Source organism: Micromonospora sp. CA-111912 (genome assembly GCF_050948415.1).
Classification (GTDB): Bacteria; Actinomycetota; Actinomycetes; order Mycobacteriales; family Micromonosporaceae; genus Micromonospora.
Window position 1 is genome coordinate 6,009,434 of sequence record NZ_CP192007.1, and the last position, 113,993, is coordinate 6,123,426.

At 73.1% G+C, this 113,993-nt stretch carries 99 protein-coding genes, 1 tRNA gene and 2 pseudogenes (2 of these 102 running past the window's edge); 41 read left to right on the top strand and 61 right to left on the bottom strand.

Annotated elements, in window-relative coordinates; translation table 11 throughout:
* Positions 1-581, bottom strand: the 5' portion of a protein-coding gene (gene nucS / locus ACQPZO_RS25160; RefSeq protein WP_350884471.1) for an endonuclease NucS. 79 nt of this gene lie to the left of the window's left edge; 581 of the gene's 660 nt are visible here — the first part of the coding sequence; its start codon is at positions 579-581; the stop codon falls past the left edge of the window.
* Positions 582-652: 71 nt separating this feature from the next.
* Here nucS and ACQPZO_RS25165 point away from each other — a divergent pair, with 71 nt between their 5' ends.
* Complete coding sequence (locus ACQPZO_RS25165; protein WP_433344434.1) at positions 653-1,270, top strand: DUF4126 domain-containing protein; 618 nt, start codon at positions 653-655, stop codon at positions 1,268-1,270.
* A gap of 89 nt (positions 1,271-1,359) precedes the next feature.
* On the opposite strand, the gene ACQPZO_RS25170 is transcribed toward ACQPZO_RS25165, so the two are convergent.
* Positions 1,360-1,956 (bottom strand): hypothetical protein, encoded by a 597-nt coding sequence (locus ACQPZO_RS25170; RefSeq protein ID WP_433344435.1) that lies wholly within the window; start codon positions 1,954-1,956, stop codon positions 1,360-1,362.
* A 434-nt stretch (positions 1,957-2,390) separates the two neighbouring features.
* On the opposite strand from ACQPZO_RS25170, the gene ACQPZO_RS25175 reads away from it, so the two are divergent.
* Positions 2,391-3,371 (top strand): polysaccharide deacetylase family protein, encoded by a 981-nt coding sequence (locus tag ACQPZO_RS25175; protein ID WP_433344436.1) that lies wholly within the window; start codon positions 2,391-2,393, stop codon positions 3,369-3,371.
* 162 nt (positions 3,372-3,533) lie between these two features.
* A complete protein-coding gene (locus tag ACQPZO_RS25180) occupies positions 3,534-3,830 on the top strand; it encodes a DUF1540 domain-containing protein (protein ID WP_433344437.1) in 297 nt (98 codons plus the stop codon).
* 21 nt (positions 3,831-3,851) lie between these two features.
* On the opposite strand, the gene ACQPZO_RS25185 is transcribed toward ACQPZO_RS25180, so the two are convergent.
* A complete protein-coding gene (locus ACQPZO_RS25185; protein ID WP_433344438.1) occupies positions 3,852-5,858 on the bottom strand; it encodes a protein meaA in 2,007 nt (668 codons plus the stop codon).
* 150 nt (positions 5,859-6,008) lie between these two features.
* Here ACQPZO_RS25185 and ACQPZO_RS25190 point away from each other — a divergent pair, with 150 nt between their 5' ends.
* From ACQPZO_RS25190 to ACQPZO_RS25205, 4 genes and pseudogenes are all read left to right on the top strand, one after another.
* On the top strand, positions 6,009-6,854 hold the full coding sequence (locus tag ACQPZO_RS25190; RefSeq protein WP_433344439.1) for an ABC transporter ATP-binding protein: 846 nt from the start codon (positions 6,009-6,011) through the stop codon (positions 6,852-6,854).
* On the top strand, positions 6,854-7,702 hold the full coding sequence (locus ACQPZO_RS25195; protein ID WP_433344440.1) for an ABC transporter permease: 849 nt from the start codon (positions 6,854-6,856) through the stop codon (positions 7,700-7,702). Before ACQPZO_RS25190 ends, ACQPZO_RS25195 begins: the two co-directional genes overlap by 1 nt.
* Positions 7,703-7,769: 67 nt before the next feature.
* Positions 7,770-8,096: pseudogene (locus ACQPZO_RS25200) on the top strand (Scr1 family TA system antitoxin-like transcriptional regulator); the annotation flags it as partial.
* Positions 8,097-8,743: 647 nt separating this feature from the next.
* Positions 8,744-9,553, top strand: a complete 810-nt coding sequence (locus tag ACQPZO_RS25205) for an alpha/beta hydrolase (protein ID WP_433344441.1) — start codon at positions 8,744-8,746, stop codon at positions 9,551-9,553.
* Between the two features lie 42 nt (positions 9,554-9,595).
* Here ACQPZO_RS25205 and ACQPZO_RS25210 read toward each other — a convergent pair whose 3' ends face one another.
* Together ACQPZO_RS25210 and murA are read right to left on the bottom strand one after the other, a co-directional pair.
* On the bottom strand, positions 9,596-10,444 hold the full coding sequence (locus ACQPZO_RS25210) for a 3-hydroxyacyl-CoA dehydrogenase family protein (RefSeq protein WP_387015750.1): 849 nt from the start codon (positions 10,442-10,444) through the stop codon (positions 9,596-9,598).
* Positions 10,445-10,584: 140 nt separating this feature from the next.
* Entirely contained in the window at positions 10,585-12,021 is a 1,437-nt protein-coding gene (murA, locus tag ACQPZO_RS25215; protein WP_433344442.1) for a UDP-N-acetylglucosamine 1-carboxyvinyltransferase, read from the bottom strand.
* Here murA and ACQPZO_RS25220 point away from each other — a divergent pair.
* Both ACQPZO_RS25220 and ACQPZO_RS25225 read left to right on the top strand, forming a co-directional pair.
* Positions 12,020-12,592 (top strand): cob(I)yrinic acid a,c-diamide adenosyltransferase, encoded by a 573-nt coding sequence (locus tag ACQPZO_RS25220; protein WP_433344443.1) that lies wholly within the window; start codon positions 12,020-12,022, stop codon positions 12,590-12,592. The genes murA and ACQPZO_RS25220 overlap by 2 nt on opposite strands.
* Before the next feature lie 74 nt (positions 12,593-12,666).
* Positions 12,667-13,008 (top strand): VOC family protein, encoded by a 342-nt coding sequence (locus ACQPZO_RS25225; RefSeq protein WP_433344444.1) that lies wholly within the window; start codon positions 12,667-12,669, stop codon positions 13,006-13,008.
* A gap of 167 nt (positions 13,009-13,175) precedes the next feature.
* Here ACQPZO_RS25225 and ACQPZO_RS25230 read toward each other — a convergent pair whose 3' ends face one another.
* From ACQPZO_RS25230 to ACQPZO_RS25285, 12 genes are all read right to left on the bottom strand, one after another.
* Positions 13,176-13,631 carry a DUF2550 domain-containing protein gene (locus ACQPZO_RS25230; protein WP_433344445.1) on the bottom strand — a complete coding sequence of 152 codons (456 nt, stop codon included), beginning with the start codon at positions 13,629-13,631 and terminating at the stop codon, positions 13,176-13,178.
* Between the two features lie 12 nt (positions 13,632-13,643).
* Complete coding sequence (locus ACQPZO_RS25235; RefSeq protein WP_350884447.1) at positions 13,644-13,928, bottom strand: F0F1 ATP synthase subunit epsilon; 285 nt, start codon at positions 13,926-13,928, stop codon at positions 13,644-13,646.
* Positions 13,929-14,041: 113 nt separating this feature from the next.
* A complete protein-coding gene (locus ACQPZO_RS25240; protein WP_433344446.1) occupies positions 14,042-15,187 on the bottom strand; it encodes an LCP family protein in 1,146 nt (381 codons plus the stop codon).
* Between the two features lie 213 nt (positions 15,188-15,400).
* Positions 15,401-16,852, bottom strand: coding sequence for a F0F1 ATP synthase subunit beta (atpD, locus tag ACQPZO_RS25245; RefSeq protein WP_433344447.1), 1,452 nt, complete (start codon positions 16,850-16,852; stop codon positions 15,401-15,403).
* The gene (locus ACQPZO_RS25250; protein WP_433344448.1) at positions 16,852-17,781 is read right to left on the bottom strand and encodes a F0F1 ATP synthase subunit gamma; all 930 of its coding nucleotides are present in this window, start codon (positions 17,779-17,781) and stop codon (positions 16,852-16,854) included. Before ACQPZO_RS25250 ends, atpD begins: the two co-directional genes overlap by 1 nt.
* 9 nt (positions 17,782-17,790) lie before the next feature.
* Positions 17,791-19,431 (bottom strand): F0F1 ATP synthase subunit alpha, encoded by a 1,641-nt coding sequence (atpA, locus tag ACQPZO_RS25255; RefSeq protein ID WP_433344449.1) that lies wholly within the window; start codon positions 19,429-19,431, stop codon positions 17,791-17,793.
* 104 nt (positions 19,432-19,535) lie between these two features.
* On the bottom strand, positions 19,536-20,357 hold the full coding sequence (locus ACQPZO_RS25260; protein WP_433344450.1) for a F0F1 ATP synthase subunit delta: 822 nt from the start codon (positions 20,355-20,357) through the stop codon (positions 19,536-19,538).
* The gene (locus ACQPZO_RS25265) at positions 20,357-20,893 is read right to left on the bottom strand and encodes a F0F1 ATP synthase subunit B (RefSeq protein WP_433344451.1); all 537 of its coding nucleotides are present in this window, start codon (positions 20,891-20,893) and stop codon (positions 20,357-20,359) included. Before ACQPZO_RS25265 ends, ACQPZO_RS25260 begins: the two co-directional genes overlap by 1 nt.
* Positions 20,894-20,923: 30 nt before the next feature.
* On the bottom strand, positions 20,924-21,160 hold the full coding sequence (locus ACQPZO_RS25270) for an ATP synthase F0 subunit C (protein ID WP_117665579.1): 237 nt from the start codon (positions 21,158-21,160) through the stop codon (positions 20,924-20,926).
* Positions 21,161-21,228: 68 nt separating this feature from the next.
* Entirely contained in the window at positions 21,229-22,026 is a 798-nt protein-coding gene (gene atpB, locus ACQPZO_RS25275) for a F0F1 ATP synthase subunit A (RefSeq protein ID WP_433344452.1), read from the bottom strand.
* 11 nt (positions 22,027-22,037) lie between these two features.
* Positions 22,038-22,274 (bottom strand): AtpZ/AtpI family protein, encoded by a 237-nt coding sequence (locus ACQPZO_RS25280; protein WP_433344453.1) that lies wholly within the window; start codon positions 22,272-22,274, stop codon positions 22,038-22,040.
* A 182-nt stretch (positions 22,275-22,456) separates the two neighbouring features.
* Positions 22,457-22,888 (bottom strand): hypothetical protein, encoded by a 432-nt coding sequence (locus tag ACQPZO_RS25285; RefSeq protein WP_433344454.1) that lies wholly within the window; start codon positions 22,886-22,888, stop codon positions 22,457-22,459.
* 137 nt (positions 22,889-23,025) lie between these two features.
* On the opposite strand from ACQPZO_RS25285, the gene ACQPZO_RS25290 reads away from it, so the two are divergent.
* On the top strand, positions 23,026-24,495 hold the full coding sequence (locus ACQPZO_RS25290) for an SDR family oxidoreductase (protein ID WP_433344455.1): 1,470 nt from the start codon (positions 23,026-23,028) through the stop codon (positions 24,493-24,495).
* Between the two features lie 28 nt (positions 24,496-24,523).
* Here ACQPZO_RS25290 and ACQPZO_RS25295 read toward each other — a convergent pair whose 3' ends face one another.
* The 4 genes from ACQPZO_RS25295 to prmC all read right to left on the bottom strand — a co-directional run bounded on the left by ACQPZO_RS25295 (position 24,524) and on the right by prmC (position 29,120).
* Positions 24,524-26,641 (bottom strand): transglycosylase domain-containing protein, encoded by a 2,118-nt coding sequence (locus tag ACQPZO_RS25295; protein WP_433344456.1) that lies wholly within the window; start codon positions 26,639-26,641, stop codon positions 24,524-24,526.
* Between the two features lie 224 nt (positions 26,642-26,865).
* Entirely contained in the window at positions 26,866-27,477 is a 612-nt protein-coding gene (locus tag ACQPZO_RS25300) for a phosphotyrosine protein phosphatase (protein WP_433344457.1), read from the bottom strand.
* Positions 27,478-28,119, bottom strand: a complete 642-nt coding sequence (locus ACQPZO_RS25305) for an L-threonylcarbamoyladenylate synthase (RefSeq protein WP_433351241.1) — start codon at positions 28,117-28,119, stop codon at positions 27,478-27,480. It abuts the gene before it with no gap.
* Positions 28,119-29,120 carry a peptide chain release factor N(5)-glutamine methyltransferase gene (gene prmC / locus ACQPZO_RS25310; protein WP_433344458.1) on the bottom strand — a complete coding sequence of 334 codons (1,002 nt, stop codon included), beginning with the start codon at positions 29,118-29,120 and terminating at the stop codon, positions 28,119-28,121. The genes ACQPZO_RS25305 and prmC overlap by 1 nt, the downstream gene beginning before the upstream one ends.
* A gap of 73 nt (positions 29,121-29,193) precedes the next feature.
* Between prmC and ACQPZO_RS25315 the strand changes: the two genes are divergently transcribed.
* Complete coding sequence (locus ACQPZO_RS25315; protein ID WP_433344459.1) at positions 29,194-30,744, top strand: GGDEF domain-containing protein; 1,551 nt, start codon at positions 29,194-29,196, stop codon at positions 30,742-30,744.
* Between the two features lie 23 nt (positions 30,745-30,767).
* On the opposite strand, the gene prfA is transcribed toward ACQPZO_RS25315, so the two are convergent.
* From prfA to thrB, 5 genes are all read right to left on the bottom strand, one after another.
* Complete coding sequence (prfA, locus tag ACQPZO_RS25320) at positions 30,768-31,856, bottom strand: peptide chain release factor 1 (protein WP_433344460.1); 1,089 nt, start codon at positions 31,854-31,856, stop codon at positions 30,768-30,770.
* A gap of 116 nt (positions 31,857-31,972) precedes the next feature.
* Positions 31,973-32,197: a 50S ribosomal protein L31 gene (rpmE, locus tag ACQPZO_RS25325; RefSeq protein WP_117665559.1), complete on the bottom strand. Its 225-nt coding sequence runs from the start codon at positions 32,195-32,197 to the stop codon at positions 31,973-31,975.
* A gap of 411 nt (positions 32,198-32,608) precedes the next feature.
* Positions 32,609-36,112 (bottom strand): phosphodiester glycosidase family protein, encoded by a 3,504-nt coding sequence (locus tag ACQPZO_RS25330; protein ID WP_433344461.1) that lies wholly within the window; start codon positions 36,110-36,112, stop codon positions 32,609-32,611.
* Positions 36,113-36,263: 151 nt separating this feature from the next.
* The gene (rho, locus tag ACQPZO_RS25335) at positions 36,264-38,441 is read right to left on the bottom strand and encodes a transcription termination factor Rho (protein WP_433344462.1); all 2,178 of its coding nucleotides are present in this window, start codon (positions 38,439-38,441) and stop codon (positions 36,264-36,266) included.
* A 296-nt stretch (positions 38,442-38,737) separates the two neighbouring features.
* The gene (thrB, locus tag ACQPZO_RS25340; protein WP_433344463.1) at positions 38,738-39,682 is read right to left on the bottom strand and encodes a homoserine kinase; all 945 of its coding nucleotides are present in this window, start codon (positions 39,680-39,682) and stop codon (positions 38,738-38,740) included.
* Positions 39,683-39,792: 110 nt separating this feature from the next.
* On the opposite strand from thrB, the gene ACQPZO_RS25345 reads away from it, so the two are divergent.
* Entirely contained in the window at positions 39,793-40,143 is a 351-nt protein-coding gene (locus ACQPZO_RS25345) for a hypothetical protein (protein WP_433344464.1), read from the top strand.
* Positions 40,144-40,164: 21 nt separating this feature from the next.
* Here ACQPZO_RS25345 and ACQPZO_RS25350 read toward each other — a convergent pair whose 3' ends face one another.
* The 7 genes from ACQPZO_RS25350 to argS all read right to left on the bottom strand — a co-directional run bounded on the left by ACQPZO_RS25350 (position 40,165) and on the right by argS (position 51,394).
* Complete coding sequence (locus ACQPZO_RS25350) at positions 40,165-41,403, bottom strand: MFS transporter (RefSeq protein ID WP_433344465.1); 1,239 nt, start codon at positions 41,401-41,403, stop codon at positions 40,165-40,167.
* A gap of 11 nt (positions 41,404-41,414) precedes the next feature.
* Positions 41,415-42,236: a polysaccharide deacetylase family protein gene (locus tag ACQPZO_RS25355; protein ID WP_433344466.1), complete on the bottom strand. Its 822-nt coding sequence runs from the start codon at positions 42,234-42,236 to the stop codon at positions 41,415-41,417.
* A gap of 159 nt (positions 42,237-42,395) precedes the next feature.
* Positions 42,396-45,647, bottom strand: coding sequence for an efflux RND transporter permease subunit (locus ACQPZO_RS25360; protein WP_433344467.1), 3,252 nt, complete (start codon positions 45,645-45,647; stop codon positions 42,396-42,398).
* Between the two features lie 137 nt (positions 45,648-45,784).
* Positions 45,785-46,834: a threonine synthase gene (gene thrC, locus ACQPZO_RS25365; RefSeq protein ID WP_433344468.1), complete on the bottom strand. Its 1,050-nt coding sequence runs from the start codon at positions 46,832-46,834 to the stop codon at positions 45,785-45,787.
* Between the two features lie 130 nt (positions 46,835-46,964).
* Positions 46,965-48,290: a homoserine dehydrogenase gene (locus tag ACQPZO_RS25370; protein WP_433344469.1), complete on the bottom strand. Its 1,326-nt coding sequence runs from the start codon at positions 48,288-48,290 to the stop codon at positions 46,965-46,967.
* Positions 48,287-49,672: a diaminopimelate decarboxylase gene (gene lysA, locus ACQPZO_RS25375; protein ID WP_433344470.1), complete on the bottom strand. Its 1,386-nt coding sequence runs from the start codon at positions 49,670-49,672 to the stop codon at positions 48,287-48,289. Before lysA ends, ACQPZO_RS25370 begins: the two co-directional genes overlap by 4 nt.
* Before the next feature lie 57 nt (positions 49,673-49,729).
* Complete coding sequence (gene argS, locus ACQPZO_RS25380; protein WP_433344471.1) at positions 49,730-51,394, bottom strand: arginine--tRNA ligase; 1,665 nt, start codon at positions 51,392-51,394, stop codon at positions 49,730-49,732.
* 100 nt (positions 51,395-51,494) lie between these two features.
* Between argS and ACQPZO_RS25385 the strand changes: the two genes are divergently transcribed.
* From ACQPZO_RS25385 to ACQPZO_RS25400, 4 genes are all read left to right on the top strand, one after another.
* Positions 51,495-52,307 carry a DUF3105 domain-containing protein gene (locus ACQPZO_RS25385; RefSeq protein ID WP_433344472.1) on the top strand — a complete coding sequence of 271 codons (813 nt, stop codon included), beginning with the start codon at positions 51,495-51,497 and terminating at the stop codon, positions 52,305-52,307.
* A 25-nt stretch (positions 52,308-52,332) separates the two neighbouring features.
* A complete protein-coding gene (locus tag ACQPZO_RS25390; RefSeq protein WP_433344473.1) occupies positions 52,333-52,998 on the top strand; it encodes a DUF305 domain-containing protein in 666 nt (221 codons plus the stop codon).
* 200 nt (positions 52,999-53,198) lie between these two features.
* Positions 53,199-53,891, top strand: coding sequence for a winged helix-turn-helix domain-containing protein (locus ACQPZO_RS25395; RefSeq protein ID WP_433344474.1), 693 nt, complete (start codon positions 53,199-53,201; stop codon positions 53,889-53,891).
* A 103-nt stretch (positions 53,892-53,994) separates the two neighbouring features.
* Positions 53,995-54,066 (top strand) — tRNA-Arg (locus ACQPZO_RS25400).
* Positions 54,067-54,161: 95 nt separating this feature from the next.
* On the opposite strand, the gene ACQPZO_RS25405 is transcribed toward ACQPZO_RS25400, so the two are convergent.
* Together ACQPZO_RS25405 and ACQPZO_RS25410 are read right to left on the bottom strand one after the other, a co-directional pair.
* Positions 54,162-54,602: a hypothetical protein gene (locus tag ACQPZO_RS25405; protein WP_433351402.1), complete on the bottom strand. Its 441-nt coding sequence runs from the start codon at positions 54,600-54,602 to the stop codon at positions 54,162-54,164.
* A complete protein-coding gene (locus tag ACQPZO_RS25410) occupies positions 54,497-55,126 on the bottom strand; it encodes an RICIN domain-containing protein (RefSeq protein ID WP_433344475.1) in 630 nt (209 codons plus the stop codon). The genes ACQPZO_RS25405 and ACQPZO_RS25410 overlap by 106 nt, the downstream gene beginning before the upstream one ends.
* Positions 55,127-55,357: 231 nt before the next feature.
* Between ACQPZO_RS25410 and ACQPZO_RS25415 the strand changes: the two genes are divergently transcribed.
* Both ACQPZO_RS25415 and ACQPZO_RS25420 read left to right on the top strand, forming a co-directional pair.
* Complete coding sequence (locus ACQPZO_RS25415; RefSeq protein ID WP_433344476.1) at positions 55,358-55,771, top strand: AAA family ATPase; 414 nt, start codon at positions 55,358-55,360, stop codon at positions 55,769-55,771.
* Between the two features lie 225 nt (positions 55,772-55,996).
* A complete protein-coding gene (locus ACQPZO_RS25420; RefSeq protein ID WP_433344477.1) occupies positions 55,997-58,231 on the top strand; it encodes a PQQ-binding-like beta-propeller repeat protein in 2,235 nt (744 codons plus the stop codon).
* Positions 58,232-58,262: 31 nt separating this feature from the next.
* On the opposite strand, the gene ligD is transcribed toward ACQPZO_RS25420, so the two are convergent.
* Together ligD and ACQPZO_RS25430 are read right to left on the bottom strand one after the other, a co-directional pair.
* Positions 58,263-59,258 (bottom strand): non-homologous end-joining DNA ligase, encoded by a 996-nt coding sequence (ligD, locus tag ACQPZO_RS25425; RefSeq protein ID WP_433344478.1) that lies wholly within the window; start codon positions 59,256-59,258, stop codon positions 58,263-58,265.
* Positions 59,259-59,327: 69 nt separating this feature from the next.
* Positions 59,328-60,122, bottom strand: coding sequence for an isocitrate lyase/PEP mutase family protein (locus tag ACQPZO_RS25430; protein ID WP_433344479.1), 795 nt, complete (start codon positions 60,120-60,122; stop codon positions 59,328-59,330).
* 224 nt (positions 60,123-60,346) lie between these two features.
* Between ACQPZO_RS25430 and ACQPZO_RS25435 the strand changes: the two genes are divergently transcribed.
* Together ACQPZO_RS25435 and ACQPZO_RS25440 are read left to right on the top strand one after the other, a co-directional pair.
* On the top strand, positions 60,347-60,892 hold the full coding sequence (locus ACQPZO_RS25435) for a TetR/AcrR family transcriptional regulator (protein ID WP_433344480.1): 546 nt from the start codon (positions 60,347-60,349) through the stop codon (positions 60,890-60,892).
* Positions 60,893-60,936: 44 nt separating this feature from the next.
* Complete coding sequence (locus tag ACQPZO_RS25440) at positions 60,937-63,144, top strand: MMPL family transporter (protein WP_433344481.1); 2,208 nt, start codon at positions 60,937-60,939, stop codon at positions 63,142-63,144.
* 56 nt (positions 63,145-63,200) lie between these two features.
* Here the strand turns inward: ACQPZO_RS25440 and ACQPZO_RS25445 are convergent, their stop codons facing one another.
* Positions 63,201-64,457, bottom strand: a complete 1,257-nt coding sequence (locus ACQPZO_RS25445) for an erythromycin esterase family protein (RefSeq protein WP_433344482.1) — start codon at positions 64,455-64,457, stop codon at positions 63,201-63,203.
* 145 nt (positions 64,458-64,602) lie between these two features.
* On the opposite strand from ACQPZO_RS25445, the gene ACQPZO_RS25450 reads away from it, so the two are divergent.
* Positions 64,603-64,794 (top strand): DUF2795 domain-containing protein, encoded by a 192-nt coding sequence (locus tag ACQPZO_RS25450; RefSeq protein WP_433344483.1) that lies wholly within the window; start codon positions 64,603-64,605, stop codon positions 64,792-64,794.
* 57 nt (positions 64,795-64,851) lie between these two features.
* Here the strand turns inward: ACQPZO_RS25450 and ACQPZO_RS25455 are convergent, their stop codons facing one another.
* Positions 64,852-65,754, bottom strand: coding sequence for a Gfo/Idh/MocA family protein (locus ACQPZO_RS25455; protein ID WP_433351243.1), 903 nt, complete (start codon positions 65,752-65,754; stop codon positions 64,852-64,854).
* Between the two features lie 341 nt (positions 65,755-66,095).
* Between ACQPZO_RS25455 and ACQPZO_RS25460 the strand changes: the two genes are divergently transcribed.
* Positions 66,096-66,491 carry a hypothetical protein gene (locus ACQPZO_RS25460; protein ID WP_433351245.1) on the top strand — a complete coding sequence of 132 codons (396 nt, stop codon included), beginning with the start codon at positions 66,096-66,098 and terminating at the stop codon, positions 66,489-66,491.
* A complete protein-coding gene (locus ACQPZO_RS25465; protein ID WP_433344484.1) occupies positions 66,484-66,900 on the top strand; it encodes a hypothetical protein in 417 nt (138 codons plus the stop codon). The genes ACQPZO_RS25460 and ACQPZO_RS25465 overlap by 8 nt, the downstream gene beginning before the upstream one ends.
* A gap of 106 nt (positions 66,901-67,006) precedes the next feature.
* Here the strand turns inward: ACQPZO_RS25465 and fabG are convergent, their stop codons facing one another.
* Both fabG and ACQPZO_RS25475 read right to left on the bottom strand, forming a co-directional pair.
* Positions 67,007-67,765: a 3-oxoacyl-ACP reductase FabG gene (gene fabG / locus ACQPZO_RS25470; protein WP_433344485.1), complete on the bottom strand. Its 759-nt coding sequence runs from the start codon at positions 67,763-67,765 to the stop codon at positions 67,007-67,009.
* Positions 67,766-67,818: 53 nt separating this feature from the next.
* Positions 67,819-69,471, bottom strand: coding sequence for an alpha-amylase family protein (locus ACQPZO_RS25475; protein ID WP_433344486.1), 1,653 nt, complete (start codon positions 69,469-69,471; stop codon positions 67,819-67,821).
* A 95-nt stretch (positions 69,472-69,566) separates the two neighbouring features.
* Here ACQPZO_RS25475 and ACQPZO_RS25480 point away from each other — a divergent pair, with 95 nt between their 5' ends.
* A complete protein-coding gene (locus ACQPZO_RS25480) occupies positions 69,567-70,181 on the top strand; it encodes a DUF1349 domain-containing protein (RefSeq protein WP_433344487.1) in 615 nt (204 codons plus the stop codon).
* A gap of 126 nt (positions 70,182-70,307) precedes the next feature.
* Complete coding sequence (locus ACQPZO_RS25485; protein WP_433344488.1) at positions 70,308-70,979, top strand: DedA family protein; 672 nt, start codon at positions 70,308-70,310, stop codon at positions 70,977-70,979.
* Between the two features lie 34 nt (positions 70,980-71,013).
* Here the strand turns inward: ACQPZO_RS25485 and ACQPZO_RS25490 are convergent, their stop codons facing one another.
* The 4 genes from ACQPZO_RS25490 to ACQPZO_RS25505 all read right to left on the bottom strand — a co-directional run bounded on the left by ACQPZO_RS25490 (position 71,014) and on the right by ACQPZO_RS25505 (position 75,461).
* Complete coding sequence (locus ACQPZO_RS25490) at positions 71,014-72,573, bottom strand: cellulose binding domain-containing protein (RefSeq protein ID WP_433344489.1); 1,560 nt, start codon at positions 72,571-72,573, stop codon at positions 71,014-71,016.
* A 124-nt stretch (positions 72,574-72,697) separates the two neighbouring features.
* Positions 72,698-74,116 carry a chitinase gene (locus ACQPZO_RS25495; protein ID WP_433344490.1) on the bottom strand — a complete coding sequence of 473 codons (1,419 nt, stop codon included), beginning with the start codon at positions 74,114-74,116 and terminating at the stop codon, positions 72,698-72,700.
* 134 nt (positions 74,117-74,250) lie between these two features.
* On the bottom strand, positions 74,251-74,994 hold the full coding sequence (locus tag ACQPZO_RS25500; RefSeq protein WP_433344491.1) for a YidC/Oxa1 family membrane protein insertase: 744 nt from the start codon (positions 74,992-74,994) through the stop codon (positions 74,251-74,253).
* A 167-nt stretch (positions 74,995-75,161) separates the two neighbouring features.
* Positions 75,162-75,461, bottom strand: coding sequence for a DUF6412 domain-containing protein (locus ACQPZO_RS25505; RefSeq protein ID WP_433344492.1), 300 nt, complete (start codon positions 75,459-75,461; stop codon positions 75,162-75,164).
* A gap of 199 nt (positions 75,462-75,660) precedes the next feature.
* Between ACQPZO_RS25505 and ACQPZO_RS25510 the strand changes: the two genes are divergently transcribed.
* The 4 genes from ACQPZO_RS25510 to ACQPZO_RS25525 all read left to right on the top strand — a co-directional run bounded on the left by ACQPZO_RS25510 (position 75,661) and on the right by ACQPZO_RS25525 (position 80,734).
* The gene (locus ACQPZO_RS25510; protein ID WP_433344493.1) at positions 75,661-76,809 is read left to right on the top strand and encodes a carboxylate-amine ligase; all 1,149 of its coding nucleotides are present in this window, start codon (positions 75,661-75,663) and stop codon (positions 76,807-76,809) included.
* Between the two features lie 94 nt (positions 76,810-76,903).
* The gene (locus ACQPZO_RS25515) at positions 76,904-78,283 is read left to right on the top strand and encodes an FAD-dependent oxidoreductase (RefSeq protein ID WP_433344494.1); all 1,380 of its coding nucleotides are present in this window, start codon (positions 76,904-76,906) and stop codon (positions 78,281-78,283) included.
* Positions 78,284-78,364: 81 nt separating this feature from the next.
* The gene (locus ACQPZO_RS25520) at positions 78,365-79,786 is read left to right on the top strand and encodes a WGR domain-containing protein (RefSeq protein ID WP_433344495.1); all 1,422 of its coding nucleotides are present in this window, start codon (positions 78,365-78,367) and stop codon (positions 79,784-79,786) included.
* Between the two features lie 66 nt (positions 79,787-79,852).
* Entirely contained in the window at positions 79,853-80,734 is an 882-nt protein-coding gene (locus tag ACQPZO_RS25525; RefSeq protein ID WP_433344496.1) for an aminoglycoside phosphotransferase family protein, read from the top strand.
* 18 nt (positions 80,735-80,752) lie between these two features.
* On the opposite strand, the gene ACQPZO_RS25530 is transcribed toward ACQPZO_RS25525, so the two are convergent.
* Positions 80,753-81,559 (bottom strand): Fpg/Nei family DNA glycosylase, encoded by an 807-nt coding sequence (locus tag ACQPZO_RS25530; protein WP_433344497.1) that lies wholly within the window; start codon positions 81,557-81,559, stop codon positions 80,753-80,755.
* A 160-nt stretch (positions 81,560-81,719) separates the two neighbouring features.
* Here ACQPZO_RS25530 and ACQPZO_RS25535 point away from each other — a divergent pair, with 160 nt between their 5' ends.
* From ACQPZO_RS25535 to rocD, 3 genes are all read left to right on the top strand, one after another.
* A complete protein-coding gene (locus ACQPZO_RS25535; protein ID WP_433344498.1) occupies positions 81,720-82,571 on the top strand; it encodes a thrombospondin in 852 nt (283 codons plus the stop codon).
* A gap of 467 nt (positions 82,572-83,038) precedes the next feature.
* Positions 83,039-83,854 carry a dimethylargininase gene (ddaH, locus tag ACQPZO_RS25540; RefSeq protein ID WP_433351247.1) on the top strand — a complete coding sequence of 272 codons (816 nt, stop codon included), beginning with the start codon at positions 83,039-83,041 and terminating at the stop codon, positions 83,852-83,854.
* The gene (gene rocD / locus ACQPZO_RS25545; protein WP_433351249.1) at positions 83,854-85,068 is read left to right on the top strand and encodes an ornithine--oxo-acid transaminase; all 1,215 of its coding nucleotides are present in this window, start codon (positions 83,854-83,856) and stop codon (positions 85,066-85,068) included. The genes ddaH and rocD overlap by 1 nt, the downstream gene beginning before the upstream one ends.
* A gap of 78 nt (positions 85,069-85,146) precedes the next feature.
* On the opposite strand, the gene ACQPZO_RS25550 is transcribed toward rocD, so the two are convergent.
* Together ACQPZO_RS25550 and ACQPZO_RS25555 are read right to left on the bottom strand one after the other, a co-directional pair.
* Positions 85,147-86,289 carry an FHA domain-containing protein gene (locus ACQPZO_RS25550; protein ID WP_433344499.1) on the bottom strand — a complete coding sequence of 381 codons (1,143 nt, stop codon included), beginning with the start codon at positions 86,287-86,289 and terminating at the stop codon, positions 85,147-85,149.
* Positions 86,286-86,579 (bottom strand): 4a-hydroxytetrahydrobiopterin dehydratase, encoded by a 294-nt coding sequence (locus tag ACQPZO_RS25555; protein WP_387015605.1) that lies wholly within the window; start codon positions 86,577-86,579, stop codon positions 86,286-86,288. The genes ACQPZO_RS25550 and ACQPZO_RS25555 overlap by 4 nt, the downstream gene beginning before the upstream one ends.
* Positions 86,580-86,797: 218 nt before the next feature.
* Between ACQPZO_RS25555 and ACQPZO_RS25560 the strand changes: the two genes are divergently transcribed.
* Positions 86,798-87,574: a hypothetical protein gene (locus ACQPZO_RS25560; RefSeq protein ID WP_433344500.1), complete on the top strand. Its 777-nt coding sequence runs from the start codon at positions 86,798-86,800 to the stop codon at positions 87,572-87,574.
* A 61-nt stretch (positions 87,575-87,635) separates the two neighbouring features.
* On the opposite strand, the gene ACQPZO_RS25565 is transcribed toward ACQPZO_RS25560, so the two are convergent.
* The 5 genes from ACQPZO_RS25565 to ACQPZO_RS25585 all read right to left on the bottom strand — a co-directional run bounded on the left by ACQPZO_RS25565 (position 87,636) and on the right by ACQPZO_RS25585 (position 94,823).
* Positions 87,636-88,685, bottom strand: coding sequence for a fatty acid desaturase family protein (locus ACQPZO_RS25565; protein WP_433344501.1), 1,050 nt, complete (start codon positions 88,683-88,685; stop codon positions 87,636-87,638).
* Positions 88,686-88,912: 227 nt separating this feature from the next.
* Positions 88,913-92,590, bottom strand: coding sequence for an SCO7613 C-terminal domain-containing membrane protein (locus ACQPZO_RS25570; protein WP_433344502.1), 3,678 nt, complete (start codon positions 92,588-92,590; stop codon positions 88,913-88,915).
* A 47-nt stretch (positions 92,591-92,637) separates the two neighbouring features.
* Positions 92,638-92,958, bottom strand: coding sequence for a divalent-cation tolerance protein CutA (gene cutA / locus ACQPZO_RS25575; protein ID WP_350886905.1), 321 nt, complete (start codon positions 92,956-92,958; stop codon positions 92,638-92,640).
* Positions 92,959-92,967: 9 nt separating this feature from the next.
* Positions 92,968-93,990, bottom strand: coding sequence for a 1-acyl-sn-glycerol-3-phosphate acyltransferase (locus ACQPZO_RS25580; protein WP_433344503.1), 1,023 nt, complete (start codon positions 93,988-93,990; stop codon positions 92,968-92,970).
* On the bottom strand, positions 93,990-94,823 hold the full coding sequence (locus tag ACQPZO_RS25585) for a patatin-like phospholipase family protein (RefSeq protein WP_433344504.1): 834 nt from the start codon (positions 94,821-94,823) through the stop codon (positions 93,990-93,992). Before ACQPZO_RS25585 ends, ACQPZO_RS25580 begins: the two co-directional genes overlap by 1 nt.
* A 154-nt stretch (positions 94,824-94,977) precedes the next feature.
* Between ACQPZO_RS25585 and ACQPZO_RS25590 the strand changes: the two genes are divergently transcribed.
* A complete protein-coding gene (locus tag ACQPZO_RS25590) occupies positions 94,978-96,510 on the top strand; it encodes a protein kinase domain-containing protein (protein ID WP_433344505.1) in 1,533 nt (510 codons plus the stop codon).
* 59 nt (positions 96,511-96,569) lie between these two features.
* Here ACQPZO_RS25590 and ACQPZO_RS25595 read toward each other — a convergent pair whose 3' ends face one another.
* From ACQPZO_RS25595 to ACQPZO_RS25625, 7 genes are all read right to left on the bottom strand, one after another.
* Complete coding sequence (locus ACQPZO_RS25595) at positions 96,570-97,628, bottom strand: glycosyltransferase (RefSeq protein ID WP_433351251.1); 1,059 nt, start codon at positions 97,626-97,628, stop codon at positions 96,570-96,572.
* 189 nt (positions 97,629-97,817) lie between these two features.
* Positions 97,818-98,489, bottom strand: coding sequence for a BON domain-containing protein (locus tag ACQPZO_RS25600; RefSeq protein WP_433344506.1), 672 nt, complete (start codon positions 98,487-98,489; stop codon positions 97,818-97,820).
* 173 nt (positions 98,490-98,662) lie between these two features.
* Entirely contained in the window at positions 98,663-100,309 is a 1,647-nt protein-coding gene (locus ACQPZO_RS25605; RefSeq protein WP_433344507.1) for a trypsin-like peptidase domain-containing protein, read from the bottom strand.
* A 62-nt stretch (positions 100,310-100,371) separates the two neighbouring features.
* Complete coding sequence (locus tag ACQPZO_RS25610) at positions 100,372-101,925, bottom strand: ATP-binding protein (RefSeq protein WP_433344508.1); 1,554 nt, start codon at positions 101,923-101,925, stop codon at positions 100,372-100,374.
* On the bottom strand, positions 101,922-102,623 hold the full coding sequence (locus tag ACQPZO_RS25615) for a response regulator transcription factor (RefSeq protein ID WP_161685324.1): 702 nt from the start codon (positions 102,621-102,623) through the stop codon (positions 101,922-101,924). Before ACQPZO_RS25615 ends, ACQPZO_RS25610 begins: the two co-directional genes overlap by 4 nt.
* 77 nt (positions 102,624-102,700) lie before the next feature.
* Positions 102,701-103,312, bottom strand: coding sequence for a PadR family transcriptional regulator (locus ACQPZO_RS25620; RefSeq protein ID WP_433344509.1), 612 nt, complete (start codon positions 103,310-103,312; stop codon positions 102,701-102,703).
* Positions 103,309-104,142 (bottom strand): DUF4097 family beta strand repeat-containing protein, encoded by an 834-nt coding sequence (locus ACQPZO_RS25625; RefSeq protein ID WP_433344510.1) that lies wholly within the window; start codon positions 104,140-104,142, stop codon positions 103,309-103,311. The genes ACQPZO_RS25620 and ACQPZO_RS25625 overlap by 4 nt, the downstream gene beginning before the upstream one ends.
* Before the next feature lie 188 nt (positions 104,143-104,330).
* On the opposite strand from ACQPZO_RS25625, the gene ACQPZO_RS25630 reads away from it, so the two are divergent.
* The 7 genes and pseudogenes from ACQPZO_RS25630 (at position 104,331) to ACQPZO_RS25660 (ending at position 112,268) form a co-directional block, all read left to right on the top strand.
* The gene (locus ACQPZO_RS25630) at positions 104,331-104,987 is read left to right on the top strand and encodes a hypothetical protein (protein ID WP_433351253.1); all 657 of its coding nucleotides are present in this window, start codon (positions 104,331-104,333) and stop codon (positions 104,985-104,987) included.
* A 184-nt stretch (positions 104,988-105,171) separates the two neighbouring features.
* On the top strand, positions 105,172-106,110 hold the full coding sequence (locus tag ACQPZO_RS25635) for an ABC transporter ATP-binding protein (protein WP_433344511.1): 939 nt from the start codon (positions 105,172-105,174) through the stop codon (positions 106,108-106,110).
* Positions 106,107-106,931 carry an ABC transporter permease gene (locus ACQPZO_RS25640; protein WP_433344512.1) on the top strand — a complete coding sequence of 275 codons (825 nt, stop codon included), beginning with the start codon at positions 106,107-106,109 and terminating at the stop codon, positions 106,929-106,931. The genes ACQPZO_RS25635 and ACQPZO_RS25640 overlap by 4 nt, the downstream gene beginning before the upstream one ends.
* Before the next feature lie 268 nt (positions 106,932-107,199).
* Positions 107,200-110,961, top strand: a complete 3,762-nt coding sequence (locus ACQPZO_RS25645) for a multifunctional oxoglutarate decarboxylase/oxoglutarate dehydrogenase thiamine pyrophosphate-binding subunit/dihydrolipoyllysine-residue succinyltransferase subunit (RefSeq protein WP_433344513.1) — start codon at positions 107,200-107,202, stop codon at positions 110,959-110,961.
* A gap of 118 nt (positions 110,962-111,079) precedes the next feature.
* Positions 111,080-111,259 carry a DUF6104 family protein gene (locus tag ACQPZO_RS25650; RefSeq protein ID WP_350886925.1) on the top strand — a complete coding sequence of 60 codons (180 nt, stop codon included), beginning with the start codon at positions 111,080-111,082 and terminating at the stop codon, positions 111,257-111,259.
* A 221-nt stretch (positions 111,260-111,480) separates the two neighbouring features.
* A pseudogene (locus ACQPZO_RS25655) lies at positions 111,481-111,759 on the top strand (glycoside hydrolase family 6 protein); the annotation flags it as partial.
* 71 nt (positions 111,760-111,830) lie between these two features.
* On the top strand, positions 111,831-112,268 hold the full coding sequence (locus tag ACQPZO_RS25660; RefSeq protein WP_433344514.1) for a glycoside hydrolase family 6 protein: 438 nt from the start codon (positions 111,831-111,833) through the stop codon (positions 112,266-112,268).
* A 3-nt stretch (positions 112,269-112,271) separates the two neighbouring features.
* Here ACQPZO_RS25660 and ACQPZO_RS25665 read toward each other — a convergent pair whose 3' ends face one another.
* Positions 112,272-113,993 carry the 3' portion of a bifunctional polysaccharide deacetylase/glycosyltransferase family 2 protein gene (locus ACQPZO_RS25665; protein WP_433344515.1) on the bottom strand. Its footprint extends 489 nt past the window's final position, so only the last 1,722 of its 2,211 coding nucleotides appear in the window; the start codon falls outside the window, past its right edge; the stop codon is at positions 112,272-112,274.

Below are 113,993 nucleotides of genomic sequence, written 5' to 3' on the forward strand. Positions count from 1 at the left end.
GTCGCCAGCACCCGGGCCTGCGGCTTGATCTCCTGGGCGACGAAGACGCCGCTGACCGGGGCGAGCAGCGGATCGCGGTTCATCAGTTCGAGATAGCGGGTGAGCTGCTCCACCCCGTCGATCTCGCCGCGCCGCTTCACCTCGACGGCCACCGCGCCCTGCGCCGCGTCCCGGCAGAGCAGGTCCACCGGCCCGATCGCCGTCATGTACTCCCGGCGGACCAGGGTGAACCCCTCGCCCAGGGCGGTCGGGTTGGCCGCCAGCAGTTCCTGCAGGTGCGCCTCGACGCCGTCCTTGCGCAGGCCCGGGTCGACGCCCAGCTCGTACGAGGTGTCCTGGAAAATCTCCTCCAGGGTGATCCGCAGCTCCTCGCCGGCCTTGTTCACCACCCGCCACACGCCGGGGGCCTCCTCCAGCCGACAGGGCGGGCTCATCCAGTTCAACGGCTTGTACGCACGGTCGTCAGCGTGGATCGACACCGACCCGTCCGCCTTCACCATCAACAAGCGAGTGGCCAACGGCAGGTGAGCCGAGAGCCGTCCGACATAGTCCACCGAGCACTTCGCAATCACCAGCCGCACCCGACGAGGGTAGCGGAGACCCCGACCCCCGCCGTCGAGCGGCACTGGCGTGGCGGTGCCATGCTGAGACGGTGTTCGAAGTGCTCACTGGTACCGGGCTCGCCGCATCGGCGGGCCTGAACGCCTACATACCCCTGCTCACCATGGGATTACTGGCCCGCTTCACCGACCTGATCGACCTTCCCAGCGGCTGGCAGTGGCTCGGCAACGGCTGGGTCATGGTGATCCTCGCGGTGCTGCTCACCGTCGAGGTCGTCGCCGACAAGGTGCCGGTCGTCGACCACGTCAACGACGTCGTCCAGACGGTGGTGCGGCCGACCGCCGGCGGGCTGGCCTTCGGTGCCGGCTCCAGCTCCGAGACGGTCACGGTCAGCGATCCCGACCAGTTCTTCTCGTCCAGCCAGTGGGTGCCGGTGGTGACCGGCGTGCTCATCGCCCTCGGCGTACACCTGCTCAAGTCCGCCGCCCGCCCGGTGATCAACGCGACCACCGCCGGTGTGGGCGCCCCGGTCGCGAGCACCGCCGAGGACGCCACGAGCATCGTGATGTCCCTGGTCGCGATCATCCTGCCGGTGCTGGTGCTGGCCTTCCTGGTCGGCTTCGTCCTCTTCCTCTTCTGGTTCCTTCGCCGCCGTAAGGGTCGCCGCCGCGAGCGCCAGGCCGCCCGCGCCGCCGGCTTCCGCGTCTGATCACCCGCCCACCTGAACTTCGTTCCCGCAGATGCCACTGGCCGGGCCCCCCTTTGTCGGGGGGCCCGGCCGGTCGGCTGTTCGGTGGGTCAGCTGTTCCAGTGCTCGGCGACGAGGTCGGCGGCCTGCTGCTCCCACTGGGCGTAGTGGTCGGGGTAGGCGGAGACCTGCACGGTCTGCGCGGCCTCGGTCAGGGGCATGTCCTGCCACCCGTCGACCTGCTTCAGACCCTTCAGGAACGCGAGGGTGGAGTATTCGGGGTCGGTGATCTGCTCCACCGTGCCCCAGCCGGAGGTGGGGCGTTGCTGGAACAGGCCCTGCGAGTCGTGGTCGTTGCGGTCACCGAGGTGACCCAGGTTCTCCAGCTTCGACTCCTGCAACGCGGTGCCGATGGAGACCACGGCGGCCCGCTCGTCCATGCCGGCCTTCTTCGTGGCGGCGATGATCGCCTTGACGTTGGCGGTCTGCTCGTCGTCAAGCTGGATGCGGGACTGGTCGCCCTGCACGCCGTGGGGGATCAGCTTGCCCTTGTCGAGGCCCGGCTTGTCGGCCTGTACGGCGACGGCGGTGGTCGGGGTGGATTCGGTGGTGGGGGTGGCGTGGGCGGTGGCGGGGCCGGCGAACACGCCGCCGGCGAAGGCGAGTCCAGCGATTCCGAGAACGCTCTTACGCATGATCGTGTTCATGGGGGTGTCTCCTAATCGGGGGTCGACACACGCCGCCCCTTGGGGAGGGGCGGGGGTGTGAGCACCACGTCGAGGCGCCCAACAGATCAAGGGGGGAAGTTGTCCTGCGGCTCATCCACGCCCGGGGGTGCTGGTGGCGGCGGGTCCATGTGTAACGACCGGCGGCCGACCCGCATTCCCCGAGGGGTCACGGGGGGTCGGGCGGTTCAGCAGCGGGGTGCGCTACTCGATCGTCTGCCATGTGTAACGACCCCGGGCCGGCCCATGTTCCGCCGGACGGATGCCCCCGGTCACACCCCCAAACCCCCCAAACACCCCAACCTCACCCAGGCCCCGCCCACTCCCGGCCCTGGCGCGGTGATCAAGAGGTTTGCGTCGGAGTCCGGGTGGGTGGGGGTCAGCGGATGGGGGTGGTCCGTTGAGATCATCTGCCGGTGCCTGTGAAGAACTCCCGCGTCCCCCTGGTGGCGACGCTCGCCGCCCTGGCCGGTGTCGCCGCGCTGCTGGCCGCGCCGATCCCCGTACGCGAAACCGGTCACACCGCCATTGTCTGGGCGCCGGCGCCCTCGGGGGCCGCAACCGGGTCCGGCAGCCCGCGTACCGCCCCGGCCGGGGACTCGGCGAAGCCGACCGGACAGCCGGCACCGTCGGCACCGCCACCCGCGCCGAGCGGCAGGCCCGACCCGGGGACGGCGACGGTGCCGGGTGCGAGCCGAACCGGGCGACGGCCGCCGGTGGTGGACCACGGACCGCGCACCGGCGACAAGGTGGCGCTCACCTTCGATGCGGACATGACCGACGCGATGCGGTACCAACTACGCAGCGGAGCGGTCCGGTCGTACGCGAACCTGGCGATCGTCGACCTGCTGGAGCGGGAACGGGTGCCGGCCACCTTCTTCCTGACCGGCAAGTGGGTCGAGGAGTACCCCGACGTCACCCGTCGCCTGGCCGCCAACCCGCGCTTCGAGCTGGCCAACCACACGTACGGCCATCTCGCCTTCACCGCGGACTGCTACCAACTGCCGACGATCCCCCGGCAGCGGATGGCGGCCGACGTGGCCCGGACCTTCGACGTGATCGCCCCGTACGGCGGACGGCAGACCCGGTACTTCCGCTTCCCCGGACTCTGCCACGATCGCGCGGCCCTGGCCGAGCTGGCACCGTTGGGCGTCACGGTGGTGGACGGTGACGTGGTCAGCGGCGACCCGTTCGCGCGGTCCTGGCGGCCGATCGTCGACGCGGTGCTGTCCCGGGTACGCCCCGGCTCCGTCGTGGTCCTGCACGTCACCGAGGCGAACGCCCCGATGACGGACGAGGCGCTGCCGCACATCCTGGCCGGGCTGGCCGACCGGGGGCTCACGCCGGCTCCGCTCTCCGAGGTGCTGGCGGCGACGCCGCCCGGCCCCGCCGGTTGACCACGGCCGGGCCCGATCGGGGTGGCTGCGCCGATCGACCAGGCCCTCGACGGCCGGGTGGCGCCGACCCGGCCGGGTGGCCGGGCTGGCCAATCATCAACATCAAATACGACAAAAGCCTAATGTCGGAGAGGAGTCGATGAGAGCCCAGAGGAGGTCGTCATGACTACGGCGATGGAGATGCCCCGCGTCCAGGAATGCGTGGTCGCGGCCTGTGCCTACAACAACACCGGCGACTGCCACGCGTTCGCCATCACGATCGGCAGCGCGGACCACGCCCACTGCCACACCTTCGTCGAGATGCCGGTCCGCGGTGGCATCGAGTCGCTTATCGCCCAGGTGGGCGCGTGTCAGCGGTCGGACTGCCGGCACAACTCCCAGTTGGAGTGCCACGCCCCTGCGATCCGGGTCGGCCCCGACAACGACATGGCCGACTGCATGACGTACGACGGCCGCTGACACCCGTACCGGGCACCCTGCTCACAGGCCGTTGGCGGCGCGGACGACGGTGACGAGGTCGTCGATGATGCCGGTGAGCGCGAAGTCCTTCGGCGTGAACACCCGGGCCACCCCGGCGGCGCGCAGCGCCTCGGCGTCGCCGGGCGGGATGATGCCGCCGACCACGACCGGCAGGTCGCCCCGGCCCGCGGCCCGTAGGCCGTTCAGCACCGCCGGCACGGCGTCAAGGTGCGAGCCGGAGAGCACGGACAGGCCGACCAGGTCGACGTCCTCCTCCACGGCGGCGGCGACGATCTGCCCGGCGGTCAGCCGGATGCCCTGGTAGATCACCTCGAAGCCGGCATCGCGGGCACGTACCGCGATCTGCTCGGCGCCGTTGGAGTGCCCGTCCAGGCCGGGCTTGCCGACCAGCAGCCGCAGCCGGCCGGCGCCCAGCTCGCGGGCGGTGGTGGCGACCCGCTCCCGGACGGCGGCCAGGCCGCTGTCGCCACCCACCCCGGTCGTCGCGCCGGCCAGCCCCGTCGGCGCCCGGTACTCGCCGAAGACCTGGCGCAGCGCGCCGGCCCACTCGCCGGTGGTCACCCCGGCCCGCACACACGCCAGGGTCGCCGGCATCAGGTTCGCGGTGGTCACGGCGTCCGCGCGCAGCCGGTCGAGCGCCGCGTCGACCGCCGCTCCGTCCCGGCCGGACCGCCACTCGCGTACGGAGGCCACGGCCGCCGCCTCGACCGCCGGGTCGACCTGCTCGATCGCCTCGGCCCCGGACGCGGTCAGCGGCGACGACTCGGTCTCGGTGAACCGGTTGACGCCGACCACCACGTCGGTGCCGACCTCCAGCCGGCGGCGGCGTTCGGCCAGCGAGCCGACCAGCGCGCTCTTGAGGTACCCGGTCTCGACGGCCGCCACCACGCCGCCCATCTCCAGCACCTTGTCCAGCTCCGCCCGGGCCCCGGTGACGATCCCGTCGACCAGCGCGGTCATCACGTGCGAGCCGGCGAACAGGTCCGGGTATTCGAGCAGGTCCGACTCGTACGCGAGGACCTGCTGCATGCGCAGCGACCACTGCTGGTCCCACGGCCGGGGCAGGCCGAGCGCCTCGTTCCAGGCCGGGAGCTGCACCGCCCGGGCGCGGGCGTCCCGGGACAGGGTGACGCCGAGCATCTCCAGCACGATCCGCTGAATGTTGTTCTCCGGCTGGGCCTCGGTCAGGCCGAGCGAGTTGACCTGCACGCCGTACCGGAACCGGCGCTGCTTCGGGTCGGTGACGCCGTACCGCTCGCGGGTGATCTCGTCCCAGAGCGCGCCGAACGCGCGCATCTTGGCGATCTCCTCGACGAAGCGCACCCCGGAGTTGACGAAGAACGAGATCCGGGCGACCACGTCGCCCATCCGCTCGGCCGGCACCTGGCCGGCGTCGCGCACCGCGTCGAGCACCGCGACGGCGGTGGCCAGGGCGAAGCCGACCTCCTGCACCGGCGTCGCGCCGGCCTCCTGAAGGTGGTACGAGCAGATGTTCACCGGGTTCCACCGGGGCATCTCCCGCAGCGTGTACGCGATGACGTCGGCGGTCAACCGCAGCGAGGCGGCCGGCGGGAAGATGTACGTCCCCCGGGACAGGTACTCCTTGATGATGTCGTTCTGCGTGGTCCCGGCGCAGCGGGCCAGTTCGGCGCCCTGCTCCGCGCCGACGGCGCCGTAGAGGGCGAGCAGCCACATCGCTGGCGCGTTGATGGTCATGGACGTGTTCATCTCGGCGAGCGGGATGCCGTCGAAGAGGGCCCGCATGTCGCCGAGGTGGGCCACCGGCACGCCGACCCGGCCGACCTCGCCGGCGGCCAACTCGTGGTCCGGGTCGTACCCGGTCTGTGTGGGCAGGTCGAAGGCGATCGACAGGCCGGTCTGCCCCTTCGCCAGGTTGCGGCGGAAGAGCGCATTGCTCGCGGTGGCCGAGGAGTGCCCGGCGTAGGTGCGCATCACCCACGGACGCTCGCGCTCGGGAAGCCGGCCGGGGGGAGCCTTCTCGTCCATGGCGGGAGTCTAAGTTACCGTTAAGTCACCTGGGTTGGTGAAAAACCGCACAGATCCATGGGACGCGGCGGGCCGAACAGCACCGGAACGCGCGGAACGGCCGGCACCCCGGGCGCCGCCGACCGGCCCGCACGACGCACACTTGACGGCATGGATGACGAGCTCGCAATCTCCGTCCGGGGGCTGCGCAAGGCGTACGGCGACAACGTCGCGGTGGCGGGCGTGGATCTCGCGGTCCACCGCGGCGAGGTGTTCGCCCTGCTCGGGCCGAACGGCGCGGGCAAGACCACCACGGTGGAGATCCTTGAGGGCTACCGGCAGCGCGACGCCGGCGAGGTCTCCGTGCTGGGCAGCGACCCCGCCCGCCCCGGGCCGCACTGGCGGTCCCGGGTGGGCATCGTGCTCCAGGGCACCGGCGAGTTCGACGAACTGACCGTCGCCGAGTTGGTCACGCACTTCTCCGGCTTCTACCCCGACGCCGACGACCCGGCGAAGGTCATCGAGCGGGTCGGCCTGGGAGCCAAGGCGAAGGCCCGCACGCACACCCTCTCCGGCGGGCAGAAGCGCCGCCTCGACGTCGCGCTCGGCATCATCGGCCGACCCGAGCTGCTGTTCCTGGACGAGCCGACCACCGGCTTCGACCCGGAGGCCCGGCGCGAGTTCTGGGAGCTGATCCGGGACCTGACCGCCGCCGGCACCACCATCGTGCTCACCACCCACTACCTGGACGAGGCCGAGGCGCTGGCCGACCGGGTCGGGGTGATCGCCGCCGGCCGGCTGGTCGAGGTGGCCCCGCCGAACCGGCTCGGCAACCGGCAGGAGGCCCTGGCGACGGTCTCCTGGCGTACCCCCGAGGGGGTCGTGGAGACCGCGGAGAGCGCGACGCCGACGCACCTGGTGGCGGAGCTGGCCGCGCGCTTCGGCGGCGAGGTCCCCGGGCTGACGGTGACCCGGCCGACCCTGGAAGACGTCTACCTGAAGATGATCGGACACTGATGACCACCACCACCAGGCCGGCGGCCCCGGTCGACCCCGCCGCACCGGCCCGCCGGCTCGGGGCGGGCGCGCTCGCCCTGCGCCAGGGCCGGCTGGAGATCACCCAGTTCATGCGCAGCCGGGAGTCCGTCGTGTTCACGATGGGCTTCCCGATCATCATGATCCTGATCTTCGCGGCCATCTTCAGCGATGAGATCGCCCCCGGTGTCAGTTACACGCAGTACTTCATCACCGGCATGATCGCCACCGGCCTGATGACGGGGAGCTTCCAGAACCTCGGCATCTGGATCCCGATCGAGCGGGACCGGGGGGTGCTCAAGCGCTACCGTGGCACCCCGATGCCGAAGTGGGTGTGGTTCGCCGGCAAGGTGCTCATGGTGGTGGCGATCAGCGTCGCCGAGACCGCCCTGCTGCTCGCCGTCTCGGTCGCCGTGTTCGACCTGGATCTGCCCGGCACGGCCGCCAAGTGGTTCACCTTCGGCTGGGTCTCCCTCCTCGGGGTCACCGCGTGCACCCTGTGCGGCATCGCGATCTCCTCGCTGGCCCGCACGGCACGCAGCGGCTCGGCCGTGGTCACCCCCATCGCCCTCGTGCTCCAGTTCACCTCCGGGGTCTTCTTCGTCTTCACCAACCTGCCGAGCTGGATGCAGCAGGTGGCGGCCCTCTTCCCGCTCAAGTGGATGTGCCAGGGGCTGCGGGCGGTCTTCCTGCCCGAGAGCTTCGGCGCCCAGGAGCCGGGTGGGTCCTTCGAGCTGGGCCGGGTCGCCCTCGTCCTCGCCCTGTGGTGCGTGATCGGCCTCGTGCTCTGCCTCACCACCTTCCGCTGGACCACCAAGCGCGACGGCTGAGGGAGCCCCGCCCCCACCGGCCCGCCCCTCACCGCGTCCTCGGCCTCCGGGAGTCTCGAAGTCAGCGCTGAGCCGAGTCGACGCACTGGCCCAGGTGGCCCGGGACGCCCGCAAGCGGGGCTGGTGGCAGGCGTACGACGACGTGCTGCCGGACTGGTTCGAGGTCTACGTCGGGCTGGAGGCAGAAGCGTCGGAGATCCGCGCCTTCGAACCGCAACTGATACCGGGCCTGCTCCAGACAGCCGACTACGCCCGCGCCGTCATCCGCGCCGAGCATCCGGACGCCTCCGCCGAGCAGGTGGACCGCCGGGTCGAGCTGCGGATGCGCCGGCAGGCCACCGACAGTCCACCAAAGCTCTGGGTGGTGCTGGACGAGGCGGCCCTGCGGCTGCCCCGGCAAAGTCGTGAGGGTCTCCGGCTTGGCCGGCCCCAGGGGACGCGCGCGCTGCCGACACCATCGACCCCTGCCGGGTCGGCCTGCCCTGCGTTGGTCCCTATGGAGCTGCCCCGTTTGTGCTATCGGTGGAGCGGGAGCGTGGACGGGGCAGCTCCATAGGAGCCGAAGGGCAGGTCCCCGACCGGGTGGGGGGCGCATTCGTCAGGCCGCCACCCGACTGCCCGGTGTACGGGGCGGCATGGGGCGGCGTAGCGGCGACCTCCCGGGGCACGCACGGGAGAGGAGACATAGTTGAGGATCGGTGAGATTGAGGCCCTGGCCAGGATCTCGGGTGATCCGCAAGGAGCGGAACGGGATTCCCGGAAGGTAGCTGAACTTCGGGCGGGATCGTTCCCTCACACGCGGGGGTGACCCCACCACAGCGGGCGCGCCCCGTCCGGCGCAGGCATGCTCCCAGCACGCGGGGGTGCTCCGACGGTGTCGTCGATCCTGGCGGGGCTCGCATTCTGTTCGCCGCGCACCTTGGGGTGATCCCGGCTTCGCCAATCGCTACATACGGTCTGTTCCTGTTCCCCGCCGCACGCGGGGGTGATCCCGCGTCCAGCGGGGCGGCGGGCCGAGAACGGGGCTGGCAGACTGTGCCGGTGGTGGCGGGACTGACGCGGCGACGGCTGCTCCTGGCCGGGGCCGCCACAACGGCGCTGGCCGTGGCCGGCGGCGCGACGGCGCAGAAGCTGACCCGCCCGCGCCCGGGGCCGGCACCGGCGCTGCCCGACGCCCCGGCCGGCGACGAGCGGCTGATCCGACGGCAGTCGGCGGCCCGGGGCCGAGCCGTCGACTTCTGGACGGCCGTGCCGGCCGGGCACGGCGACGGGCGAGGGCTGCCGGTCTGCCTGGTGCTGCACGGCGCATCGGCCACCCCGCGCGACTTCGCGCGCTTCGGGCTCGCCCGGTTCCTCACGGACGCGGTGCAGCGGGGCGCTCCGCCGTTCGCACTCGCCGGAGCGACCGGCGGCCGGCTCTCCTGGCGGCGCTCCGGTGCGGACGACCCGCAGCGGATGGTGCGCGAGGAGCTGCCGGCCTGGTGCGCCGAGCGCGGCTTCGACACCAGCCGCGTCGCTGCCTGGGGCTGGTCGATGGGCGGCTTCGGATCGCTGCTGCTCGCCGAGACCTTCCCCGGTTGGCTGCGCGCGGTGGCCGCGTTCTCCCCCGCCGTACGCCCCGGGGACGCGGTGTTCACCGACGTGGATCGGCTGCGCGGCACGCCGGTCGGGCTCTGGTGCGGCCGGCAGGACGGCCTGCTGCGCGACGTGCGGGCGCTGGCCCGCGCCCTGCCCGAGCCGCCGGCCCGGGCCGAGTACGCCGACGGCCGACACAACTTCGTCTACTGGGGCACTGTCGTCCCGGCGGCCTTCTCGTTCCTGGCCGCCGCCCTCACGCCGCCGCGCCCCTGACCCAGCCCCGGGCGGGGAACGGATCAGGGGGCCGGTGCGGCGTCAGTACGTGTAGAAGCCCTTGCCGGTCTTGCGGCCCAGGTCGCCGGCGGTGACCATGCGCTGGAGCAGCTCCGGCGGGAAGAACTTCTCGTCGGCGGTGTCGGTGTAGATGTTCTTCGAGGCGTGCAGCAGCACGTCCACGCCGGTCAGGTCGGTGGTGGCCAGCGGGCCCATCGCGTGGCCGAAGCCGAGCTTGCAGGCCGTGTCCAGGTCCTCGGCCGACACCACGCCGGACTCGACCAGCTTGACCGCCTCGACGACCAGGGCTGCGATCAGCCGGGTGGTGACGAACCCGGCGATGTCCCGGTTGACCACGACGACGGTCTTGCCGATTTCCTCGGCGAACGCCTTCACGGTGGCCAGGGTCTCGTCGCTGGTCTTGTACCCGCGCACCAGCTCGCAGAGCTTCATCATCGGCACCGGGGAGAAGAAGTGCGTGCCGACGACCGCCTCCGGGCGCTCGGTCACGGCGGCGATCTGGGTGACCGGGATGGCCGAGGTGTTGGTGGCGAGCACCGCGTCGGCCTTGCAGATCTTGTCGAGCGCCCGGAAGACCTCGTGCTTGATCTCCAGCCGCTCGAACACCGCCTCGACGACGATGTCCGCGTCGGCGACCGCTTCCAGGTCGGTGGTCGGGGTGATCCGGCCGAGCGTCGCCTCGACCTCGGCGGCCTCGATCTTGCCCTTCTCGGCGAACTTCTCCAGCGACTTCCGGATGCCGGCCAGTCCGCGCCCGGTGGCCGCGTCGTCCAGGTCCCGCAGCGTCACCTGCCAGCCCGCCTGCGCCGCCACCTGGGCGATGCCCGAGCCCATCAGCCCGGCCCCGACGACCGCGAGTCGACCCGCCATCTGCTTCTCCCTCGCCTGATTGAGTGTCTGCCTCACCCTATCGGCGACCCTGAACGATGGCTAAGCCAGCCGGCAGGCGACCGCCGGCAGACAGGCGACCAGCGGCGGCCGGGACCGCGCCGCGGTCAGATCTGCCGCGGTCAGATCTCCAGCGCCGGCTCCTCCGGCACGCTGCCGCGTTCGACCTTCACGCCCAGCGCCCGCAGGTCGGCGACGAAGTCCGGGTAGCCGCGGTCGACGTGGTGCACGTGGGAGACCTCGGTGACCCCGTCGGCGCAGAGCCCGGCGATGATCAGCCCGGCGCCGGCCCGGATGTCGGTGGCCCGGACGGGTGCCCCGGAGAGCCGGTCCCGGCCGCGGACCACGGCGTGGTGGCCGTCGGTCTTGATGTCCGCGCCGAGCCGCATCATCTCGTTGGCGCACATGAACCGGCCGTCGAAGATGTTCTCGGTGATCAGGGACGCGCCGTCGCTGACTGCGGCGAGCCCGATCGCCATCGGCAGCAGGTCGGTGGCGAAGCCCGGGTAGGGCAGGGTGACCACGTCCACCGCCCGGGGGCGCTCGTCGACCCGTACCCGGAAGGCGTCGCTGCGGGTCTCCACCAGCCCACCGGCGCAGATCAGCTTGTCCAGCGCGACTTCCAGGAAGCCCGGGTCGATCCCCGTCACGGTGACGTCCCCCCGGGTCATCGCGGCGGCGAACGCCCAGGTCCCGGCGACGATCCGGTCGCCGACGGTCGCGTGCCGCACCGGCCGCAGCCCCGGCACCCCATCGATGTGCAGGGTGGAGGTGCCCTCCCCCTCGATCCGGGCACCCATCCGGATCAGCATCGAGCAGATGTCCACGATCTCCGGTTCCCGGGCCGCGTTGTCGATCACCGTCGTGCCCCGGGCCAGCACGGCGGCCATCACCAGATTCTCGGTGGCCCCGACGCTGGGGAAGTCGAGCACGATGTCCGCGCCGTGCAGGCCGCCCGGGGCGGCGGCGATGACGAAGCCGTGCTCGCCGGAGATGTCCGCGCCCATCCGGGTCAGCCCGGCGATGTGCATGTCCAGCCCTCGGGAGCCGATGGCGTCCCCGCCGGGGTGGGCCACCCGGACGTACCCCCGGCGGGCCAGCAGCGGGCCGAGCACGCAAATCGACGCGCGCAGCCGGCGAACCAGGTCGTAGTCGGCCTCCGCGCCGGGCCGGTCCGGCACGTCGATGGTGACCGACCGGGACCGGGCCACCCCGCCCCGGGCCACCATCGGGTCGACGGGCTCGTCCGCGTCGAACCGGACGCCGCACCCCAGCCGGCGCAGCACCTCGCCCATGATGGCGATGTCGGTGATCCGGGGGACGTTCGTGATGACGCTGCGCCCAGGGGCCAGCAGCGCGGCGGCCATCAGCTTGAGGGCCGAGTTCTTCGCCCCGACGACGTGCACCGTCCCGGCGAGCCGGGCGTTCCCGGAGACCCGGATGACGTCGACGTCGTTGACCGCCGGGTCCCCGGCGTCGCCGGGACCGACCCCGGTCGGCCGGGTCGGGGCCGGCCGATCGGGGATGGTCAGGTCGGGTATCCGTAGGCTGTGCGTCATGGCCGTCCACCTCACGCGCATCTACACCAGGGCCGGCGATGCCGGCATGACCAGGTTGAGCAACAACGAGCAGGTGCCGAAGACCGATCCGCGGATCGCCGCGTACGCGGACGTCGACGAGTGCAACGCCGCGATCGGCGTCGCGATCGCGCTGGGGCAGCTCGACGACGAGCTACGGGCGGTGCTGGGGTCGATCCAGAACGACATGTTCGACGTCGGCGCCGACCTGTCCACCCCGGTCGAGCCGGACCCGGAGTACCCGCCGCTGCGGGTCACCGAGGAGTACGTGGACCGTCTCGAGGGATGGTGCGACGAGTACAACGCACGCCTGAGCAAGCTCGACTCCTTCATCCTCCCCGGCGGCACCGCAGGAGCGGCGCTGCTGCACGTGGCACGGACGATCGCCCGGCGGGCCGAGCGTGCGGCATGGGCGCTGGTCGCGCAGGACCCCGACCGGACCAGCATCCTCCCGGCAAAGTATCTCAACCGGCTCTCCGATCTGCTCTTTATCCTGTCAAGAACGGCAAATCCGGCAGGAGACGTGCTGTGGGTGCCGGGCGGTAAGCGCTGAGCGTCGACACCGACCGCGCCCCGGTCGGGGCCCTGCACCACGTCGAGGTCTGGGTACCCGACCTGGCCGGCGCGGTGCACGGCTGGAGCTGGCTGCTGGGCGAGCTGGGCTGGACGCCGTTCCAGGAGTGGCCGGCGGGCCGGTCCTGGCGGCTCGGCCCGACGTACCTGGTGCTGGAGGAGTCCCCCGCGCTGTCCGGGCGAAACCACGACCGGCTCGCCCCGGGCCTGAACCACCTGGCCTTCCACACCGGGCCACCGGCCGCCGTGGACCGGCTGGTCGAGGCCGCGCCGGCCCACGGCTGGACGCTGCTCTTCCCGGACCGCCACCCGCACGCCGGTGGCCCAAACACCTACGCGGCCTACCTCACGAATCCCCAGGGCTACGAGATCGAACTGACCGCTTCCCCAACCTGACCCCACACAGCACCCCAGGGTGCCCGCACCCCCAGGCCCCCGGCGATCTTGCAGTTAGGGCCCCGATAGCGCGCCCTTTGTCCGTTACGCCCGGGCCCTAAGTGCAAGATCGCCGGGGCAGGGCAGGGCGGGGACACCGGCCGGGGTGTGGCACGGGGTGGGGTGGGTCAGGCGGCGGGCCAGTCCTGGGATGCCAGGCGGGGCGAGGCCGCTCCGGGTGCGGCGGCCTCGATCCAGGAGAGGAAGCCGGTGACGGTGGATCGGGCCATGGCGATCTCCACCGGGGCGTGCTCACTGGTGCACCGCAGAATCACCCAGTCGGCGGGCATGGAGAGGCGTTCCTGCCCCTCGGGCAGCCGCCGGCGCTCCACCACCAGGGTCTTGCGGGACAGCGCCAGCTTGGGGCGCAGGGCGAAGGAGAACATCCGGTACCACCGGAGTTCATCGCCCGCGAACCGGCCGAAACCGGGCGACCAGCCCCGGCCGTCGAGCATCGTGGAGACCCGGACGCTGAGCCGGATGATCCCGCCGGTACGGGTGACCAGCGCCCGTCGGACGAAGAGAATCAGCAGAGCGGCGATCACGGCGGCGAAGCCGATCCCGATCCCCTCCACGATCTCCATCGGGGGGTCGGCTCAGCGACTCTGCGAGGCGGAGACCGGGGTGGCGCTCTCGGCGAGAACGGTGACACCCTCGCTGCTCACGGAAAGGAAGCCACCGGCCACCTCGTACGAGACCTGCTCGCCGCCGGCCAGCTTGATCCGGACCTGGCCGGGCTCGGCGAGCTGGCCCAGCAGGGGCGCGTGCCCCGGCAGCACACCCAGCTCACCCTCGGTCGTCCGGGCGACGACCATCTCGGCCTCGCCGGACCAGACCTTCTCCTCGACGGCTACGAGCTCGACGTGAAGCTGCTTTGCCACGCTGTCTCCTTGCTGCGGCGGCGGATTGTGGAAAGTCTAGTCGCGCCCCCCGCGGACGCCGAACGCGGGTGGCGTAAGCTGCGCCACCCGCGCCCGGACCACGCCACCGGGCGCTACTTCGTCTTGTTGCGGAAGTCCGGATGCTCCAGCAGGAACGCGTCCAGTTGGTCCTTCTTCAGGGCGGTGAAGAAGTCCTCGGCCTCGGGCAGCAGCCGCTCCCCCCGGTACGCCGACCCGGTGCCGATGTTCTCCGCCGGCAGCTTGATCAGCTCGACGTTGTCGGCGCGCGTGGACTTGAGGGCGATCGCGAAGTCGATCACGCTGCTGCCCCGGCCGTTGAAGATCAGCGACTGCCCGGCGGCCCGGATCACCTTGTCCAGCTTGATCGGGTTGGTCACCACGTCGGCGCTGAACGCCTGGTTGACCATCGCCTTGATGAACTGCTGCTGGTGCCGCTGCCGGCCGTAGTCGGCGTCCGGGACGCCGTTCTTCGGGTACCGCTGCCGGACGTAGTCCAGCGCCTGCCAGCCGTTGAGGTGCTGGTTGCCCTTCTTGTAGACCGCCTGGGGGCCGATGTAGCCATCGCCGTAGGGATTGCCCTTGCGGTGCACCCCGCTCGGCTCGCGGTGCTCGGAGCGCACCTCGCGCTCGATGTACATGTCGACGCCGCCCATCGCGTCGACGATCTTCTGGAAGCCGGTGAAGTTGATGATCGCGCCGCCGTCGAAGCGCTCGATCCCGGTCACCTGCTGCACGGTCTTGGCCAACAACTCGAAGCCGCGGGCGGCGTCGGGGTTCTGCCCAGGCACCCGACTGCCGTACGACATCGCGGCGTTGAGCTTGTCGGTGCCGCCGTGGAAATCCGCCTTGCTGAACTTCGGGATCTCGACCCGCAGGTCGCGGGGGAGCGAGAAGAGGTACGCCCGGTCCAGCTCGGTCGACACGTGCAGCACCATGACCGAGTCCGCCAGCGGCGGGGTCTCCGCATCGCGCGGGTCGATGCCCACCAGCAGGATGTTGAGCGGGCCCTTGATGTTGCTCTTGCGCTCCTGGGCGCCCGCGGCCTGGTCGCCGAACAGGTCGCCCTTGCCGACCGCGCCCTCGTACCGGGACACCAGCGCCTCGTAGCCCACCAGCACCGCGCCGCTGAGCAGCATGAGCGCGGCGCCGAACACCGTGCACATCCGCGCCCACCTTGGCACGCCAGACCACACCGACGGCTTCTTCCCGCCGCCCTTACCGGCCTTACCCACGAGCATCTCCGTTCGTCACGCCCACGAAGAGGAGACGGGCGCACGCAGCCGAAAGGTTGCAGTATTTGTCACTCGCCGGGGGACGGCGTGGATCGACGGTACCCCGCCCACGTCATAACCACCGGCTCGGCAACCGGACAGCGGAGATCATAGGGCCTGTAGATGAGCGAAGACCGCCCCGGTGGCTACCGGGGCGGTCTTCGATGGTGTGACGGCCGTCTACTTCATCAGCTCCGCGGCCTTCTGCTCCAGGTCCTGCAGACCACCGCACATGAAGAAGGCCTGCTCGGGGAAGTGGTCGTACTCGCCCTCGCTGATCTTCTTGAACGCCTCAATGGTCTCGGCGATCGGGACCGTCGAACCCGGCACGCCGGTGAACTGCTCGGCGGCGTAGGTGTTCTGCGACAGGAAGCGCTCGATCCGCCGCGCGCGCTGCACGGTGATCTTGTCTTCCTCGGAGAGCTCCTCGATGCCGAGGATGGCGATGATGTCCTGCAGGTCCTTGTACTTCTGCAGGATCCGCTTCACCTCGGTGGCGACCGCGAAGTGCTCGGCGCCGACGAACTCCGGGGCGAGGATCCGGGACGAGGACGCCAGCGGGTCCACGGCCGGGTAGATGCCCTTGTCGGAGATCGACCGCTCCAGGTTGGTGGTCGCGTCGAGGTGGGCGAACGTGGTGGCCGGGGCGGGGTCGGTGTAGTCGTCCGCCGGCACGTAGATCGCCTGCAGCGAGGTGATGGCCTGGCCCCGGACGGAGGTGATCCGCTCCTGGAGCTCGCCCATCTCGTCGGCCAGGGTCGGCTGGTAACCCACGGCGCTCGGCATGCGGCCGAGCAGGGTGGAGACCTCGGAGCCGGCCTGGGTGAAGCGGAAGATGTTGTCGATGAAGAGCAGCACCTCCTGCTTCTTCACATCGCGGAAGTACTCCGCCATGGTCAGCGCGGAGAGGGCGACGCGCAGCCGGGTGCCCGGCGGCTCGTCCATCTGACCGAAGACCAACGCGGTCTTGTCGATGACACCGGACTCGGTCATCTCGGCGATGAGGTCGTTGCCCTCACGGGTGCGCTCACCCACGCCGGCGAAGACCGACGTGCCACCGAAGTTGTTCGCCACGCGGGTGATCATTTCCTGGATGAGCACCGTCTTGCCCACGCCCGCGCCGCCGAACAGGCCGATCTTGCCGCCCTTGACGTACGGGGCGAGCAGGTCGATGACCTTGATGCCGGTCTCCAGCATCTCGGTCTTCGGCTCCAGGTCCGCGAAGGCCGGGGCCTTGCGGTGGATGCCCCACCGGTCGTCGGCGTTCAGCGTCTCGCCCTCGGTGAGGTTGAGACACTCGCCGAGGGCGTTGAAGACGTGGCCCTTGACCGCGTCGCCCACCGGCACGGTGATCGGCGAGCCGGTGTCGCGCACCTCGGTGCCGCGGACCAGGCCGTCGGTCGGCTGCATCGAGATCGCGCGGACCAGGTTGTCACCCAGGTGCTGGGCGACCTCCAGGGTCAGCGTCTTCTCACCGCCGGAGAGCATCACGGTGACGTGCAGGGCGTTGAACAGGGCCGGCATGGCGTCGCGCGGGAACTCGGCGTCGACGACCGGGCCGATGACCCGGACCACGCGACCCGTGGCCGTCTTGGTCTCAGCTGGTCCACCAGCAACTGCGGATACAGTCATCACACTTCACTTCCCGACGCGGCGAGCGCGTTCGCGCCGCCGACGATCTCGCTGATCTCCTGGGTGATCCCGGCCTGGCGGGCCGAGTTCATCTCACGCGTGTACTTCTCGATCATCTCTTCGGCGTTGTCGGTGGCGCTCTTCATCGCCCGCCGTCGGGCCGCCGACTCGCTCGCCGCCGACTCCAGCAACGCCGCGTAGATCCGCGTGTTGATGTACTTCGGCAGCAGCGCGTCGAGCAGCACCTCCGCCTCCGGCTCGAACTCGTACGCCGGGAGCAGGCCCTCCGACCTCGGCCGGTCCTCGACCTGCATCGGGCCGATGATTTTCGCGACCGGGTTCTGGGTCATCAGGGAGTGGAACTCGGTGTAGACGATGTGCAGCTCGTCGACCCCCAGCACCCCGTCCGCCCCGGCGTCGCCGTCGGTGTCGTCCGCGCCGGCGGTGAACGCCTTGATCAGCGTCTCACCCACCTCGCGGGCGTCGGCGAACGTCGGCTGCTCCGAGAAGCCCGTCCAGTTCGCCTCGATCGGCCATTCCCGGAACCGGTAGAACGCGACGCCCTTGCGGCCGATGACGTAGAGCACGGGCTCCTTGCCCTCGGCGCGCAGCCGGGCGATCAGCGACTGCGCCGTCTTGATCGCGTTGGAGCTGTAACCGCCGGCCAGGCCCCGGTCGCTGGTGACCAGCAGGACGCCCGCCCGCCGCACCTGCTCACGCGCGGTGAGCAGCGGGTGGTCGATCCGGGCGTTGGACGCCAGCGCGGTGAGCACGCCGGTGATGGCCTGGGAGTACGGCAGGGACGCCTGCACCCGGGCCTGGGCCTTGGCGATCCGGCTCGTCGCCACGAGCTCCATCGCCTTGGTGATCTTCTTCATCCCCTTCGCCGACCGGATCCGTTGACGAAGAACGCGTACCTGGGCCGCCATGAGTCAGCCCTACTGCTTCTCGGCGTTGCCGCGGTAGCGGGTCACCGTCTCGCGGTTCTGCTCGCCCTCCAGCGGGGCGGCCGGGGCCTCGTTGATCCGGGCCTCGTCCTCCTTGCCCAGGAACGTCTGCTTGAAGCTGACGATTGCCTGGTCGAGGGTGGAGATCACCTCGTCGTTCCACGTGTTGTCGGCGATCGCCACGAGGGCACCCTCGTGCTTGTGCCGCAGGTACTGGAGGAACTCCGACTCGAAGCGGCGGACCTCGCCGACCGGGATGTCGTCGAGCTTGCCCTCGGTGCCGGCCCAGACCGTGACGACCTGCTCCTGCACCGGGTACGGCGAGTAGTTGGGCTGCTTGAGCAGCTCGACCAGGCGGGAACCGCGGTCCAACTGGGCCCGGGAGGTCTTGTCCAGGTCGGAGGCGAAGGCGGCGAACGCCTCCAGCTCACGGAACTGGGCCAGGTTCAGCCGCAGCGAACCGGCGACCTTGCGCATCGGCTTCACCTGCGCGGCGCCACCGACCCGGGAGACCGAGGTGCCGACGTTGATGGCCGGCCGGACGCCCTGGTTGAACAGGTCGGTCTCGAGGAAGATCTGGCCGTCGGTGATGGAAATGACGTTGGTCGGGATGAAGGCCGAGATGTCGTTGGCCTTCGTCTCGATGATCGGCAGACCGGTCATCGAGCCGCCGCCCAGCTCGTCGGAGAGCTTCGCGCAGCGCTCCAGCAGCCGGGAGTGCAGGTAGAAGACGTCACCCGGGTACGCCTCGCGGCCCGGCGGGCGGCGCAGCAGCAGCGACACGGCGCGGTACGCCTCGGCCTGCTTGCTCAGGTCGTCGAAGACGATCAGGACGTGCTTGCCGCCGTACATCCAGTGCTGTCCGATGGACGAGCCGGTGTACGGGGCCAGGTACTTGAAGCCAGCCGGGTCGGAGGCCGGGGAGGCGACGATGGTGGTGTACTCCAGCGCGCCCGCCTCCTCCAGGACGCCCTTGATCGAGGCGACCGTGGAGGCCTTCTGGCCGATGGCGACGTAGATGCAGCGGACCTGCTTCTTCGGGTCGCCGGAGCGCCAGTTGTCCCGCTGGTTGAGGATGGTGTCCAGCGCGACCGTGGTCTTGCCGGTCTTGCGGTCACCGATGATCAGCTGCCGCTGGCCCCGGCCGATCGGGGTCATGGCGTCGATCGCCTTGATCCCGGTCTGCAGCGGCTCGTCGACGGACTGCCGGGACATCACGTTCGGAGCCTGGAGCTCCAGCTCGCGGAAGCCCTCGTTGGCGATGTCGCCGAGACCGTCGATCGGCTGGCCGAGCGCGTTGACCACGCGGCCGAGGAAGGCGTCGCCGACCGGCACGGAGAGCACCCGGCCGGTGCGCTTGACGCGCTGGCCCTCTTCGAGCTTCGCGGAGTCGCCGAGGACGACGACACCGATCTCCCGGACGTCGAGGTTCAGTGCGACGCCGAGCGTGCCGTCCTCGAACTCCAGGAGCTCGTTGGTCATGGTCGAGGGCAGGCCCTCGACGTGGGCGATGCCGTCGCCGGTGTCGGCAACGGTGCCGACCTCCTCGCGGGAGACATCGGGCGAGTAGGAGGAGACGTAGCGCTCCAGGGCGCCGCGGATCTCCTCCGTCGAGATGGTCAGCTCGGCCATCCTCTGCTTCCTTAAATTTCAGGGGCCCGGGATACCTAGTACCGACCGGTCCGAATGGCGTCTGTCAATCCGGGCGCTTCGCGGGGTGTGCCAGCGGGCGCCGGTCAGCGCTTAGCGAGCGCGTTGCGGGTCTCGTTGAGGCGGCGCAGGACGGTGCCGTCGTACAGGTCGGAGCCGACCCGGACGCTGACGCCACCGAGGATCGTGGGGTCCACCGCCTGCTTGACGGAAACCTCTCGACCGTACATCGCGGAGAGACGGGCACCGAGCCGGCGCTCGTCCTCGTCACTCAACGGGGCCGCCACGGTCACGTACGCGACCTGCCGGTCCCGCCGGTCGGCGGTGAGCTCGACCAGCCGGGTGACCGAACCGGTGAAGGACCGCCCGCCGAACCCGCCCAGCGCCACCTCGACGAGGCGGACGGTGATCGGGCTGGCCTTGCCGGTCAGCAGCTCGCGGGCCAGCGCGGCCCGCCGCTCGACCGGGGCGACCGGGTCGGACAGCGCCGCGGAGAGCGCGGGCTGGCCGGCGACCACCTGACCGAAGCGGAACAGCTCGTCCTCGACCTCGCCCAGGTCGCCGGACGCGTCGGCGCTGGCCAGCAGCGCCTCCACGCCCAGTCGCTCGGTGCCGTCGAGCAGTTCCGACGGCGCCGACCACCGGCCGGACGCCAGCCCGGTGAGCAGGTCGAGCGCGCCCGCGCCGACCTTCCCCCGGAGCATGTCGCCGAGCAGCCCGGCGCGGTCCGCGCCCGGCCGGGCCGGGTCGGACAGCGCCCGGCGCAGCCGCGGCTCGCGCCGCAGCAGGCCGGCGACGGCGAGCAGGTCGTCGGCGGTGGCGGCCACCGCCGACGGCTCCGCACCCCGTGCGTACGCCGCCAGGCGCTCGGTCGCGGCCCGGTACGACTCCCGGCTGGCGGCCTGCATCAGCGGGCCCCCGTGCTCTCGAGGCCGCTGAGGAACCGGTCGACGGTGCCCTTGCGGCGGGCCTCGTCGGCCAACGACTCGCCGACGATCTTGCTGGCCAGGTCGACCGCGATCGTGCCGACCTCCGTGCGCAGCTCGCGCACGATGGTGGCCCGCTCGGCGGCGAGCTGCTCCTTGCCGGCCGCGATGACCCGGTCGGACTCCTCCCGCGCCTTGGCGAGGATGTCCTGGCGGATGCCCTCGGCGTCGGCCCGGGCGTCGTCCCGGATCCGGGCGGCGTCGTTACGCGCCTCGGCGAGCTGCGCGCGGTACTGCTCGAGGAGCTGGTTGGCCTCGGCCTGGGCGGCCTCGGCGCGCTTGATGCCGCCCTCGATCGCGTCCACCCGGGCCTGGAACGTCTGCTCCATGCGGGGGAAGACGAACTTCATCAGCACGAAGCAGAGCACGGCGAAGGCCACGGACCCAACCACGATCTCCTGCCAGATCGGGATGATCGGGTTGTGCGACTCACCACCCTCAGCGGCGAGGAAGAACATGGGTGACCTCCCGGTCGAAGGGGGGCGGGATTAGGAGAGCGTGCCCTGCCAGATGAAGCCGAACGCGATGCCCAGCAGCGCGAGCGCCTCGATGACGGCGAAGCCGATCCAGACGTACGGCAGGGTCATCTTCGACGACTCCGGCTGACGGGCCGTCGACTGGATGTAGGCGGCGAAGACCAGGCCGACACCGATGCCCGGGCCGATGGCCGCGAGACCGTAGCCGATGGCGGCGGTGCTGCCCTCTACCGCGGCGTAGATGTCCATTAGTGGGTTCCTCCTGGTTATCACGCGTGACGGTCACGCGGGACGACAACTGGTTGGTGCAAGGTGGATCAGTGCTCGTCGGCGAGCGCGCCCTGTACGTAGCTGGCGCTGAGCACCGTGAAGACGTAGGCCTGGAGGCAGATCACCAGGAACTCGAGGAAGGTGAGCGCGATGGTCATCACCCAGGACAGCACCGAGACCGGGGCCAGCCAGGCGTTGGCGCTCAGCATCGCGAAGCCGCCGAGCGTGAAGACCAGCAGGAGCATGTGGCCGGCGAACATGTTCGCGAAGAGACGGACGGCCAGCGAGAACGGCCGGACCAGGAAGGTCGAGAAGAGCTCGATCGGGATCAGCAGCGGCAGGATGTACCACGGTGCCGGCGGGATCAGGGAGTTCTTGAAGTACTTCACGAAGCCGTGCTTGCGGATGCCGATGTAGTTGAACAGCACGTAGCTGATCGCGGCCAGGACGGCCGGGAACGCGATGTGCGAGTTCGGCGAGATCTGGAAGAACGGCAGGATCGCGAAGAAGTTCGTCAGCAGGACGAAGCAGAAGAGCGTGGTGAAGTACGGCGCGAACCGCACCCCCGCGTGCCCGATCATGTCGACGGCGATGTTGTTCCGCACGAAGCCGTAGATCGACTCGGCGAGCCACTGCTTCTTCGTCGGCACGAGCTGCGGCTTCCGGTACGTGACCAGGAAGAAGATGATCAGGATGCCGACGGCGATCCAGACCATGGCCGTGATCTTGGTGAACCAGTACGAGTCGTGCGCACCCCAGGGGAGGATGCTGGGCAGGTAGAAATCGTCCACGCTGGGTGGGAATGCTGCCTCGCCCTGTGCCAGGACGTTCGCCTGTCCGAACACCGCGTCCCTTCCTAAGTAGGCGTGCCGAGCCGGCGGATGACCAGGATGATCCCCCCGGCCATGCCGAGCACGACGCCGATCCCGGTGGCGATGCCGCCGGTGTCGAGCCACTGGTCGACCAGCCAGCCGATGAAGCCCCAGACGAGCATGCCCCCGATGAGGTACGAGAGCGCGGTCCAACCCTGGCCGGCACCGGTCGGTATGTCGTCCGGGCCGCCGCTGGGTCGGGGGGTTTGGTCACCAGCCATGACGGGGCGAACGATATCAGTCGGGAAAACGAGGCTGTGCCTCACCCCCCGCACAACTGTCGTTGTGTGGGCCTCGGGCGGGCAGTTCGTCTGGGGGCACGCTACTCCCCTTCCGCCACCCAGAGAATGACCGGCATCGGACACATTCGCGCGTCGTGCCGAGCAGTGGGACGCCGGCGGCGTCAGGCCCTGGTCCGGCGCGTGTGGACCGTGCTGATCCACCAGACGTGCGCGCCGGTCCAGACCGCCACGCCGACGGCGATGCCGAGGCAGAGCGGGAGCAGCCCGGCCCACCCGGTCGACGCGACCGCCACCATCACGCCACCCAGAAGGGTGAACTTGGCGGCGTAGAGGCCGAGGCCGAACGGCAGCACGAGCTGCGGGTTCCGCGCGTCCGCCCAGGCCAGCACCACCGTGGTGAGGGTGTAGCTGACCACCGTGACCGCCACCCCGGCGGCCACGCCGAGCGCCGCGTCGGCACCGCCGAGGACGCCGCCGGCCACCGCGCCGATGGCCGCCACCACGGCGGATACGACCAGCAGCACCGGCAGGTGGCGCAGCCGCCAGCCGCGGTCGTCGGCCACGTGCGCCGCGTCCACCCCGCGCTCAGCCACGGTGGTACGCCCCGAAGGCGGCAACCAGCTCGGCGATCGCCGGACCGGCGGCGGCGAGCTGCTCGAAGTCCGGCCCCCAGAAGGTGCTCGTCGCGTTCTTCACAACGAGGAAGTCTATGGGCCGCACACTGGTGGCTGTGAGATGCCTCGTCACGGGTGCGACCGGGTACATCGGCGGGCGGCTCGCGCCCAGGCTGCTGGCGGACGGGCACCAGGTGCGCTGTCTGGCCCGCAGGGCCGGCCGGCTGCGCGACGTGCCGTGGGCGTCGCGGGCCGAGATCGCCGAGGGCGACCTGCGCAGACCGGAGACCCTGCCGGCCGCGTTCGCGGGCGTGGACGTCGCGTACTACCTGGTGCACTCACTCGGTCAGGCCGGCTTCGAGGCGGCCGACCGGGAGGCCGCGGCCAACTTCGCCGCCGCGGCCCGCGCCGCGGGTGTACGCCGGATCGTCTACCTCGGTGGGCCGGAGCCGAACGCCGACGGCGAGGTCTCGTCGCCGCACCTGCGGTCCCGGGCGGAGGTGGCGCGGATCCTGCTGGCCAGCGGTGTGCCGACGGCCGTGCTCCGGGCAGCGGTGATCATCGGGTCCGGCTCGGCCTCGTTCGAGATGCTGCGCCACCTCACCGAGCGGCTGCCCGTGATGGTCACCCCGCGCTGGGTCCGCAACCGGATCCAGCCGATCGCCGTCCGGGACGTGCTGCGCTACCTGACGGGCTGCGTCGCGCTGCCGCCGGAGGTGAACCGGGCCTTCGACATCGGCGGCCCGGACGTGCTCACCTTCCAGGACATGATGCGGCGCTACGCCCGGGTGGCCGGGCTGCCCCGGCGGATCATCGTCCCGGTGCGGCCGCTGACCCCGGCGCTCTCCTCGCACTGGGTCGGGCTGATCACCCCGGTGCCGAACGCCATCGCCCGGCCGCTGGTGGAGAGCCTGGTGCAGGAGGCGGTCGCCCACGAGCACGACATCGCCCGGTACGTCCCCGACCCGCCGGGCGGGCTGACCCGCTTCGACGAGGCCGTCGCGCTGGCGCTGGCGAAGGTCCGCGACGCCGAGGTGGAGACCCGCTGGTCCACCGCGAGCGGGCCGGACGCCCCGGCCGAGCCGCTGCCCAGCGACCCGGCGTGGTCCGGCGGCACCGTCTACACCGATGAGCGGGAACGGGCCGTGGCCGCCCCGGCGGACGCGCTGTGGCGGGTGATCGAGGGGGTCGGTGGGGAGCACGGCTGGTACTCGTTCCCGCTGGCCTGGTCGGTGCGCGGGTGGCTGGACCGGCTGATCGGTGGGGTGGGGCTGCGCCGGGGCAGGCGCGACCCGCACCGCCTCCAGGTCGGTGAGGCGCTGGACTTCTGGCGGGTCGAGGAGATCGTCCCGGGCGAGCTGCTGCGGCTGCGCGCCGAGATGCGGCTGCCCGGCCGGGCCTGGCTGGAGATGCGCGTCGAGCCCGGCGAGGCCGGCGCGAGCCGCTACGTGCAGCGCGCGGTCTTTCTCCCGCATGGCCTGGCCGGTCACGCCTACTGGGGCTCGGTCTTCCCGTTCCACGCGGTCGTCTTCGGCGGCATGGCCCGCAACATCGCCCGCAACGCCGAACGCCCCGCCCCTGACTGACCCACGTCAACCCACGTCGATCCTGAGGTCAGTCGCCGGTGCGGGCGCCCGTGACACGGAAGGCGACCGACTCGCCGGGCGGGACGAAGTCGCGGACCGGCTCGTCCCGGAGGGTGTCGTACAGGACCCTGCCGACTACGTCGACCAGGCGGGCCTGGACCGCCTTGCCGACCGCGTCACGCGGGTCGTCGGGGTTCGCCGCGATCGAGGCGACGGCGAGCTGCGGGGTGAAGGCCACGACGGTCTCCGTCCCGTTCCCGTCCGAGCTGCCGGTCTTGCCCGCCACCGGCCGGCCGAGCCGGGAGCGCAGGTCGGCGGCGGTGCCGCCGGCGCAGCGGCGGTACATCGACTGGTCGCCGACCGGGCAGCGGGCGGCGTCCGCCGCGCCCCGGGCCACGTCGACGTCGAGCACCTGCCGGCAGTCCGGGCGACCGGCGGCGGCCGCCCGGCCACCGCCGTCGGTGATCGACAACACCGGCGTGGGCGCGCACCACCTGCCCTCCGCGGCAACCGCGGCGTACGCACCGGCCAGGTCGAGCGGGGTGGTGGCGGTGACCCCCAAGGTGAACGGCCCCCACTCCCGCGCGCCGTACCGGGCCATCCGGGCGTCGGACTCGGCGCGGAACCGGATGCCGAGCCGCTCGGCCATCTCCACCACCCGGTCCGCGCCCACCCGCTCGGTCAGCCAGGCGAAGTAGGTGTTCACCGAGCGGCCGAAGGCGTCCCACATGGTGCGGTAACCGTTCATCCCGACGGGGTCGGCGTTGACCGGGCACCACCGGCCGTCACATTCGGCGGAGCCGCCGGTGACCGGGAACCGGGTGACGATGCGGGACGGGGAGTCGAACCCGGTGTCCAGCGGCAGGCCGGCCTCCAGCGCGGCGAGCACGGCGAAGATCTTGAACGTCGAGCCGGCCTGGTAGCCGGTGATCGCCCCGCCCCCGGCGACGAGCTGGTTGACCGTGTTCGGGCGGTTCTTCCAGCCCGGCGGGTTCTCGGCCACGCCGTAGTTCCGGTTCACCGCCAGGGCGAGGACCCGCCCGGTGCCGGGCTGCACCACCGCGGTCGGCGCGGCTCGGCGGTCGTCGACGTCGTACACCTTCCGCACCTGCTCGGTGGCGGTCCGCTGCACGGCCGGGTCGAGGGAGGCGACGATCCGGAAGCCGCCCCGGCGCAGGGTGCGCTGCCGCTCGTCGGCCGTGGCGCCGAAGGCCGGCTGCTCGCTCCACCAACGGGTGAACCAGTCGCAGAAGAATCCCCAGTCCTCGTGCCCCTTCGGGACGGCCGCGCAGTCGTTCGGCGTCGTGCTGGTCTTCAGCGTCAGCGGCTCGGCCTGCGCCGCCGCGGCCACGTCGGGCGCGACCTTGCCGGTCTCGACCAGCCGGTCCAGCACGTACGCCCGACGCAGCAGCGCCGCGTCGGCGTCGCCGTTGATCGGGTCGTCGGTGTTCGGCGAGCGGACCAGCCCGGCGAGCATGGCCGCCTCGGCCAGGGTGAGCTTCGCCGGCGGCTTCGAGAAGTACCGCTTGCTGGCGGCGGCCACCCCGTACGCCCCGGCGCCGAAGTAGGCGATGTTGAGGTAGCCGGCGAGGATCTGCTCCTTGCTCAGCTCTTGTTCCAGCGCCAGGGCGTACCGCATCTCCTTGAGCTTGCGGGCGACGGTGATCTCGGTGGCCTTGGCCCGCTCCTCCTCGGTGAGCGCCGGGTCGCTGGCCAGCACGTTGCGCACGTACTGCATGGTCAGCGTGGAAGCGCCCTGCCGGGTGCCGTCGCGCTGGTTGGCGGTGAACGCCCGGACCACGCCCCGCGCGTCGACGCCCCGGTGCTGGTGGAAGCGGACGTCCTCGGCGGCGACGATGGCCTGGCGCATCACCGGCGCCACCTCGCTGAGCGGCACGTCCACCCGGTCCTCGGTGTAGAACGAGGTGATCAGGGTGGTGCCGTCGTTGGCGTAGAGGTTGGAACGCTGGGCCGTGGGCGGCGTGCGCAGCGAATCGGGCAACTCGGACCAGGGCTCGGTGAGCCCCCGCACGCCGATCCCGAAGACCAGGGCGGCCGGCAGGGCCGCCACGGCCAGTGCCAGCCCGGCGAGCACCCCGGCGATCACGATGGTCATCAGCTTGTCGAGACGGCGGACCCGGATCATCAGCTCTCCCCGCAGGAGCCAGCGTGCGAACCCGTTCAGAATGACCCGGAAGCCACCAGGCGCCCCCGGTTTTCCCCAAAGGGGGACAAGTTTCGCGAGAAAAGCACGCGACGCGCCGCGGGACGCGCGGGACGACCGACTTGACGCGCGGGACGACTGTCCCGGCCAGGTCGGACGGCGGGCGGGTGGCGGTAGGACCGGGCGGTGGTAGGCGGGGGCGGGTGTCAGGGCAGCAGGGCGACGGCCAACGGGTGGACGGTCTCCTCGATCTCGTCGGCCACCCGGCTGAAGCACTGGTCGCCCCGCCCCCACGGGTCGTCGAGGTCGTCGGTGCGCAGCGAGGACGTGCCCTGCCGGGCTGCGTGCGCGGCGGCGACCAGGGCCACCCCACGCGCGTACACCGCGTCGGGGACGGGCTCGGCGGCCGGCAGCGCGGCGGCGTCCACCGCCGCCAGCAGCCGACCGAACTCGCCCAGCACGAAGGTGCGGGCGGCGGCGTCGGGGCGCAGCGCCACCACGTACTCCTGCTGGTCGGCGGTGGCGGTGAGGACCAGGTCGGCGGCGTCGATCTGGTCGGAGCGCAGCTTGCGGGCGGCGAAGCCGTCCACGTCGCCGCCCCGGGAGAGCACCTGCCGGGCGGCCGGCGGGTTCATCTCCTCCCCCGCGTGCCAGCCGCCGGTGCCGGCGCTGTGGCTGTGCAGCAGCCCGTCCGCGCCGGTCGGGTCGACGCCGCGCCGGGTCAGCCGCTCGCGGACGGCCAGCGCCAACAGCCGCTCCGCCATCGGCGAGCGGCAGATGTTGCCCATGCAGACGTGCAGGACGGTGAACGGCGGCACTCAGCCCACCCGGCTCTCAACGATGTCGGGCACGACGTCCCGCAGCTTCTCGAACGGGATCCCCCCGGCGCGCAGCACCCGGGGCACCTCGCCGGTGAGGTCGACGATGGTGCTCGGCACCGGGTCCGGGCAGGGCCCGGCCTCCAGGTACGCCCGGACGGCGTAGCTGAGCTGCTCACGGGCCTCCTCGGCGGTGACCGTCGCCGGCTGGCCGAGCTTGTTGGCCGACGCCACCGCCATCGGGCCGGTCTCCCGCAGCACCTCCAGGGCCACCGGGTGCAGCGGCATCCGCACGGCGACCGTGCCGCCGTCGCCCAGGTCCCACGACAGGCTCGGCGAGTGCTCCACCACGATGGTGAGCGCGCCCGGCCAGAACGCCTCGACCAGGTCGCGGGCCGCCCGGGGCAGCGTGAAGACCAGCCCGTCGAGGGTGTGCCGGGAGCCGATCAGCACCGACGACGTCTGCCGGGTGCCACCCTTGGCGTCCGAGAGGGCCTTGACGGCATACGGCGTGAAGGCGTCGGCGCCGATCCCGTAGACCGTGTCCGTCGGCAGGACGACCAGCTCGCCGTTCTTGACAGCCTCGATGGCAGCGGCGATGCCGCGGTCCCGGTCGGCAGGCGACCGGCAGTCGTAGAGCATCACGAGGAGCCAGTCTGCCACGTGCGGGGCCCGTCGGTGTCCTCGGCGTGACCAGGTGCCACGGGCGCGGACTCCCGGCGGCGGCGGGCGGTGGCGAACCGGGGCCGTCCGGCCAGGTCCCGGTGCTCCTCGACCGCCTCGTACCGGCCGTCAGCGGCGAGCAGCGCCGGCAGCACCGCGCCGTGCGTGTCGTCGTGCTCGACCCCGAGCACCCCGCCGGGGCGCAGCAGCTCGGCGGCCCGGGCGAGCACCGGCCGGATCACGTCCAGCCCGTCCGCCCCGCCGAACACCGCCTCGTCCGGGTCGTGCACCGCCACCTCGGGCGGAACGAGCACCGCGCGCGGCACGTACGGCGGGTTGCACAGCAGCACATCCACCCGCCCGGTCAGCCCGGCCAGCAGCTCCGGGTCGGTGACGTCGGCGGCCACCACCTCGATCGGCCGGTCCCCGGCGGCGGCCCGGTCGGCGGCGTTGCGGCGCAGCCAGGCCAGCGCGGCCGGCGACCGTTCCACCGCCACCACCCGGGCGGCGGGCGCCTCCTGGGCGACCGCGAGGGCGATCGCGCCCGACCCGCTGCACAGGTCGACCACCAGCGGCCCGTCGCCCACCCCGGGCGTCTCGCCCGCCCCGGGCCGCAGCCGGGCCCGGTCGACGCCCCAGCCGGCGAGCAGCTCCGTCTCCGGCCGGGGCACGAAGACGCCCGGCCCGACCGCCAGCTCCAGGTGCCGGAAGCCGGCGCTGCCGGTGAGGTGCTGCAACGGCTCCCTGGACGCCCGGCGGGCGACCAGGGCGTCGTACCGGTCGAGCTGGCCGGCCGTGAGGCCGTCGGCCAGCGCCAGCCGCCCCCGGGGTACGCCCAGCACGTGCGCGGCGAGCAGCTCGGCCTCGGCGCGGGACGCCTCGACGCCGGCCGCGGCGAGGGTCCGCGCGGCGCGGGCAACCGCCACCGAGGGCCGAAGCCGTTCTGACCCTTCGGACGGGTGTTGCGGAAGGGAGGTCACGACATAATCATGAAGCGTCGCCGGAGCGCGCCACGAGCTGGTGCGTCGGCGCACACCGACAGGGAGGTCGCGGGTGGGCTGGCTCGACCGGGTCAACGACCAGGTTGACGCCCTCACGCGGGCCCGCACCCTGCAGGAGGTGGACCGCTCCGCCGAGGCGTGCCTCCTGCTCGACGGGGTGATCCACAGCACCGCCGACCCGTACGTCCGGGCGGACGCGCTGGTCCAGCGCCTCTCCGCGTTGATCAATCTCGGTCGCACCGCCGAGTTCACCCGGGCCATCGAGGACGCGTCCGCCGCCGTGCGGGACCTCGCCGAGCCGTACCTGCACGGGCACCTCAACGCACTGGCCGCGCTCGCCGCCCACCACCAGGGGGCGCTCGACCGATGCGTCACCCACCTGGTCAAGGCCGCGCGGGCGCTCGGCGCGGTGGACGACCCGGACCGGGAGACCGCGTGGGGCTGGCACGACCTGGCGATGGCCTACTCGTACCTCAGCTTCCACGGGTACGCCCTCGGCGCGATCGAGCGCGCCCGCCAGCTCGGCGTCGCCGCCGGCATCCCCGAGGAGACCTTCGCCGCCCCCGGGATCCGGCTGCGCAACGCGGTGGCCCTCGACCACAACGGCGACAGTGACGGCTGCCTACGGGTGCTCCGGGACGTCGCCTCCGACCTGAGCCGGTTCCTGCGCGGCGAGCGGGCCGGCCAGCTGCGGCCGAGCAGCCTCGTCGCGTACGGCTACGCCGCCGCCCGGCGGGCGGCGCTGGGCGACCTGGTGGAGACCGGCACCGACGCGGACCCGACGCGGCTGCTCGCGCACGGCGGGGACAGCGCGCGGGCCCGGGACATGCGCCAGCTCGGCCAGGTGTGCCTGGCCATCGCCACCGGCAACCCGATCGAGGCGGTCACCCGGCTGGACACCGCCCGGGTCTCCCACGAGACCCTCGGCGCCGCCGAGTCGGCGCGGCTGCGCAGCATCGCGTACGGGCGGGCCGGCGACCACCCGGCGGCGCACCGGGCCGACCGGCACGCGTTCCGGCTCGCCGCCCAGCGCAGCGACCGGCTGCGGGACGTCTACATCGACGGCATCGCCGCCCGGATCGACCACGAGGAGATGCGCCGCGAGGCAGCCCGGTACGAGGGCGAGGCGCTCACCGACCCGCTGACCGGGCTGCCCAACCGGCGCCGGCTGGAGCGCTACATCGCGGCGGTGGTGGCCCGCGGCGAGCGGGTGGTGATCGGCGTCTGTGACCTGGACAACTTCAAGGCGGTCAACACCCGGCACGGCCACCACTCCGGCGACCTGGTCCTCCAGCGCGTCGCCGGGGTGATCAACCGGGTGATGCGCCGGGGTGACTTCGTGGCCCGCTACGGCGGCGACGAGTTCGTGGTGGTGCTGTCGGGCGCCGGGATGTCCGAGGCGGCCGAGGTGGCCCGCCGGATCAAGGCGGCGGTGGGCACGGAGGACTGGGAGTCGCTGGTGCCCGGCACCCCGGTCGGGGTCAGCATCGGCTTCGCCGAGGTGAGCGGCTCCGGCGCGGGCCTGCGCGACGCGCTCGGCACGGCGTTCGAGACCGCCGACCGGGAGATGCTCGCCGCCAAGACCCGCTCTCGCGCCTCCTGACCCGGGGGCGGCTCAGGGGCCGGTCAGCGGCGGGTCAGCTCGGTGTCGCCGGCCAGTCGGGCAGCGCGGTCGGCCTCGGCGAGGGCGTCCAGCACGCCGTCCAGCTCACCGGCGAGGGCCAGGTCGAGGTTGTACGCCGTGTAGCCGATCCGGTGGTCGGTGATCCGGTTCTGCGGGTAGTTGTACGTGCGGATCCGCTCCGAGCGGTCCATCGTGCGCACCTGCGCCTTGCGGGCGTCCGAGGCGGCGGCGTCGGCCTGCTCCTGGGCGGCGGCCAGGAGCCGGGCCCGCATGATGCGCATCGCCTGCTCCCGGTTCTGGAGCTGGGACTTCTCGTTCTGGCAGGAGACCACGATCCCGGTCGGCACGTGGGTGATCCGCACCGCCGAGTCGGTGGTGTTCACCGACTGCCCGCCGGGCCCGGACGAGCGGAACACGTCGATCCGAAGGTCGTTCGGGTCGATGGTGACGTCCACGTCCTCCGCCTCGGGCAGCACCAGAACCCCGGCGGCACTGGTGTGGATGCGGCCCTGCGACTCGGTGACCGGGACGCGCTGCACCCGGTGCACCCCGCCCTCCCACTTGAGCCGGGACCAGACCCCGTTGCCGCCCTCCGGGACACCCTTGGTCTTGACCGCCAGCGAGACGTCCTTCACCCCGCCGAGGTCGGAGTCCTGCGCGTCGATCACCTCGGTGAGCCACCCGTGCCGCTCGGCGTACCGGATGTACATCCGCAGCAGGTCGCCGGCGAACAGGGCGGATTCCTCGCCGCCCTCGCCGGCCTTGATCTCGACGATCACGTCCTTGGCGTCGTGCGGGTCGCGCGGGATCAGCAACTCGGCGAGGCGTTGCTCCAGCGCCGGCAGTCCGGCGGCGATCGACTCCGCCTCGGCCGCGAAGGACGGCTCCTCGGCGGCCAGTTCCCTCGCCGCGACCAGGTCGGCGCGGGCCTGCTCCAGCTCGCCGGCCGCCTTGTTCAGCGGCACCAGTTCGGCGTACCGGCGGCCGACCCGGCGGGCGGTGCCCTGGTCGGCGTGGATGGCCGGGTCCGCGAGGCGCTTCTCCAGCTCGGCGTACTCGTCGAGGAGGCCGGCCAGCCGCTCACTGCTCATGCTCGGGGTGCTCCTTCGACGACGAGGACCGGCCGGGGATGGTGGACCGGACGGGGGGGCAATACGGACAGCGCCCGCGCCCGGCAGGAAGCCGGACGCGGGCGCCGAACGTGGAGCTACTTGGCCTTCTTGGCCTGAACCTTGGCGTACTTCTGCTGGAACTTGGCGACCCGGCCGGCCGTGTCGAGAACGCGCTGCTTACCGGTGTAGAACGGGTGGCAGGCGCTGCAGGTCTCGACGTGGATGGAACCGCCCTTGGCGGTGCTGCGGGTCGTGAAGGTGCTACCGCAGGAGCAGCTGACCTCGGTGGTCGTGTACTCCGGGTGGATGTTTGACTTCATGTCGCCTCGGTCCTTTCGTGGGTGGTCGCCGGGTCGCCCGTGCGGCGCCGGCGCGTGGTGCGCGCCGGGCTCGGGCGTGAACCGGAACCGGTGGCCGATTGACCAGTGTGCCATGGGCGTGGGCCGACCCGTCAGGCGGGCCGCACAGCAGGTCCGGCTTCGTCAACGTGCCGGTCCCCTCCCGCATTCCCGCCCCGCCGCCCCGCATTCCGGTGCGAGCCGGCCCCCTCTCGGTGGAGGGAACGCCGCGCGGCGGCCGGGGAGGGCGCGGCGGCCGGGGAGGGCGCGGCGGCCGGGGACGGCGGGCACGCCGTGGGCTTATGTTCGGTTCACTCCCATTACACCCGAATCGTGGCACGGGAAGGGCCCCGGTCGCCGCGTTCCGCGACGGCCGGGGCCCTCCCGCACCTCTCAGGCGGCGGGTGTCCGGGCGGCTGCGGCGGCCGCCCGGGTGAGGGTGACGGTGGCCTCGGCGCGAACGCCGTTGACCGTCACCGCGAGCTGGACCGTCGCGCCCGGACGCAGCGCCGTCAGCACACCGGTCGCCGGGTCGAACCGGGCCACGTGCCAGGGCCTCAGCCCGATGATCGGTCCGACGAGGACGCTCGGCGAGGCGGACCAGTCCGCGCTGACCGGAGCGGCCACCGGCACGACTCGCCCGCCCGGCTGGGTCAGCGCCGCGGTCACCCGGGCCGGGGTGCCGACCGCCACCGTCGACGGCGCGGTCAGGGCGAGTTGGTCGACGTGGGCGTGCAACTCGGCGTCCACCCAGCGGGGGCCCTCGGCGAGCGGGTCGCGGCGGGCCCGCTCGGCCTCGGCCGGGGTGACCGGGTCGACGCCGAACTCCGTCCAGCCGGTGAAGCCGCCGAGCTGCGCCGGGGTGGACGGATTCTTGCCCGAGTTGCCGTTGATCACGTACGGCACCCCGTCGACCCGGTCGGCGTGGAACGCGCCGACGTGGCCGTTGACGACGAGCGCGCCCTTGCCGGTGCGGTGCTGGAAGTCGGCGAGCCACTGCTCGACCAGCGCCGCCTCCTTGCGGTCGCCGAGCTGGCTGGCCTTGGCCGGGCTCGGGTCGCGCGGCGGGTGGTGGAACAGCACGGCCACCGAGCCGACGCTCCGGTCGGCGGCGGCCCGGTCGAGGGTGTCGCGCAGCAGCTCGACCTGGTCGAAGCCGCTGCCACGCAGCGACCCGGCGGACGTGTTCAGCGTGACGAACCGGGTGCCTTCGTGGTCGAAGACCCGCGAGGTGGCCCCGAACGCGGCGGTGAAGTTGCCGATCGGGGCACCCATGATCTCGTGGTTGCCGGGGACGTAGTAGTAGGGCAGCTCGCCGCCCAACTCCTCGTCGAGGATCCGCCTCGCCAGGGCGAAGTCCGCCGGGTACGCGGTGTCCACGAAGTCCCCGTTGATCACCAGGAAGTCCGGCTTGGCGGCCCGGACCTCGCGCAGCGTGCGGCGGGCCTGGGCGACCAGGTCACTGTCCGGGGCGGCGGCGACGAACTGGGCGTCGGACATGACCGCGAAGCGCCAGGGCGCCCCGTCGACGGTGCCGTCGCGCAGCACCACCCGGTCGGTGCGCGGCTCCTCGGCCGGCGCGTCGACCGTCGGGGGAACCTTCGCCACCAGGTCGTCGATGACGATCTCGCTGGTGTACTGGGCTGCGGCGTTGGTCTCCGCGACGTAGAACCGGCGCACCCGCACCGGGTACTGCACCCCGGCCGGGACGGCGAGCTCGACGTACTTCCAGCCGGTCCAGGTGATCAGCGGGCCGCGCAGCACGTGCTGGGTGTCCTGGGCGTCGTGCAGGTGCAGGCTGGGCCACTCTCCCCGGCCGCTGCCGTTGATCCACATGCCGAACGCCTGCGGCTGGCCGGGCACCTCGATCCAGGCCGGCGGGTCGGCGTACGCGGCGCGGGTGCCGGTGGACTGGCTGAAGTCGTACGACATCTTCAGGCCGGTGCCGGTGTGGCCCGGCGCCGGGGCGACGGAGCCGCTGGCGCGGGCCTGGCTGAACTTCCAGGACGCCGCGTCGTCGAAGGCGGCCACCGGGACGTCGGTGAGCCCGACGGTGACCGGCAGCACGGTGGTCCGAGCCCCGACGCGCACGGTGATCAGGGCGGAGCCGCTGTCGGTGAGCGCCTTCACCGAGAGGTTGCCGTCCTCGGTGGGGGTGACGTCGAGCAGGCTCCGGTCGTAGTCGAGCCGCAGGTCGGCGGGCTCGATCGGGGCGGTGTTGCCCTCGGCGTCGTAGCCGACGACGCCGAACAGGGCGGCGTCGCCGGCCCGGTTCAGCCCGACCCGGTCGGTCGTGGCGTCGATCCGGGCCAACGGGCCGAGCACGGTGAGGTCGAGCGTCCCGCTGGCCCCGCCCCGCGACGCGGTGACGGTGCTGCGGCCGGGCAGGAGGGCCCGGAAGACGCCGTCGCGGCCGACCAGCCCGTGGACCGCGGGATTCGCCCGCCAGGCCGGGGTGCCGGCCGCCGGGCCGTACGTCTCGTCGTGGCCGGCGGCGGTGAGCCTGCGGGTCAGGCCGGGGAAGACCCGGTCGGGCCGGCCGCCCCGGACCGGGGCGACGCCCGGCGCGGTGGTGGGGTCGCTGGTGGTGCGCAGCCAGTAGCCGGTGAGCCGGCCACTGCCCTTCGGCGCGTAGATGGCCAGGCCGTTGGGCACGGCGCGCTCGGCGCCGTCGGACGGGCTGTTCGCCACCTCGACGGTCGCCTCGCCGGGGCGGCGGGCCAGCAGGGTCGAGGAGCCGCCGCCGTCGAGGTTGAGCGCGGTCCACGCGCCCAACTCGGCCATCATCCGGCCCATCTCGGTCTGGGTGACGCCCCGGCTGTCCACCTGCCGGCCGTCCACGGTGAGCATGATCATGCGTTTGCCGTCGGCGGTGAAGCCGACCGCGGTGCGCGGCGCCAGGGAGGCGTCGGCGATGCTCTGCACCGCTCCGTCGCGGACCAGTACGCTGCTGCCGCCGACCGCCGCGCGCAGGGTGCCACCGTCGGATGCCTTCGGCTGGTACGCCACGCTCACCGCATCGCCCGGCCGCAGGCCGGCGAGGGCGTCCGCGCCGGCGTCCCGCCCGAGCAGCACGGTGGTGCCGGCGGGGATCGGGCCGGTGCCGGCCGCCGTGGTCACCGTTGCGACGCGACCGTCGACCACGGTCACCTCGGCGACGCGCTGCGCACCCTCCACCGCACGTTCCCGGGGGTACGCGCCCCAGAGCGGGGTGAACAGGCCGATCCCGTTCGCCTGCACCATGTTGTTGAACTGGGTCAGCGACACCGGGCCGGTGGGCAGGGTGGCGGTGCCGTCGAAGTTCACCTGGATCACCCGGCCGAGGCCGTCGGCGCTGATCGCGGCGGCGTTGTTGTGCCCGGCGATGGGCGACTGGACCAGTTCCCCGGCGCGTACCCCGATCCCCTGGGCCGCCCCGGAGTTGTTGATGTCGAAGAAGTCGCCGTTGACGGCGGCGACGGCCCGGGACCGGTCCACCGCGCCGCGCAGCGGCTCGGCCTTCGCCACCTCGCCGGAGTTGACGTAGTCCACGGTGACCCCGCCGGTGAGGTCGGCGGTCAACGCGTCGGCGCGTAGCCAGCCATTGGCGTCGTAGCGGTCGAAGGAGGTCAGGTCGAGGCCGGGGGCGACCGGCCGGACGGTCTTCGCGGTCTCCAGGCCACCGGCCGGTTCGACGCCGGAGGCTGCGCGGGTGGCGGCGCTGGCCGCGGCCGGGTCACCGGCGAGGGCGACCGCGTCGGCGGGGGCGGACGAGGCGCGGGGGGCGTCCTCGGCGGCGGTCCCGCCGGCCGGGGCAGGGGGTGGGCCGGCCGTGGCCGGCACGGGGCCCGTCAGGGTGAGCAGCGGCGTCAGCAGCAGGACGCCGGCGAGATGAACGGATCGACTGCGGGTGCGCATGACCGTCAGTCAACCCGACGGTGAACAGAAGTTTCAATACCTAGCGGCTTAACCGAAGGAAAACTTCACGTCGGCCGACCCGTCCGGCCTGCCCCGGGACGCGGAAGGGCACGGCCGCGAGCGGCCGTGCCCTTCCGTCAGTCCCTCCGGGTCAGTCCCCCGGTGTGGACTTCGCGATCTGCATCAGGAACTCGATGTTGGTGCGGGTCTGCTTGAGCTTGTCGAGCAGCAGGTCCATCGCCGCCTGCGAGTCCAGCGAGTGCAGGACCTTGCGGAGCTTGTGGAGGATGGCCAGCTCCTCAGGTGCGAGCAGGACCTCCTCCTTACGGGTACCGGACGGGTTGATGTCGATGGCCGGGAAGGTGCGCTTGTCGGCGATCTTCCGGTCCAGCTTCAGCTCCGCGTTGCCGGTGCCCTTGAACTCCTCGAAGATGACCGTGTCCGCCATGGACCCGGTCTCCACCAGCGCCGTGGCGATGATGGTCAGCGAGCCGCCGTTCTCGATGTTGCGAGCCGCACCGAGGAAGCGCTTCGGCGGGTAGAGCGCGGTGGAGTCGATACCACCCGACATGATCCGGCCGCTGGCCGGCGCCGCCAGGTTGTACGACCGACCGAGCCGGGTCACCGAGTCGAGCAGCACGACGACGTCGTGCCCGAGCTCGACCAGGCGCTTCGCCCGCTCGATCGCCAGCTCCGCCACCGTCGTGTGGTCCTGCGGCGGACGGTCGAACGTGGCCGCGACGACCTCGCCCTTGATCGACCGCTGCATGTCGGTGACCTCTTCGGGCCGCTCGTCCACCAGCACCACCATCAGGTGGCATTCCGGGTTGTTGTGCGTGATCGCGTTCGCGATCGCCTGGAGCACCATCGTCTTACCCGCCTTGGGCGGCGACTGGATGAGTGCCCGCTGGCCCTTGCCGATCGGCATGACCAGGTCGATGACCCGGGTCGTCAGGATGTGCGGCTCGGTCTCCAACCGCAGGCGCTCCTGCGGATACAGCGGAGTGAGCTTGTAGAACTCCGGCCGACGCTTCGCCTCGTCCGGCTCCATCCCGTTGATGGTGTCCAGCCGCATCAGCGGGTTGTACTTGTCCCGCCGCTGCTCACCGTCCCGCGCCGCACGTACCGCACCCGTGATCGCGTCACCGCGCCGCAGGCCGTACTTCTTGATCTGGGACATCGAGACGTACACGTCGTTCGGGCCGGCCAGGTAACCGGTGGTCCGGACAAAGGCGTAGTTGTCGAGCACGTCGATGATGCCGGCGACCGGAACGAGGACGTCGTCCTCGTTCACCTGCGGCTCGCGGCCACCGCCGCCACCGCCAGGACCGCCGCCGCCAGGACCGCCACCGTCCTCACCACGCTCGCCGCGGCCCCGACGACGGTCCCGGAAGCGACTGCGCCGGCCCCGCCGGCCACCCGCCTCGTCGTCGTCGTCGTTGTCGACGCGCGGACCCCTGTCGTTGCGGTCGTTGCGGTCGTTGCGCTCACCGCGCTCGGTCCGGTCGGTCCGCTCGCCACGCTCGGTCCGGTCGGTCCGCTCGCCACGCTCGGCACGGTCGGTCCGCTCGCCACGCTCGGCACGGTCGGTCCGCTCGCCACGCTCGGCACGGTCGGTCCGCTCGCCACGCTCGGCACGGTCGGTCCGCTCGCCACGCTCGGCACGGTCGGCACGGTCGGCACGGTCGGTCCGGTCGGTCCGGTCGGTCCGGTCGGTCCGGTCGGTCCGCTCGGCACGGTCGGTCCGGTCGGCACGCTCGGCCTGGTCCCGGCCGCCCCGGCCCTCGCCGCGCTCCCGGCGGCCCTCGCCGCGCTCGGCGGGTTCGGTCACGGTCGCGGCCGGCGGCTCCTCGGCGCGCGGCTCTACCGGCCGGGTCTCAGCCGGCTTGGCCTCGACCGGCCGGGCCTCGGCCTTGGTGGCCCGGGACTCGGCAGTGGCGGTGGCCCGGCTGCGCCGGGCCCTGGTCCGGCCCTCGGCCGGCGCGGCGACGGCCGGCTCCTGGGCCCGGTTCTGGTCGGCGCCGGACGGGGTCTGGGAGACCTCCACGTGCACCTCCTCACGGGCGGGGGCAGCGGCTGCGACCTCGGCCCGCGGTCGAGGGGTCCCGGCAGCGGCGCCGCCCTGCCGCTCGGTGATCGCGCTGATCAGCTCGCCCTTGCGCATGCGAGCCGTGCCGGAGATGCCGAGCGACGCGGCCAGGCTCTGCAGCTCCGGCAGCAGCATCGCTGACAGGCCGGTTCCGCTACGCCGACGGCGGACGGGGGCGGCAGCGGCGGCATCGCCAGCGACGTTGGAAACATCCGACGTCACGTCGGTGGTGTCGCTCAATGGATTCCTTCCCTCGATAGGCCGGGACTGCCCGGAGTCGACAAGCAGGTGGCCGGGCGGCCTCGGTGCACCCGCCTCGCATGACGCGTCGCGGGAGACTGTGACACAGCAGCCGGTCGGGTTTCCCAGCTCACCAACATCGGTGAGCAGGTCTCGCCGTCTGCGGCGACCTGCGGAAACTGCGGTGCGGCGTGGGCCTTAAGCAGAAGTGACGGGCTGACCGCCGAGAGCTTCGGGGGTGCGCCGACCCGCAGGAAGATCGCATGCTTCGCGGCTGTGCTAAGTCTAGAGCGTAATCAACTCTTCCGACCTGCGGCAACAGGGTCCCGCTCGGCGTGTCCAAGTCTACCCCGTGCGACCCGTGCTCCGTGCACATCTATTGCCAACCGCAGAGTCCGCCAACCTGTTCCCACGGAAAAGCCCGGGTCAGGCTCGCTCAGCGCCAGCACCGTCGGCCCGGCCCCACTGACCACGGCAGCCACATCGGCCGCACGCAGCGCGCCGACCAGGGCAGACGTGCCGGGCATCCCCTCGGCGCGGTAGTCCTGGTGCAGCCGGTCGACCGTGGCGGGCAGCAGCAGGGCCGGCTCGGCGGTCAGGGCGTGCACCAGCAGCGCGGCCCGGCCGGCGGTGAGCGCGGCGTCGGCATGCGGGACGGTGCCGGGCAGTGCGGCCCGGGCCACGGCGGTCAGGCCGCGTTCCTCGGGCACGAAGACCGTCGGCCGCACCCGATCGTCGACGGCCAGCGAGACCGCGCGGGCGCCGGACGGCTCCGTCCAGGCGATCGTGAAGCCGCCGAGCAGACAGGGGGCGACATTGTCCGGATGTCCCTCGATCTCCGCCGCCAACCGCAGCGCGCCCGCGTCGTCCAGCCGGGTGTCGCCGTCGACGACCAGCGCCCGGGCGAGCTGCACGCCGGCCACGATGGCGGCCGACGAGGATCCCAGGCCGCGAGCCTGCGGGATCCGGTTGACGCACTCCACGGCGAAGCCCGACGGCTGTCCGCCCAGCGCGTCGAAGGTGGCCCGCATCGCCCGGGCGACGAGGTGCGCGTCGTCGTCGGGCAGCTCACCCACGCCCTGGCCGGTCACCGTCACCCGGACGCCATCGGGCACCACCTCGGCGGCCACGTCGTCGTACAGGCCGAGCGCCAGCCCCAGCGCGTCGAACCCCGGGCCGAGGTTGGCGCTGGTGGCGGGGACCCGGACCTTGACCGGCCCGGACACGAATGTGGTCGGCACGCGCTCATGCTAGGCCGCCGGGGCGGTCCGGCGGCGGTCCGCCCGGCCCGTGGGATTTCGTCCGCCTCCGCTAGCCTGGCCGGGACGATCACGAGGCGGGAGCAGTTGGCATGGAGTTCCTGACCTACTCGGCCGCCCAGGTGGCCGCGCAGCTCCCGACCCTGCTGGTGCTGGTGGCCGGCCTGACGCTGGCGATGGTCTCCCGCGACCGGCTCGGCCGGCTCTCCCGGCTGCTGCTGGTGTCGGGCGTGGTGGTGCTGCTGGTCGGCATGCTGGTCAGCCTCGCCTGGCTGCTCGTGCTGCCCCGGCTCTACACGTCCGGGGGCGCCTCGCTGTCCGCCGGCACGGTGTCCTCGCTCAACACCGGCGTCAGCCTGGTGCTCGCCCTGCTCCACCCCGCCGGGCTGGGTCTGGTGATCGCCGCAGCTCTGACGGGCCGGCGGCCGACCGGCGACGCGTGACCCCACTGCCCCGCCGGGCGGTCAGCGGGCCGGTGCGGGCTCGGCCACCGGATCGGTCAGCGAGAGCCGCCGGGTGGCGATCCGCCAGCCGGCCGCGTAGACCAGCGTGACCAGGCCGCAGCCGGCCAGCACCACCCGCTCGTCCACGATGTCGACAACTCCGGCCACCACCAGCTGGCTGACCGAGACGGCGAGCGTCGCCAGCATCATGTCGGTGGCGAAGACCCGGCCGCGCAGCCGGTCCGGCACCTCGCCCTGAAGGGCGAAGTTCGACATCACCCAGTTGCTCCCACCGGCGAAGTGCGCCACGAAGACCAGCGCCAGCACCAGCGGGAACCAGTCGACCACCGAGGTGCCCACGTAGGCCAGGCCGTAGAGGGACATCGACAGGGCCAGGCCGGGCAGCAGCCAGGCCCGGTTGGTCAGCACCCGGCGCATCAGGATCGGACCGACCAGCGCGCCGGCGCCGCGCACCGCGAAGAGCAGGCCGGTGCCGATCGCACCCACCCCGTAGACGCCGGCGAGCAGCGGGAAGACGGTGAGCACGCCGTTGCCCAGGCCCACCGCGGACTTCACGGTGACCAGCCCGAGGACCCGGGGGCGGTGACCGATGTAGCCCAGCGCCTCCCGGATCGCCGCCCAGGTGCGCTGGGCGGGCACGGCGGCGTCCCGGGGGGCCTGCAACGGACGGCGGATCAGCGCCGCCAGCCCCGCCGCCAGCGTCAGGCCGACCGCGGCCACCCAGAAGCAGACGTACGGGCCGGCGGCGGCGCTGAGCACGCCGCCCAGCGAGGCGCCGACGACGGTCATGGTGCCCCAGGCGGAGCCGGCGACCGCGTTGCCGGCGGCCAGCTCCTCCGGGTCGAGGACGTTGGGCAGGGCGGCCTGGGCGGCCGGGGAGTAGAACGCCTTCGCCACCGCCACCACGGCGATCCCCGCCATCGCCAGCCACGCCGTGTCCGCGCTGCGGACGCCGAGCAGCAGCAGCACGCCGAACAGCGACGCCACGTTGGCCGCCATCATGATCTTCTTGCGGTCGAACCGGTCGGCGATCGTCCCGGTGTACGGCAGCAGCAGCGCCACCACGCCGGTGTCCACGGCCAGCACGAGCGCGCCCCAGACACCGCTGCCGGTCAGCGTCGGCAGCAGCACGAGCAGCGGCACCATGACGAACCAGTCGGCGCCGAAGACGACCAGCTCGGCCAGGAAGAGGTTGCGGAAGTTCCGGTTGCGGACCAGAACCGAGGTGGTGGGCGGCACGGACGGGAACCCTACTCGCCGGGGCTCGGTGGGGTCGCCTGGCGCAGCAGCTCGGAGACGGTGACGAAGGTGAAGCCACGGTCCCGCAGCCCGGTGATCATGGCGGGCAGGCCGCGCAGCGCGATCAGCCGGTTGGCGGGCCCCACGTCGTGGGCGAGCAGGATGGCGCCCGGCTGCACCTCGGCCACGATCCGGCGGGCGTGCCCGGCGGGGTCGTCCGGGAACCGCCCCTCGAGCATCTGCACCGACCAGAGCACAAGCCTGTAGTGCAGCCGGACAGCGGCGTGCAGCACCGCGCCGCCGAGGTGCCCGTACGGGGGGCGGAGCAGTTGGGGAGCCACCCCGACCGCCTCGGTGATCGCGTCGTGCGAGCGCCGCAGGTCGTCGTAGACCTCGGTGGCGTCGCGCCGGGCCAGGTCGTGGTGCGCCCAGCTGTGGTTGCCCACCTCGTGCCGGCCGAGTCGGTCGCGCAGGATGCCGCCGTGCTGGCGGGCCCGCTCCCCCACCAGGAAGAACGTGGCCGGCACGGCGTACTGGTCGAGGGTGTCCAGCACCATCGGCGTCCACTTCGGGCTCGGGCCGTCGTCGAAGGTGAGCGCGACCAGCCGCCGCTCGGTCCGGACCCCCCAGACGACCGACAGCTCGCCCGCGCCGACCTCCTGGCGATCGTTGCCCAGGGTGGCGCTGGCCGGGCCGCCGGCCAGCGGCAGCCGACGGTCGGCGATCCAGGTGCTCTCGGCGGTCACCCCGGCCCCGAGCACTCCGCCACCGGCGACCAGCCCGACCCGGCGCAGCACAGCCCGCCGCCCCCACCGGCTGACGCCGTCCGTCACTACCCGCTCCCGACCCGAGCGAATCGCCGCCGAGGACGATTCGAGACCGTCATTATGCACCTGCCGACCAGGCGGATCGAGTCGGGTGTGCGGCGGACCTCGTACGCGACGCGCCCCCGCCGGGAGAACCCGGCGGGGGCGCGTCGCGGCTGCGACCGGCTACTCGGTCGGGGGCAACGGCGACTGCCGGCTCCGCGGCAGCCGCAGCACCTCGAACTGGTCGGTGCCGTCCACCAGCGCCGCCGACGGCGCGGGCCGGGCCCCGGACGCACCGGACGGCGCACCCGCCGGCACCGGATCGGTCACCGGGGCGTCATCCGCGCCGGACACACCGGACTCCGGCACCGACCCACCGGTACGCCGCTGACGGCGGGCCCGTAGCGACTCCTTGGTGTTCTCCACCATCGTGTACAGCGTCGGGACCAGGATCAGGGTGAGCAGGGTGGAACTGAGCAGGCCGCCGATCACCACGACCGCCAGCGGCTTGGAGATGAAGCCGCCCTCCCCGGTCAGCCCGAACGCCATCGGCAGCAGGGCGAAGATCGTCGCGACCGCGGTCATCAGGATCGGGCGCAGCCGGCGCCGGCCGCCCTCGACCACCGCCTCCCGGACCCCCATGCCCTGCGACCGGTACTGGTTGATCAGGTCCAGCAGCACGATCGCGTTCGTCACCACGATGCCGACGAGCATCAGCACGCCGATCAGCGCCGGCACGCCCAGCGGGGTGCCGGTGGCCAGCAGCAGGCCGATCGCCCCGGTCGACGCGAACGGAATCGAGATCAGCAGGATCAGCGCCTGGGTGAGGCTGCGGAACGTCGCCACCATGATCAGGAAGACGATCGCGATGGCGGCCAGCACGGCCAGCCCCAGGTCGGCGAACGCCTCCTCCTGGTCGGCGCTGACGCCGCCGATGCTGACGCTCGCCCCGGGCACGTCGATCGCGTCCAGCTTCTTCTGCAACTCCTGGCTGGTCGCGCCGAGGTTCGCGCCGGTCGCCGTGCCGGTGACCGTGACGCTGCGCTCGCCGTCGATCCGGGTCACCTGCTGCGGCCCCTCGGCCTGGGTGACGTCGGCGATGTCGTCCAGCTTCACCGGGCCGACCGGAAGGGCGCGCAGCTCCTCCACGGTCGTCGGCGGCTTACCGCCGCCGCGCAGCACCACGTCCTGCTGTCCGCCGTCGAGGGTCACCTGTCCCAGCGGAACACCCCGGTACACCTGGGCCACGAGCTGGCCGACGGCCGCCTCGCTGAGCCCGACCCGGGCCGCAGCCAGCCGGTCGACGGTCACGTCCACCCGTGGCACCCGCTCGGCCAGGGTGGTGGAGATGTCCTCGACGTCGGCCGTGCCGGCCATCGCCGCCCGCGCCTCCTCGGTTGCCCGGGACAGCACCTCCGGGTCGGCCGCCTGGACGACGACCGCCAGCTGGTTGGTCGCGCCCTGGGCCCCGCCGAAGCTCAGCTCGCCCGCCTCGGCGCCGAGGGCGTCGAACTCCCGACGCAGCGTCCGCTTCACCTCGGCCGCGTCGGTGTCGCCGTCCAGTGCCACCGAGAAGGTGGCGGCGTTGTTGCCCCCGCCGCCCGCCCAGGGCTGGTCGCTGCCGCCGATGCTGACCTGGTACGTCTCGACGCCATCGGTGCGCTCCAGCACCGCCTCGACCCGGCGGGCCGCCTCGTCGGTGGCCGCCAGGCCGGTGCCGGCCGGCAACTGCTGGCTGACGGTCAGGGTGTCCTGGCCGGAGTCGTCCAGGAAGTTGGTCTTGAGCGCGCTGGACAGGCCGAAGGTGCCGAGCAGCACCAGCAGCCCCAGACCCAGGGTGATCCAGCGGGTGCCCCGGCCCCGGGTGGCGAACCCGATCACGGGCAGGTACGCCCGCTGCAACGGGCTGCGCAGCTCCTTCTCCTCGGCCGCGCGGCGTGCGGCGTCGTCCGTTCCGCCCCGCTTCGGCTTCAGGAACCAGTACGCCAGCACCGGGATCACCGTCAGCGAGACCAGCAGCGAGGCGAGCAGGGCCACCGTCACGGTGATCGCGAAGGGCGCGAAGAGCTGCCCCACGAAGCCGCCGACCAGCGCGATCGGGGCGAAGACGGCCACCGTGGTCAGCGTCGACGCGGTAACCGCGCCGGCCACCTCACGGACCGCCGTGAGGATCGCCTCCCGCTTCGGCTCGCCGTACTCCAGATGTCGTTTGATGTTCTCCAACACCACGATCGAGTCGTCCACCACCCGCCCGACGGCGATGGTCAACGCGCCGAGGGTGAGCAGGTTGAGCGAGTAGTCGCCGATCCAGAGCGCGATCAGCGCCACCAGCACCGACAGCGGGATGGAGACCGCCGTGACGACGGTGGAACGCACCGACAGCAGGAAGACCAGGATGACCACGACCGCCATGACCAGGCCGAGCAGGCCCTCGGTGGTGAGGCTCTCGATGGACTTCTCCACGAACGGCGCCTGGTCGAACACCACGGTCAGGTCCGTGCCGGAGGCCGAACGCAGGTCGGCGAGCCGGTCCCGGATCTCGTGGGAGATCTCGACGGCGTTGCCGTCCGGCGACGCGGTGACCGCGATACCGAGGCTGTCCCGGCCGTTGGTGCGGGTGAGCGAGGTGGCCGGTGCGAGCTGCTGCTCCACGGCCGCCACGTCGCCGAGCCGGACCGGGGCCGCCTTCGGCGCGGTCGGGGCCAGCACGATGCCCTTGAGGTCGTCGACGGAACGGACCGGCGTACCCACCTGGACGGTGAGCGACCGCGAGCCGTCGGAGACCGCGCCGGCCGGCACGGCGACGCCGTTGGTCTTCAGGGCCGTGCCGATCGCGGTCGGCGAGAGCTTCGCGGCGGCCAGCTTGGCCGGGTCCGGGGTGACGGTTACGACCTGGTCGCGGGTGCCGGTCACGGTGACCGTGCGGACCCCCTCGATCGACTCCAGCTCCGGCACCACGGTGTCGCGCAGCTTGTCGGCCAGCGCCCGCTCGTCACCGCCGCCCGCCGCGGCGAGCACCACGGCCGGAAGGTCGTCGGTGCTGCCCGTGAGGACCTGCGGGTCGACGCCCTCGGGGAGCTGGGCGTCGATCCGGCTCAGCGCGGTCTGCATCTTGTTGACCACGCCGTCCAGGTCGGTGCCGAACGCGAACTGCACCTGGACGGTGGCGGAGCCCTCGCGGGATGTCGAGGTGACCCCCTCCAGCCCGGGGATGCCCTGGAGGCTGTTCTCGATCGGCTCGGTGACCTGGGACTCGACGATCTCGGGCCCGGCGCCGGGGTAGACCGCCACGACGAAGGCACCGGGGAACTCCAGCGAAGGCAGGAGTTGCTGCTTCAACGACGGCACGGCGAACAGGCCGAACATCGTCGTGACCACCGCGATGAGGGCGACCAGCCCCCGGTTGGCGAGGCTGAATCTGGCAAGCAACGACATCGGCGTGGCTCACTCCTGAGGAAGAGGGTGGAACAGCTCGGTGAGGGAGAGTCTGCCGCACCAGATCTCTTCTCCGGCGCGGGGGCCTCGCCCGGCGAGCCCACCCCGGGGGTGGCCTGGGGAGCTTCGCCGGGTCGTCAGGCCAGGTCGAGAGACCGCGCTGCGGCGAGCGGGTCGTTGGCGATGGTGACCGGGGCGGGAGCGGTGGAGATCGCCCACTCCGGGTCCTTGAGGCCGTGGCCGGTGACCGTGCAGACGACCGTGGCGCCGGCCGGGACCTTGCCGGCGGCGGCCTGCTGGAGCAGCCCGGCGACGCTGGCCGCGCTGCCCAGCTCGACGAAGACCCCGACCTCGCGGGCGAGCAGCCGGTACGCGGCCAGGATCTCCCGGTCGGAGACGGCGGCGATCAGCCCTCCGGAGGCATCCCGGGCGTCGATGGCCTTGGTCCAGCTCGCCGGGTTGCCGATCCGGATGGCGGTGGCGATCGTGGACGGCTCGTGCACCACCTGGCCGTTGACGATCGGCGCCGCCCCGGCGGCCTGGAAGCCGTACATCTTCGGGGCCTTCGTGGCGTTGCCGTCCCGCAGGTCCTCCGAGTACCCCATCCAGTACGCGGAGATGTTGCCGGCGTTGCCGACCGGCAGGCAGTGGATGTCGGGGGCGTCGCCGAGCGCCTCGACGATCTCGAACGCGGCGGTCTTCTGCCCGTGCAGCCGGTCGGGGTTGACCGAGTTGACCAGCGCGACCGGGTAGTCCTGGGCGAGCTTGGCGGCCAGCGCGAGGCAGTCGTCGAAGTTGCCGTGGACCTGGAGCAGCTTCGCGCCGTGCACCAGCGCCTGGGCCAGCTTGCCGAGGGCGATCTTGCCCTGCGGCACCAGCACGGCGCAGGTGATCCCGGCGCGGGCCGCGTACGCGGCGGCCGACGCGCTGGTGTTGCCGGTCGAGGCGCAGATGATCGCCTTGTCGCCGTGCTCCACGGCCTTGGAGACCGCGAGCGTCATCCCCCGGTCCTTGAACGAGCCGGTCGGGTTGGCCCCCTCGACCTTGAGGTGGACGTCACAGCCGAGCCGGGCGGAGAGCACCGGCGCGGGCAGCAGCGGGGTGTTCCCCTCGTGCAGGGTGACGACGGGGGTGGCGTCGGTGACCGGAAGCCGGTCCCGGTACGTCTCGATCAGGCCCCGCCACATGTCGCTCTCCTCGCCTCTGATCCCGCCCCGCCACGCCGGAGGCACCTCCAGCGTGGCCCAGCTTCCCCGACCCGTGCCTGCCGCACCCGCGCATAACCACCAGGCGAGACGCGAACGCGGCTCGGGCTCCTCAGGCCTCGCCCTCGACCCGCAGCACGCTCGTCACCGACCCGACGATGTCCAGCCCGCGCAGCTCCCCCACGGTGGCGGCGAGCGCGGCGTCCGGCGCCACGTGGGTGACGATGACCAGCTCGGCGTCGTCGCCGGAGCCGGGACGTCCGCCGCCCGTCGAGCCCTGCCGGACGGTGGCGATGGACACCTCGTGCCGGGCGAACACCCCGGCCACGGAGGCCAGCACGCCGGGACGGTCGGCCACGTCGAGGCTGATGTGGTAGCGGGTCAGTGCCTCCCCCATCGGCCGCACCGCAAGGTCGGCGTACGCGGACTCGCTGGCCGCGCGCACCCCGGCCAGCCGGTTGCGGGCCACCGCCACCACGTCGCCGAGCACGGCGCTGGCCGTCGGCGCGCCGCCCGCGCCCCGGCCGTAGAACATGAGCTGCCCGGCCGCCTCGGCCTCGACGAAGACGGCGTTGAACGCGTCGCCGACGCTGGCCAGCGGATGGGTCAGCGGGATCATCGCGGGGTGCACCCGGACGCTGACCGTCTCGGCCTCGGCGGTGTCCCGGCCCCGGGCGGCGATGCACAACAGCTTGATCGTGCAGCCCATCGCCTTGGCGCTGGCCACGTCGGCGGCGGTGACCTCGGTGATCCCCTCGCGGTGCACGTCCGCGGCGGTGATCCGGGTGTGGAACGCCAGCGAGGCGAGGATGGCCGCCTTGGCCGCCGCGTCGAAGCCCTCCACGTCGGCCGTCGGGTCGGCCTCCGCGTAGCCCAGCGCGGTGGCCTCCTCCAGCGCCTCGGCGAAGCCGGCCCCGGTGGCGTCCATCGCGGAGAGGATGAAGTTGGTGGTGCCGTTGACGATGCCGGTGACCCGGTTGACCCGGTCGCCGTGCAGCGAGTCGCGTAGCGGGCGCAGCAGCGGGATCGCCCCGGCCACCGACGCCTCGTAGTAGAGGTCCGCCCTGCCCTCGGCCGCCGCGTCGTGCAGCGCCGCGCCGTCCTCGGCGAGCAGCGCCTTGTTGGCGGTGACCACGCTCTTGCCGGCCCGCAGCGCCTCGACCAGCCAGCCCCGCGCCGGCTCGATCCCGCCGACCACCTCGATCACCACGTCGACGTCGTCGCGCTTGATCAGGCCGAGCGCGTCGGTGGTGAACAGCGCCTCGTCGACCGGCAGGGCGCCGCGGTCCCGGCCGAGCCGGCGGACGGCGATCCCCGCCAGCTCCAGAGGGGCGCCGATCCGGGCGGCGAGGTCGGCCGACTGCGCGTGCAGCAGCCGTACCACCTCGCTGCCGACCGTTCCGCAGCCGAGCAGCGCCAACCGAACAGGTGAGGTCATCCGACATCCAATGCGAGCAGGTCTTCTTCCGTCTCCCGCCGGACGATCAGGCGGGCCCGGCCGTCGCGCACCGCGACCACCGGGGGCCGGGGCACGTGGTTGTAGTTGCTGGCCATGCTCCGGCAGTAGGCGCCCGTGCCGGGCACCGCGACAAGATCTCCGGGCTGCACGTCGGCGGGCAGGAATTCATCCTTCACCACGATGTCCCCGGACTCACAGTGCTTTCCCACCACGCGGGCGAGCAGCGGCTGCGCGGTGGAGGCCCGGGAGGCCAGTGTGGCCGAGTACGACGCGTCGTAGAGGGCCGTGCGGATGTTGTCGCTCATCCCCCCGTCCACGCTCACGTACGTCCGGATCCCGTCGACGTCCTTGACCGTGCCGACCTCGTAGAGCGTGAACACGGCGGGGCCGACGATCGCCCGGCCCGGCTCGATGGACAGGTGCGGCACGGCCAGCCGCTCGGCCGCGCACTCGCCGTCGACGATCTTGCGAAGCCGCTTGGCCAACTCCTGCGGGGCGGACGGGTCGTCCTGGGTGGTGTACGCGATGCCGAAGCCGCCGCCCAGGTCCAGCTCGGGCAGCTCGACGCCCCGGGCGTCGCGGATCTGCGCCTGGAGGGCGAGCACCCGCCGGGCGGAGACCTCGAAGCCGTTGGCGTCGAAGATCTGCGAGCCGATGTGCGAGTGCAGGCCGCGCAGGTCGAGCACGCCCTCGTCGAGGACCTTGAACGCGGCCGCGGCGGCGGCCCCGCCCGCGAGGGAGAAGCCGAACTTCTGGTCCTCGTGGGCGGTGGCGATGAACTCGTGGGTGTGCGCCTCCACGCCGACGGTGACCCGGATCAGCACGCCGGGGCGGACCCCGCGCTCCCGGGCCAGCGCGGTGAGCCGGTCGATCTCGGTGAACGAGTCGAGGACGATCCGCCCCACGCCCGCGTCCAGGGCCCGGGTCAGCTCGGCCACGGACTTGTTGTTGCCGTGGAAGCCGATCCGCTCCGGGGGCATCCCGGCGGACAGCGCGGTGGCCAGCTCGCCGCCGGTGCAGACGTCGAGGTGCAGGCCCTCCTCGGCGATCATCCGCACCACGGCCCGGCAGAGGAACGCCTTGCCTGCGTAGTAGACGTCGGCGGCGGCGAAGGCGGCCCGGAAGTCCCGGCAGCGCGAGCGCAGGTCGTCCTCGTCGAGGACGTACACCGGGGTGCCGAACTCGGCCGCGATCTCGCGGACGCCGAGCCCGCCGACGGCGAGCGCGCCGTCGGCGGCCCGGGTCGCGGTACGCGGCCAGAGCTGCGGCACCAGGGCGTTGACGTCGACCGGGGTACGCAGCCAGGCCGGCCCCCGGTTGCCGATGTCGCTGTGCAGCGCACCGGCCTCGTGAGCCCGCACTACCGGTCTCCGCTTCTCGACTGCGGGGCTCGCAAGCTCACTCCTCGCGCTCGCATGTCACATCCTCTCCGGGGCGGAGACGCCGAGCAGGTGCAGGCCGTTGGCGATCACCGTGCGGGTGGCGTCGTTGAGCCAGAGCCGGGCCCGGTGCAGGTCGGTGATCTCCTCGTCGCCGCGCGGCAGGATCCGGCAGTTGTCGTAGAACCGGTGGTACGCCCCGGCCAGCCCCTCCAGGTACCGGGCCACCCGGTGCGGCTCGCGCAGCTCGGCGGCCGAGGCGACCACGGCGGGGAACTCGGCGAGCGCCTTGAGCAGGGCGTTCTCCTTGTCGTGGGCGAGCAGCTCGGGGCGGAACGCGTCGGCGTCGCCCCGGGTCAGCCCCACCTCGGCGGCGTTGCGGCCCACGCTGGCCGTGCGGGCCGCCACGTACTGCACGTAGTAGACCGGGTTGTCCCGGGTGGCCCGGGTCCACAGCTCGACGTCGATGTCGATCGGCGAGTCGCTGGAGTAGCGGGCCAGCGCGTACCGGGAGGCGTCGACGCCGATCGCGTCGACCAGGTCCTCCAGGGTGACCACGGTGCCGGCGCGCTTGCTCATCCGCATCGGCGCGCCGTCGCGGACCAGATTGACGAGCTGGCCGATCAGGATCTCCAGGTTGGTGTCCGGGTCGTCGCCGAAGCAGGCGGCCATCGCCCTCATCCGGCCGAGGTAGCCGTGGTGGTCGGCACCCAGCATGATCACGACGCGGTCGAAGCCGCGCTCGCGCTTGTCCAGGTAGTACGCGCAGTCGGCGGCGAAGTACGTCCACTCGCCGTTGGACTTGCGCAGCACCCGGTCCTTGTCGTCGCCGAAGTCCGTGGTGCGCAGCCAGACGGCCCCGTCGGTCTCGAAGACGTGACCCTGCTCGCGCAGCCGGGCGAGGGCCTGGTCCAGCTCACCCCGGTCGTGCAGGTCCTTCTCGTTGAAGTAGGTGTCGAACTCCACCCCGAAGTCACGCAGCGAGGACTTGATCTCGACGAACATGAGCTGCACGCCCTCGACCCGGAACACCTCCTGGGCGGCGGCGTCGTCCAGGGTCAGCACGTCGGGCCTGCGGTTGCGCACCTCGGTGGCGATCTCCGCGATGTACTCGCCGCCGTAGCCGTCCTCCGGGGCGGGTTCGCCCTTCGCCGCGGCGAGCAGGGACCGGGCGAACCGGTCGATCTGGGAGCCGGCGTCGTTGAAGTAGTACTCCGTGCCGACCTCGGCGCCGGCGGCGCGCAGCAGCCGGCTGAGCGCGTCGCCGACGGCGGCCCAGCGGACCCCGCCGATGTGCACCGGGCCGGTCGGGTTGGACGAGACGAACTCCAGGTTGAGCCGCTGGCCGGCGAGCGCGTCGCCGCGCCCGTACGCCGGGCCGGCCTCGACGATCGACCGGGCGAGCTGACCGGCGGCGGCCGCGTCGAGCCGGATGTTGAGGAAGCCCGGTCCGGCGATCTCCACCGACTTGACTCCGGGGGCCCGGCCGAGCTGCTCGGCCAGCTCGGCGGCCAGCTCCCGCGGGGGCACGCCCACCTTCTTGCTCAGCTGGAGGGCGAGCGTCGAGGCGTAGTCGCCGTGCTCGGGATTGCGCGGTCGCTCGACGGCGGTGCGCTCCGGAAGCGCCGCGCGGTCCAGGCCTCGGTCGGCGAGGACGGCGTGGGCTGCGGAGAGGACGGCGGCGGCGAGTTCTGCGGGAGTCACCGAACCATGTTATCGGGGGTAGACTCGGGCACTCGGCGGCGACCCTGTGCGTGATATTCGGCCCGCCACCCACCCTGACCGACCGACCTGACGAGGCACGATGAGCATCAGCACCCCGGGCGGCCCAGAGCGCCGTCCGACCGTGGTCACCACCGGCAAGAAGCCGGCGGCGGGCCGGCCCGCGTCCGGCGCCAAGCCCGGGGCCGGCAAGTCGACGGGCGACAGCCCACGCCCCACGGCGGGCGGCAAGGGCAAGGGCCCCCGCAAGCCGATCGCCCCGGTGAAGGTCAGCCAGGGCCGGTCCTGGGGGCCGATCGCGCTGTTCGTCGCGGTCGGCGTGCTCGCCGCGGCGATCATCGGCTACGGCGCGTGGGCCTCGTTCCAGGGCTCGAAGCCGTGGGAGAAGCGGGCCGCCGACATCAACGGCATCGTCGACTTCCGGAAGAAGGACCCGGAGCTGGTCAAGGGCAGCAACCACCAGCAGGGCGCGGTCAAGTACGCGCAGGCCCCGCCGGTGGCCGGCCCGCACAACGCCACCCCGCAGAACTGCATGGGCGACGTCTACGACGCGCCGATCGCCAACGAGCACGCGGTGCACAGCCTGGAGCACGGCGCGGTGTGGATCACCTACCGCCCCGACCTGCCCGCCGACCAGGTGGCGAAGCTCAAGGACAAGGTCCAGGGCCAGGAGAAGATGATGATCAGCCCGTACGAGGGGCAGGACAAGCCGATCTCGCTGCAGGCCTGGGGGTACCAGCTCAAGGTCGACAACCCCGACGACAGCCGGATCGACGAGTTCATCAAGACGCTGCGGGTGAACGCCTCGATCGAGGGCCCGACGGCGGCGTGCAGCGGGGGCATCACGGCGACCGGCACCGCGCCGCGTGACGGCACCCCGATGCCCACCCAGTGATCCGGACAGCGAGGACGGGGACCCGATGACCGCACCCACGACGACAGACCGCGACCTGACGGGTGGCCCGGTTGACAACGGCGGCCGTCCGGCCGTGCGCCGGTTCGGCGTCCTGGTGGTCGCCGCCGCCGCCGTGGTCGGTCTCCTCCTCGGGTACGCGGGCGGCCTGCTCACGCCGAGGCTCACCCACCCGGGCGACGCCTCGGCGGAGGCGGGCTTCGTCCGGGACATGACCAGCCACCACGCCCAGGCGGTGGAGATGGGGATGATCGCGTTCCAGCGCGGCACCGACCCCGAGGTGGTCAGCATCGGCAGCGACATCGCCACCGGCCAGCAGGGCGAGATCGGCACCATGCAGGCGTGGCTGCGCTCCTGGGGCCTCGACCCGACCGGGTCGCAGCCCCGGATGGCGTGGATGCCGGACGGCGAGAAGGCCGTCCGCGACGGGCTGATGCCGGGGATGGCCACCCCGGAGGAGCTGGCGAGGCTGCGCGCCGCCCAGGGCCGGGAGTTGGACGTCCTCTTCCTGGAGCTGATGATCGACCATCACACCGGCGGTGTCCACATGATCGACGGCATCCTCGACGTGAGCGACGAGTCCGACGTGGTGCGCACCGCCCAGACCATGAAGAACACCCAGCAGACGGACCTCACCAACCTCAGGGCCGCCCTCGCCCGGCTCAAGGGCTGAGGGTCCCGACGGCCCGGAAGGCCCGCGCCCCCGTCCACCCGGCGGTCGGCGCGGGCCTTCCGTCTGCCATCGGCACCCGCACCTCGACGGCCGCATGTCCGATTGGCCGGTTTGGCGGCTGGACGCCCCATTGCTGCACTTGATGGACTTTTCTACCCACATATCGTGACCAGTAGCGATTCGGGCTCGTTGCGCAGGACGTGGGGGTTGCACTCAGAGACGCAGGGCGCTCGGTCACCAGCTGGTGCCGGCGCCACACCATCGGCGGTGACGGAACGGTGGCAGCCGTCCGTCGCGGACAGCGGCAGGGCGAGCCGGGAACGCTCAGCCGCGAACAGGAGCTGGAACTCATCGACGTCCTGCGGGGCGTCCACCCCGACGAGTTCGGCTTGGACGAGGAGCTGTGGACGCGGCAGAGCCTCACCACGCTCATCCAGCGCCGCTTCGACCCGGCGATGGACGTCGGCGCCGTCGGGGCGTACCTGCGGGCCTGGGGGTTGGGGCCGCGCGAGCCGCGCGAGCGCGCCTGCGGCCTCTGCGTCAGCGCGGTCGAGCGCTGGGTGCGCCTGGAGTACCCGGCGATCACCCGGGCCGCCCAGGAGCACCTGGCCGAGGTCTACTGGCTCGGCCGGGTACGGCTGCGCGGGACGATGCCGGCGGCCGACGTGGTCTCCGCCGTCTCGTCCCGGGGCCGGGTCCGGTTCATGGTGACCACCCCGTCGGTCGACCCGCCGCTGCCCCGGGACTTCGTCCTGCGGCTCAGCGGGGCCGAGGAGCGGCCCGTGCACCTCATCGTCGACGGCTCCTGGCCGAGGAACGAGTGGCCGCGCCGGCTGCCCCGGCGGATCGCGCTGCGCCCGCTGCCGAGCTGCGGGCGCGCGGCCGCAGCCTGACGGCCGGGCGGCCCGGCACCGCCACGTCGGCGACACGAAGTCGATCACCGGATACCAATTCGGCGATCGTCGGGGACGTTTGCTAGTCTTCTCCAGTCGCCGAGCCCCCGTAGCTCAGGGGATAGAGCACCGCCCTCCGGAGGCGGTGGCGCAGGTTCGAATCCTGCCGGGGGCACACTTGCTAAGGAAGCTCTGACCAGCACGAAAAGGCCCCTGACCAGGGAAAACCCGGTCAGGGGCCTTAATCGTGTGTCCGGCTGTGTCCGGCCGTCAGCGGCCCGTGGCGGATGTCTGTGCCAGATGCGTGCCAAAGTTCGGGCGGGCGTCGGGGTCATGGCCAAGCGCTCGCTCGATGCGCTGCCTGATGGCGGCGTCACCGCCGTCGAGGCACTTGGCGTAGATCCTCAGCGGCACCTCTACCGACTGCCCAGCCCACTCGGCTACCTGGGTTGGTGGGACTCCCCCGTTGAGCCAGGTCGACACGGCGGCGTGCCGCAGGTCATACGGGGTGCGTGCTAGCGGTGAGGCTTGCACCTCGGGCGTGAACGTCGCCGACCGTGCCCACCGCCACACGCGGTTGATTGTCCCCTTGGGACGCTCTTCCTTTAAACGTATTTCCACAAAGCAAGATCCATCGCCGGCGGCGCAGACGGCGATGGGGATGGGGATGGGGATGGGGCTGGCGAAGGCGACGAAGTTGCTCCCGGGCACGTTTTCAGGATGACGATCGCCCCGGCGGACGGGCTCTCCCCGTAGATAGTGAGACACCAAGGGCCGCCAGTCAAGCTGCTCAAAAGCCTTCCGTCGTTGGTAAGGGTCCATTGTTGATTCGTCAAACCGTGGCACCCCCAATTGACCACGGAAGTTCCGTCGGCGGCTGTACCGCCGTAGACGTCGACGCACCTAGTAGTGTCGGCTTGGCTCACAATAATGCTATCTTCACCGGCAAGTGTCCACAAGTTATTTTCGACCGCAGGGTCGCATGGCATAACGACCAACGGGGCGCCATCGTACGCGTTACCGTTATAGAGTGTCAGGCACATATTGGTGTCTGGGTTCTGCAGCTGATGGTAGCTAGCCTGGTTCGCTGCCTTGCCGTTCGGATCGGCGATGTCCGGCTGTGCCGTCGCTCCGGCGGATGGCCACACCAGCAGGCTCAGGGAAAGAACAACCGCCCCGAACCCTGCTACGAAGGCGCGGCTGCCACGGTGGGGGTGAATCATGCACTCATCCATTCGTAGAGGTAAATATACTCCACAAGTATCCAAGCAGGAAAGAGAGTTTGCAATAGCTGATCGAACATCGTCGTCCTCGATGCTGCGTAATCGGGCACGATCAAACGCTCGCGTGCGCGCTCAGCACCCCGGGTGCGAAAAGGATCAATACTCAAACGAGGACGCGGACGCCGGGCTCGATCCACTGGTACGGCAGTGAGGTGATCTCAACACGGCCTGGTGCAGGCGTTCATGCACCAGCCGGATCTGCTGATCCTCGACGAGCCGACCTCCGGCCTGGATCCGCTGGTGCAGCAGACGTTCCTCGACCTGGTTCGCGATGCCAAGGCCGCCGGGCAGACCGTGTTCATGTCCTCGCACATCATGACCGAGGTCGAAGCGGTCTCCGACCGGGTCGGGATCATCCGCGAGGGCCACCCCGTTGCCCTCGACATCGTCGCCCTGCTGCGCAGTCAGGCCGTCCACCGCTTCGAGAGCCACTCAAGAACGGCTTCCAGTGGGCCGATGTGGGCATCCTCGCCGCAGCCATCACACTCCTGGTGTCCGTCGTCGTCACCGCGTTCAACCGACGCGACCTCACCAGTTGGTCGCCCCGCCGGCCCCTCCACCGTCTCCAGGTTGGGCGGGGCCGGCACCGCCGGGTAGCCGCTGCTCGGCGGTATCGCCTTCCCGGCCGCCGGCCGGAACCCCCACGTCGGTCAAGGGCCCACGCCAACGAGGCAACGATTGCAAGGAACCCACCACGCGTCCAGCAAGCTTGACGGTTCCCTGCGGAATCGCATGGAATCTGCCGGAGAACCGTTGGTCAGGCGGTTGGGCCCGTGCCAAACTCCCCGGCATTCCAAGCGAGCCCGCCGGAAGGAACAGACCATGCCATCGCTGCCAGCTCAGGACCATGCCCGTCTCTCGATGGACCGACGCCGGTTGCTCGGCCTGGGCGTCGGCGCGGTCACCGCGGCGGCCACCGGCGCGGTGGTCGGCGGTTCGCCCGCGACGGCCGGCTCGCCCGTGCAGGGCAAGCCGGGCGGGCCGTGGTCGTCGGGGTTCGCCCTGCTGGGCGACACGCAGATCGACGTGGACCTTCCGGAGCGGACCGAGGGGGTGCGCTGGGTGTACCAGCAGATCGCCGCGGCGAACGCGCCGATCGTCTGCCACGTCGGAGACCTCGTCGAACACGGCTCGGTAGCCGAGTACGACACCTATCTGGGCACCATCCCAGCGGCGTTGCGGCCCCGGATCCGGCACGTGCCGGGCAACCACGACTGGCGGTGGGACAGCACCGCCGGTAAACGGTACGGATCGCTGTTCGGGCCGACCCGGTACTCGTTCGACTTCGACGGCCTGCACTTCGTGGCGCTGGACCCGAGCCACCTGCTCCAGGAGCCGGGCGGGTTCGGCGAGTCCGGCATCCAGTGGCTGACCCGCGACCTGGACAAGGTCGCGGCCGGGGTGCCGATCGTGCTGCTGTGCCACTTCCCGTTCGGTGGCGACAACTACTACGTCTCCGACCAGGAGCGGCTGCTGAAGCTGCTCGACCGCTACAACGTGCGGGCCATGTTCGCCGGGCACGTGCACGACGAGCAGGTACAACGGTTCAACGGGGTGACCCAGCTGGCGGTCGACGACACCCGTGGCGCGCCGATCTACTACTGGGTGCAGCGCACGGTCGGGTCCGACGGCCCGGTGCTGAAGGTGACGGCCGTGCAGCGGGCCGCCGACGGCAGTCCCGTGTCCCGGCCGGTGCTGGACATTCCGCTCGCCGGCCCGCGGATCGCCGCGGAGCAGCGACCCCAGGCGGTCTCGCTCGACCCGGCCGGCGCCGCGCTCGCCGTGTCGGTACGACTCTCCCCGCACGCCCGGGCCGCCAACGTGCAGGCCAAGCTCTACCCGCAGCACACCTACGGGCTCAAGGACGCCGGCCAGTGGCGGAACCTGGCCGCCGACGGCGCCGGCCGCCGCTACACCGGTGGCCTGGACATCACCACGCTGCCGCCCGGCGAGCACCGGATGACCGTACGGGTCACCGACGCCGACGGCGCCTGGCACGAGCAGACCCGCACCTTCGCCCTCCCCGACGCCGGTCGGCGACTGCGCTGGAGCGAACAGCTCGGCGCACCGGTGCAGGCCGGCCTCGCCGCCCGGGACGATCTGCTGGTCGCCGCGACCACCGGCGGGACCGTCATCGGCGCCCGACCCACCCGCCGTGGGCTGCAGCGGCGCTGGCAGACCCGGATCGGCCCGGTGCACGGCCGGCCGGCGTTCGCCCCCGACGGCGGGACCGTCTACGTCCCCTCCGACGACCACCGCCTCTACGCCCTCGACCCGGCCACCGGCCGGCGCCGGTTCGCCCACGACGCCGGTGCCCCGGTGCTCGGCAGCCCGCTGGTGACCACGGTCGACGGCCGCACCCTGGTCGTCCTCTCCGCCGGCCAGACCCGGCAGGCCCTCGACGCGCGCTCGGGCGAGACGGTGTGGAACGTGGCCGGACGAGGCATGTTCGCCGGGCGCGCGGCCAGCGACGGTGCCCGCGTCTACGCCGGCGCCGGGGACGGAAACGTCTACGCCCACGACGCCCGAACCGGTGCCGCGCTGTGGTCGTTCTCGACCACCACCCGCGCCACCGCCTACAGCCGCCTCATCTACGGACCCTGGGCGGACACCCTGGAGGTGCTCTCCAACGGCCTGCTCCTGGTGTCCACCGTGACCAACGCGTTCGCGCTCGACCCCGCCACCGGCGAGCCCCGCTGGTCGATGGCCGGCTCCTACATCTACGCACCCAAGCTGCTGCTCGACAACGGCGACGTGCTCATGTTCGACGACGGCGGTCGCACCGCCTCCCGGGTGGACCCGGCCACCGGCCAGGCCCGGTGGACCACCGGCCTCGGCGCCCGCCCGGTCAACACCGGCGCGGCGATCCACGGCAACGTCGCGTGGACCCCGACCACCACCGGCCTGCTTGTCGGCCTCGACCTCACCACCGGGTCGGTCCGGACCCGGCTCCAGCTCACCACCACCGCGTACTGCTACAGCCCGCCGGTCGTCATCGGCGACATGCTCCTCGTCGGCGACCAGGACGGCCTGCTGCACGGCATCGCCGTGGGCTGACCATCCGGTGGCGCGCCGCTCGCCCCGCCGGTCAACGGGGGCGGGCGGCGGGGCCGGGACCGGCTCCCTGTTCCTCGGCGCGCCGGGCGCGGGCGCGGCGCTTACCCTCGTGCATGGCCTGCACCCTGGCGATCGGGATGCCCCGCCCCTGCTCCACCAGGTCGGCGGGAAGGCGCTGGGGTGGCGGCATCGACCCGGCCCACGGGTCACCGTCGGCGACCAGGGCGGGGACGGTCCGCACGGTGAAGTCGGCCGGGGCGACCGCGTCGAGGTCGTCCCAGCCGACCGGGAAGGACACCGGCAGTCCCGGGCGCAGCCGAGGGCTGTACGCGGCCACCACGGTCGCCCCGCCCGCCCTGGTGGAGTCGACGAAGACCCGGCCGCCCCGGTCCTCGCGGATGAAGGCGGTGGTGGCGAGCGCCGGGTCCAGCCGTTCGGCCCGGACGGCCAGGGCGCGGGTGGCTGCGGCCAGCTCCTCGGCGCCCGTGCCCGGCTCCACCGGAACGAACACGTGCAGCCCTTTCGCCCCGCTGGTCTTGACCGCCCCGGAGAGCCTGGCGTCGGCCAGCGCCTGCCGGACCAGCCGGGCGACGGCCACGACCGCGCCGAAGGCGGCCCCCTCCGGCGGGTCGAGGTCCAGCACGAGGTGGGTCGGGTGGCCCGGGCGCTCGACGGTGGCCAGGGTCGGGTGGTACTCCACGGCCCGCTGGTTGGCGAACCACAGCAGCGTCCGCCGGTCGTCGCAGAGGGCGTACGACACCTCGCGGTGCGACGCCTCGGCCCAGACCGTTGCCCGACGCACCCAGGCCGGGGTGTACTTCGGCAGGTTTTTCTGCATGAACGGGGGCTGACCGCGCAGCACCCGCACCACCGACAGCGGCCGGTCCCGCAGGTGCGGGACCAGCCGCCCGTGCACCGCGTCGAGGTAGTCCACCAGGTCCCGCTTGGTCGCCCCGATCTCCGGGGCCAGCGGCTGGTCGAGGTTGGTCAGCGACACCCCGTCCCGGGTCTGCTCCGCGCTGCTCATCACCCCACCCTCCCGGCCCGGCCGCCCGGGGGCAACCGGAACCGGGACGCGGGCGTCGACAAGGTGCCCCTACGCCGAAGGCGGGGCGTACGGGTTCTTGCCGGCCCGGACCGCGTCGAGCAGCGCGGCGGTCCGCGCCTTGATCGCCGCGTACGGGCCAGCGCCGTAGCTGACCCGGGCCGCGCCGAGCCGGGCCAACTCCGCCAGACTCGGGGCGTCGGGCCTGAAGACCAGGTTCACCGGGGCGTCCGCGCCGGCCACGAACTCCGCGATCTGCTCCGGGTCGGTCAGGAAGATCGGGTAGACGCAGTCCGCCCCGGCGGCGCGATAGCGCCGGGCCCGGCGGACCGCCTCGGCGGTACGCCCCGCCGGATCGCCGGCCTCACGCAGGTACAGGTCGATCCGGGCGTTGAGCACCAGCGGCACCCCGGCCGCGTCGGCCGCGGCCCGGACGGCGGCAAGCAGGTCGGCCTGCTCCTCGGCGTCGTACAGCGCCCCGGTGCGCGGGTCGGAGTCCTCCAGGTTGCAGCCGACCACGCCTGCGGCGATCATCCGCTCGACCAGCTCAGCCGGGCTCAGACCGTACCCCCGCTCCAGGTCGGCGGTGACCGGGACCGGCACGGCGCGGGCGATCCGGGAGACGGCGGCGAACATCTCGTCGACCGGGGTGGCCTCGCCGTCGGCGTATCCGAGGGACTCGGCGACCGCAGCGCTGCTGGTGGCGACGACGGGGAAGCCGGCCGCGGCGACGGCCCGGGCGGACCCGGCGTCCCAGGCGTTGGGCAGGACCAGCGGGTCGCCGGTCTTGTGCAGGGCGCGCAGCGCGTCAGCGCGCTCGGCGAGAGTCGATGAGTTTTCGGTCATCACCGCATCATGGCAGCCGTCGGGGCGACGGCTGTACTTCGAAAGAGCCGTGTCTTCTCGCCCGACGTGCCCGGATCCGATCCGGCATCGGTGTCGGATGGTGACGAACGGGTACAGGGAACCCTGGAACGGCTGGTTGTGGCGAACGTTACCCGACTTCTCTGACCGATCGGTCAGGGCCTGACCGATCGGTCAGGCATGCTGGTGGGCGGGAGGTGGCCGACATGGCTCGGGTGGTACCGGAGACGCACGCCGAGATTCTCGCCGCGGCGGCGCGGCGGTTCGCCGTGACCGGATACAAGGGCACCTCGTTGCAGGACATCGCCCGCGAGGTGGGCGTCTCCAAGGCCACCGTGCTCTACCACTTCGCCAACAAGGAGGCCCTGCTCAGCGAGCTGATGGCCCCGGCGATCACGGCGCTGCACGAGCTGGACGACCGGTACGCCGGGCTGACCGGCCCGGATGCCCAGCGGGTCGCCGGCGAGGGCTTCGTGAACCTCGCGGTGAACTTCCGGCGGGAGATCGCGCTGCTCCGCGGGGAGTTCCCCGAGCTGCTCCAGCAGCCGGAGTTCGCGCACATACACCAGCTCTCCGAGCGGCTGATCGCGGCCCTCGCCGGCCACTCGGCGCGCTCGGCGGCCCGGATCGCGGCGCTGGTCGTCCTCGCCGGGATCGCCGAGACGTGCGGCGAGTTCGGCGACGTCGCCGACGACGAGCTGCGCGACGCCCTGCTCGGCCTGGTCCGGCGGGCACTGGCACCTCCCGACTGACTCCACCACCGTCCAGTTCACCAACGATCGAGGACAAGAATCTGATGGCGACCCTGTTGTACCGGCTCGGCCGAGCCTCGCTGCGCCGCCGACGGCTCGTCGCCGTCGTCTGGCTCGTCGTGCTCGTCGGCCTCGGCCTCGCCGCGGCGACGCTGCGCGGCCCGACAACGAGCAACTTCACCATGCCCGGCACCGAGTCGCAGCAGGCGATCGACCTGCTCAGCGAGCGGTTCCCGGAGGCCAGCGGGGCCACCGGCACCATCGCCGTGAAGGCTCCGGCGGACGGCCAACTCGCCACGCCCCAGGGGCAGGCCCTGGTCAAGCAGGTGACCCAGGAGGCGGCCACCCTGCCCGGCGTGGTCGGGGCTGTCGACCCGTACCAGGCCCAGGCGATCACCCCGGACGGCCGGTACGCGCTGATCCAGGTGCAGTTCGCCGGCCGCGCCGACGACGTCACCGACGCCCAGCGCGACGCGTACGAGAAGGTGGGCGCGCAGGCCGAGGCGCAGGGCTGGCAGATCGCCCCGGGCGGCGAGGTGCTGGGCGGCGAGCCGGAGATCGGCTCGACCGAGGCGCTGGGCGTGCTGGTGGCGGCGGTCGTCCTGGTCATCACGTTCGGCTCACTGGTCGCGGCCGGGATGACCATGCTCAACGCGCTGATCGGCGTCGGCGTCGGCATGGCCGGCCTGTTCGCGCTCAGCAGCGTCATCGAGCTGACCAGCACCGCGCCGATCCTCGCCCTGATGCTCGGCCTGGCGGTCGGCATCGACTACTCGCTGTTCATCACCTCCCGGCACCGGCAGAACCTGCTGGAGGGGCTGTCCCCCGAGGAGGCCGTCGGCCGGGCGGTCGGCACCGCCGGCTCGGCGGTGGTCTTCGCCGGCGCCACCGTGGTCATCGCGCTGGCCGGCCTCGCGGTGGTGCGGATCCCGTTCCTGACCGTGATGGGCCTGGCCGCCGCCGGCACGGTGACCGTCGCCGTGCTGGTCGCGATCACCCTCGCCCCGGCCCTGCTCGGCTTCGCCGGCACCCGGGTGCTCCCCCGCAAGCTGCGCAAGACCGGGGTGGCGGCCAACGGCGCGGACCCGACCGAGACCCCCGAGGCGGCGGCTGCGGCGGAGGACCGGTCCGGCTTCGGGTTCCGCTGGGCACGCCTGGTCACCCGGCTGCGCGTACCGGTGATCCTGGTCGCCCTGCTCGGCCTGGGCCTGCTCGCGCTGCCCGCCCCCGACATGCGGCTGGCCCTGCCGGACGCCAGCACCGCCGCGGCCGGGTCGCCGGCCCGGGTGAACAGCGAGCTGGTCCGGGAGGGCTTCGGGCCGGGCTTCACCGGCCGGCTCGCGGTGCTCGTCACGTCCGACTCGCCGCAGGCCACGGCCGCCGCCGTACCGCAGGTCGCGCAGCTCGTCCAGCAGACAGACGGGGTGCTCGCGGTGGCCCCGCCGCAGACCGACCGGACCGGGCGCACCGTGCTGCTCGGGGTCATCCCCAAGAGTGGTCCGACCGACGAGGCCACCGAGAACCTGGTGCACGACATCCGCCAGCGGGTCTCCGGCGTCACCGGCGCGGACGTGCTGCTGACCGGCGCGACCGCGATCGGCATCGACGTGTCGGAGAAGCTCTCCGACGCGCTGCCGGTCTACCTGGTGCTCGTCGTCGGCCTGTCGATCCTGCTGCTGATGCTGGTGTTCCGGTCGATCCTGGTGCCGGTCAAGGCCGCCCTGGGCTTCCTGCTCACGGTCGCCGCGACGTTCGGCATCACCGTCGCGATCTTCCAACAGGGGCACCTGGCCGACCTGGTCGGCCTGGACACCCCGGGCCCGCTGGTCAGCTTCCTGCCGATCCTGCTCATCGGCATCCTGTTCGGCCTGGCCATGGACTACGAGGTCTTCCTGGTCTCCCGGATGCGGGAGGACTTCGTGCACGGCGACACCGCGCAGCAGGCCACCGTCAACGGCATGGGCCACGGCGCCCGGGTGGTCACGGCCGCCGCGCTGATCATGATGGCGGTGTTCGGCGGCTTCGTCTTCCTCGAAGACCCGATCATCAAGTCGATGGGCTTCGCGCTGGCCATCGGCGTGGCCATCGACGCCTTCGTGGTCCGGATGACCATCGTCCCGGCGGTGATGTCGCTGCTCGGCAAGGCGGCCTGGTGGATCCCCCGCTGGCTCGACCGGCTGCTGCCCAACGTGGACATCGAGGGCGAGGGGCTGCGAGCCCACCTCGCCGAGAAGAAGCCGGCCGACGCCTGACCGGTCCGGCCCGGGCCCCGCACCGCCGCTGACCCGGCGGTGCGGGGCCGTCCGGCTCAGACCCCCGCCGGGTACGTCTCCATCTCCCCGAACGAGGTGAGCGCGGGCAGCGGGTGCAGCGCGGTGGTGTCGTCGCACCAGACGAAGGCGTCGTAGCGCTCGCCCAGCCGGGTCGGCACGTAGTTGCCCCAGGACTCGAAGGTCGGGTCGTAGACCACGCCGATCGCCCGATGGTCGTGCTCCTCGGTGACCCAGCCGGGCTGGTCCGGGCCGCCGAAGACCAGCACCGCGCGCTCCGGCATCAGCTCGTGCAGCCGCCGCTCGACCGAACCGGGCCGGGCCGGCGGCACCACCATCGCCTCGGCGGGCGACCCCCACCGGGGAGCCGCCACCGCCGTCCCCCGGTAGCTGCCGAAGCCGACCAGCACCACGTCGTCCGCCCCGTGCCGCTCCCGGGCCAACTGGCCGATGTTGACCAGCCCGTCGGCGGCCATGTCGGTGGCCCGGGCGTCGCCGACGTGGGTGTTGTGCGCCCAGACGACACCCCGGGCGTCCGGGCCGTGGAAGTCCAGCAGCCGGTCCAGGGTGTCCGCCATGTGGATGTCCCGCACGTTCCACGACTCCGGGCCGCCCGCCACCATCGCCCGGTAGTAGCGCTCCGCGCCGGCCACCACCTCCGCGTTCTGCCAGGCCGAGAAGCGGTCCGGGCCGTCCGAGGCGGCCCGTTCCCGGGTACGCGCCAGCAGCTTGATCACCTCCTCCTCGCAGCGGGCCGAGACGAACCGGCTCGCCGCGCCGTACTCCTCGACCCGCCGCCCGTACGGCTCGAAGCACCGGTACGCCTCCTGCGCGGCCTCCAGCGAAGTCGGGTCCTCCTCGCCCAGGTAGTCGAAGATCGCCTGCATGGACTCCCAGAGGCTGTAGACGTCCAGGCCGTGGAAGCCGGCCCGCCGTTGGACCGGCTGCTCCAGGTTCCACGCCCGCAGCCAGCGGCAGAACCGGGCCACCTCGGCGTTGGCCCACATCCACGTCGGCCAGCGTTCGAAGCGCTCCAGGGCGGTCTGCGGGTCGGCGAGGCCGTTCGGGGCGGCCGTGACCGACCGGTGCACCCGCTCGCAGTCGGGCCAGTCCCCCTCCACCGCGACGAAGGAGAAGCCCCGCTCGGCGATGAGCCGCCGGGTGAGCTGCTCGCGTAGCCGGTAGTAGTCGTGGGTGCCGTGCGTCGCCTCGCCGATCATCACGATCCGGGCGTCCCGGATCCGCTCCAGCAACGGATCGAAGTCGCTCGGCGCGCCGAGCCGCTGTACCAGCATGTCCGCGGCTACCCGGCCCCGTTCGGGGCAAACCGACCGCCGCCGGGCCCCGCCCCCTGCGGACGACGCGGACCACCTACCCGCCCGCCCCGTCGGTCCCGAGTCGAGCGGGCATGTCCTGCGGTGCAGCGGGTAGTGGGCTGGTATGACGGTCAGCGGAACGGAGTTGCAGGAGTACCTGGCCGGGCTCGACTACCCGGCCTCCCGGGAGGACCTGGTCCGTTGGGGGCAGGAGAACGGCGCCAGCACGGAGGTGTTGCAGATGCTCCGCGCACTGCCGGCCGGGGAGTTCAGCTCTCCGACCGAGCTGAGTCAGGCGCTGAGCGGCCTCGCCTGACAAACGAGCCGCCACGGCCGAAACCGTCACGCCGGCACGGGCGGGTACGGCCTCCGGTCAGCCCGGGAGGGCGACGGTGCGGCCCTCGGCGCGGGCGGTCTCTGCGGCGGCCAGCACAGCCACCACCTCCCGGCCGAACCGGACGTCGCATCGGTGGTCCCGGGCACCGGCGTCGATCTCCTCGACGAGCTGGTCGATTGCGGTGGAGAGCGCGGTCAGCGCGTTGCCGTCCCCGGGCGGGACCTCCAGCACGCCGTTCTCCCCGAAGAAGACGAAGTCGCGGGTGGCGGCCTCGGGCGGCGCGTCGAGGGTGAGCGACACCGTGCTGGTCGCCCCGCCGTCGTGAGTGAGCAGCAGGTGGACCAGGCCGCTCGGGCCGTCGATGGCCGTGACCCGGGTCACCCGGCCGAGCACCGGCAGGATGATCGACAGGGCGTGCGGGCCGATGTCCCACAGCGCGCCCCGGTCCCGCCGCCACTGCGACGTGCCGTACGGGTTGCCGGGCTGGAAGATGGACGTGAACATCGTCGCCCGGGCGTGCTGCCAGCCCCCGGCCGCCGCGGTCGAGGCGAGGAAGCCGGTCACGTTCGGGTGGAACCGCTGGGTGAAGAACACCACGGAGGCGACGCCGGCCTGCCCGGCCGCGGCGACCACCCGGTCGGCGTCGGCGAGGGTGAGCGCCAGCGGCTTGTCCAGCAGCAGGTGCCGGCCGGCCGTGGCGGCTCGGACGGCGATGTCGGCCTGCACGTCCGGGGGCAGCGCCACGGCGACCGCGTCGCAGGCGTCGATCAGCGCGTCGACCTCGGTGAAGGCGGGCACCCCGTGCCGCCGCGCCAGCTCCGCCGCCTTGTCGGGGTTGCGGCCCCAGACCCCGGCCAGCTCGGCGCGGGGGTGCGCGCCGATCGCCGCCGCATGCGTCTCCGCGGCCCAGTGGCCAGTGCCGAACAAGCCGAACCGCAGCACGTGTACTCCCGGTGTCGTCGCCGACCACGGCGGTCCCGTGGCCGTGATCCACGCTAGTCGCCCGGCCGATCCGACGCAGCTGGCGGGGCCGGACCGGACCAGGTCAGGCCCACGGACCGGGACGGTCGGACCCGCCGGACCGGACCCGAACCGGACCCGGCCGGACCCACCGAACCGGGCGCGGCCGGACCACCGGACCCGGACGCGGACCCGGACCGGACCCACCGGACCGGGCGCGGCCGGACATCGGCGGGCGTGGCGGCGTACCGGGCCGGGGCGAGTACTACACCGGTTAGTAGGCTGTCCCGGTGACCGAGACTCCGACTCCGGTGCTGTCGATGACCAGCATGGCCGCGGCCGGCTCGCCGGTGGACGGGATCCTCGCGACGACGACGATCGTGCTGTCGCTCGTACTCGCGGTGTGGGCGCTGGTGGCGGCGATGCGCAACAGGTCGCCGGACCGGGTGCAGTTCGCCGGCCTGGCTGTGCTGGAACTGGGCCTGCTCGCGCTGACGGTGGCGGCGCTGGTCGCGCTCGGCGGCGGCGAGCGGCCGGGCGAGCCTGGCGCGTTCTTCGGCTACCTGGTGACGCTGGTCTTCCTGCCGCCACTGGCCTGGGTACTGGCCCGGATGGAGCCGACCCGGTGGGGGTCGGCGATCATCTGCGCGATCTGCCTGGTGACCCCGGTCGTGGTGGTCCGGCTCCAACAGACCTGGGAGGTACTCGGTGGTTGAGACGGAGACACCCCGGCTGGCCACCAATTCCGGGCCGGGCCGGTTGCTGATCGCCGTGTACCTGCTGTTCGCCATCGCCGCGACGTCCCGGGCGGGGTTGCAGATCGCCACGAAGTTCGACGAGGCGCCGGTGGCGTACCTGCTCTCGGCGCTGGCCGCGCTGATCTACATCGTGGCCGCGGTGGGGCTGGCCCGGGCCGGCCACGCGGGCCGGCGGGTCGCGCTGGCCTGCTGCTCCGTGGAGCTGGCCGGGGTGCTCGGCGTCGGCGTCCTCAGCCTGGTCGACGCCGAACTGTTCCCGGACGAGACCGTCTGGTCGCAGTTCGGCAGCGGCTACGGCTACATCCCGCTGGTCCTCCCGGTGCTCGGCCTGATCTGGCTCTGGCACACCCGCCCCCGCCCCCACTGACCCCACCCCACCCCCACCCGCGCTCTTTCACGGAAAGAGTGGGCATGGGATGCGAAATGGCCACTCTTTCCGTGAAAGAGCGGCCATTCGCGGGGTGGTGGTGGGGTCAGGACCTTGGGCCGCCCGCTACGTAGATGACCTGGCCGGAGACGAAGGACGCGCCCTCGCTGGCCAGGTACGAGATGGTGTGGGCCACGTCCTCCGGGCGGCCCACCCGGCGTACCGGGATCTCCGACTCGGTGTGCTTCTGGAGCGCCTCGAAGTCCACCTTCATCCGGGCGGCGGTCGCGGCGGTCATGTCGGTGACGATGAACCCGGGGGCGACCGCGTTGACGGTGATCCCGAACGGGCCCAGCTCGATGGCGAGGGTCTTGGTGAAGCCCTGCATGCCCGCCTTCGCAGCCGCGTAGTTGGCCTGGCCCCGGTTGCCCAGCGCCGAGGTGCTGGACAGGTTGACGATCCGGCCCCACTTACGCTCGACCATGTGCCTCTGGGCGGCCTGGCTGAACAGGAACGCGCCGCGCAGGTGCACGCCCAGGACGGTGTCCCAGTCGGCATCGGTCATCTTGAACAGCAGGTTGTCCCGGAGCACGCCGGCGTTGTTGACCAGCACGGTCGGCGCGCCCAACTCGGTGGCGACCCGCTCGACGGCCGCCTCGACCTGGTCCCGGACGGAGACGTCCGCGCCGACGCCGAGGGCCCGTCCGCCGGCCGCGACGATCGCGTCCACGGTGTCCTTGGTGGCCGACTCCTCGATGTCGACCACGGCGACGGCCAGGCCGTCGGCGGCCAGCCGGCGGGCGGTGGCCGCCCCGATCCCCCGCGCGGCTCCGGTGACGATCGCGACCCGTTGCTCCTCGGACATGCCTACCTCCCGGTAACTTACGGCGACCATCGGAGCCTAGCCCAACCCCGGGGTCAGTAGGCGGCCCCGCGACAGAGGCGGATCCAGCGGTAGCCGTACCCGGCGAGCTTCAGCGAGTCGAGCTTGCCCACCTCGTCGTAGTTGCGGTCGGCGAGGACATCTGTCGGCAGGTCCGCCTCGTCGGCGAGCGTTCCGAGGTCGACCTCGACGTCGTCGGTGCCGAGGTTGTGCAGGAAGACCATCGTCCCGGTCGGGCCGTCGGCGCGGTGGGCGAGCACCCCGTGCGGCATCGGCACGTCGATGTGGGTGGTCGAGCCGGAGCCGATCTCCGGCGCCTCGCGCAGCGTCCGGATCATCCGCTCGAACCAGGACAGCAGCGACTTGTGGTCGCCGCGCTGGGCGGTGACGTTGATCTTCTCGTACGAGAAGTCGCCCTTGTCGATCACCGGGCGGACCAGCTTCTCCGGGTCGGCCGTGGAGAAGCCGGCGTTCGGCTTGTACGACCACTGCATCGGGGTCCGGATCGCCTCCCGGCCGGGCAGCGAGAGGTCCTCGCCCATCCCGATCTCCTCGCCGTAGCGCAGCACCGGCGTGCCGCGCAGCGAGAACTGGAGCGCGTACGCCAGCTCGACGCGCCGCCGGTCGTTGCCGAGCATCGGGGCGAGCCTGCGGCGGATGCCCCGGTCGTAGATCCGCATGTCCTCGTCGGGGCCGAATTCGGCGTACACCTGGTTGCGCTGTTCGGTGGTGAGCCGGGACAGGTCGATCTCGTCGTGGTTGCGTAGGAAGGTGGCCCACTGCCCGCCGGTGGGCAGGATCGGGGTGTCCCGCAGCGCCTCGATCACCGGCTCCGGGTCCTGGCGGGCCAGGGCGAGCACGAGCCGGCCGTTGAGCATGAAGTCGAAGACCATGTGGATGCGGTTGCCGGAGCCACTGCCGTCGCCGAAGAAGGTGGGGAGCTGGTCGGGCTCCACGTTGGCCTCGGCGAGCAGGACGGCGTCGCCGCGCCGCCACTGGATGTGCTGGCGCAGCTCGGTGAGGTACTCGAAGTCCTTCGGCGAGTTCGGGTTCCCCGGCTCGGTCAGCTCGATGATGAACGGCACCGCGTCCATCCGGAACCCGGAGACGCCGAGCTGGAGCCAGAACGAGACGATCTTCTTGACCTCGGCGCGGACCTCGGGGTTGTTGAAGTTCAGGTCGGGTTGGTACTTGTAGAACCGGTGGTAGTACCAGGCCTTGGCGGTCCGGTCGTAGCTCCACGTCTCCTTCTGCTCGCCCGGGAAGACCATGCCCTGGTGCCGGTCGTCCGGCTCGTGGTCGGACCATACGAACCAGTCCCGGTACGGCGAGTCGGGCGAGGACCGGGCGGACTGGAACCACGGGTGCTCGTCCGAGGTGTGGTTGACCACCAGGTCGATGATCACCCGGATGCCCCGGTTCTGCGCCTGGTGCAGCAGCTCGGCGAAGTCGCCGAGGGTGCCGAAGCGGGGGTCCACGTTGTAGAAGTCGGTGACGTCGTAGCCGTCGTCCTTGTTCGGCGACGGGTGGATCGGGTGCAGCCACAGGCAGGTCACCCCCAGCCGGGCCAGATAGTCGAGCCGGCCGATGAGGCCACGGATGTCGCCGACCCCGTCACCGTCGGAGTCCGCGTACGTGTCGATGTCGAGGCAGTAGACGACCGCCTCGGAGTACCACCTGTCACCCATGCCGACGTACCTTCTCCGATTCCGGCTCCTGGCAAACGCAAACGGCTTCCGCGTCGAGGCGGGTCGGCGGGTCGGCGGGCGGTAGCGTGCCGGCCATGGGTGTGGAGTCGGAGGCCGGGGACCGGGACGTCGACTGGGCCGAGGGCCGGTGGCTGCACCAGCCGGTGCGCGCCGAGCCGACCCCGGACGGCGGGCTGGTCGTCGAGCCGGGCGCGGGCAGCGACTTCTGGCGGCACACCAGCTACGGCTTCGTGCACGACGACGGCCCGGCCCTGCTCGCCCCGCTGCCGGCCGGCACCGCCGTGGAGGTCACCTTCCAGCTCGACTTCACCGGGCAGTTCGACCAGGCCGGCGTGCTGGTCCGGGTGGACGAGCGGAACTGGGTCAAGGCCGGGGTGGAGTTCAGCGACGGGCAGCCACAGGTCGGCGCGGTGGTCACCCGCGACGTCTCGGACTGGTCGGTCGCGCCGGTGCCGGAGTGGGCGGGCCGGGAGGTGACGGTCCGAGTCAGCCGGGCCGGGGACGCGCTGACCGTCCGGGCCCGCGCGGGCGACGAGCCGTGGCGGCTGGTCCGGCTGGCCCCGCTCGCCCCGCTGGCCGAGACGTCGGCCGGGCCGTTCTGCTGCTCGCCGAGCCGGGGCGGGCTGGTGGTCCGGTTCCTCGGCTGGCGGCGGGGCCCGGCCGACGCGGTGCTGCACCCGGAGGGCTGAACGCGGGGCTCGCGGGGGCGGGCCCGGTCACCGGCAGGTGTGATCGCCCCGAACGCCGGCAGGTGTGATCGCCTCCGAACTGGGTATCACCTTCCGATCCCCCCGGCGGCCCGCGGAAGGACAACCATGGCCCACGCCCAGAACGTCGATCCGTCGCAGTTCACCGGGCTGACCGGGTGGGTGGCCAGCGTGATCGACTCGCTCGGCGCGGTCGGGGTGGCCGCGCTGGTCGCCCTGGAAAGCATCATCCCGCCGATCCCGAGCGAGATCGTGCTGGCCATGGCGGGCTACCTCGCGGCCGAGGGCCGGTTCAACCTCGTCCTCATCGTGGTCGCCGCGACGGTCGGCTCGGTGGTCGGCGCGCTGGTGCTCTACTGGCTCGGCGCGGCCGTCGGCGAGGACCGGCTCAAGCGGTGGCTGGACCACATCCCACTGGTCGACGGGGACGACCTGGAGAAGGCCGACCGTTGGTTCGAGCGGCACGGCCGGTGGGCCGTGCTGATCGGCCGGCTGGTGCCGGTGGTGCGCAGCCTGGTCTCCATCCCCGCCGGGGCGAACCGGATGCCGCTGGTCGAGTTCGTCCTGCTTACCACGCTGGGCAGCGGGGTGTGGAACGCGCTGATCGTCGGCGCCGGCTTCGCGCTCGGGTCGCGCTGGGAGGAAGTGGACCAGTACAGCAGCTGGTTCAACTACGCGATCTTCGCCGTCTTCGGCGTGATGATCCTGAGCTGGGTGGTGAAGAAGGTGCGCCGCCGCCGCGCGCGGCGCGACCGGCAGTCCATGACCACCGGCCGCTGACCGCACGCCCGCCCGGCGTACCGGGCGGTGCTGCTCAGTTGTACTGGGCGGTGATGCTGGTGAACTCCCAGGTGTTCTGGGCGATGCCGGAGCAGTGGGCCACCACTCCCCCGCCGGCGCACGGCCGGTCGCGGTTGACGGCCCAGAAGGTGAACCGGGACAGGCTGCGGGTCTTCGCCCAGTCGCGGATCTGCGTCCAGGTCGCCGGGGAGGTCAGCTCCTGCTGGTCGGACAGGCCGTTCATGCCGGAGATGCCCATGTGCGTGTACGCGACGGCGTCGGACCAGCCGAAGGCGCTCTTCAGCCCGTTCTTCAGCCCTTCGGCCGCGTTGACGGTGCTCTGGTACATGTTCGCGCCGCCGGCGAAGTCGAACGGCATGATCGTGAACGTGTCGATGTTCGCCCCGAGCGCGGCGGCCTGGTTGATCAGCCGGGTGCCGTAGTACGACGGCCCGGTGGTCGTGGTGCCGAAGGTGACGATCGTCTTGATCCCGGGGTTGTTCTGCTTGACGATCTTCAGCGCGCCCAGGATCCGGTCCTGCACCGCCTCGTTCTCGAACTCGTCGCTGTTCTCGATGTCGATGTCGATCGCCTTGAGCCCGTACGCGTTGATCACCTGCTGGTACGCCGCCGCCAGCGCGCTGGCGGACGAGCAGTTCGGGCCGAGCTTGTTGCCGCTCCACCCGCCGAAGGACGGGATGATGTCGCCCCCGGCGGCCCGGATCGCGGCGATGGTGTTGGCATGCACGCCGCCGGTGAGCGGGCCGCTGCCGTCCCAGGCCGGGGTGCAGCCGCCGCCGGAGAGGACGAACGCGATGGTGAACCACTTGATCCCGGTCGCACCCATCACCGTCGACGGCGCGGGCGGGTCGCCCCAGCCCGGGTAGAGGTACGGCGCGGCGGCCATCGGGGCGTTCCCGCCGCTGCAGCCGGTGGTGGTGGCGGAGACGGCCGGTGACTTCGCCGACTCGCCCGAGGAGTTGTACGCCGCCACGGTGTAGCTGTGCGCGGAGCAGGTGGCCAGCCCGGACACCGTCGTCGAGGTGCCGGTGACGGTGGCCTTCACGGTGCCGCCCTCGTACACCCGGTAGCCGGTGACCGTGCCGGAGACGGCGTTCCAGGCCAGCGAGACCGAGGCGGCCATGGTGCCGGTGACCCGCAGCCCGCCCGGGGTGGCCGGTCCGCCGGGGTTGCCGCCGCCGGTGCAGGAGCCGCCGTTGACGGTGCAGTTGGTCGGGTCGCCGGTGCCGGCGACGACGAACCCGAACGACGTGCTGGCGCCCGGGGAGAGGGCGCCGTTCCAGGACTTGTTGACGGCGGTCACGTGCTGGCCGGCGGTGGTCATGGTGGCGTCCCAGAAGGTGCCGAGGGAGCTGCCGGCGGGCAGGTCGAACTGGACGTTCCAGGAGCCGATGCTGGCCGAGGTGTTGTTGGTGACGGTGAACTTCGCCTCGTACCCACTGCTCCAGCTCGAGGTGCGGACGAAGGCGGCGGTGGCCGCCGACGCGGCCGGCGGGGCCACGAGGGTGGCCGCGACGACGGCGGCGGCGAGCGCGGCGGCGAACGTCGCCGCGCGGGGGGACCGGAGTTTCACGTGGCCTCCAGGGACCGGTGGTGGGGGTTCCGCCCGAGGGGGGTGGGCGGGGCCGTCGGCCCGCGCGGAGCGGGCCGGCGGCGTCACGGGGGTGGTGGTGGCGGTGCGGGGTGGTGCGGGCGGGTCAGGGCAGGGTGGACAGGTGCGGCTTGACGGTGCGGGCGAAGCCGTTGCCGTTGCTGACGTCCCAGTTGACCGACCAGGTCATCGCGCCCCGGATGCCCGGGTAGGTGCGCGGCGGGCGGAAGCTGCCGCAGTTGGTGCCCTTGGCCAGGCAGTCGAGGGCGGCGTTGACCACGCTCGGGGCGACGACGCCGCCACCGGCCGCGCCGGGGCCGGCGGGCAGGCCGAGCCCGACCTGGTCGGGGCGCAGCCCGGCCTCCAGCTGGATGCAGGCGAGCGCGACGATGAAGTTCACCGTGCCCTGGCCGTACGCGGCGTTCTGGTCGCAGCCGAGCATCGCCCCGGAGTTGTAGAACTGGGTGTTGACCACGGTGAGGATGTCCCGGATGTCCAGGGCGAGCTTGAAGTAGCCGCCGGCCGGGGACTGCATGTCGATGGTCTGCGGGGCCATCGCGATGATCAGGCCGGTACCGACCTTGGCCCGCAGGGCGCGCAGCGCCTGGGCCATGTACGTCGGGTTGAGCCCGTTCTCCAGGTCGATGTCGACGCCGTCGAAGCCGTACCGCTGGATGAGGGCGTAGGTGGTGTCGGCGAAGGCGGTGGCCGAGGCCGCGCTGTTGACCGCGACCCGCCCGGTCTCGCCGCCGACGGAGAGGATGACCTTCTTACCGCGCGAGTGCAGCGTCCGCACGTCGGCGGTGAAGTCGGCGTCGGTGTAGCCGCCGAGGGAGGCGGACAGGCCGGGATCGACGGCGAAGGTGACCGCCCCGGGGGTGCCGGTGGCCTCGGCGAAGGCGACCGCGACCAGGTCGTACTCGGCCGGGACGTCGCGCAGCCGCAGCTCGACGGCCGGGTTGTCGAAGTTGTGCCAGTAGCCGGTGAGCAGGTGCTTCGGCAGGCCGTCGGTGGGCGGGGCGGTGGTCGGGGGCGGGGTCGTCGGGGGCGGCGTGGTCGGCGGCGGGGTCGTCGGGGGCGGCGTGGTCGGGGGCGGCGTGGTCCGCGGCGGGGTCGTCGGGGTGGGGCCGCCGCCGCAGGGGGCGCCGTTGAGCTGGCAGTTGGTCGGGCTGCCGGAGCCGGTGGCGAGGAAGCCGAACGACACCGAGGCGCCGGGGGCGATGCCGCCGTTCCAGGAGCGGTTGGTGAAGGTGTACCGCTGGCCGGAGGTGGTCAGCAGGGCGTCCCAGTAGCTGCCGACGGTGGTGCCGGCCGGTAGGTCGAAGGTGACGGTCCACGCGGAGATGGCGGTGGCGCCGCCGTTGGTGATCGTGTACTTGCCCTCCCAGCCGGACCCCCAGTCGGAGGTCTTCACGAAGTTCGCGGTGGCCCCGGCAGCGAACGCCGGCAGCGCCACCCAGGCCGCCCCGATGGTCGCGGCCAGCGCCGTCACCAGGGCCAGGACAAGGGATCGGGAACGCTTCATGCAACCCTCCACGCCCGGACGGGCATCCACACTCATCAACGTTGGCGCTTATTATTAGGACTATTAACTGTTTCTGTCCAGAGGGAGATGCGACGTCGACCGGCCCCGCTCGTCCGCCGAGGTCCGATCGGCGGTCAACGAGCCTCGACGGGTTCCGCTCGGGGGCGGCGCAACACCGCCTGCTCTGCCGCCGTCCACGCCGTCGTGGTGACCAGGTAGAGCACCGCCGCCAACGGCACCACCAACGCAACCAGCACGGTCAGGTACGGCAGCAACGGGACCAGCCGGCCCAGGGTGGCCGCCCCCGGCCCCTCGGTAGGCGTACCGGCCACGGTGACCCCGGCAGCCGCCGCGCGTCGCGCCCGGCGCGACGACCACCAGGCCAGCGCCACCAGCGCCGCCAACAACGCCCCGAACAGCGGGCCGGCCGCGCCGGTCAGGCCGTCGGAGAGGTGCCAGCCCAGCGGCACCCCGGCGAGCCGCTCGTCGAGCAGGCCGGTGCCGCCCTCGTCCGTGCTGAACAGCCGGTACATGATCAGGAAGAACGGTGCCTGGAGCAGGGCCGGCAGGCAGCCGGCGACCGGGCTCGCCCCGGCCGACCGGTAGAGCCCGAACAGTTCGCTCTGCAACCGGGCCGGGTCGTCGGCGTACCGGCGTTGCAGGTCGCGGACCTGCGGGGCGAGGACCGCGCGGCGCCGCTCCCCGCGCACCTGGGCCAGGGTGAGCGGCGAGACCAGCAGGCGGACGGCGATGGTGAACAGAACGATGGCGACGGCCGTGGCGGCCCCGCCGGTCAGCGGGTGCAGCGTGTCGGCGAGCCAGGTGACGGCGGTGGCGGCGGTGCCGACCGCGCCGTGCAGAGGTGCGAAGGCGAGCATGGGTGACCCCTCGGTCCGGTTCCGGATGTCCCGACCGGCCCGGAAACGGGCGCGCGGCGGGACGGACGACGGCGGAGGCGACCTGATGGCAGGGGGCGACGCCGACGGGAATGCCCGTCCGTCACCCCGGGGGCCGACGCCGACGGAAGCCGGCACGGCCCGGGAAGCTACCCGGCCGCGGGGCCCAGTCCGGGCGCGCGGGGTCGGGGACGGCCGGCGGCGTCCGGGTCGACCTGCCGGGGAACACCCCGACGCCGGGCGCGTTCCCGCAGGCCGGTGCCGTACCTGGCGGCCCTGGCCGGTGGGCCGGCCGCCATCGGAGGGCGCCCGGCGAGCAACACGGCGAGCAGCACGGCGGCGGCCACGGCCGCCCCGGCCAGCAGCTCGGCCGGGCGGTCCGCGAACACGATCAGGTGGGTGAGCGCGTACGCCCACATCCCCGTCACCGTCAGCAGCAACCCGCCCACGCGACCACCCTAGGCCCCGCCGTCCACCCCGAAGGGCGCAACGTTCCTCCCCGCAATGCGGGTCCCGGCAACGGGGATGCGGAACGCGAGCGGCGTGCCGGCGGGCGACACGCGGGCGGCGGAGTTTCCCCGCACCGACACTGCGGGTAATGGCCGGTCACGTCGCGGCACAGCGCCGCGGCCGGCACGGAAACGGACGGTGAGGACGATGAGCGGTTCAGTGGTGCAGCGGGAACCGAACGTGGCCCCGGAGGGCACCGACCTGCTCACCGTCGGCGTCGAGGAGGAGTTCCTGCTCGTCGACCCGCACACCGGCACCGCCGTGCCGGCCGTCGACCTGGTGATGGAGCAGGTGCCGGCCGAGCTGCGCGGCCAGGTCGAGCGCGAGTTCCAGACGAGCCAGATCGAGATCGGCAGCCCGCCGGGGCTGGAGCTGTCGTCGATCCGGCACTCCCTGGGGGTGCTGCGCCGGGCGCTGTCCGAGGCGGCCGAGCGGGCCGGCGTACGGGTGCTGGCCATCGGTACCGGCCCGGTCGACGGCCCGGTCCCGCCGGTGGTCGACAAGCCCCGATTCGACCAGATGATCGAGCGGTTCCGGCTGCTGGTGCCCGGCCCCGGCAACAACGGCATGCACGTTCACGTCGGGGTGCCGGACCCCGAGACCGGCGTACAGGTGCTCAACCACGTCCGGCCCTGGCTGCCGATCCTGCACGCGGCCACGGTCAACTCCCCGTTCTCGGCCGGCGTGGACACCGGCTACGCGAGCTGGCGCTCCGTGGAGTGGGAGCGGTGGCCGTCGGTGGCGCCGACGCCGTACCTGGAGTCGCACGAGCACTACGAGCGGCTGATCCGGCAGCTCATCGCCAGCGGCGTGATGCTCGACGAGGGGATGCTCTACTGGTACGCCCGGCTGTCGGCCAAGTACCCGACGGTGGAGCTCCGCATCGGCGACGTCTGCCCGTCGGTGGACGATGCCGTGCTGGTCGCCGCCCTGGTCCGGGCCCTGGTGGCCAGCGCGATGACCGACATCGCCGAGGGCCGGCCGCCCGTGCGCACCGATCACCACCTGCTGGTCGCCGCGCACTGGCGGGCCGCCCACGACGGGCTGGAGGGCGACGGGGTGGACCTGACCGACGGCGAGCTGCGCCCGGCGTGGGAGCTGCTGGACCGGCTCGTCGAGCGGCTCCGCCCCGAGTTGGAGCGGCACGGCGACCTGGCCGAGGTGACCGACCTGCTCGGTGGGCTGCGCCGGCACGGCACCGGGGCGGCCCGGCAGCGGGCGGTCTTCGCCCGCACCGGAAACCTGGTCGACGTGGTGCGGGACGTGGCCCGCCAGACCCGTGGCTGAGCACCCGACCGCACGGCGGCCGGGCCCGGCGGGGTCGGGTGGGCGGCGCGGCGGGACGGGCTCCGCGGGGGCATGGCGTGACAGGATGGTCGGCGTGGCGCAACGACTGATCGTCATCGGCGGGGACGCCGCCGGCATGGCGGCGGCCTCCCAGGCGCGGCGTCGCCGCGACCGGTCGGACCTGGAGATCGTGGCCTTCGAGCGGGGGCACCACACCTCGTACTCGGCGTGCGGCATCCCGTACTGGATCAGCGGGCTGGTCACGGATCGGGACCAGCTCGTCGCCCGCGCCCCGGCCACCTTCCGCGACGAGTTCGACATCGACGTCCGGCTGCGACACGAGGTCACCGCGATCGACCTGGACCGCCGGGAGGTGGTCGCCCGTGACCTCGACCGCGGCGGCGAGGTCCGCGAACGGTTCGACGACCTGATGTACGCCGCCGGAGCGGTGCCGACGACACCCGGCTGGGCCGACACGGACATGCGCGGCGTCTTCGGCGTGCAGACCCTCGACGACGCCGGGGCCCTGCGCGACTGGCTGGACGGCGACCCGACACCCCGGCGGGCGGTGGTGGTCGGCGGCGGCTACATCGGGGTGGAGATGGCCGAGGCGCTGGTCCAGCGCGGGCTGTCGGTCACCCTGGTCGAGAAGGCCGACCAGCCGATGGCGACCGTCGACCCGGACATGGCCGCTCTCGTCGCGACGGCCATGCGCGGCATCGGCATCGACATCCGTACCGGCGTGGGGGTGACCGGGCTCGACCAGCGCGACGGCCGGGTGTCCGCGGTGGTCACCGACGACGGGCCGCTACCGGCCGATGTCGTGGTCCTGGGCCTGGGGGTACGCCCCAACACCGCCCTCGCCGAGGCCGCCGGCCTGCCGGTCGGCCCCTCCGGAGGGATCCGGGTGGACCGGCGGATGCGGGTGGTCGGGGCGCCGGGGGTGTGGGCGGCCGGCGACTGCGTGGAGAGCCTGCACCTGGTCAGCGGCCTGCCGGTGCACGTCCCGCTCGGCACCCACGCCAACAAGCAGGGCCGGGTCGCCGGGATCAACCTCGGCGGCGGGTACGCGACCTTCCCCGGGGTGATCGGCACGGCCGTGACGAAGGTCTGCGAGCTGGAGGTGGGGCGCACCGGCCTGCGCGAGCGGGACGCCACGGCCGCAGGCTTCGAGTTCGTCTCGGTGCTGGCCGAGTCGACGAACCGGGCCGGGTACTACCCGGGGGCGCGACCGATGACGGTGAAGCTGATCGCCGAGCGCCCCAGCGGGCGGCTGCTCGGCGCGCAGATCGTCGGCTGGTCGGAGGCCGCCAAGCGGATCGACACCCTGGCCGTGGCGCTGTGGAACGGCATGACGGTGGACGAGATGACCGCCCTCGACCTCGGCTATGCCCCGCCGTACGCGCCGGTCTGGGACCCGGTGCTGATCGCGGCCCGCAAGGCCGTCGACGCCCTCGACCGCAGCCGGGGATAGACCGGACCTGTCGGGGGGCGCGGTTAGCGTGTGCGCTGTCGCGGTGCCGGGTCCGGCGCTCTTCCCCCGAAAGGCGATCCCATGTCGCAGGAGACTACCTACCTCGAACTGTCCGAGTCGGACGGTGCGGCGCACAAGTTCTACGAGGTGGTGGTGGACGACACCACGATGACCGTTCGCTACGGCCGGATCGGCGACCAGGGCCAGGTGAAGACCACGGCCTTCCCGGACAACGCCCGCGCCCGCGCCACCGCCGCGAAGAAGATCGGGGAGAAGGTCCGCAAGGGGTACGCCCCGGCGGTGCTCGGCGCCCGCGAGAAGCGGCCCGTCTCCCGCCGGCAGATCGTCAGCACCCGCTCGACCGCCCGCACCGCCCCGGTGCTGTGGCGGTACGCCTCGGGGGCGCCCGCGTTCGGCATCTTCGTCGACGGGCGGCACTGCATGGTCGGCAACGAGCACGGGGTGATCACCACCCTCGACCACGACGCCCGGCTGCTCAACCAGGTCCGGCTCCCCGACGGGGTGAAGTGCATCGTCGCCGACGACGCCTGGATCTACGCGGGCTGCGACGACGGCAACGTCTACGATCTCTCCGGCAAGGTGCCCCGGGCGGCGTACGCGATCGCCCCCGACATCGACATCTACTGGCTGGACATCCACGACGGGGTGCTGGGCGTTTCCGACGCCGGCGGCGGGATCGCCGCGATCGACCACGAGGACGAGTTCCTCTGGCGGCGGCCGGGGCGCGGCCGGGGCGGGTGGATGGTCCGCTGCGACGCCGACGCGCTCTACCAAGGCCACTCCCAGGGGGTGACCGGCTACGACTGGCGCACCGGGCGGGAGCTGTGGCACACCCGCACCGGCTCGGTGCTCTTCGGCTGGCAGGAGCGCGACGCCGTGTTCGCCGGCACCGGCACCCGCGAGGTGGTGCGGCTGCGCAAGGACGGGCGCGCCGAGCAGACGTACCACTGCGACGCCGCGGTCTTCTCCTGCGCCACCGCCGAGGACGGCCGGTACGTCTTCGCCGGCGACAACCAGTCCTCCATCTACTGCTTCGACGCCGCCGGCAACCGGCTGTGGAAGCTCGGCACCGGCTGCGGCTCGGCGTACTCGATGCAGTACCACGACGAGCGGCTCTACGTGGTCACCACCGGGGGCTACCTGGCCTGCGTCGACGCGAGCGAGCCGGCGATCCGGGCCGCCGAGGCGGGCAGCGTGCCGGAGGTGGTGGACGTCAAGGCCCCGGCCCGGCTGCCCGAGCCGGCGGCCTGGACCACGGTGGAGGTCGCCACCGACGACCGGGGCGGCGTGGTGGTGCAGTGCGTCGACGAGGGCGGCCGGCTGCGCGTCCACGTCCTCTCCGACGGCTACCACCGCGACTGGTCGGTGCAGTTCCCCAAGGGCATCCGCGAGGCGGGGGCGCGCTACCTGATCACCGAGGTCCGCCCGGCGGGCCGGGGCGGCTTCTACCGGGCGTACGGCGACATCCGCCGGCTGCGCTGAACGGGGTTTTCCTGTTCCGGGCAATAACCGGTGGTGCCGACCGGCCGGCCGGTCGAGGATGGTCCGATGGGCGTGCGGCTGGAGATCCCCGAGGGGCTGCGCTGGACCGAACGCGTCCCGGCCGGCCGGGCCTGGCTCGCGGCGCTGCCGGACCGGGTGGCGGAGTGCGTCGACGGGTGGGGGCTGCGGCTGTCCGGCCCGCCGTTCCCGTCCGCGTTCGCCTCGCTGGCGATGCCGGCGGAGCTGCCCGACGGCACCCGGGCGGTGCTCAAGCTCCAGTACCCGGACCCGGACAGCGAGCACGAGGCCACGGCGCTGGCGCGCTGGGCCGGCGACGGGGCGGTCCGGCTGCTCGCGCACGACCCGGCCCGGCGGGCGCTGCTGGTGGAGCGCTGCGACCCCGGCACGCCGCTGCACGCCGTGGCGGCCGACGAGGCGCTGGGCGTGGTCGCCGGGCTGCTGCCCCGGCTCTGGCGACCGGCCGGCGCGCCGTTCACCCCGCTGGCCGAGGAGGCCGCGGGCTGGCGGGAACAACTGCCGGTCGCGTGGGCGCGGCTCAACCGCCCGTTCGAGCGCCGGCTGCTCGACACCGCGCTCGGCCGGCTCGCCGAACTCGTCGACACGCAGGGCGAGCAGGTGCTCGTCAACCAGGACCTGCACGCCGGAAACATCCTGCGGGCCGGCCGCGAGCCGTGGCTGGTGATCGACCCGAAGCCGCTGGCGGGTGAGCGCGAGTTCGGTGTGGTGGCGATCGTCCGTGGTCAGGAGCTGGGCCACTCCCCGGTGGCGGTGCGGCGCCGGCTGGACCGGCTCACCGCCGAACTGGACCTGGACCGGGAGCGGGTCCTGGGCTGGGCCGTCGGGCACACCCTGGCCTGGAGCATGGCCGAGGACGTCGTCTTCGCCAACCAGGTCGAGACGGCCCGCTGGCTCGCCGGGCTGGGCTGACTCGCGGACCTGGGCCGGTCAGCGCTGGCAGGTGGGGCACCAGTAGAGGTTGCGGCCGGTCAGGGTGCCGCGGCGCACCTCGTCGCCGCAGACGTGACAGGGCTGGCCGGGGCGGCGGTAGACGTACACCTCTCCGCCGTGCCGGTCCACCCGGGGCGCCCGGCCGGTCGCCTCCGGCAGGTGGGCGTCCCGGACGGTGTCGATCCGGCCCACCTCGACGGCCCGGGTCATCAGGTCCACCAGGTCCGCCCACAGCTCCCGCCAGAGCGCCGGGGTCAGCGCCCGGCCGGGCAGCAGCGGCGGCAGGCCGGCCCGGAACAGCGCCTCCGTGACGAAGATCAACCCCGTGCCGGCCACCACCGACTGGTCGAGCAGCAGCGCCGCGAGCGGGGTCGGGCTGCGGGAGATCCGGGCGTACGCGCGGGCCGGGTCGGCGTCGACGCGCAACGGGTCGGGGCCGAGCCGGTCGCGCAGCGCCGCCACCTCGGGCGGGGTGAGCAGCTCACAGGCGGTGGGGCCGCGCAGGTCCAGCCAGTACGTGTCGCTGGTCAGCCGCAGCCGCACCTGGCCGACAGGCGGCGGCGGCTCGCCCGGCCCGTCGGCGAACCTGCCGTACAGGCCGAGGTGCACGTGCAGGGTCAACTCGTGGGCGTAGTGGTGCAGCAGGTGCTTGCCGTACGCCTCGGTGTCGTCCAGGACGGTGCCGGACAGCCGGGCCGCGCCCTCGGCGAAGCGGCCCTGGGGGCTGGCGGCCTGCACCTTGTCGCCGGCGAACAACTCGGCGTGCCGGGCGGCGAGGCGGTGAATGGTGTGTCCCTCTGGCACGCCCGCAACGGTAGCTCCGGGCGCGGCGTCGACGGCGGGCCGGGCCACCCTTGCGGGTGACGGGGTGTCGGCGACTCGGCGGTTGGGTACCTCGGGGGCGTACCGCGTGGCTGCCGCTGGCGCTTCCCAGGCCTCCACGCACTGACCAGGAGGTGATGAGGTGAAGATTCCTTCGCTGTTGTCGCGCCGGAGCGAGCCGGCGACGACGACTGCCGACAGCAACGGCGACGGCCACGTCGACGAGTTCGAGAGGGCCGTCGCGACGGACACCGGCAGCCGCCCCGCCGGGCGGCCGGTGCTCACCGACCGCGGCGACGAGCAGGCGACGTACCGCAGCGGCACGACCGCCAGCGACGGCGAGAGGGCCTCGGACGCGGAGCGAGAGGCGGCGGAGCGGGGAGCCCGCGCCCGCGCCGCGACCGCCCGCGCGGCCACCGCCCGTACCCCGGACGGCGAGGCTCAGCGGCCGACCACCGGCCCGTCCACCGCGACGGCCGCCCCCACCACGACCGGCTCCCCCACCAGCAAGCCGGACCTCGACCTCGACCGGGACCGCACCGCCGCCCGGCCGCTGCCGGCCGACCCCACGGTCGGGCAGCCTGCGGGCCGGGACCGCACCGCCGAGCGGCCGACGCCGGTGGACCGCGCCGACGGCGAGACCCGGCCGGAGCCGGTGGCGGTCGGGCCGAAGCCGCGCGCGAGCCTGCTCGCCACCCTCGGCCTGGTCGTCGGCGTCGCCGGGGCGCTCGCCGTGCTGACCGGGACCCTCGCCGGGTACGGAATCGCGGTCGGCGTGCTCGGCGGGGTGCTGTCCGTGTTCGGCCTGCTCGCCACCCGGCGCCGGCACATCGCCGGCAAGACCGACGCCCTGCTCGGCATGTCCTTCGGCATCGCCGCCGTGGTCCTCGGCGTGCTGGCGATGACCGGCCAGTTCGACTGGCCGACCACGGACGGCGACTGGGTGCACCGGCTCCGTGAGTGGCTCGACTCACAGTTTGTCGACCGGTTCTGACGGGCAGTTTGATCTCCGCCGGCGGTTCGCCGGCCCAGCCCGACCAGTCTGGTGGTTCACCAGCCGGGCACATCCTCTTTCGGGGGGCGGCGGTTCGCCGCCCCCCGAAACACGTCCGGCCCCGACTCCCCCCGGCCGCGACCCCACCCCACCCCACCCCGCGATCTTGCACTTCCGGCCCTCGGTACGCCCGCTATGCCCCCTTCGCCCGGGCCGCAACTGCAAGATCGGCGCGGGAGGGTGGGGTGGGGCCGGGGTGGGGGTGGGGGGTGGGGGGTGGGGGTGGGGGGTGGGGCGGCGCAAGGAATCGTCGGGTGGGTCCTCGTATACGCAATGATCAGTCGGTCGACGCAAGGTCCACCGGTGGATGTCGTCGGTGCCGGGCGCATACCGTTGGGCCACGGCGCCAGCCCCGTGGGCCGAAGGTGGCCGGGGCGCGCCCGACCCCTGGGAGCAGGACAATGACGATGGACGCCACCAGCCAGCGCTTGCTGATGTGCCGGCCGACGTACTTCGCCGTCGACTACGCGATCAACCCGTGGATGGACCCCACCGCGCCGGTCGACGCCGACCTGGCGATCCGGCAGTGGGAGGAGCTGCGCGGGATCTACCGCGAGCTGGGCCACACGGTCGAGGAGATCACCCCGATGCCCGGCCTGCCCGACATGGTCTTCGCGGCCAACGGCGGCACCGTGATCGACGGCCGGGCGCTGGCCGTGCAGTTCCGCGACCCGCAGCGCGCCGACGAGGCCCCCGCCTACCGGGCCTGGTTCGAGGCCGCCGGCTTCGAGGTGTACGACCCGAAGCACGTCAACGAAGGCGAGGGCGACGTCCTGCTGGCCGGCGACGTCCTGCTGGCCGGCACCGGGTTCCGCACCGCGCACGCGTCGCACGCCGAGCTGCAGGAGGTGTTCGGCTATCCCGTGGTCACCATGCAGCTCGTCGACCCGCGCTTCTACCACCTGGACACCGCGCTCACGGTGCTGGACGAGCGCACCGTGGCATACCTGCCGGAGGCGTTCTCGCCCGGCAGCCAGGCCGCGCTGCGCCGGCTCTTCCCCGACGCGGTCCACGCCACCATGGCCGACGCCGAGGTGCTGGGCCTGAACGCGGTCGGCGACGGGCGGCACGTGGTGCTGCCCGCGCAGGCCACCGACCTGGCCGCGAAGCTGCGCGACCGGGGCTACGAGACCATCGGTGTCGACCTGTCCGAGCTGCGCAAGGCCGGCGGTGGACCGAAGTGCTGCACGTTGCGGCTCCGTCAGGGAAAGGCGAGCAATTGATCGTGGATGACAGGCTGCGGACGCCGGGCGCGGTCCGGGACGCGGAGCGTTACACCGCGCACAACTACCACCCGCTGCCGGTGGTGATCGCCTCCGCCGAGGGAGTTTGGCTCACCGACGTGGACGACCGGCGCTACCTGGACTGCCTCGCCGGCTACTCGGCCCTCAACTTCGGCCACCGGCACCCCCGGCTCATCGCCGCCGCGCACGCGCAGCTCGACAAGCTGACCCTGACCAGCAGGGCGTTCGTCCACGACCAGTTCGCCGACTTCTGCCGCGAGCTGGCCGAGCTGTGCGGCAAGGACCTGGTGCTGCCGATGAACACCGGGGCCGAGGCGGTGGAGACCGGGGTCAAGGTGGCCCGCAAGTGGGGCTACCAGGTCAAGGGCGTGCCGGCCGGGCAGGCGAACATCGTGGTGGCCGAGGGGAACTTCCACGGCCGCACCACCACCATCGTCAGCTTCTCCACCGACGAGGACGCGCGCGCGGACTTCGGGCCGTACACCCCGGGCTTCACGGTCGTCCCGTACGGCGACCTGGATGCGCTGGCCGCCGCCATCGACGAGAACACCGTCGCCGTGCTGCTGGAGCCGATCCAGGGCGAGCAGGGCGTGGTGGTGCCGCCGGAGGGCTACCTGCCGGGCGTGCGCCGGGTCTGCACCGAGCGCAACGTGCTCTTCGTCGCCGACGAGATCCAGTCCGGCCTGGGCCGGACGGGCACCACCTTCGCCTGCGAGCACGAGGGCGTGGTGCCCGACATGTACCTGCTGGGCAAGGCGCTCGGCGGCGGCATCGTGCCGGTCTCCGCGGTCGCCGCGAACGCCGACGTGCTGGGGGTGCTGAAGCCGGGCCAGCACGGCTCCACCTTCGGCGGCAACCCGCTGGCCTGCGCCGTCGCCACCGAGGTGGTCCGGCTGCTGGCCACCGGCGAGTTCCAGCGCCGCTCAACGGAGCTGGGCGAGCGGCTGCACGCCGGCCTCCAGTCGCTGGTCGGCAAGGGGCTGGTCGCCGTCCGGGGCCGGGGCCTGTGGGCCGGCCTGGACATCGACCCGACGCTGATGACCGGCCGGCAGGCCTGCGAGCGGCTGATGGAACGGGGCGTGCTGGCCAAGGACACCCACGGCTCGACGCTCCGGCTGGCCCCGCCGCTGGTGATCACCGTCGAGGAGATCGACCACGCCGTGGCCCAGCTCGCCGCCGTGCTGGCCGGCTGATCCTCTCGTACGACAGCGGCGGGCGTCGGGACCACGGTCCCGGCGCCCGCCGTCGTCCGCCCGCCCCGGCGGCCCGGGTCAGGGCCGGGGCAGGCGCATCGCCATGGTGGGGGCCTCGGCCATCACCGAGGTGGGGGTGAACGGGGCACCCGTCGGAAGCTCGTCGGCGCGGCCGATCTGCACCCCCGGGTACAGCTCGACCATGTCGTTGGCGGAGAGCACCCGGGACTGCTGCGGCTTCAGCGCAATCCGGTCCGGCTCGGCCATCGAGCCGGACGGGCGGATGCCCGAGCCGTTGGTGCTGACGTCGGTGACGATCACCTCGCCGACCCGCAGCTCGAACCGGACGTGGCCGCGGCTGATCCAGCGCCGGGCCTCGTCGTTGAGCCACTGGCCGAGCACGATCCCGCCCTGCTGCTCCGGCGCGCGCCCGACCAGCACCGACTGCCCCTCGGTGAGCACGAACCGACGGCGGATCAGCCCGCCGACGCGCACGGCCAGCACCTCGGTACGTGGGCGCGGCCCGGCGTCGCCGAGCCGGGCGCCGTGCCGTGGGCAGGTCGGCACCCCGCCGCGCAGGGTGGGCGGCGGCTGCCCGGCCGGGGCCCGATCCGCCCGGAGGTCGGCGAACGCGCCGCCCCCGCCGCCGAACAGGGCGCAGCCCGGCTCGGGGCAGCGCCACTGCCGGGCGAGCAGCTTCGCGCCGGTCGCCGAGCGGGTGCCGGGGACCGGCACGTTCCCGCCGCCGACGTGGGCGATGAACACCGGCCCGCCCGCGCCGGGCACCGGGGCCAGCACCCGGCCCGGCTGCTCGACCGCCCAGGGGAACCGGCCGCGCACCCCGTCGAACCGGGCCCGGCTGAGCACCGGCAGCCCGAGCAGGTCGGCGACCTCCAGCATCCGGTCGCCCGGGTTGTCGAGCACCTCCACCAGGCCGTCGTCGGCCCAGCGGCGGACCACCATCCGCTCGTTGGACGTCAGGTCGGCGTCGGAGAGCAGCGCCCGGTGCACGATCGCGTAGACCGGGACGCTGTCCTCCTCCAGGTCGCGGGCGAGCGCGTCGATCACCATGCCGAGCCGGAGCAGGTTCGCCGGCCGGCCGCCGTCGAGGTCCTGGTAGCGGATCACCTCGGCCAGGTCGAGGACGGCCCGGGCCAGCGAAGGGTCGGTGCAGACCCGCCCCTCGATGGCGTCGAGCACCTTGCTGATCTCGAATCTCATCGGGCACTCCGGACGATGTCGTCGATCCGCCGCGCCAACTCCAGGTCACGCTCGGTGACCCCACCCGCCGAGTGGGTGACGCAGCGGAAGGTGAGGGTCCGCCACCGGATGTCGATGTCGGGGTGATGGTCCAGCTCCTCGGCCACCTCGGCGACCCGGTCGACCACCGCGATCGCCGCCGGGAAGCTGCCCAGCTCGGTGGTACGACTGATCCCGGTCGGGTCCCCCGTCCAGTCCGCCAGGCCGCCCAGCCCGTCTCGCACCGCCTCTGCGGTGAGCACGTCTGCCATGGCCCCGACCCTACCGGCAGGGCCGGATGACCGGCTCTCCCACCACCTCGTCCACCCCCCGCCGACCTGCGCGGACAGGCTGGGCAGGGCACGGAGGCGGGCGAAGGTGGCCGCTGACGGACCAACGGCTGTCGCCCCGGCCCGCTACGCTGGCCCGCGGCCCGGCCGGGCAGCCACACACCGCCGCCCGGCCCACCCTTCACGAGGAGTGATCCACAATGAACACTCGACGGCTGGCAACCACGGGGGTTGCGCTCGTCGCCGCGTTCGGTCTCGGTCTCGGCCTCACCGGCTGCGGCAACCAGAACGAGGCGGACGCTCCAGCCGGCAACGGCAACGCCGGCGCGAGCGCGGCGCCCGCCAGCAGCGCCCCGGCCGACGCGCTCGCCGAGCTGACCGCCGCCGCACTGAAGCTGAACGAGCAGAGCGTCCGGGTGGACATCAAGTCCTCGGTCATGAACGGCGGCGGCCTGATGGACCCGCGGAGCAAGTCCGCCGACATGACGCTGGACCTGGGCGCCCAGGGCGGCAAGATCCGCATGGTCACCATCGGCGACGACATGTGGCTCAAGGCGAACAGCATCTCCAAGAAGTGGCTGCACATGGACGCCACCAAGCTCGGCGCCAACGGGCAGCTGAACCTGATGCCCGACGGCGACCCGGGCGGCGCCAAGAAGATGATCGATGGCGTGGTCGAGGTGAAGAAGACCGGCGAGGGCGCCTTCTCCGGCACTCTGGACTACACCAAGGCCAACCCCGACGACAAGGACATCAAGGCGCTCGGGGCGAAGGCCAAGGCTGTCCCCTTCACCGCGAAGACCGACGCCGAGGGCCGGCTCGTCGAGCTGGACGTGGACACCAGCGTGCTGCTTGCCTCGCTGGGCAAGATGACCACCACGTACTCGGACTTCGGGGCCACCGTGTCGCCGGAGAAGCCCGCGGCCGGCGAGACCGAAGAGGCGCCGGAGTCGCTGAAGAAGGCGTTCGGCGGCTGACCTGTACGGAGCACCGGGACGGGGCGGCGCCGATCGGCGCCGCCCCGTCGCGCGTCCGGGCTCAGCCGCGCAGCGGGCGCCCCACCTCGTGCAGGTGGGCGAGCGCCTGCCGGTACGACTCGACCAGCCCCGTCTCCGCGTACGGCAGGTCGAGCTCGGCGCAGTACGCCCGCACCAGGGGCTGGGCCCGGCGCAGGTTCCCCCGGGGCATGTTCGGGAACAGGTGGTGCTCGATCTGGTAGTTCAGCCCGCCGAGCGCGACGTCGATGAACCGGCCGCCCCGCACGTTGCGCGCGGTGAGCACCTGCTTGCGCAGGAAGTCGAGGTCGTCGTCGGCCGTCGGCATCGGCATGCCCTTGTGGTTCGGGGCGAACGCGCACCCCATGTAGAGCCCCCACAGGCCCTGGTGGACGGCGACGAACGCCAGCGCCTTCCCCGGCGACAGCACCGCGAACAGCAGGCCGAGGTAGCCGACGGCGTGCGCCGCGAGCAACACCCCCTCGACGGCCCGGTGCCGCATCGGCGTCGCGTACCGGCCGTCCGGCCCCCGGGCGACCAGCGCCCGCACGCTCGCCACGTGCAGGGCGAGCCCTTCCAGCAGCAGCATCGGGAAGAACAGCCAGGCCTGCCGGCGGGCCAGCCGGCGGCCGAACCCCCGGGTCGCGGCGGCCTGCTCGTACGTCCAGACCAGCGCCCCGGCCCCGACGTCCGGGTCCTCGTCCTCATGGTTGGGGTTGGCGTGGTGGCGGTTGTGCTTGTCGACCCACCAGCCGTAACTGAGCCCGACCGCCAGGTTGCCGGCGAGCAGCCCGGTCACCTCGCTGGGGCCCCGGCGGCGGAACATCTGCCGGTGCCCGGCGTCGTGCCCGAGGAACGCCACCTGGGTGGTGGCCACCGCCAGGCCGACCGCCACCGCGAGCTGCCACCACGAGTCGCCGACCAGCGGCACCGCCACCCAGCCGGCGACGAAGGCCGCCACGGTCAGCACGATCCGGGCCGCGTACCCGCCGGGCCGGCGGTCCAGCAGGCCGGCCCGGCTGATCCGCCGGGACAACTCCGCATAGTCGCTGCCCCGCCTGGCCGGCCGGTCCACTGTCGCTGCACGCACCATCTGGGCTCCCGCGTCTCCGCACCCAGGCACGCCGGACGGCGTGCCCCTACCGTCAAGTCTGCGGGCGAACGACTGCGCAGGGTAACCCGGGCCACCCCCGTCTCCGGGGTAGGGCGTGCCCTACCCCGACCCGCCCGGGCTCCCTACGCCCCGCCCTGCCGTATCCCGCTCCCTCCGGCTTCGTCCTGTTCAACGCGCGTGCCCGCACACGCGGAACGCCGACGGGTTCATCCCATCCGGCCGACCACCGTCCGGAGCCTGGCCAGATCGCGCCGGCGTCGCTCGTAGGTGGCGGCCAGGCCGATCAGGGCCAGCCCGCCGACGGCCAGGAATATCCAGCGGGGCAGCAGGTCCCAGCTACGCACCAGCTCATGCAGCGCGAGCAGGGCCAGGGTGATCCCGCCGAGCAGCACCGGCGCCTGCCAGCGGCGGGCCGACCCGGCCAGCACCACGGCCAGTGCGCCGGCCCCGAGCAGCAGCCGCCGCCAGGGCTGCGGCTCCGGCGCGAACAGCACCGACACCAGGCCGGGCAGCAGCGCGGCGGCCAGCCCCGGCCCGAGCGCGAGCCAGCTGTTAAGGCCCGGGCGGGTGCGCAGCGCCACCACCCCGGCGGCCAGCGCCACCCCGGCCGTCGGCAGGGTGTACGCCTCCAGCAGCACCACCCCGCCCGCGCCCAGCAGCAGCCAGGTGCCGAGCAGCTCGCTGCCCCCGGCGACGCCCGCGAACGCCCACCGCCGCCCGGTCGGCTCGCCGCGGCGCAGCAGCCGCAGCCCCACGGCGACCCCCCAGAGCACGCAGACCGCGGCGGCGTGCCGCGGCGACCCGCCGGCCAGCAGCACCGCGAGCAGGGCGACGGCCTGGGCGGCGACATCCAGCGCCGGGCCCCGGGCCGGGTCGCGCCCGGCCGGCAGCGCGGCGACGGCCAGGACCAGCACCGCGACCGCCAGCACCGGGAACGAGGCCGAGCGCAGCGGCAGGCTGGCCGCCAGCGCGGCGGTGACCGCGAACCCGGTCGCCGCGCCGACCGCCATCAGGGCCCCGCCCAGCCGGACCGGGCCCACCCGGCCCCCGACGGCGACCACCGTGGCGGCCACGACCAGCGCGCCGAGGCCGGTGAGGGTGCCGGCGCGGGTGGCGAGCAGCCCGGCCAGCCCGGACGCGGTGGCCACCAGCCCCACCGGCACGGTGACCGGGACGAGCAGCGGCCGGGGCCCGGCGAGCGCGGCGGCCAGCAGGGCGGCCAGCCCGGTGAGCAGGAGGACGGCCGGCACCAACGGCCACGGCGTGCCGGCGGCGGCCAGCAGCACCGGCAGCGCCGCCGCGGCGAACGGCACCGCCGACAGCCACGCACCGACTCCGCCCACCATCGCCCCGGATCGCTGCACGCCGACCGGCGGCCCGACCGGCGCCCGGCCCGCCAACGCCGCCGCCAGGGTGAGCACGAGCAGGGCCACGCCGGCCGGGGTGGCCCCCGGGATCGTTCCGCCGGCCGGCGCGCCGGACCAGGGCAGGGCCGGCCCGCCGTGCGGGGCGACCAGCGTCGCCACGACCGCCGGGGCGGCGGCGAGGAGCGCGACCACGAGCAGCCCCAGGCCGGCGACCCGGGGCGCGCCCGGCCCGGCGAGCACCGTCAGCAGCACCGCTAGCGCGGCGTAGAGCGCCACCGGCTCGTCGGCCCGTACGACCAGCGGCACCAGCCCGGCCAGCGCGGACCCGACGGCGAAGGCGGTCGAGGCGTAGCCGGTCAACTCGGGCCACCAGCGGCGAACGGCGAGCAGGCCGACCAGCGCCAGCCCGACGGCGGCCAGGGCGGCCCGCGCCTGCCACCAGGGTGCCGCCCCGGCCGCGAGGCACGCGACGGCCACCATGCCCTGGAAGGCCGGCAGCGCGGCGGCCAGGGCGGTCCCGGCGACGCCCCGGCCGACGCCGGTTGCCCGGCGGCCCCGGGCGGCGACCGCCGTCCCGACCAGCACGACCGCGCCGAGCAGCACCGCCTCCCCGGCCGGCGTGGCCAGCCCGACCAGGAGGGCGTGCCCGACCAGGGCCCCGCCGGCGACCGCCGCCACCAGCGCCTCCCACCAGGGCCGGGACCGGGTGACCGCGTACAGCAGCAGGGCCGCTCCGACGACCAGGTCGGCGGCGGGCACCGCGGGCCACGGCACCGGCCCGACGCCCGTGAGTGCGAGGGTGCCGAACGCGACCGCGACCACCCCGGTGACCGGCCTCGTCACCCGGGGCAGCAGTGCTGCCAGCGCCACCGCCGCCAGCACCACGGCGACCGGGACCTGCCACCCCCACGGCAGGTCCGGACCGGCGCCGACGCCCCGCCACGGCGGCAGCGCCCGACCCACCGCGACCGCGCCGAGCACGACCGCGAGCAGCGCGGCGACGTGGGCGGCCCCGGTGGCCACCACCAGGGCCCCGACCCGGGGGCCGGGCCCGACCAGGCGGGGCAGCGGCCGGACCGCGCCGACCAGCGCGAGGGCGATCAGCGCCGTCGCCACGGTCAGCAGGTTCGGCCGCAGCTCCGCCACCGGCCGGAGCAGCGCCAGGGCGAGCACCGGGACCACCGCCCCGGCCGTGATCGCCCGGAACAACCGCCCGCCGGCGACCAGCGCCGCGCCGAGCAGCGTCAGGGCCACCAGCAGCAGCGGCCCCCCGGCCAGCAGCGGCGTGCCGGCGACCCGGCCCAGGGCGAGCGGTACCAGCGCGCACCCCGCCGCGACGGCCAGCGCGACCCCGTGACCCAGCCAGGCCAGCACCCGCCCGGCAACGACGGCCGCCCCCCCGGCGGCCGTCGCCACCACCGCCGGCCCCCCGACCGCCGGCCCCGCACCCCCCGCCAACACCGGACCGGTCGCCGCACTCGGCACCCCCACCGGCCCGGGACCGGCCACCGCAACCTGGCCGCGGCCGCGCAGAGCGGCGACCACGGCCAGGTTCAGCGCCGCGACCCCGACGAACACCAACGTCCACCCGGCCGCCGAGGGGCGGGCCGGGGCGGCGAGCAGGGGCAGCACCGGCTGCACGGTGAGCAGCGCCGCGAACCACGGCACCGCGAGGCGGGTCAGCCGGCCGTAGCCGGCCGCCAGCGCCGCGCCGGTCCCCCCGACCAGCGCGGCGTAGCGGGCCGCCGACCAGCCGGTCACCCCGAACAGGTCCACCGACCAGGCGGCGTACCCGTCGAGCACCACCAGCAGCAGGCCCACCGCGGCGAAGGTCTCCGCGGTGCCGCGCAGCCCACGCCGCGCCAGCAGCGGCGGGACGGCCAGGGCGAGCACGGTGAAGGCGAGCAGGATCAGCGCCCGACCGACGATGCCCACGGCGGCCCATGCGACCGCCGTGAAGACCACCGCCGCAGTGCCGAGCAGCAAGCCGCCGAGGACGAAGAGCAGCCCCTGCACCGTCCGGGTGGATGCCTCCGCCCCGCCGACCGGCGCGGCCGGCACCGGCCGCTGCGGCGGCACCGGTCCGGGCGACCCGGCCGGCACCGGTCCGGCACCCCACACCGCCGGAACCGCCAAGGGCCCGGCGGGACCGACCGCAGGCGCGGGAACGGGCCGCGCGGGACCGACCGCAGGCGCGAGCACGGGCCCGGCAGGACCGACTGCGGGCGCGGGAACGGCGGGCGGCGGCGCGGCCTGGCGCGGGGCGCCGACCGGGGTCGCCGCCCGCACCCGGGCGGCCAGCTCCGCCCGGCGGGCCTGCGCCGAGCGCACCGCCCCGGTCAGTTCGAGGTACGCCCGGCGGGCCTGCTCCGCCCGCCCGGCGAGCAGGACGATCTCCCGGTCGAGCCGGATCACCTCGGAGGCGGCCGGGTCGGGCGCCCGGCCGCAGCGCCGGCAGCCGACGCGCAGGTCGGCGGGGGTCCCGCACCCCGGGCAGGGGTAGCCAGTGGTGTCCACGCGGCCATCATGCCGACCGTGATCCGCCCCGCCCAGAGTGCGGGTACTCAGGGACGGGTCTGCTCGTGCACCCAGGCCGCGTAGTCGGGGTTGCCGCTCTCCGTCCGGGTGACCAGGATCTCCGGCACCTCGTACGGGTGGGTAGCGCGGATCTGGTCGACCAGCGCGTTCACCCGGTCCGGCGCGGTCTTGAACAGCACCGACCACTCCGAACTTGTTTCCACCGCGGACCGCCACCAGTAGGTGCTGTCCACCTGGCCGCCCACCTGCGCACAGGCGGCGAGCCGGCCGGCCACCGCAGCTGCCGCCAGAACGTCCGCGACGGAGCGGCTGTCCACCACCGTCGTCACCACGCTGATCTGCTCCACGACCGCACCCTACGCGGCGTCGACCCCGTCGTGGTGCGCCGCGATCCATTCGTCGATCCGCGCCCACCAGTCGAAGAGCCAGTCGATGCGCTCCTGCTTGCCGACGGGGACCTCCTCGGGCGGCACGGACCAGAACCGCATCACGATCCGCTTGTCCATCGGCAGCTCCCGCCAGACGTCGGCGACGGTGAGCATCCGATCCAGCCCGGTGTGCGCGACGAAGATCACCCCGGCGTCCGGGGCGGCGTCCAGGGCGGCGAGCAACCCGCCGGGTTGCGGCGCGAGCACGTGCTGCATCCGTTCGGCGCGCAGCGCCATCCGCTCCAGCCCCAGGGACCGCAGCCGGGCGATGGCCCGCAGCCGGCGGCGCGGGGTGAAGTTGCCGCCCTCCGGGAAGATCACGAACGCGTCGTTGTCGTCCAGTCCGGTGGCGAGATGGCCAATCTGCTCGGCCACCGACCCGTCCCGGTTCCGGGCCGGGGCCAGGAACCGGTTCGGCAGCCGGTTGAGCAGCACGTCGATGGCCGGGTCCCACTGAAGGCTGTCCTTGAGCACGATCCGGGGCTCCCGGTGGAACCAGTTGACCAGCGCGTGGATCAGGATGAACGAGTCGCCGGGCCCCGCGTGCCGGCAGAGCACCAGCTCGGGTCGGCCGGGTAGCGCCGTGTCCGGGTCGGTGCCGACCACGTCGATGCTCAGCCGAAGCGTCCACCGGGCCTGCCAGAAGAGCACCCGGAGGAACCACCCGGCGAGCACGTAGTGCGCCCGCTGGAACGGCGGCGTGCGCTTCCACACCCCGAAGCCCGAGGCCAGCCAGAGCGCGAACAGGGCGAGCAGCGCCGCCGCGTCCCAGACCAGGTAGACGCAACCGATCCAGAGCAGCCGCAGCGGCCGGAGCCGACCCGGCACCAGCGGGGACAGCGCCAGCGCGGCGAACGCCCAGACCGGCAGGGTGGTCACGACCAGCACCGCGAGCAGCACCACACCGGGTGCCAGCAGCAGTCGGCGTACCCACCGGGGCGGCAGCGGCATCAGCGTTCCAGGTTGGTGGCCAGGTAGCGGCGGGAGGCGGTGTACGCGCGGCTGATCCGCCGCCCCACCGCCGCCATGTCCCGGTACGCCCACGGGCTGTCCTCGCGGGGGCCCGGGCCCCCGGTCGGCAGCACGTGCACCTGCACCCCCTCGGGCAGCGCCGCCATCTCCCGGGCGAACCGGTGCCGGCGGGCGATCTCGAACGCCACCTGGGCGATCTCCCAGGGCCGCCTGGGCGGGGTCAGCTCCCGCTCGATCCGGCCCACCTGGAGGACGAAGATCTGCCGCGCCCCGACGGCCACCGCCTCGCCGATCGGGATGGAGTTGACGATCCCCCCGTCGATGTAGTGCTGCCCGCCGATCTCGGTGGGCGGCAGCAGCCCCGGCACCGAGGCGGAGGCGAGCACGGCGGGCACCAGCGGCCCGCTGTCGAACCAGTGCTCGGCGGCCCGCTCGATGTTGGCCGCGCAGCACCGGAACGGCACCCGCAGGTCGGCGAAGGTGGTCTCCTCACCGAGTTCCGCCTCCAGCAGCCGCCGCAGCGGCCGGGGCGAGTGCAGGTGGGTGCGGGCGGCGAAGCGGCGAAGCTGCCGGGCCACCGAGTCGCCGTACACCTCGCTGGCCTCGGGGGAGGCCCAGAGCCGGACCAGCCGGTCGGTGACCGCCTCGGTCGGGTCGGCGGCGACCAGCGCGCCGTTCACCGCGCCGATCGAGGTGCCGAGCACCAGGTCGGGCCGGACGTCGGCGCGGAACAGGGCACGCAGCATGCCCACCTCGACCGCACCGAGGACTCCCCCGCCGCCGAGCACGAACGCCACCGGACCGCTGACCATGCCGTCCATCCTGGCACGGCCAGTCCGGTCGGCCATCCACCGCCCGAGCTGCCACCGGCCGCGGGCCGGACGGGTGGAACCGGACGGCCGTTGACACGCTGGACACATTCGCGCAACCTGATACCGCCCCGACACCAGGCAGGTGCGCTCCGTGATGGCAACACTGCACGCCGGAAGGCTGCTGGCCCGTAGGTACCGGCTCATCGACCAGATCGGTGCCGGTGGCATGTCGGTCATCTGGCGTGCCCGGGACGAGGTGCTGGACCGCACGGTGGCCCTGAAGGTGCTCGCCCCCTCGCTGGCGGCGGACGCCCGGTTCCGGGACATGGTCCGCGAGGAGGCGCGCAGCGCCGCCCAGCTCGTCCATCCGCACGTGACGGCGGTGCACGACTACGGCGAGACGCTCGCCCCGGACGGCAGCATCACCTCGTTCGTGGTGATGGAGCTGCTCGCCGGGGAGGAGCTGGAGTACCGGCTGACCGAGGGCCCGCTGCCCTGGCCGGGCGCGGTCGAGATCGGTGCCCAGGTGGCGGAGGCGCTGGCCGCGGCGCACCGGCTCGGCATCGTGCACCGGGACATCACCCCGGCCAACGTGATGATGACCCCGGTCGGCGCCAAGGTGCTGGACTTCGGCATCGCCACCCACATCGGCGCGCCGGACGAGGACGAGGACGGCGGCACCTTCGGCACCCCCGCGTACGTCGCCCCGGAGCGGCTGGACGGGGCGCCGGCGCAGCCCGCCACCGACATCTACTCCCTCGGGGTGCTGCTGTACGAGATGCTGACCGGGCGGGTGCCGTACCCGGCGGACACCTGGGAGCAGCTCGGCGCGGCGCTGGGGACCGGCGACGCCCCGCCCCCGCTGGAGGTGCCGGCGCTGCCGACCGAGGTTGCCCGTATCTGCCTGCGGTGCCTGTCCCGGGAGCCGCGGGACCGGCCCTCCGCGCACCAGGTCGCCCTCGCGCTACGCGATCAGCTCCTGCCGGCCGACCCGCAGGCCGCCACCATGCTCGCCCCGACCATGACCCTGCCGTCGATCGTCGGTCCGCCCGAGCCGCCGCCGGCCCCGGTCGCCGGGCCCGCCGGGCAGCCGGCCCCCGCCGTGCCGGCCGCGTCCACTCCGGACGTGGCACCGCCTGGCGAGGGCGGGCGGCGGCGCGCCCGGTCCGATCGTCGCCGCTGGCCGGTGCCGGTGATCGCCGTGGGGGTCGTGGTGGTAGCCGGGCTGGCACTGCTCCTGCCGACGGTGACCCGGGACGCGGACCCGCCGCCGCCCAGGGCCGCCCCGACGGGCGCCCCGACGGTGGCGGCATCGACACCCGCGCCGGATCCGTCCCGGAGCGCCCCGGCCGCCCCGACCCGGCCGCCCGGCCGGACGCGGCCCACCCCGTCGGCGGCGACCACGCCGGCGACACCGTCCGGCGGAAGCCTGGCCGATGCGGCCAGCCGGATCGACCAGCTCATCGAGGCGGGGGTGGCCGACGGTGGGATCCGCACCGACGTCGGCACGGACCTGCGCAACCTGCTCGGCCACGCCACCGCCGCAGGCGGCCGGGACGACCTGGCCGGCGCGGTGCGGCGGGCCCGCGACAAGGTCGCCGACCGGCGGCGCGAGGGCAGCATCACCCCGGCGTACGCCCGCCAGCTCGACACGGCCTTCCAGCAGCTCGGCGTGACCCGGGTCTGACCCGTCGGGGTCGGACCGAGGCGACCCGGACCGGCGGCGTGGGCCCGGGGTGACGCCGGTCAGCGGGCGGTGACGGGGACCGGCCGGCGGGTCGCGGCATGCCCGGACGTGCCGAGGAAGTCCCGGTACACCGCCTCGTAGCCCAGGGCCATCCGGGAGGTGGAGAAGTTCTCCGCCACGTGTGCCACGCACGCCACCGGGTCCAGCCGTCCGGCCTGCCGCAGCGCGCCCGGCAGGTCCTCGGGGCGGTCGCAGACCAGACCGGTCACGCCGGGGCGGACCAGCTCCGGCACCGCCCCCCGGCGCAGCGCCACCACCGGCGTGCCGGTCGCCATCGCCTCCAGGATCACCATGCCGAAGGGCTCATCCCACTGGATCGGCATGATCAGGCAGAGGGCGTCCACGAGCATCCGCAGGGTGGCGTTCCGGTCCGCGTTGAGCACCACGGTCACGTCCTCGTCGAGCATCGGCTCGACCACCTGCTCGAAGTACCGGCGCTCGGCGGGCTCGTTGCACTTGCCGGCGAGCACCAGCGGCAGGCCCGCCGACCGGCAGGCCCGGATCGCCACGTCGGGGCCCTTGTCCGGGCTGAACCGGGCCAGCCAGAGCACCGGGCCGCGGCCCGGGACGGCCTTGTGCGGCACGTCCCCGGTGTCGAGCGCGTTGTGCACGGTGCCGACCCACGGCAGCCCCGGGTTCAGCCGGCGCTGGGTGTGTGAGATGGCCACCAGCCCGACCCCGTGGTCGGTGTTGCCGAGCACCGTGCCGTACTCGCCGACCGGGTTGCCGTGCACGGTGGCCACGGTGGGCACCGCCCGGCGGCCGGCGACCAGCGGCCCGATGGTGGTGTGGTCGTGCACGAGGTCGAAGTCGTCCGACCCGACGAGGCGGTCGACGTGGGCCAGGTGGGCCAGCTCCGGCAGCGACTCGCCGAGCCGGTCGTACTGGAGGTCGTCGCAGGTGGAGACGTACCCGGCCCGGGTGCCGTGATCCGGGCCGGCCCCGAAGACCGTCAGCGCGTGCCCCAGCTGGGCCAGCGCGTCCACCAGCCCGGCGACCACCTGTTCCAGGCCGCCGTAGCCGGGGGGTGGCACGGGCAGCCACGGTGGGACCACCATCGCGATCCTCAGCGGGTGCTCCCCCGAGCGGTCGGATGGCAGGTCGTTCACGGCCACGAGTCCTCCCCGTTGGTCCCAGTGCGCGTGATCGGCGGCGCTTTCCCGCCTGGAACGGTGGTCAAACCGGGCGCACGGCGCCCCCGCCGGTCGCCCGGCCCGGTTGGTCCCACCAGCCGGTCGCCCGCGCCCCTAGCCGACCACCACGAGCCGGTCGTCGACGGCCCGCACCCCCGGGGCCGACCAGGCGATCCGTTCCGCCTCGTCCCGTTCCCACCAGGAGCGGACCACGCCGGTGAGGACCACGGTGTCGCCGCGCACCCGGGCCTGTACCCGCTCGGTGCCGAGGATCCGGGACACGGCCCGCTGCACGTCGTGCCGGGCGCGTTCGCCGGTCGGCCGCCGCGCGGGGCGGACCTCGACGAGGTTGGTCACCCCGCGCACGCCCCGCAGCCGGCGCAGCTCCCGTTCGGCGGTACGCCGCTGCCAGCCGAACTCCGCCTCGCCCCGCAGGATCAGCCACCCGTTGGCGGCGGTGACGTCCAGCCGTTCGGCCGGCACGAAGCTGTCCCATTCCAGGGCCCGCCCGGCCGCGAGGGCCAGCTCGGTGTCGGTCTGCCCGGGGACGTCCGACGGGCGTACCTCGATGTCGTCGGCGACCGCGCGGACGCCGCGGATCCGCTGGGCGCACCGTACGGCCGCCCAGCGGTGGGCGTAGCTGTCCACCGAGCCGGTGAGGGTGACCACGCCGTGCAGCACGGCCACCCCGACCACGGTCGGCGGGACCTGGGGATCCCAGTCCAGCTCCGCGAGGACGTCGCGGTGGATCTCCGGATCGGTCCGGGCGCTCGTCGCCGTGTCCATGGTTCCCCCTCCCGCGCCACCCCGCACCTGGTCACCGTGCCCGGCGAGGGGGTGAGACCGGCTCACCCGGATCGGGTGGGGGACGCGCCGGAACAGGGAGGGGGCGGTGGGTGACGGAGCCAACCCCCTTGGCTCCGCCACCCACCGCCCCGGAGGAGGTAGGTCTGCTGGTGTTACGACGTCTCGGAGAGCGTGACGGTTGCCGTCGCCGCCGATCCGTTTCGCTGGTACTGCACCTCGACCCGATCGCCGACCTTGCCGGCCTGGACGGCGCCCACCAGATCGTTGGAGTCGTTGACCACCGTGTCGCCGAACTTGGTGATCACGTCGCCCCGCTGGAGGCCGGCCTTCTCGGCAGCGCTGCCCGGGGTGACGGACGCGACCACCGCGCCGCCGTCCTCGGCCGAGTTCACGCCCACCCCGAGCGAGGGGTGGCTGACCTTCTCGCCGCGCTGGAGCTTCCCGGCGACGTCCTTGGCCTTGTTGCTCGGGATGGCGAAGCCGACGCCGATGTTGCCGGTGCTCTGCCCGGAGGTGGCGATGGCGGTGTTGATGCCGATCACCTCGCCCCGGGTGTTGACCAGCGCGCCGCCGGAGTTGCCCGGGTTGATCGGGGCGTCGGTCTGGAGCAGCCCGGCGATCGAGCTGACGCCCTGGCTCGGGTTCTGCTGCTGGTTCTCGCCGGCCTGGATGGTGCGGTCCCGGGCGCTGACGATGCCCGAGGTGACCGAGCCCTGCAGGCCCAGCGGGCTGCCCAGGGCCAGCACCTGGTCACCGACCTGCATGCCGTCGCTGTCGCCGAACTTGGCGGCCTTGAGGCCGCTGACCCCGTTGGCCTTCACCACGGCCAGGTCGGTCTTCGGGTCGGTGCCGACGATCTTCGCCTCGGCGTTCTTGCCGTCGGCGAAGATCACCCGCAGGGTGCCGCCGCTGGCGGAGGCCACCACGTGGTTGTTCGTGAGCACGTAGCCGTCGGCGCTGAGGATGACGCCGGAGCCCTCGCCGCTGCCGGTGGTGATCGAGACCACGCTGTCCTGCACGGCGGCGGCGATCTTCGGCAGGTCGGCGCCGTTGATCACCGGCGCGGCGGAGTAGGTGCGGGTGATCCCGCCCGAGTCGCCGTTCACGGCGAGCGCGAGTGCGCCACCGGCGACACCGGAGCCGAGCATCAGCGCGAACACGGCGACGCCCGCGCCGGCCAGCTTGGCGATCCGGCTCGGCTTGGGGGCCGGGCCCTGCGCCCACTGCGGGACCTGCTGGCCGGGGTGCTGCGGCGGCACCGGGCCGCCCGGGTACGTGGGGCTCCCGGCGTGCGGGGCGTACTCGGGGGTCGCCGGTCCGTGCTGGCCCCCCGCGGCCCAGCCGGACTGCTGCCCGGGCTGCCAGGGGCTCGTCGGGTACTGCCCGGCCGGCTGCTGCTGCCCGGCGACCGGGTACGGCGCGCCGGACGGGGTGGCGGCCGGCGGGGCGTAACCGCCGTACGGGTACGGGCCGGGTCCGGAGACCGGCGCCGGGCCGGGTCCGGAGACCGGGGCGGCGGAGCCGGGCCCGGTAGCCGGAGCGTGGGACACGACGGGCACGTCAGCCGTGGCGGTGGACGCGTCAGCCGTGGCGGTGGACGCGTCAGCCGTGGCGGTGGACGCGTCAACCGTGGCGGTGGAGGGGGTCGTGGGGGCGGTCGGCGCGGCCGGAGCGTGGGGCTGGACGGCCGGGGAGTCGGACTGCCCGGGCTCGCGGCGGGACAGCTCGGCGGTGGGGTACGACGGCTCGGCGTCGGAGGGTGCCGGCCGCCGCTGCGGGTCGGTCTCGTACTCGGTCATGTGTCCACCTTCTCCCCTGCCACTGCGATCAGCCTGGAACCAGCCTGGAAGTTGCCTGAAAGTCACTCGCCCGGATCGTCGATGTCCGGCAGCAGCGGCAGCCGGACCCGGAAGGTCGCGCCCCCGCCGGGGGTCTCGGCGACCTCGACTGCGCCGTGGTGGGCGGCCACCAGCGCCGCCACGATGGCCAGGCCCAGCCCGGTCCCGGTGGCCCCGCCGGCCCGGCGGGTGCGGGCGGCGTCGGCCCGGTAGAAGCGCTCGAAGACCCGCTCGGCCTGTTCCGGGGAGAGCCCGGGGCCGGTGTCCACGACCTCGACCACCGCCAGGTTTCCCGGCTCGGTACGCAGCCGCAGGGTCACCGAGGCGTCCGGCGGGGTGTGGGTGAGCGCGTTGGTCATCAGGTTGCCGATCACCTGGCGCAGCCGGGCGTCGTCGCCGAGCACCACCAGCGGCCCGGAGCCGGGCTCGATCTCCAGCCCGATCCGCCGGTCCGGGGCCACCACCCGGGCGGCCTGCACGGCGTCGCCGGCCAGCAGCGGCAGCTCCACCGGGGCCAGCGAGAGCGGGCGCTCCCGGTCCAGCCGGGCCAGCAGCAGCAGGTCCTCCACCAGCAGCCCCATCCGGGACGCCTCGTCCTCGATCCGGCGCAGCAGGCCAGCGGTCTCCTCGGGGGCCCGGGCGGCCCCCTGCCGGTACAGCTCGGCGAAGCCCCGGATGGTGGTCAGCGGCGTACGCAGCTCATGCGAGGCGTCGGCGACGAACTGCCGCATCCGTTCCTCGGAGCGCCGGGCCCTGGTCTCGGACGCCTGGGCTGCGGCTGCCGCGTCGCGGGCGCCCGCCTCGGCCGACCGGGCGGCGATCTCCGAGGCGGCGCGGGCGGTGAACGCCGCCTCGATCTGGGCCAGCATCGCGTTCAGCGCCCGGGACAGCCGCCCCAGCTCCGAGGTGGGGAAGGGCTGCCCCTCCTCCGGGTCGGGCACCCGCCGGGTCAGGTCGCCGCCGGCGATTGCCCCGGCGGTGCGTTCGATGTCCACCAGCGGTTTGAGGCTGGTCCGCACGATCGCCGCCCCGATGGAGGCGAGCAGGACCAGCACCGCCCCGCCGACCAGAAGGTCTATCCAGACCAACCGCTTGACCGCCTGGTCCACGTCGGTGAGGTTCTGCCCGATGGCCACCATCTGCCCGTTCGGCAGCTTGGCGTAGACGATCCGCCAGCGCACCCCGCTGTTGCGGGCCGGCACAGTCCTCGGCTCGCCGGCCCGGGCGGCGAAGCCGGCCGCGTCGCTCGGCCACTGCGGCACGTCGTCGACGCGGAATCGGGGGTCGTACTGGACGACCGTGACCTCGCCGGTCCGCCCGTCGGTGGCCACCACCAGGTAATCGGTGAGGACTAGCGAATCCCCGACCTGCGGGTTGAGCAGGGCGGACTCTATGTAGCTCACCGCGGACCGCAGCTCGCCGTCGACCTGGGCGACCAGGTAGTTGCGCAGGAAGTACGTGGTCAGCGAGCTGATCACCACCAGGGCGACGGCGACCAGCGTCAGCACGGCCGCCACCAGCTTCACCCGCAGCGGTACGCTCCGCAGCCGCCCCTTCGCCTGGGCGACGGCGTTCACGCCGCCGGCTTGCGCAGGACGTACCCCACTCCGCGCAGGGTGTGGATCAGACGGGGCTGGGTGTTGTCGACCTTGCGCCGCAGGTAGGAGATGTACGACTCGACGATGTTGTCGTCGCCCCGGAAGTCGTAGTTCCACACGTGGTCGAGGATCTGCGCCTTGGACAGCACCCGGTTGGCGTTGAGCATCAGGTACCGCAGCAGCTTGAACTCGGTCGGCGAGAGCTGCACCCGCTGCCCGGCCCGGTGCACCTCGTGGGTCTCCTCGTCCAACTCCAGGTCAGCGAAGGTGAGCCGGGACGGGGCCTGCTCGCCGCTGGCCGTCCGGCGCAGCACGGCCCGGATCCGGGCGGTCAGCTCCTCCAGGCTGAACGGCTTGGTGACGTAGTCGTCGCCGCCCAGGGTCAGCCCACGGATCTTGTCGTCGGTGGCGTCCCGGGCGGTCAGGAAGACCACCGGGGTGCGGGTGCCGCCCTCCCGGAGCATCCGGATGACCTCGAACCCGTCGAGGTCGGGCAGCATCACGTCGAGGACCACCAGGTCGGGGCGGTGGTCCTTGGCGGCGCTCAGCGCGGCGCTCCCGCTGGTCGCGGTGGCCACGTCGAAGCCGGCGAAGCGGAGGCTCGCGGAGAGCAGTTCCAGGATGTTGGGGTCATCCTCGACGACGAGCAGTCGCGCCTCGGTCTGGGTAGCGGCCATGCCGTCCATCATCCGTGACATCGCTGCGCTCACGCTGGGCGGTTGCTGGAAAAACCCTGAGAGCGCCGCCGGAGCCGTCAGCGCAGCAGGTGGCGCAGCCCGTCCAGGGCACCGTCGAGCGCCCGGATCGCCGTGCGGAGCTGAGCGTCGCTGAGCCGGCCGGCGCGGACCAGACCGCCGACCTCGACGGTGAACGCGGCCAGCCGCTGGTCGAACTCGGCCAGCAGGGGCGACTCCCCCGCCGGGTCGGCCGGCCGCGCCGGGTCCGGGGGCGGCGGCTCCCACCTGGTACGCCGGGTCTGCCGGGTGGCCTCACGCAGCTCCCGCTTGAGGTCGTGGATCGAGCCGCGCACCTCGGAGCGGATCTCGCCGGCCAGGGCGGAGAGGTCCGCCACCGAGGCGCTGATGTCGGACTCCAGGGTGGCCAGCTCTCCGGCCCGCTGGCGCAGCTCGGCCCGGCCCGCCTCGGTGATCTCGTAGACCTTGCGACCACCGGCGGCGGTGTGGGTCACCAGCCCTTCGACCTCCAGCCGCTGGAGCCGGGGATAGATGGTGCCGGCGCTGGGCGCGTACAGGCCGAGGAAACGGTCCTCCAGCAGGCGGATCAGCTCGTACCCGTGCTTGGGGCCGTCGTCGAGGAGCTTGAGCAGATAGAGCCGGAGCCGCCCGTGGCTGAACACGGCGGTCACGGAAGCTCCTCCTCCTTTTCGTCGCCGACCGGGCGGGCGAGCAGCGCGATGCTGCCGGAGGTCGCGGACGCCCAGAGCTTACCCGCGCCCGTGCCGATGATCCCCTCGCTCTCCCGCATGCCGCCCAGCCCGGCCCGGTCGCGCACCTCGGGGAAGCCGCTGGTGATCCGGCCGGCGGTGGTGTGCAGGTGCACGGAGAGGTCGCTGTCCCGGCGGACCCGGATGGTGATGGCGCCGGAGATGGTGCTGAGCTGGATCTCCCCGCCGCGCGGGTTGTCCAGGTCGCAGGTGATCTCGCCGGAGACGGTGTGCGCGCGGACCGTGCCGGCGGCGCTGTCGGCGAGGACCACCTCGCCGGAGACGGTCTCCAGGCTCAGGTCCCCGGCGACCCCCAACGCCTCCACCGACCCGGAAACGATCTTCGCGGTGGTCCGGCCGCGGACGCCCATCAGGGTGATCTGCCCCGTCGTGACCTTGGCCTGGGTCTGCCGGCGCAGGCCCGAGGCGACCAGTGGGCCGACGACCAGGGTCAGGTCGGCCGGCACGTCGGCGGGGACGGCGATCGAGACGTCGGCCCGGAAGCGCCGGCCGAACTGGCCGAGCCACCAGAGCCTCCCGGGCATCCTCGGGTGCCGTTCGTGCCGGACGGTCAGCACACCGTCCCGGTGCTCGACTATCACCGGCCGACGGCTGAGCCGGGTGACGTCCACCCGGGCCGGCCCGTCCGTGCCGACCACGTTGAGCCGCCCGGCGACCAGGTCGACCTTCAGCGAGGTGACCGGCTCGTCCAGGGTGAGTCGCTGCGGGCTGTCGACGGTCCAACTGGCCATGGTTTCCTCCCCGCCCGGACGTGCCCGAGCGGCGCGTCCACAAGGAGAGCGTAACGCGATACATCGCGACTGAACAAGACTGTCGCGTGTCGGGAAGGCGTCCGATGGACGCCACCGGGCGATCGGCCCGGACCGGGATGAGAGGGTGGTCCACGTCACCGGAGACGCCAGGAGGACCGTCCATGACAGTGATCATCCCGGCGCGGTTCAACGGTCCGCCCGGCTCGGGCAACGGCGGCTGGACCGCCGCCGCTCTCGCCGCCGCCACCGAGCACGACGGGCCGGTCGAGGTGACGCTGCGGCAGCCGCCGCCGCTGGAGACCCCGCTGACCGTGGCCGGCGGGGAGGTCCGCGACCCCGGTGGCCGGCTGATCGCCGAGGTGCGCCCGGCCGGGGACGCCCCGGAGGCGGTGCCGCCGGTGGACCTCGGCACGGCGCGGGCCGCCGCGGCGGCGTACCCCGGGCTGAGAGAACATCCCTTCCCCGGCTGCTACGTCTGCGGGCCGGACCGGGTCGACGGCCTGCGGATCTTCCCCGGCCGGCTGCCGGACGGGCGGACGGCCGCGCCGTTCACCGCCCCGGCCGAGGTCACCCCCGCGACGGTCTGGGCGGCGCTGGACTGCTCCGGGGGCTGGGCCGTGATCGGCCCCGGCCGCCCGTACGTGCTCGGCCGGATCGCCGCCGTGCTGGACGCGCTGCCGGTCCCGGGCGACGAGTGTGTGGTCACCGGCGTGGCGGACGACACCCGGGGGCGCAAGGCGCTGGTCCGCACCGCCCTGTACGGCCCCGACGGCCGCCTGCTGGGCCGCGCCCGGGCCACCTGGATCGCGCTGCCCGGGGCGTGACCGGCGGGGGCGGGGCGGGCGGCCTCGTCCCTGGGGAGGATGCCCTCCTGCCTGAGACGGAGTCGGGTGTAGGTGTCGCGCCTGATTGACCTGGTTGCGCCGTCTTGCCACGCTGTGCGACGGCGCATCCGCAACAGCGCCGCACACGTCGGCGCGTCCACGCGCCACGCACGGGAGGAGAACGATGTCTGACGGGCAGCGAAGCCCCACCATCGGCAGCGGTCAGATCGTGGTGTCCGGCCTTACGAAGCAGTACAAGAACGTCCGGGCGGTCGACAATCTGTCGTTCACGGTCGCATCGGGGCGGGTGACCGGCTTCCTCGGCCCGAACGGCGCCGGCAAGACCACGACGCTGCGCATGCTGCTGAACCTGGTCACCCCGAGCAGCGGCGGCGCGACCATCGGCGGCCAGCGGTACGTCGACCTGGCCGACCCGCTGCGCCACGTCGGCGCGGTGCTGGAGGCGTCCAGCGCGCACAAGGGCCGCACCGGGATCAACCACCTGCGGGTGATCTGCGCGGCGGCCGGGCTGCCGAAGCAGCGGGCCGACGAGGTCCTCGCCCTGGTCGGGTTGACCCCGGCGGCGAAGCGCAAGTTCAAGGGCTACTCACTGGGCATGAAGCAGCGCCTCGGCATCGCCGCCGCGATGCTCGGCGACCCCCGGGTGCTGATCCTCGACGAGCCGGCGAACGGGCTCGACCCCGAGGGCATCCGGTGGATGCGCGGTTTCCTCAAGGGCCTGGCCCACGAGGGCCGTACGGTGCTGGTCTCCAGTCACCTGCTGTCGGAGATGCAGCTGCTCGCCGACGACGTGGTGATCATCGCGGCCGGCAAGCTGATCCGGCAGGGGCCGGTCGAGCAGGTGCTCGGCTCGATGACCCAGGGCGGCCAGGTGCGGGTGCGTACCCCGCAGGCCGACGAGTTGGTCGCGGCGCTGCGCGAGCAGTCCGCGACGGTGGAGACCGGCGAGCACGGCGTGCTCCTGGTCGGCGGGTTGGACGCCCCGGCCATCGGCCGGGTCGCCCTGGCCGCGAAGGTGGAGCTGCACGAACTGACCCCGGAGCGACCCGACCTGGAGCGGGTCTTCCTGGAGCTGACGGCCGGAAAGGCGGGCATCCGATGAACCTCGTCCGATCCGAGCTGCTCAAGATCCGGACCACCAGCACCTGGTGGATCTTCGGGCTCATCTCGCTACCGCTGTGGGCCCTCGCCCTGCTGTTCAACTGGTTGCAGACCGACGCGCTGGCCAGCGGGGGCTTCGAAGACGTGCCGGCCGAGCAGGCCGACCAGATCCAGGCCGTGCAGTCGGTGGACAGCATGGCCGCCAACATCTACACCAACGGCCAGTTCTTCGGGCTGCTGATCGTGATGCTGCTCGGCATCATCGTGGTGACCAGCGAGTTCTTCCATCAGACGGTGACCACCACGTTCCTCACGGTGCCGCACCGCACGGCGGTCATGGTGGCCAAGCTGATCGCCGGGGCCGTGCTCGCGATGCTGTTCTGGCTGGTCACCACCGTGCTCAACCTGGTGTTCGGGGCGCTGGTCCTGAACAGCGTGGACGTCGGCGCCCAGTTCGGCAGCGGCGCGGTCTGGCGGGCGATCGGGCTGAACGCGCTGGCGTACCTGCTCTGGTCGGTGCTGGGGGTCGGGATCGGGGTGCTGATCCGCAGCCAGATCGGCGCGACGGTCACCGGCATCCTGCTCTACCTGGGCGGCTCGATCGGGGCCGTCGCCGTGCTGGCCCTCCTGGCCGACCGGTACGGCGAGTGGATCAACAAGCTCCAGGTGGTGGTGCCCTCGCTGGCGTCGTCGCTGATGGTCAGCGGGGTCGAGATCCCGGGCAACCCGCCCCGCTGGGCGGGGGCCGCAGTGCTGATCGGGTACGCCGTGCTGGCCGGCCTGATCGGCGCCCTCACCATCCGGCGGCGGGACATCTCCTGACGCCTACGGTCGACGCGGCGACCCGGCCCCGGGGCGTGATCACTGGATCACGCACCGGGGACCGGGCCCGTTCCAACCGGCGGTCAGCTGGACACGCGGCGTCGACCAAACTCTGCATCTTCTGTGAAACGGACCACGCGCCGGAGCCGGAAATGCCTAGCGTGTTCCTACGGCGTAGCCTGGGGGCCGTCTCCCGTCCACCCGCGTACCGGGCAACGGCTGACACCGCGTGACACACAAACCCGCGTGAAAGAGGCGATTACCGGCCGTGTCGACCCAGCAGACTTCGCAGGAGAACCCACTGGCGGGTTTCGGCCCGAACGAGTGGATCGTCGAGGAGATGTACCAGCGCTACCTCGCCGACCCAAGCAGCGTCGATTCGGCCTGGCATGACTTCTTCGCCGACTATCGGCCGGCCCCCGGCGCCGCCACACCCCGCCCCGACGGCAAGGCCGACAAGGCGGCTGCCGCCGCGCCGGAGCCCGCCGGGCAACAGGAGGCCGCCGCCGCCGTCGCCCAGCCGGTGGCGAAGGCCGAGCCGGCCGCGCCGAAGGCGGAGCCGGCCGCGAAGCCCGCCGCGCAGCCGGCCCCGGCGAAGGCCGCGCCCGCAAAGCCCGCCCCGGCCGCGAAGCCCGCCGCGCCCGCCAAGGCCGCCCCGGCGAAGCCGGCCGTCTCCGGCCCGCAGACCACTCCGCTGCGCGGCGTCGCCGCGAAGATCGTCCAGAACATGGACGCCTCGCTGAGCGTGCCGACCGCGACGAGCGTGCGGGCCGTCCCGGCCAAGCTGCTGGTGGACAACCGCATCGTGATCAACAACCACCTCGCCCGCGGGCGGGGTGGCAAGGCCAGCTTCACCCACCTGATCGGGTACGCGATGGTCCGGGCGCTCGTCGAGCACCCGGAGATGAACAACTCCTTCGCCGAGGTCAACGGCAAGCCGGCGATGGTCCGCCCCGAGCACGTCAACCTGGGCATCGCGATCGACCTGGCCAAGCCCGACGGCTCCCGCAACCTCGTGGTCCCGTCGATCAAGGGCTGCGAGCGGATGGACTTCCGGCAGTTCTGGCAGGCGTACGAGGACGTGGTCCGTCGCGCCCGCCGCAACGAGCTGACCATGGACGACTACTCCGGCACCACGATCTCGCTGACCAACCCGGGCGGCATCGGCACGGTGCACTCGATCCCGCGCCTGATGGCCGGGCAGAGCGCCATCATCGGCGTCGGCGCCATGGAGTACCCGGCGCCGTACCAGGGGATGAGCGAGGCCACCCTGGCCGAGCTGGCCGTCAGCAAGATCATCACCCTGACCAGCACGTACGACCACCGGATCATCCAGGGCGCGCAGTCCGGCGAGTTCCTCAAGGTCATGCACGAGCTGCTGCTCGGCGAGCACGCCTTCTACGACCAGATCTTCACCTCGCTGCGCATCCCGTACGAGCCGGTGCGCTGGATGCGGGACGTCGCGGTCGACTCCGAGGGCCAGATCAACAAGACCGCGCGGGTGCACGAGCTGATCCACGCGTACCGGGTGCGCGGCCACCTGATGGCCGACACCGACCCGCTGGAATTCAAGATCCGCAAGCACCCGGACCTGGACGTGCTCCAGCACGGGCTGACCCTGTGGGACCTCGACCGGGTCTTCCCGGTCAACGGCTTCGCCGGCAAGCAGCGGATGAAGCTGCGGAGCATCCTCGGCGTGCTGCGCGACTCGTACTGCCGCCGGGTCGGCGTGGAGTACATGCACATCCAGGACCCGGAGGAGCGGCGCTGGATCCAGGAGCGGATCGAGCGCAAGTACGAGAAGCCCAGCACCGACGAGCAGAAGCACGTGCTCAACCGGCTCAACGCCGCCGAGGCGTTCGAGACCTTCCTGCAGACCAAGTACGTCGGCCAGAAGCGCTTCTCGCTGGAGGGCGGCGAGTCGCTGATCCCGCTGCTCGGCGAGGTGCTGGAGTCCTCCGCCGAGGCGGGGCTCGACGAGGTCGTCATCGGCATGGCCCACCGCGGCCGGCTCAACGTGCTGGCCAACATCGTCGGCAAGCCGTACGAGAAGATCTTCTCGGAGTTCGAGGGGCACCTCGACCCGCGCTCCACCCAGGGCTCGGGCGACGTGAAGTACCACCTCGGCCAGAACGGCAAGTTCACCACCCCGGACGGCGAGCACGCCGTCAAGGTGTCGGTGGTGGCGAACCCGTCGCACCTGGAGGCCGTCGACCCGGTGCTGGAGGGCATCGTCCGGGCCAAGCAGGACCGGATCGACCTCAAGCTGGAGGGGTACACGGTGCTGCCGCTGGCGGTGCACGGTGACGCCGCCTTCGCCGGCCAGGGCGTGGTCGCCGAGACGCTCAACCTGTCACAGCTGCGCGGCTACCGCACCGGCGGCACGGTGCACGTGGTGGTCAACAACCAGGTCGGCTTCACCACCGCACCGGAGCACTCCCGGTCCAGCCTCTACAGCACCGACGTGGCCCGGATGATCGAGGCGCCGATCCTGCACGTCAACGGCGACGACCCCGAGGCCGTGGTCCGGGTCGCCCGGCTGGCGTTCGAGTACCGGCAGGCGTTCAACAAGGACGTCGTGATCGACATGGTCTGCTACCGCCGGCGCGGGCACAACGAGGGCGACGACCCGTCGATGTCCAACCCGCAGATGTACAAGATCATCGACTCGAAGCGGTCGGTCCGGAAGCTCTACACCGAGGAGCTGATCGGCCGGGGCGACATCACCGTGGAGGACGCGGAGGAGCTGCTGCGCGACTACCAGTCGCAGCTGGAGCGGGTCTTCAAGGCCACCCGGGACGCCGCCTCGGCGCCGAAGCAGCCGGCCCGGCAGCGCCGCGAGGACGAGCCGGAGCCGCAGGTGGAGACCGCCACCAGCGTCGACGTGGTCAAGGCGGTCGGCGACGCCCACGTCAACCTGCCGGAGGGCTTCACCCCGCACAAGCGGATCCAGCAGCTGCTCGACCGGCGGGCCAAGATGTCCGTCGAGGGCAACATCGACTGGGGCTTCGGCGAGATCATCGCCCTCGGCGCGCTGCTGCACGACGGGGTCACCGTCCGGCTCGCCGGGCAGGACTCGCGCCGTGGCACGTTCGTGCAGCGGCACGCGTCCGTGGTGGACGCCAAGACCGGCGCCGACCACCTGCCGCTGCAGTCGCTCACCGCCGACGGCGAGCGGTCCCGGTTCTTCGTGCACGACTCGCTGCTCAGCGAGTACGCGGCGATGGGCTTCGAGTACGGCTACTCGGTGGAGAACATCAACGCGCTGGTCGCCTGGGAGGCCCAGTTCGGCGACTTCGTCAACGGCGCCCAGTCGGTGATCGACGAGTTCATCTCCTCCGGCGAGGTGAAGTGGGGCCAGCGCTCCGCGGTCACCCTGCTGCTGCCGCACGGCCACGAGGGCCAGGGCCCGGACCACACCTCCGGCCGCCCGGAACGGTTCCTCCAGCTCTGCGCCGAGGACAACATGCGGGTGGCCATCCCGACCACCCCGGCGAGCTACTTCCACCTGCTGCGCCGCCAGGCGCTGTCGCCCAAGCGCAAGCCGCTGGTGGTGTTCACGCCGAAGTCGCTGCTGCGGCACAAGCTCTGCGTCTCCCCGGTCGAGGACTTCACCACCGGCACCTTCCAACCGGTGCTGCGCGACACCGCCGCTCCGGCACCGGAGCAGGTGAAGCGGGTGCTGCTCTGCTCGGGCAAGGTCTACTACGACCTGTTCCAGGCCCGGGCCGACCGGGGCGTCACCGACACCGCGATCATCCGGATGGAGCAGCTCTACCCGCTGCCCGTCGAGGAGATCCGGGCCGCCCTGGCGCAGTACCCGAACGCCGAGGACTACGCCTGGGTGCAGGAGGAGCCGGCCAACCAGGGCGCGTGGAGCTTCGTCGCGCTCAACCTGCTGGAGCACCTGAGCGAGATCCGGCTGCGCCGCATCTCCCGCCCGGCCGCCGCCGCCCCCGCGGTCGGCTCGGCCAAGATGCACGAGGTCGAGCAGAACGCGCTGATCGAGGCGGCCCTGCCCCGCCCGTGACCTGACCGCACCGCGCGCAGCGGGGCAGCGACCGTCACCACGACGGGCCGCTGCCCCGCTCGCGTCGGCGGACCACCCGACCCGGCCGCCGGCCGGGCCCAGGAATGAGGACGTACGGATGTACTTCACCGACCGCGGGATCGAGGAACTGGTCGAGCGCCGGGGCGAGGAGTCGGTCAGCATGGAGTGGCTCGGCGAGCGGCTGCGCGACTTCGTCGACCTGAACCCCGAGTTCGAGACGCCGATCGAGCGGTTCGCCACCTGGCTGGCCCGCCTGGACGACGAGGACGAGGACTGAGCCGCCGAAGGGCCGGGGCGGCGGCCGGCGTCACCCTGGCGCTGCTGCTCGCCGGCTGCGGCACCGACCCCGCGCCCCCGGCCGGGCCGGACGGCGACGGCGGGGCCGCGCCGGCGGCCCTGCCGCCCGTCTTCTACGTCGACCCGGCGAACCCGGCCGGCGCGCAGGCGGACCGCTGGGCGGCTCAGGGGCGCACCGCCGACGCCGAGGCGCTGCGCGCGATCGCCGGTCGGCCGAGCGCGAAGTGGCTCACCGGCAACCCGGCGGTCCGCGCCGAGGTGGACGCCTTCCTGACGGCGGCGGCCGTCGCCGGGCAGACGCCGGTGCTGGTGGTGCACAACGTGCCGGACCGCGACTGCGCCCGGCGCGGGGCCGGCGGCGCCGGGGACGCGGCGGACTACCAGCGCTGGATCCGGGACCTCGCGGCCGGGGTGGCCGGCCGGCCGGTCACCGTGATCCTAGAACCCGGCGCGGTCCCGGACGCCGTGGCCGGCTGCGTGCCCGACGTCGCCGGCCGGCTCGCGCTGCTGCGGGACGCGGTGGCCGTGCTGGCAGCACCGGCAACGCCCGGGTGTACCTCGACGCCGGGCATCCCGGCTGGATCACCGACGTCGACCGGCTCGCCGCGGCGCTGCGCCGGGCCGGGATCGCCGACGCGGCCGGCTTCGCCCTCAACGTGGCGAACTTCGTCGGCACCGAGGAGAACGTCCGCTACGGTCACCGGCTCTCCGACGCGCTCGGCGGGGCGACCCGGTTCGTCGTCGACACCAGCCGCAACGGCAACGGCCCGCACCCGGGCCGTACCGTGGGCGGCGCGCCGAGCTGGTGCAACCCACCGGGCCGGGCGCTCGGCGAGGAGCCCACGGCCGACCCCGGCCCGGACCGGGTGGACGCCCTGCTCTGGGTCAAGTTCCCGGGCGAGTCCGACGACGCCTGCCGGCCCGGCGAGCCGGACAGCGGCGTCTGGTGGCCCGAGTACGCCCTCGACCTGGCCCGCCGCGCCCGCTGACCGTCAGCCGTTCCCGGCGCGGACGGTCGGGCGCAGGCCGGTGCGGCGCAGCTTCTGCCAGCCCAGCCGGCCGCCGGTCAGCGCGGTGACCACCGACTGGATCATCACCAGGTACATCAGCTGCCGGTAGACGAACTGCTGTAACGGCAGCACCCAGAGCACGCCCAGCTTCTCCCGGTCCAGCCGGAACGCCACCACCGCGGTGAGGAACTGCACCGCCAGCATGGCCAGCCAGGCCACCACCGTCGCGGTCCGGTCGAGGAAGAACAGGCCGTACAGGGCGAGCAGGTCGATCACCGGCGCCAGCAGCGGCAGCAGCACCCCGAACAGGCTCAGGAACAGCAGGCAACGGCGGCTGAACCGGCCGGACGCGCCGTGGTCGAGCAGCGAGCGGCGGTGCTTCCACATCGCCTGCATGGTGCCGTAGCTCCACCGGTAGCGCTGCTTCCACAGCTGCCCCATCGTCGCCGGGGCCTCGGTCCACGCCCGGGCCCTCTCCTCGTACACCACCTTCCAGCCGGCCCGGCCCAGGGCCATGGTGATGTCGGTGTCCTCGGCCAGGGTGTCGTCGGTCATCCCGCCGGCGTACACGAGGGCCTGCCGGCGGAACCCGCCGATCGCGCCGGGCACCGTCGACATGCACCGCAGGGTCTCGTAGAGGCGGCGGTCGAGGTTGAACCCGATGACGTACTCGATGTGCTGCCACTTGGCGATCAGGCTGTCCCGGTTGCCCACCTTCACGTTGCCCGCGACCGCGCCCACCTGCGGGTCGGCGAACGGCTGGACCAGCCGGCGCACGGCGTCCGGCTCGAAGACGGTGTCGCCGTCGACCAGCACCAGCAACTCGTGGCGGGCCAGCGCCACGCCGGTGTTCAACGCGCTCGGCTTGCCGCCGTTCGGCTTGCGCACGACCCGGACGTTCGGCAGGCCGAGCCCCTCGGCGATGTCGGCGGTCCCGTCCGTCGAGCCGTCGTCGACCACGACGACCTCGATGCCCCCGGGGTGGTCGCCGGTGGCCAGCGACCGGACCGCCGCCGCGATCCCCTCCTTCTCGTTGTACGCGGGGACGATCACCGACACCGGCTCGGTCACCGGCGGTCCCCAGGTCCAGTCCCGGGCCCGGCGGCGCCGGGCGTGCCGCCCGGCGAGCAGGAGCAGCAGGACGGTTCGCCCGACGGTGAGCACGCCGACGAGCACGAAGAGCACGCCGAACAGGGTGAGCGTGCGGTCGGCGCCCTGCACCGCCCAGACCAGCATCCGGCCCTGCCACCGTTCCGCCCCGGACGCGACCGGGTTCCCGGTCACCTGGTGGTCGACCCCGGCCGCGGCCAGTGTCAGGTTCAGCCCCTCGGTCGCGGTGGTGAACCGGTAGCCGCGTTCCTTCATCAGCGGGATGAAACGGTCCAGGGCTGCGACGGTCTGGGCCCGGTCCCCGCCGGCGTCGTGCCACAGGCTGATCGCGCCCGAATAGCCGGCCGGCGTGGCGTTGGCGACCGTGGCGTCCACCCCGGGCAGCGCCCAGTCCCGACTGTCGGTGTCGTTGAGCACGGTGAGGTAGCCCAGCTCGCCGGCCTCGGTGACCAGCGGCCAGTCCCGGTCGTCGATCGCGTCGGCGTGCGAGGAGTACGGGAACCGCATCAGCGAGGATCGGACCCCGGCCGCGCCGGCGAGCGCGAGCTGGGTCTGGGCGTACTCCATCCGTCGACGCCAGCCGGGCAGCGTCGT

Excerpts from the sequence above, each read along its gene's own strand:
- ACQPZO_RS25170 (WP_433344435.1), bottom strand. The coding sequence starts at position 1,956 with ATGAACACGATCATGCGTAAGAGCGTTCTCGGAATCGCTGGACTCGCC.
- ACQPZO_RS25180 (WP_433344437.1), top strand. The coding sequence starts at position 3,534 with ATGACTACGGCGATGGAGATGCCCCGCGTCCAGGAATGCGTGGTCGCG.
- ACQPZO_RS25185 (WP_433344438.1), bottom strand. The coding sequence starts at position 5,858 with ATGGACGAGAAGGCTCCCCCCGGCCGGCTTCCCGAGCGCGAGCGTCCG.
- ACQPZO_RS25190 (WP_433344439.1), top strand. The coding sequence starts at position 6,009 with ATGGATGACGAGCTCGCAATCTCCGTCCGGGGGCTGCGCAAGGCGTAC.
- ACQPZO_RS25195 (WP_433344440.1), top strand. The coding sequence starts at position 6,854 with ATGACCACCACCACCAGGCCGGCGGCCCCGGTCGACCCCGCCGCACCG.
- ACQPZO_RS25210 (WP_387015750.1), bottom strand. The coding sequence starts at position 10,444 with ATGGCGGGTCGACTCGCGGTCGTCGGGGCCGGGCTGATGGGCTCGGGC.
- ACQPZO_RS25220 (WP_433344443.1), top strand. The coding sequence starts at position 12,020 with ATGGCCGTCCACCTCACGCGCATCTACACCAGGGCCGGCGATGCCGGC.
- murA (WP_433344442.1), bottom strand. The coding sequence starts at position 12,021 with ATGACGCACAGCCTACGGATACCCGACCTGACCATCCCCGATCGGCCG.
- ACQPZO_RS25230 (WP_433344445.1), bottom strand. The coding sequence starts at position 13,631 with ATGGAGATCGTGGAGGGGATCGGGATCGGCTTCGCCGCCGTGATCGCC.
- ACQPZO_RS25240 (WP_433344446.1), bottom strand. The coding sequence starts at position 15,187 with ATGCTCGTGGGTAAGGCCGGTAAGGGCGGCGGGAAGAAGCCGTCGGTG.
- atpD (WP_433344447.1), bottom strand. The coding sequence starts at position 16,852 with ATGACTGTATCCGCAGTTGCTGGTGGACCAGCTGAGACCAAGACGGCC.
- ACQPZO_RS25250 (WP_433344448.1), bottom strand. The coding sequence starts at position 17,781 with ATGGCGGCCCAGGTACGCGTTCTTCGTCAACGGATCCGGTCGGCGAAG.
- atpA (WP_433344449.1), bottom strand. The coding sequence starts at position 19,431 with ATGGCCGAGCTGACCATCTCGACGGAGGAGATCCGCGGCGCCCTGGAG.
- ACQPZO_RS25260 (WP_433344450.1), bottom strand. The coding sequence starts at position 20,357 with ATGCAGGCCGCCAGCCGGGAGTCGTACCGGGCCGCGACCGAGCGCCTG.
- ACQPZO_RS25265 (WP_433344451.1), bottom strand. The coding sequence starts at position 20,893 with ATGTTCTTCCTCGCCGCTGAGGGTGGTGAGTCGCACAACCCGATCATC.
- ACQPZO_RS25270 (WP_117665579.1), bottom strand. The coding sequence starts at position 21,160 with ATGGACATCTACGCCGCGGTAGAGGGCAGCACCGCCGCCATCGGCTAC.
- ACQPZO_RS25280 (WP_433344453.1), bottom strand. The coding sequence starts at position 22,274 with ATGGCTGGTGACCAAACCCCCCGACCCAGCGGCGGCCCGGACGACATA.
- ACQPZO_RS25295 (WP_433344456.1), bottom strand. The coding sequence starts at position 26,641 with ATGATCCGGGTCCGCCGTCTCGACAAGCTGATGACCATCGTGATCGCC.
- ACQPZO_RS25305 (WP_433351241.1), bottom strand. The coding sequence starts at position 28,119 with ATGCTCTACGACTGCCGGTCGCCTGCCGACCGGGACCGCGGCATCGCC.
- prfA (WP_433344460.1), bottom strand. The coding sequence starts at position 31,856 with ATGAGCAGTGAGCGGCTGGCCGGCCTCCTCGACGAGTACGCCGAGCTG.
- rpmE (WP_117665559.1), bottom strand. The coding sequence starts at position 32,197 with ATGAAGTCAAACATCCACCCGGAGTACACGACCACCGAGGTCAGCTGC.
- ACQPZO_RS25330 (WP_433344461.1), bottom strand. The coding sequence starts at position 36,112 with ATGCGCACCCGCAGTCGATCCGTTCATCTCGCCGGCGTCCTGCTGCTG.
- ACQPZO_RS25345 (WP_433344464.1), top strand. The coding sequence starts at position 39,793 with ATGGAGTTCCTGACCTACTCGGCCGCCCAGGTGGCCGCGCAGCTCCCG.
- ACQPZO_RS25360 (WP_433344467.1), bottom strand. The coding sequence starts at position 45,647 with ATGTCGTTGCTTGCCAGATTCAGCCTCGCCAACCGGGGGCTGGTCGCC.
- thrC (WP_433344468.1), bottom strand. The coding sequence starts at position 46,834 with ATGTGGCGGGGCCTGATCGAGACGTACCGGGACCGGCTTCCGGTCACC.
- ACQPZO_RS25370 (WP_433344469.1), bottom strand. The coding sequence starts at position 48,290 with ATGACCTCACCTGTTCGGTTGGCGCTGCTCGGCTGCGGAACGGTCGGC.
- ACQPZO_RS25385 (WP_433344472.1), top strand. The coding sequence starts at position 51,495 with ATGAGCATCAGCACCCCGGGCGGCCCAGAGCGCCGTCCGACCGTGGTC.
- ACQPZO_RS25390 (WP_433344473.1), top strand. The coding sequence starts at position 52,333 with ATGACCGCACCCACGACGACAGACCGCGACCTGACGGGTGGCCCGGTT.
- ACQPZO_RS25410 (WP_433344475.1), bottom strand. The coding sequence starts at position 55,126 with ATGGATGAGTGCATGATTCACCCCCACCGTGGCAGCCGCGCCTTCGTA.
- ACQPZO_RS25415 (WP_433344476.1), top strand. The coding sequence starts at position 55,358 with ATGCACCAGCCGGATCTGCTGATCCTCGACGAGCCGACCTCCGGCCTG.
- ACQPZO_RS25420 (WP_433344477.1), top strand. The coding sequence starts at position 55,997 with ATGCCATCGCTGCCAGCTCAGGACCATGCCCGTCTCTCGATGGACCGA.
- ligD (WP_433344478.1), bottom strand. The coding sequence starts at position 59,258 with ATGAGCAGCGCGGAGCAGACCCGGGACGGGGTGTCGCTGACCAACCTC.
- ACQPZO_RS25430 (WP_433344479.1), bottom strand. The coding sequence starts at position 60,122 with ATGACCGAAAACTCATCGACTCTCGCCGAGCGCGCTGACGCGCTGCGC.
- ACQPZO_RS25435 (WP_433344480.1), top strand. The coding sequence starts at position 60,347 with ATGGCTCGGGTGGTACCGGAGACGCACGCCGAGATTCTCGCCGCGGCG.
- ACQPZO_RS25440 (WP_433344481.1), top strand. The coding sequence starts at position 60,937 with ATGGCGACCCTGTTGTACCGGCTCGGCCGAGCCTCGCTGCGCCGCCGA.
- ACQPZO_RS25445 (WP_433344482.1), bottom strand. The coding sequence starts at position 64,457 with ATGCTGGTACAGCGGCTCGGCGCGCCGAGCGACTTCGATCCGTTGCTG.
- ACQPZO_RS25450 (WP_433344483.1), top strand. The coding sequence starts at position 64,603 with ATGACGGTCAGCGGAACGGAGTTGCAGGAGTACCTGGCCGGGCTCGAC.
- ACQPZO_RS25460 (WP_433351245.1), top strand. The coding sequence starts at position 66,096 with ATGACCAGCATGGCCGCGGCCGGCTCGCCGGTGGACGGGATCCTCGCG.
- fabG (WP_433344485.1), bottom strand. The coding sequence starts at position 67,765 with ATGTCCGAGGAGCAACGGGTCGCGATCGTCACCGGAGCCGCGCGGGGG.
- ACQPZO_RS25475 (WP_433344486.1), bottom strand. The coding sequence starts at position 69,471 with ATGGGTGACAGGTGGTACTCCGAGGCGGTCGTCTACTGCCTCGACATC.
- ACQPZO_RS25480 (WP_433344487.1), top strand. The coding sequence starts at position 69,567 with ATGGGTGTGGAGTCGGAGGCCGGGGACCGGGACGTCGACTGGGCCGAG.
- ACQPZO_RS25485 (WP_433344488.1), top strand. The coding sequence starts at position 70,308 with ATGGCCCACGCCCAGAACGTCGATCCGTCGCAGTTCACCGGGCTGACC.
- ACQPZO_RS25495 (WP_433344490.1), bottom strand. The coding sequence starts at position 74,116 with ATGAAGCGTTCCCGATCCCTTGTCCTGGCCCTGGTGACGGCGCTGGCC.
- ACQPZO_RS25500 (WP_433344491.1), bottom strand. The coding sequence starts at position 74,994 with ATGCTCGCCTTCGCACCTCTGCACGGCGCGGTCGGCACCGCCGCCACC.
- ACQPZO_RS25520 (WP_433344495.1), top strand. The coding sequence starts at position 78,365 with ATGTCGCAGGAGACTACCTACCTCGAACTGTCCGAGTCGGACGGTGCG.
- ACQPZO_RS25525 (WP_433344496.1), top strand. The coding sequence starts at position 79,853 with ATGGGCGTGCGGCTGGAGATCCCCGAGGGGCTGCGCTGGACCGAACGC.
- ddaH (WP_433351247.1), top strand. The coding sequence starts at position 83,039 with ATGGACGCCACCAGCCAGCGCTTGCTGATGTGCCGGCCGACGTACTTC.
- ACQPZO_RS25550 (WP_433344499.1), bottom strand. The coding sequence starts at position 86,289 with ATGAGATTCGAGATCAGCAAGGTGCTCGACGCCATCGAGGGGCGGGTC.
- ACQPZO_RS25555 (WP_387015605.1), bottom strand. The coding sequence starts at position 86,579 with ATGGCAGACGTGCTCACCGCAGAGGCGGTGCGAGACGGGCTGGGCGGC.
- ACQPZO_RS25560 (WP_433344500.1), top strand. The coding sequence starts at position 86,798 with ATGAACACTCGACGGCTGGCAACCACGGGGGTTGCGCTCGTCGCCGCG.
- ACQPZO_RS25565 (WP_433344501.1), bottom strand. The coding sequence starts at position 88,685 with ATGGTGCGTGCAGCGACAGTGGACCGGCCGGCCAGGCGGGGCAGCGAC.
- ACQPZO_RS25580 (WP_433344503.1), bottom strand. The coding sequence starts at position 93,990 with ATGCCGCTGCCGCCCCGGTGGGTACGCCGACTGCTGCTGGCACCCGGT.
- ACQPZO_RS25585 (WP_433344504.1), bottom strand. The coding sequence starts at position 94,823 with ATGGTCAGCGGTCCGGTGGCGTTCGTGCTCGGCGGCGGGGGAGTCCTC.
- ACQPZO_RS25590 (WP_433344505.1), top strand. The coding sequence starts at position 94,978 with ATGGCAACACTGCACGCCGGAAGGCTGCTGGCCCGTAGGTACCGGCTC.
- ACQPZO_RS25595 (WP_433351251.1), bottom strand. The coding sequence starts at position 97,628 with ATGGTGGTCCCACCGTGGCTGCCCGTGCCACCCCCCGGCTACGGCGGC.
- ACQPZO_RS25600 (WP_433344506.1), bottom strand. The coding sequence starts at position 98,489 with ATGGACACGGCGACGAGCGCCCGGACCGATCCGGAGATCCACCGCGAC.
- ACQPZO_RS25605 (WP_433344507.1), bottom strand. The coding sequence starts at position 100,309 with ATGACCGAGTACGAGACCGACCCGCAGCGGCGGCCGGCACCCTCCGAC.
- ACQPZO_RS25615 (WP_161685324.1), bottom strand. The coding sequence starts at position 102,623 with ATGGCCGCTACCCAGACCGAGGCGCGACTGCTCGTCGTCGAGGATGAC.
- ACQPZO_RS25625 (WP_433344510.1), bottom strand. The coding sequence starts at position 104,142 with ATGGCCAGTTGGACCGTCGACAGCCCGCAGCGACTCACCCTGGACGAG.
- ACQPZO_RS25635 (WP_433344511.1), top strand. The coding sequence starts at position 105,172 with ATGTCTGACGGGCAGCGAAGCCCCACCATCGGCAGCGGTCAGATCGTG.
- ACQPZO_RS25640 (WP_433344512.1), top strand. The coding sequence starts at position 106,107 with ATGAACCTCGTCCGATCCGAGCTGCTCAAGATCCGGACCACCAGCACC.
- ACQPZO_RS25650 (WP_350886925.1), top strand. The coding sequence starts at position 111,080 with ATGTACTTCACCGACCGCGGGATCGAGGAACTGGTCGAGCGCCGGGGC.